Genomic DNA, 113442 nt, shown 5'->3' with positions numbered 1-113442 from the left:
TATCAATGCAGAGATCGTCAAAGCCATTGCACGGGTCTGTTACAACATCGGTGCCCTTGTCATCTCAGAAGGTGTCGAGCGTCAGAGTGAGGTTCTGAAATCGCTCAACCTTGACATTGATCTCTTTCAGGGGTACTGGTTCTCCCACCCTGCCGCAAAGACCATGGACAAAGAGACGCTTGTAAACAAAATTGAGACAATCGGTCTTCAGTACAAAGAGCAGCGAAAATCCTTGATATGCTTTAAGGAAAACCTTTTCAATGATGCCTCTGTCATCGCAAAAAAACTGATTGCCCTCATCAAAAGTATCAAGAGCATTGATGATGTTCAGATCTTCAATGCTGCCAAAAATGAAAAAAAGATCGAGGCCCTCTATCTTATAGATGCCGAAAGTTCAAGACAGCTCGGGGATACGCTGCTGGTAGGGAATAAAAAGAAATTCTATGCACCTTCTCTGGATGGTGAAGACCACTCCTTGAAAGAGTATTGCTACATCTGCAGCAGCTCACAGAATGGGTGCTATCTAAGCCCGCGCTATATCTCGAACGCCTCGGGTAATCTCTGCCGGACATTTTCAAAAAAATTCATCTGTAACGCCAGGGAGTTGATCCTCTGTCTTGACCTCCACCTGGAATGAAGCGTAAAAACTATGCCCCAACGGAGTGTTCAAGATCAAACGCCATCACCCTGCTCTGCATCGCCGAGAGGTCGAAGACGACGATCTGATGCGCATTGGTGTCGGCGATAAAAAGCTCGCACCCTTTTTTCGCGATACCGCCGGGCTCGTTCAGCCCCTTTAGAAGCGTCATCATCGAATTGTCGTCGGGAAAATAGACCTTGACCTTGTTGTTAAAGGTATCGGCGATAAAGAGGCGCCCGCCGCCGCAGCCGTCACCGACAATGCCGGCGCAGATCCCCTGCGGATGCTGCAGCAGTATCTCGCCGCTGTCACTGTCGCCATAGGTAAAAAGCCCTTCACCTATCAAAGTGGAAACATGCCCCTCTTCGATTTTTCTCAACGATGAACTCTCGGCATCAACAAAATAGAGTATCTCGTTCATCAACGCCAGCCCCGAGGGCTGTGCCAGCTGACATTCGTCTGAATTACCGTCTCGCAATGCTTCAAAACGGTTGCCGTACGATGCTAAAAGAGAGAGATCGTCCAGACGGTAAATGTTCAACAGATGTGATCCCGCCAGCGCGACATAAAGTCTGTTGTCCTCAACCACAAGGTCATAAGGGTTGCGGAGCCCTTCCAGTACGATCTGCTTCTCTCCGTTTTGCAGTGCATACGAAAGTATCCTGCCTTTCTCGTTTTCACAGATATAGAGCTTTTCATCGCTATAGGCCATACCCGTCGGCTTGTCTGCTTCGATAAACGTGTGCACATGCCCTCTATAATCACTCAGCCACACTTCGTTGCTGCCAGTGTTGGCAATCGCCAGGAACACTGGTGCCGCCAACACTTTTTGCGGATAGTACAGTTTCTTGCCCGACATTTTTTCGTCCCGTCGCCGGGATCGGGCTGTCAAACCGCAGGCACTAAGACGCCCGACCCATTCACTCAGTTTCTGCTCCCCGCTGGCGTGGTGGACAAGGTAACCCCGATTGTCGATCAGTATCGTCGTCGGCCACCCTTTTGCCGCATACGCCTCAGCTATCTGGTGTTTCGGGTCATTGACGACGGCATAGGTGATCCCGTAACGTGACAAAGCTTCCTGCAGCGCATTGAGCTCTTTCTCATGCGTGAATTTCCCCATATGGACACCGATGACCTCGAGTTCGCCGCCATAGCGGGCATGCAGTATCTTGACGGTCTGCAGGTTGTTGATGCAGTTGATACAGCCGAAGGTAAAAAAATCGAGTAGTATGTACCGGCCTCGTAACGCCGAGATAAGTAAGGGTTCGCTGTTCAGCCAGTCAAGTCCCTCAGCGAAAGCCGGTGCCCGTACCGCCATTACTTCTTCATCAACGTTTTAACGGCGAGCGAACACATGGTCAGACCGAAGGCTGCCGTCACCGCCATAAAACTGCCTTTGACCTTGGTATGGGGCGGTTCTGAGCTGAAGATGACCGGGTACTTTTTAGAGAAGCGGCGTTTTTTGAGCTCATAACGGAGCTTGGAGGCAAAACGGTCGCCGTGTGTCTTCCAGATGGTCGAGACCTCGATCTTTGTCGGATCAAGCCGTTTGGCCGAACCGGTCGCCGAGATCAGTTTCTTGTAGCACTTCTGCGCCAGAGCGAGCTTGGCATGGGTGTCGTCTATCGCATCGAGCACAAGGTCATAAGGCTCAAAATCGAAGGCTTCGATCCATGCAGGATCGATCTTCTTCTCGATGGCGATGATCTCGGGATAATGTTCTTTGAGGCTCAACACCTTCGACTCGCCGCAGTGGTGTTCCGACCACATCTGACGGTTCTGGTTGCTCTCGTCGTAGGTGTCGAAATCGATAATGGTGATGTCACGCACACCCGTACGGTAGAGGCAGTCCAGGCAGTACGAACCGACACCGCCCACACCTAAAATAAGGATCTTGGCATCCTCGATCTTGGCGAAGTCGTCGCCAAAGAGCATCCGGGAACGCTCAAATCTCACAGCCAGCTCTCCAGCTGTTCCATCGAGGCATACGCACTCATGTCAAGATGGATCGGCGTGACGGAGACAAAGCCCTGCTCTATCGCTTCAAAGTCGGAGAGCATACCCTTGCGCTCTCTTGGCTTGAACTCCAGAGGGTGCAGGCCCAGCCAGTAGTACTCCATGCCGCGGGGGTTGCGATGCAGATGGGCATCATTGCCGTAAAAACGGTATCCCGCATAGGTCACCTTCATACTCGTCTCATTGACATCTTTGGGGATATTGACATTCAGAAACTCGCGGTGGGGAAGCGGGAATTCACCGCTGAAGATCTTTTCGACCAATGTTCTGATCGTCCGGGTCGCCAGGTCAAAATTTGGAAGAGGCTGGGTAAAGTCCATCACCTGGGAGATCGCGATCGCAGGCACCCCCTGCAATACCGCCTCCATCGCACCGGCTGCCGTACCGGAGTAGGTGATATCCTCACCCATGTTGGAGCCTTTGTTAATGCCGCTGACCACGAGATCGGGCTTGCTCCCTTCGAACATCGAATGCAGCGCCAGGTAGATGCAGTCGCTCGGCGTACCGTCTTCAAGCTTGTAAAAATCATCGTCAAGACTGACAAAATTGAGCGGGTGTGAAAGGGTAAGCGAATGGCCGCAGGCTGACTTCTCATTGGCGGGAGCGACAACCGTTACTTTGGCGATCTTGCGCAACTCGGCAACAAGAGCATGCAGCGCAACCGACTCATGCCCGTCATCATTGGTGACTAATATATGTTTATCTGTTTTCATAAATGTATTATAGCATTACGCAATAGAGCATTTTCAGTATCTTTATTGATTTAAGTTATAATGATGTATTATTGAACACCAATCATAAATTAAAGCAATAGGTCAGAGAAAAATGAGCAGTCAAGAACCGATCCGGGCAAAGGGTAATTTAGAAGCGGCAAAAAACTTTCAAAAACGTACGACCACTAAACGTAAAAACAGCTCATTCGCACAAAAAGAGATCGACGTCAAAGCATTTATTCTTGCCCCGGAAGGGTATGAGGCTTTCATGTTTATTATCTACTTCCTGACTATCCCCTACCTAACTGGTCTGGCCTTTCTCTACCTTTTTGTCGCAAAAGCCAGTTTTGAGCACTTTCTCAATGTAAAACTCAGCTCATTTTTCGTTATTTGGGCTATCGGGTATGAAGTGGTCGCTGCTATTTTACTGACACTCATCGCCTACAGCTTTATCAAATCTTTCAAATCAGTCGAATAAGACGGCCAGCCAAGAGCCTTCGTTCCCTAAAGCAGACCTTTATTGACCGCATTTAAATACGCCAAAGGCTCTAAAGCTTTTTGACAATCGGCTCAAAGATAAAACGGTTTATCCCCTTCTCCATATACTCATACGCCAGGGCCATGTCATGTGCATGCAAGATCGCATCGACCAAATAAAGACCTAAACCGAAGCTGTCGCGTGAGTTCTCATCTTTTGCAAAAGGTTGAACATAATAGGCAAGAGGGTGTTTAAGACGCTCACCTTTGCTTTCAAACCAGATCTCTCCCTCCTGGGTTGAGATATTGATATGTTTATCCGGAGAATATTTCATCGCATTGTCGATCATGTTTTTTATCGCTGTCGAGAAAAGGTTGAAGTCGGCCATAACTTTTAACCCTGCATCCACATTCTGGCTGACCCGCTCGTTTTCCACCATTGCCATGTCGATCGCACCGTCGATAATATCGATCAGGCGGTAGGGTTCACGCTGTGCATGGCTGAAACCGGTGGAGATCTCTTCTACCAATGCAAATTCGTTAATAAGGCTTTCCATACGTAAAAAAATGCGATTGAAACGCTCTTTCTGTTTGCCGTTTTCCAGCATTTCGGCCGAAATACGCCCTTTGGCAATAGGCGTTTTCAACTCATGCATGATATTGCGCATAAAGAGGGTACGCGACTCGATCAGATTACGGATCTTCTGACGTGTATTCTCCAGTTCATTGGCAATAACAGCGATCTCATCCTCGCCGCGCATCTTAAAAGAGGTCTGCATCTTACCCGCACCAAAGTCACGGATCTTTTTGCGTAAAAGACGCAAGGGATGTAGACGGACAAAGATCAAGATATACGACACGGTAATACTTGAGATAATAACCAGGTAGGCATAAAGCAGGTTCCATGCACGATAAGGTTTGATCTTCTCATCCAGAAGCAGTACCCCGTTGTTAGGCCCTTGCAGAAAGAAATAGATGAAACCTTTATGCTGCAACATAGAGATCTGTATTTCTACAACACGTTGCGGATCAAAACGGGGACGTATCTGCAGATAGGCCGGATCGTTCAGCGCTTGAAAGTTTTCGCTTTTTAAGATCTTCGCACTTTCGACGATCTTTTTTGCGGCAACAGCATCTGGAATAGTGTAGAGGTTATAGAGTGCCAGATTGGCTTCGAGCATCGTCTGGGATGTCCGGTTCTGCATATGTTCACGGTAGATACGGGTAATAACCGTATATTTTAAAAAAGTGTTGTTGACATACTGTTCGCGGTTGAGTTTGTAAAACTTGATAAAGATATAACTGACACTAAAGAGCGTCACGGTAAAAGCAAATAAAACAGTCAGTAAAACAGCATGACGACCCATTTGCAATCTATTTCACAAGTTTATAACCGATACCGCGCGCCGATTCGATCAGAGATTTATCGCCCAGTTTGCTGCGAATACGCCCGACCATCACATCAATACTCTTGTTCGAAGAGTCCTCATTGATCGCCGACACATTATGAATAATATCTTCGCGCGAGACCACCATCCCCTCTTTCTTGATCATATAGGCCAAAATGCCGTACTCGGCATTGGTCAGATCGAGCGGACGACCCTTGTACGTAATCTGCATTGCGGCTTCATCGAGCTTGAAATCGCTGCTGCTCTGCTGCGCCACTTCTGCCGCTTTTGCTTCATAGCGGCGTAGTACCGAGTAGATACGCGCTTCGAGTTCACGAGGATCGTAGGGTTTAGGCAGGTAGTCATCGGCTCCGAGTTCCAGGGCTGTCACCTTGTCGGTCACGTCCGAACGTGCGGAAGAGATGATGATCGGAATGTTCTGGCGTTTGCGGATCTCTTCGCACACCTCCAGACCATCCATACCCGGCAGGGTAAGATCAAGGATGACCAGGTCAAACTCTTTGAGCTTCAAAATACTCAAAGCTTTGAACGGATCGTCTTCCGTCTCCACCTGTATCTCTTCTTGTTTTAACTGTTCCAAAAATTCGGTGAGGATCTCCGCTAATTCGAGATCATCTTCTATCATCAATATTCGTATCATGAAACGATTTTAACCCAATATGGATAATGTTTAGCTAATTAAATGAAAGTGTTTGCTCTTGTATGCGGAGAAAGAGAGCAGCCTAGCTTTTTAAAACCGGCTTACTGTCATTTTCAGCAGTCGACTTGACGGTCAAAATAGAACCGGCCTCTATGCAAGCAGCAGCGTAACGCGGTACGCGATAAAGGAGAGAACATACGCCGTTGCAGTCGTAAAGAGGAAGAGATAGAAAAAATACTTGATCCCGCCGGCTTCACGGGTAAAGACGACCGAAGCAGCCAGACAAGGCAGATAAATCATTACAAAGACAATGAAGGCAATGGCGGAGGCAAAGGGGATGTTCTTGCTGATGGCTGTGCCCAACGAAATGCTCTCCTGATCCACCTCGTCACCCATCGCATAGAGCACACCCAGCGTGGAGACCACGACCTCCTTGGCCGCGAGACCGGTCTGAAGCGCCACGGTCATCTTCCAGTCAAACCCCAGCGGCGCGAACGCCGGTTCCATAAACTTGCCGATGCTGCCGAGATAGCTGTGTTCGAGCTCATACACCATCATTTCGTTCGAGAGCGCACGTTTAACATGCTCGTCCTGCGCAGACTCGATCTTCGTCTCATACGAGGCGATCACCTCGTTATGGTGCGGGTAGGTGCTCAAGAACCAGACCAGCATCGTCGCGGCGGCGATAAAGGTACCCGCCTTCTTCAGGTACATCCAGGTCTTTGTCATCACGGTGTGCCAGATCAGTTTGAACGAGGGGAGACGATATTTCGGCATCTCCATGACGAAAGGTTCATCTGCGCCTTTAAAAGCGGTCAGTTTCAGTATCTTTGCCGCGATCAACCCGATGATGGCACCCGTGATATAGATCGCAAAAAGTACATTTCCGGCAACGCTCTCGGAGAAAAAAGCACCGGTAAAAAGGACATAGACCGGCAGTCTCGCACCGCAGCTCATAAAACCGATAATAAAGAGCGTCAGCAGACGGTCACGGTCATTTTTCAGAATACGTGCCGACATATAGGCCGGAATAGAACAGCCGAAACCCGTAACGAGAGGAATGAACGACTGTCCGTGCAGCCCGAATTTGTGAAAGAACCCATCAAGCAGAAATGCGACTCGCGACATATACCCCGTCGATTCCAGCAGTGCAATGCCGATAAAGAGGATCATAATATTGGGTACGAACATCACCACGGCACCGACCCCGGCGATCAGACCGTCTACGATAAGCGAACGCACGGCATCATTGGCGATGGTATTGCCGACTACGTTTCCGAACCAGCCAAAGAGCGCATCGATCCACTCCATCGGGATGGAGCCGATCTCAAAGGTGAGCTGAAAAAGGCCCCACATAAAAAAGAGGAAGATCGGGATCCCCAGCATCGGGTGGATCAGAAAGTTATCGATGCGTTCTGTCATCGTCAGCTGTTTAACACTCAGGTTTTTCTCTTTAACCACTTCGGCAATGATCCCGCGGTTAAAGGCGGCATACTCCTCGGCAAAGACCTCTTTGATATCCTCGCTGTCGTGGTGAAGCTCGATATGCTTATCGGCTTCGATAAGCATCGGCTGAAGCTCTGTCCAGAGCGGGTTGTCATGCAGGACCCGGTAGGTCTTTTTCTCTTTTTGCAGCAGGTTGATCGCAATGTTGCGGTTGGAGATGGTCGCCTGAAAACCGTGACGGTCCAGATAGCTCTGGATATGGCCTATCTCCTCTTCGACCGCTTCGGAAAAGATCAGCTTAGGTTCACAGAAAGGGGCCTCGTAGACCTGAATCACCGCATCGATCAGCTCACCGATCCCCTGTTTGGAAACAGCGGAGACAGAGACAGCCGGCAGGTCTAGCAGCTGGGAGAGGTACGGGGCATCGATCTCTATCCCCTCTTTTTTCGCTTCATCGCTCATGTTGAGCGCCAGGACCATCTTTTTGCTCATCGTCATCAGCTCGGCTGTCAGCTGAAGGTTCTTTTCAAGGTTGGTCGAATCAACGACATTGATGATCAGGTCATACTCTTCATTACACAAGAAGTCATGGGTGACACGCTCTTCGATCGTATAGTTTGTGAAAGCATACGTTCCCGGAAGATCGACCACCGTAAAATGGTAATCCCTGTAATCAAACAGCACCTCGGTCTTCTCGACTGTCACGCCGGTAAAGTTTCCGACATGCAGGTGGGCATTGGAGATGGAATTGATAAGCATACTCTTGCCCACATTCGGCTGGCCGACAAGCGCTATCTTGATGTGTTTGGCGATGACAGGGCAGGAAACGGCACTATTTTGCTTCATATTCGACCTCGATCATATCAGACTCTTCTTTTCGCAGGGCCAAACGCATTTTACCGACCTTTACCTCTACGGTACTTTTGCGCGGAGCATATTCCAGCAGCGTAACCCTTGCCCCTTTCATAAGACCAAAAGAGACCAGCCGCTGTTTCAACGAACCGCTTGCATGAATCTTTATTATCGTCGTCTCACACCCTCTCGGGCAATTTGTCAATGTATTCATTCTCATCATTTCTTTAAGTATCCGTAATGATAATAGAAATCAAGTTAATACGGCTTAAAAAGTATCATCTAATCGTGTATCCAAGCGCTGAGAATCACGAAATTCCCTCTACCCTGATATGGTTTGGTCAGTGTTCATCATGCTGACATTGATGTAGATATGCGTAAAAGAGCCTCTATCGCGACAGTAAAGGTCAGAACCGTTTTACAACGCCCTCATATTTTCTATCGAACCGCCCCCCCCTTCCTTTACTTTTTGCCCGTATTGAAGTACACATACGGAACATAGCGATAAAGCGTTTCATGGCACTATCTCTCTTTACTACAGATTATATATATTTTTTCCCACACTTATATAAAACAGTCCTGTCAATTATCAAGTTCTTTCTACGGATAAATCTCTTTTGGCTTCATCTGCTTTTTGCTATAATATCGCCCTAATCAACCAAGGATCTTAATGAACTTTCTCTATCGTGCCGACAGCCATTTCAATCTTGCCAATATGTTCACCTTTGGCAACCTTAGCAGCGGTCTTATCGCCATGTATCTTGCAACCCAGGGCAATTATGTCTGGGCCGTTGTCTTATTGTGGATCGGCGGCGGTTTTGACATCTTTGATGGAAAGATGGCACGCAAATACGGTCTGTCCAATGAGTTCGGTATTCAGCTCGACTCATACGCCGACTTTTTATCGTTCGTACTGACCCCGGTCTTCATCATCTTCATCTCTATTATCAACCAGCCCGAGACCTCAGACTTTAACTTTCTGTTGGGAGCAGGTATTTCACTCTATTACATCATCAGCGGGCTGCGCCGCCTGATCCAGTTCAATATTAATGCCGAAGAGGGTCAGGTCGAAAAGTATTTTACCGGTCTTCCGACACCGATGGGTGCCATCGTGTTATGGCTTATCTTTTTGGGCGGACTTTATATCTATCCGGTCTTCATCACCGTAATCCTGATGGCGGTCACAGGATGGCTGCTTAACTCACAGGTCAAGATCCGCCATCTTTGAAGTTTCTCTCTTCTCTATTTGCCGCCCTTTTTCTATGGGCGGACGCGCCTCTTGAACATCCCTATTATCAAACAAAATTAAAAGAAATTGCCATGGCAAAACAGAGTAACCTCATCTTTCTCGGTGACAGCCTTACCGATTTTCACGACTGGTCGGTTTTCGGAGAACACCATAATGCCGGAATCGCCGGCGATACGACTGACGGCCTGCTGCAGCGTTTGCACTATACTTTGGAAAAGAGCCCCGAATGTCTCGTGTTGATGATAGGGATCAACGACCTCCTGCAAGGTCAGACAGTGGAGACGATAAAAGAGAATTATCTGAAAATTTTTGAACAGCTAGAGCCTCTCGACACGGTTCTTGTCCTCTCTCTTTTACCCGTGCAGATGGGGCCGCAGACTTTCGAAATCAATGAAAAGGTGATCCTGCTGAACCATTTTCTCAAACGCGAGAGCAACAAAAGAGGTTTTGTCTATCTCGACCTCTACAAGACGATGATCGATAGTGACGGCGGTCTGAAAAATGCGCTGACCAGCGACGGCGTACACCTGACGCCGGAAGCCTACAGTTTGTGGGAAAGTGCCTTAAAAGCGCACTTGAGCACCTTTTAAAAACGGTACTTCAACATCGCCATTGCGACCGTCTCTTCATACGCATAACGCTCATCCGTCGAATCTTCCTGACGGTACATCAGGTCCAGGTCGGCGACCCAACTCTCTGAAAAACTGTATTTGGTATTGAGGTAGGCCTTGTACCCGGAAGCCTCCAATTTATCCAACGTCGTCAACTGGTTATAGGCATATGTATTTTTATAATCATAAAGATGATAACTCAACTTCAATGCGGCACGTAGCTGCTTGCTGAAGCGATATTTGTTGACCCAGGTGACACGCTGGTAGAGATAGTCGCTGTAGCCCTGATTGTCATCCTGTCGTAAAGAAGCAAGATAATCCAACTTCATTCGATAGTTTTTGGTCAAACGGTAGTTACCGAAGAGTTTAAGGTCATTATAGGTGTAAACCACCCCCGCCGGTCCCGAAAGGTTGATATTAAGCCCGTCCTGCTCGATCTGGTAAGATTTTCGGTCGGTGTAATCGCGCATCCTGAACTCGTAGTAAGCACCCAGATGCAGCGCTTTCGTCAACTGGTATCCTCCCTGAAGTTTCAGACGCGTATAGGTGTGGTCAAGGGGTGCCCAGGTATCAGGGTCCTCATAATCACGGTATTCGTACCGTCCGCGTACCTTAAAATCGACCTTTTTGAAATCGTATTTGTAAACGGCTTCGGCGCCCGCTTTTTTATACTGGTAACGGTTGGACTGGTCCCCGCTTGCGGTCACTTTGAGTTCGCCGTCGTCATGATCGACATAGATCTCGTAGACATTGCCCACAAAAGCCTTCAGATCAAGGCGGTTAACCTCGCGCTTGTATTTGTTGAATCTGAAACGGACCCCTCCCGAGAGCTCCGACTTGTACTGGTTCGCATTATTTAACGTGCTGTCAATAAAATATTTACCGCTGAACTTGACCTCCGAAAGCAACCGTACATCCTGTGAATAACGGTATTCGTAATCGCCTCGTAAAAAGAGGGGAACGAACATCCCCGACTTCACATCCGGGTTGATCGTCGGTGGGGTAATCGGGTCGGCACTATAATCAAGATAGGAGCTCGATGGTGTCAGGTAAGGGTTACTGTCATAACCGAGCCCGGTTGCTGCATAACCGTCAAAAAGATGTTTTTCTAGCTTTTTCTTCTTCTTTTTCTTCTTGACCGTCACCTTCTCCTGGAATGCTGAAAAGCCTTCATCCTCACTTTGCGCGGCAGCCGTCTGCGCCAGAACGGCGACCATCAACGGTCCCGTCAATCCTTTAAATACTCTGTTTCGATACACTTGTTTTCCTTTTTTTGATTTTAATTTTTTTGATCATCTTCTTCGCGACTGTATTGTCCGGGTCCAGTTTCAAAACCTTGTTGTACTCCCGCAAAGCGGTATTGCGCTTTCTGGCGCGGTAGTACGAACGGGCATACGCCAACCGTGTCTTAACATCGGAAGGGTTCTTGTCTAGCAGCTCGCGCAAGATGGTATTCGCTTTATTATGCATCCTCGATGCACTGTAGCTCTTTGCCAGGGCCCGGTACGCTTTCGCATTTTCGGGGTCAAGCGCTACTGCCTTTTCCAATGCTTCGAGTGACTGCCTGTACTGCTTCTGTTGATAGTGGACCAGACCGAGGTTCAGCCAGGCAGTGAAATAGCTGTCGTCCTTTGCCAGTACCTCTTCATAGATCTGCTGCGCTTTGGCATAAGCTTTTATTTTTGCGTAACGGACAGCGAGGTTCAGCCTGGCCGTCACATAATCCGGTTTGATCTGCAGTACTTTTTTATAGGCATCGATCGTCTTTTGCTCCCGGCCTAGCCTGGCGTAGACGATCCCAAGGTTGTAATAGGCCTGGTAGTACGCCGGACGCAGTTTGACGGCCTGATCAAAATAGCCGATCGCCTCCGTATATTTTTTCTGTTTCAGCGCAATAAGACCCAGGTTGTAATGGCTCTCAGGGTAATTGTTGCGCATGCGCAGTGCGTTTCGATACGATACTTCCGCCTCGTCGTAACGCTGCATCTTCGTATAAAGCAGGCCGAGGTTATACCAAAGCTCAGGCGAGCCCTCCGGTTTCAGTGTCTGAAGCTTGTTATACGCAAGGCGGGATGCCTCAAAATCACCATGCACGTAATGAAGACGCCCCAGTAAAAAGTAGGCTTTTGTACTTTCCGGCTCTATGGTCAAGATCTCCTGGACCTGTGCAATAGCCGCCTGCACTTGCGACAGGCGCATCAGCCCTTCGGCCACCTCAAACTGCAGATCCATATTGCTGGGCTCATGCAGCAGCGCTTTTTGCAGCGTTTTAAGCGCGAGAGCAGGTTTGCCGAGTGCAAGGTAGACCTCGGAGACATCCCGATAGATCGCAACGTTGTCCGGTTCAAGCTTCAGCATCACCTCAAGCGCTTCGAGTCTCTTATTGTGCCCCTCTTCATTTTTCGGGTAGGCCAACTCCACCAGTGCCAGACGCGAGGCGATATGGTCGGGCTTGAGACGGATCGCTTCGTTGAATGCTTTTACTGCCAGTTCCGTCTGTAAGGGGAGGAGCCGGGTATACGATCGGCCCAAAAGATATTGCGCTTTTACTTTTGTATCGCCGCTGCCGAGTGCTATCGTCCGCTTAAATTCATCAATGGCGTTACGGTACTCTTTTTGCCTGTAGTAGAGCAGTCCCAGGTTGAAATGGCTTTTGACGTGCTCGTCGAAATCCTGGATAACCGCCTGGTAGTCGCTGATCGCCTGTTGTTCTTCGTCCAGGGCGCTATAGGCCAAAGCCCGGTTGTAGCGGGCCTTGTAGTAGCGGCTATTAAGATGCAAAGCATTGGAGAACGAGACCACCGCCTTGTCGTAGAGCTCCTGTTTCATGTAGAGCGTTCCCAGCCAGTTGTGGATCTGCGGGGAGGGCTCTTTTGCCAGAACACTGAAGTAGACGGCCTCCGCTTTTTCAAACTGACCGTCTGCGATCAGCTCCTGTGCCTGTAAGATACGGGGGTCTTCACTGTAATCATCTTCGTAGAGGGTGCTGCTCTCGTTCTCCGGCACCGCTTCCGCCGGGTTCTGCAGCGAGACATAGATCATCGTGGTGTGTTCAGCCTCCTGACTTGCCCGGTATTCAACAAAAACCAGGAGAAAAAAAATACCGCAAAGCAGAAGTATGACGGGGATAATACTTTCGGTAAACTTCTGTATACTCGTCTTCACAACCGTTCCTTGAAGAGCAACTTCCGAAACCGGATAAATTCCGAAAGACGCATACCGACCCACTTACCCAGCCAGAGGTTCAGTACGATCAAAAAGAGCAGCAGTTCCGGGAAGGCGATGATCAGGCTTTGCATAAAGAGCGAACTCATCACAACATAGGCGGCGATAATCACGATCAGCGTGAAAAAAGAGATGCGGAGGGCTTTGACGAGCCCCTGCTCCTCGTGTACGATAGCAAAACGTTCCGCCGTGATCGCCAGGATCGCGATCGGGAAGAGAGAGATGTGTGCCAGGTCAAAAAGCGATGACTGCACCGCGAAAATGGTCATAAGCAACATCGCAATGACGACGATCGTCAGCATGATCGCCATTTTTGGCGAATGCAGCAGCTGCATATGGTCGAGCACCTTCCGTACCCCTGCCGCGAGTAAAATAATGAACATAAAGCCGAGAAGACCCCACCACAGCCCTGTTTCACGTGCCGCCGTGGCAATCAGTGCCGGCAGAAAGGTCCCGAAGGTCTCCAGCCCGATGACATTTCTGAAGATAACAACGACCAGTGCGCCGAGCGGGATCATCAGGATGATCTTAAGAAGGTTTTGCGAGATACCGATGCTCTCAAAGATCTTGTACAAATTAAAGGCATTCAGCGGTGAAGCGTACATCGCTGCTTTAAGCTCTTTTCGGGGCACCAGTTTTTTAGTGACATGAAACATGTATTGAAAATTGACATTGGGGCTGTGTTTAAAAAGTACCTTGTCGCCGTAATAGAGACGAAGGTAGTTTTTGGGAATCTCCGCAAAGTTGTTGTTGACAGTATCGAAAGGGATCCAATGGCCGAGCACATAGACCTCGACCCACTGGTGAGAGGTCTTTTTACTCCCCTGATGCAGGATCAGACCCCCGACCAGACGCGAAGGGAGACCAAGCCTGCGCGTCAGTGCGACAAAGAGACGGCTCTTGCCGTTACAGCTTGCTTCCTGCAGTTTCAAGGCAGTCAGCGCATCGGTATAACCTGAAAAGTTGCGGTTCTCAAACTCGTTTTGGAGATAGTCATGTATGGTGCGCAGTGCTTCATAGGTTTTGGGCTTCTTATCGCCGAAAAGTCGATGAATAGTCTCTTCAATCAAAGGGTCGTTGACTTGAATACCCTCTTCTGGTTCCAGATACCTCTGCAGATAGGCAGGAACCTTCTGTATCGGCATCCCCTTCTCAAGCAGATATATGGAATGCTCTGGTTCCACAAAGTAGCTGTAACGGATGATATGCGTCCCTGATACAGAAGGCGCCTTCCACGAGACAATTCGATTAAGCCCCTCCACAGCGATCTCTGTCGTAAAGAGGTCCGGGGCACTTCTCTCATCGGAAATGCTTTGATGCGTTGAGCTGACGGGCAGATAGGTAGAGAGTGAGATCGCATCACCATGACCGCTGACCTGCAGATTGACCTCGACATCGTAACCAACCGTCGGTATCAGGTCAGCAAATCTATAGTCGAGAAAAAAGAGCTTGTAGCTCATTACAAAAAAAGTGGTAGCTACGAGCAGCAGTAGGGCTGACGTATAAAGATAGCTAGATGACCTTACACCTTTACGCATGGTGTGCTTTATTGTTTTCCATGCGCTGATAATACTTTTATTTTATTACAGAAGGATTACAGAAAGAGCGCTGTCAGCCAAGAAAGGGGCCGGAACATCAGGGTGAGAGAGTCAATACGGAGGCCTAGAAATCCGTTTCATCTCTAATTTGCCCCATTTTTCCCCTCAATCTTTTCTATCATCCTTTTTGCGGTACTGTTTTCAGGGTCCAGGCTCAACACTTTTTTGTATTCGCTCAAGGCTATGTCCCTCATCTTTGCCCTGTAATATGACCTCGCGTAATCCAGACGTATTTCAATGTCGGAAGGATTCTGCTCGAGCAGCTTCTTTAAAATTTCAATCGCTTTACCGTGCTGAGACAATGCCCTGTAGGTTTTTGCCAAAGCACGGAATGCATTTGCATCTTCCGGTTCCAAAGCCACGGCCTTCTCAAGCGCTTCTCTCGAACGCTCATACTCTTTTTGGCGGTAGTAGACTAAACCGACATTGAACCACGCCGTAAAATAGCTGCTGTCTTTCTCTATGATCTCTTCATAGATCGCCTGTGCCTTGTCGTACGCCTTTAATTTTGTATAGCAGACCGCAAGATCAAGCTTGACCTGAGACGAATCAGGAATATATTCAAGCACTTTCAAATAGGTATCGACCGCTTTGGCATACTGCTTCTGCTCGGTAAAGAGCTGTGCAAGGTTGCGATATGCCTCAGGATAGTCGGGGCGCAGACGGATCGTCTCTTCAAAATAGTGTTGTGCCTTATTACGGTCTCCTTGTCCTAACGCCAAAAGACCGAGATTGTAATAGGCCTGCGGATCGCTGCTACTGAGTTTCAGAGCTCGCATATAGGCCTTTTTAGCCTCTTCAAAACGTTCCATCTTTGCATAGAGCAGCCCCAGGTTGTTCCAGAGTTCGACCGAGCCCTCTTTTTTTATCGCCAGCATCTTGTTGTACGCCTCCAGCGAAGCATCGTAGCTGCCCTGAAGATAGTAGAGTTGACCCAGTAAAAAGTAGGCTCTTGTATTGGAGGGGTCAACCGTCAGTATCTTCTCCAGGCTTGCGATTGCTTCGCTCTCTTTTTTCAATGCCATCAGAAGTTCTATCACCTCAAATTGAAGTGCTACATTATCCGGCTCGTGCAGCAGCCCTTCCTGCAGGCTTCTTAAAGCCCGTGATTCTTTATTTTGTGCCAGATAGACATTGGCCATGGCACGATAGACGTCAATATTGTCAGCTTCGAGAGCGGCCAGCCGCTCCAGCTGTTCCAGCCGGCTCTTGTACCCCTCTTCATCTTCCGGATACTGCAGATCGATCAGGGCCAGACGCGAAGCAACATGATTAGGTTTCAGCCGGATCGCCGCTGTAAAAGCGGCTTCCGCCTCCTCTCTTTTCGGCTCAGAGAGTTTGGTATAGCTTTTACCGAGCATGTAAAGCGCTTTGACCTTTATATCACCGCTGCTCAATTCGACTGTTCTCTCAAACTCATCTATAGCAGACATGTAATCGTTCTGTTTATAGTAAAGAAGGCCCAGGTTGAAATGACTCTTTGCATGGGCATCTACGGTGCGGATCACCTCTTTGTAATCCGAAGCGGCCTTGTCGAACTCTTCCAGCGCACTGTATGCGATGGCCCTGTTGTAACGGGCACGGTAATAGCGTCTGTTAAACTTGAGGGCATTGGTAAACGAGACGACTGCCTTGTTGTATTTCTCCTCTTTCAGGTAGAGCATGCCCAGCCAGTTGTGGATCTGTGCAGAAGGCTCTTTCGCCAAAATACGGAAATAGATACTTTCCGCTTCTGCCAGCATTCCCTTCTTTATCAATGCTTCGGCTTTCAGGATACGAGCGTCGTCACTGAAGTCCACTTCCATGACGTTGTTCATCCCGTTTCTCGAAGCCTCCTCCGTAGAGGTCTCCGCCGTGATATGGATATGGTGCGCCTGCTCGGCGTCCTGCCCTGCACGGTACTGGACAAAGAGCAGTATAAAGAATATCCCACTTAAGAGCAGAATGACGGGAATGACACTTTCAGTAATCTTCTGAACAGTCCTGTTTCTCATATACTTTTCCCGGCATCGATTGTACAGAGAAGCTCGCGCATCCCTTCCCCGCAGATATTCTGGATCTCTATCCCCGGCCGTGCATTCACTTCCAAAATAACCGGGCCGCTCTCGCTGAGTGCGATGTCTATACCCAGGTAACCAAGCGGAATGGCCTTGGCAGCCGCTTCACTCAATCGCAGAAGCGCATCCCAGGAGGGGATTGTCACACCCAAGAGCGCAATACCGGTGTCAGGATGGTGTGTAATATTTTCGCCATGCACCTGGGCAGAAAATGTCTTGCCGCTCTCAAGGTCAATCGCGACGCCGACGCCCCCCTGGTGCAGATTGGCCCGTCCATCAGAGGCAATCGTCGCAATGCGGAGCATCGCTTTGATATTGCTCCCTTTGTAGTTGATCACCCTGATGTCCGCCAGGCCCTGCGGACTCAATTCGGAGATCAGGCTGTTCTGAACGACCCGTTCTTCAATGATCGCGGTGTCGTTAAGCCCGAAAGAGTAGACGCCGAAGATGATATCGGCAATATGTTTTTTTAGATCGGCAAAGGTATAGGTCTTGCCGCTGACTGAGAGCCAGTCACCCTCCTGATAGTCGCTGATCACGACGATACCGCTGCCCCCGCTGCCCGAAGAGGGTTTGATGACAAAACTCTTCAGCCGGCGCAACTTCTCTTCCATCTCTGTCAGCTCATAAAAATAGCTGACGGAAAGAAATGTCTCAGGAACACTCAGTTCAGCAGCCTCCAGGGTCTTTTTCGTCAGCAGCTTGTTATTTGCGAATTCAAAATATTTTCGCGGATTGCTGGGATAGACATACCCCAGATTGCGCCTGTTCATCCCCAATACACTGTCTGCTTTTTTTATGTCCGTTTTAAGGGCAGTGTACAATCGTTTTAGGTTCATCATGATTTTGCCTTGAAGATTAGTTTACGGAAACGGATAAACTCCGAAAGGCGCATCCCGACCCATTTACCCAGCCAGAGATTCAGCACGATCAGAAAGAAGAGCAGTTCCGGAAAAGCGATAAAGAGACTCTGCATGAAAAGCGAACTCATTACCGCATAGGCAGCCGTGATCACAACAGCCGTAAAAAATGAGATACGCAGGGCTTTCAGAAACCCTTGCTCCTCCTGAATGATCGCAAAACGTTCCGCCGTGATTGCCAGAATGGCGATCGGAAATAACGAGACGTGGGCCAGATCCAGGTAAGAGGTTTGGACGGCTACCATCGTCGTCAGCAGCATCGAGATGACGACGACGGTGAGCATGATCGCCATCTTCGGCGAGTGAAGCAGCTGCAGGTAATCGAGAAATCTTCGAATCATGGCTGAGACCATAATGATCGCCAAAAATGCGATTAGACCCCACATCAGACCGGTTTCTCGCGCTGCTGTCGCAATCAACGCCGGCAGGAAAGTACCAAAGGTCTCAATGCCGATGACGTTTCTGAAAATGACAATGACCAGAGCACCGAGCGGAATCATCAAAATGATCTTGAGCAGGTTTTGCGAGATACCGATGCTTTCAAAGATCTTGTACATATTGTAGGCATTGAGCGGTGAAGCGTACATCGCCTCTTTCATCTCTTTTCTCGGCACCAGTTTTTTGGTGATGTGGAACATGTACTGAAAGTTGATATTGGTCGTATGCTTAAAAAGCACCTTATCGCCGTAGTAAAGTCTGAGGTAGTTCTTGGGGATCTCCGCAAAATAGTTGTTGATCGTATCGAACGGTATCCAGTGGCCGCGGACATAGACCTCAACCCACTGGTGCGAGGTCTTTTTACTCCCCTGATTCAGAATCAGCCCCCCGACAAGACGAGAGGGCAGCCCCAACTTGCGCGTCAATGCGACAAAGAGCCGGCTTTTGCCGTTACAGCTGGCCTCTTTAAGTTTCAGGGCGGTCAAAGCATCGGTAAAACCCGAAAAGTTTCGGGTCTGAAACTCGTTTTGAAGATAGTGGTGAATAGTCCGCAGTGCTTCATAGGTGTCAGGCTTCTGCTCGCCGAAAAGTTCATGAAGCGTCTGCTCGATCAGAGGATCATTCACCTGGATGCCCTCTTGCGGTGCGAGATAAGGCTGAAGATAATCGGGCAGTTTCTCCGAAATAGGGACATCTCTATCAATGTCGTAGATGACATGTTCTGCCTCTACAAAGTAGTTGTAACGGATGATATGCGTACCCGAAACGGCAGGTGCCTGCCAGGAAGCGATGCGGTTGAGTCCATCAACAGTGATCTGCGTCGTGAAGATATCCGGCGCACTTCTCTCATCGGAAATATTCTGATGCGCAGTACCGATTGGCAGATAGGTCGAGATGGACATTTTATCGCCGTGACCGCTGACCTGCATGTTCACCTCCACATCGTAACCCACCGTCGGTATCAGATCGGCAAGCTCATACTCAAGCACGAAGAGTTTGTACCCCATCAAAGAAAAGGTCGCAAAAAGGAGTATAAAGAGTGTAAATCGGTAGATATAACTTGGGGTTTTCACGCCTGAACGCATCTAAAACAACCTTATGTTTTGTAAAACAGCAATTATAACCTGTTTGGGTCATATTTTTGTAGGGGCAGATCTAAAAGATACTTTGCAAAAGGTCCGTAAAAATCGCCAAATAGATCACAATTATCTGAAGCAAAACAATCAGCCAGAACAGCACCTGAAAACTGCGTTTTGTCGTCTTGTGCCAAAAAAGCTGCTGCGCAGCAACAGCCGCGGGTGTCGCACCCAAAAGTGCCAAAAGCTGAAGCAGGCTTTCGGGCACCCGCAGCCATGATCCCTTTGCTGCCAGTTTATCGAGGGCATACATACTGAAGCCCACGATGTTGACACTGAAAAGGTACGCCCACAGTACGACAAAGTGCAGACGGTAACGAAAGAGGAAAAAAAGAAGGCCGAACGTCACAATGCCGATCAAGGCATATCGGATAAAAGCTCTGTTTATGACGCACTCTCCATTTTAAAGCGGCATTCACCGACCGTGATGACCTTGCCGTTTGCCCCCGCCTCTTTGATATAGGCGAGCGTGCCTTTGGCATCACCCATCTCCATTTCATCGTCGATAAGACGGATCGCCTCTTCATCCGAGATCTTTGTCCAGGACTTTTCATAGATGAATTGTGTCATCAGCTGTTTTTGGTTATTTTTTTTCATAGATGAATGATATAATAATTTCAATCAATATTACTAGGTCAATCATGCAAAAGAAGTTGCTCAAGGACCTCAGGATTCTCTATGTCGAAGACGAAGAAGATGTCCGACGGAATGCAGTCGAATATCTCAATCGCATCGCAAAAGAGGTACTGGAGGCCAAAGACGGCAAAGAGGCCATTGCCATCTGGCGTGACAAAAAGCCCGACATCATCATCACCGATATCAACATGCCGAAGCTAAACGGTCTTGATATGACACGGTATATACGCTCAAAAGATCAGGATGTCCAGATCATCATCGCAACGGCCTACACCGATACAGACTATCTGATGAATGCGGTCGAGCTTAATCTTGTCAAATACCTGGTCAAGCCGATTACCAAAGAGAAGCTGCTGGATGCACTGAGCCAATCAGTAGAGAAGATCCGGGATATAAGCAAGTTCTCCCTTGCACTCTCGGAATCCTGCAGCTATAACGCCTACTCTCAGTTTATAGAGTGCGATGATGAACAGATCAAGCTGACCAAAAACGAGATCCTCTTTATGGACCTGCTTGCCCACCACCATAACCGTACGCTCACCTACCAGGAGATCGAAGATGCCATCTGGCCCTATGAAGGGATGAGTCAGGACGCCATCCGTTCACTTGTAAGAGGTTTGCGCAAAAAAGTCCCGGAAGGGACCATTAAAAACATTTCCGGCGTAGGGTACAAACTCAATATCCATGAGGCCTAACAACCTTTTTCATGTATGCTTGCCCATTTAAACTGGCTACTGCGTTATACCCGATCCATAAGTGTAAATTCAATACACTCCCATACAAAAACCGGAAGGAACTGGAAATGAAACGAATCTTTCTTGTGTCGTTACTGCTGCTCACCCTCTTCACCGTCGGACTTCATGCCGATGCCATTTTGAACATCAATCAGCCTGTCAGAACACTGAAGGTAAACAGCGAGCAGATGAAGTCCGCCATTATCAACGCTGCACGGGAACTGCAGTGGCAAGTCACGCCCGAGGGCGAGGGACGGTTGACGGCTCGTTATGAAAAGTCCGACTATATGGCCAAGATCACGATCAACTATGCCCCGACCTTTTATACGATCAACTACGCCGACTCAAAACGAATGCGTTACGACGGCAAAACCATCCACCCGACCTACAACAGACTGATCAAAGCGCTGCAGACGAACATTGTCCGCAATCTTAAATCAGGTAACTTTGCCACACAGACACACCCTGCCGCAGAGCAAAAAGCTGAAAGTAAACCGGCCGGAGAGGAAGAGGAGCTCCGCACCAAACTCCTCAAGATCAAGAGACTCCACGAAGAGGGGCTGATCACCACAGAAGAGTATGATGCAAAGCGAAAATCTTTAATTATGTCCTATTAATAAAAAGAGTAAAATATAATTAATTTCAACTAAAGGAATTAAAAATGAATATATGTAAAAAACTGGCACTGTCGTTTTTACTGGCAGCACCGATGGTTGCAAGTGCGGCAGGCATGGGTGTCTATGTTCCGATCAGTGTCGCCAACAGCTCTTCTGTAACCAACGACTCTAACGGTGATGTCGATACAGACTATAGCCCATCTGCAGGTTTTGGTGTCGCTTTTGACAGCAATATAGGCAAGGACAGGCTCTTCAACTACCGCCTGGGTCTGGAATATATGAATGCGAAGATAGATACGACCGACAGCCGCTATGAAGAAGATTTTGCCCGATTTAACATCGTTAATACCTTTGGATTCGGTGTGCTGCGCACCAAAGTAGTCAGACTCTGGGTAGGTCCGAGAGTCAACATCGCATGGAACTGGCGTACCGATGATCCTTATGATTATACCGAAGCGGCTTTTGAACTGGGTATCGCGCCGGCGGTCGGTGTCAATGTCAACCTCGGCCCTGTCGTATCGCTCGGCGCCGATCTTGACTACCGTTTCGCCTATGTCGCGGGGGCTTGGGAAAATGACCTAGATGACGACACTTACGACGGTAGCGTGAACGGTTTGACTGCCCGTTTCTACGTCCTCTTCCGTTTCGGCGAGACCTTCGATCGACCTGCACCTCAATCCGCTGTCGACAGCAGCCTTTGACAAAAAGAGTGGCTCTCAGGCCGCTTTCCGGTTCTCACCGGCACTTCTCCTTAAAACGTCGTCTAACTCTTCTATGGTGATTTGACTGCAATACAAGTATGCTGAAAACAGCTATAATACGCCTACAAATATAACAGGAACTTCCATATGAATCTCTCCAGGGCATCTGCAATAGAACCGTTCAATAGAGTGCTGTTCTCATTTTTGCTGTTCACTCCGATACTTCTAAAAGCGGCGGGAATGGGTGTCAGCGTACCCGTCACCATTACAGAGACCGAACGCCTCAACTACAGCAATGTCAACCTCAGCGATGCCACCTATCATTATGAACCGAGTGCGGGGCTTGGGTTCGTCTTCGACTCCAACATCGGCCAAAACAGAGATTTCAGCTACCGTTTGAACTTCGAGTACACCCTGAGCAAACTTGAATCGAGCAACCGACTCTATTCGGAGCGTTTTTCCAAACATAAATACAACATTGTCAACACCTTCGCCTTCAGCGTCTACCATGCGAGATATGTCCGATTCTGGGTCGGGCCCCGCATCAATGTCCAGTTCGAACATATGTCAAGCTCCTCAAACATCAGAAGACAGAACAGCTACGGCATCGGTCTTGCCGCAGCGACGGGCGTCAATGTCATGCTTGGACGCACCGTCGCGTTGGCGGCCGATCTTGGTTACCACGGCTCCCTTCTTTTCGGAGGAGAGAGATACCGCGACTATGACGGCACTACGATAGAAGAGGAGACGCATTACAGTGTCTACGGCGGGACGAACAAAGGTCTTACGGCGCGGTTTTACCTGCTTTTTCGGTTCGGCGAACGCTACGAACAGAACGAAGAGGAATTTTCAGACCGCTCTGTGATCGACGACAGCCTGTAAAGAGTATTGACCACACCTTTTAACCGGAAAATGCACACAATGTAAATAGCTTCCCCAGCCCGGATTTATCCGGAATCCGCTGACAACATGACTAGAGTGTCAGATCCCTCATACAGCATAGTACATCGCTAAACATTTGTCGGCTTGTTGAGTCTAAGTTCAAAACAGACCCCTATATCAGTATTATAGACCCTGATCTTTCCGTTAAGATGTTCCTCAACAATCGTCTTTGACATATAGAGTCCCAGACCTGTTCCGCTTTTTGCCCCTTTCGTCGAGAAATAGGGCTCAAATATCTTATCCATTACGGTTTGATCGATGCCGCCGCCGTTATCACATATCTCGATGCAGACCGCTCGTTCATCTGCATCGACCAATATCTCTATCTTCGGTTCGCTCGGACAGCTCTCGGAAAGAGCATCTTTCGCATTGGTCAGTATATTCAGCAGTACCTGCATCAGTTCATTGCGGTAAACCAGTAAAGAGGTATCCTTTCTCACCTTAATCTCCAACGCGATCTTCTGCGATTCAAGACTTTTTTTGATCAATCCGATGGTATGGTCCACTATTTCGCTGATCTGCTCTTCGGTGCGCTCTTTGTCGGGTTTGAAAAAGTTTTTAAAATCATCGATCGTATGCGACATGTACTCGAGGATTTTTGTCCCCTCTTTGACCTTATCATCCATATACTGCGGTGTCAGCTCTTTGTATTCGTAGGCCGCTTCGATATTCATCAGAACATAGGAGATCTGGTTGAGCGGCTGGCGCCACTGATGGGCGATCATCGAGATCATATCGCCCATTGCCGCCATCTTCGACTGCTGGATCAACATCTTCTCTTTTTCCCTGTGGGCATGGACCTCCTCTCTGACCCGTTCCTGCAATGAGGCATTAAGTTCACGCAGCTGCAGTTCACGGCTTTCGAGTTCCGTCTTATAGTTGCGGATGATCGCGATAATGTGCCGTGAAACGATAAAAGTCAAGATCCCGACCAGCAGCGCAATAAAGACCGAAGCATAGGTAATAAACCGGATCTCCTCCTCGACCTCTTTATTCATTTTGACCTGCTGATCTTGTAGAACAGCGTTGAAAAAAGCCTTTCTGAACCCATAGACAATATGCCAGTCAAACGGTTTGAAATAGTGGACATAGATAAGGGCATTCTCCTGCGGCAGTTCAACCCAGCCGTTCTCCTCTTTCAGACGCTGCTGCATCTTCACCAGAAGGGCTGAAGAGAGCTCTTTTTCATCTTTTTCTGAGATGTAGACCGGCTGTTTATCCTCAAAAAGTGCGATATAACCCGCTCTCCCCTTCGGTGCCGTTTGGAGCAGGTGGAGAAGTTCCGTTTTTTTCTCTTCCATCGCATGATCAAGATGGATGCCGCTGCCGAAGAACCAGTTAAAATGTTTAAAATCAATCACTTTGATCATCTGCAGCGACGAACCTTCGGTGAAACGGGTTTTGAGGTACCCCTCCCCGTACTTCCGTGCGATCTGTATCTCTTCAAGGATAATCGCCCTGCCGTCGGCATCGGTATGGGCCAGCAGGTTTTGCATCTTCAACTCTTGGCTGCCGGAGAGGATATTGTTGCCTTCATAGTCGGTGATCCAGACATAGTTTTTCTTACCGTACCACTGCATACTGCTCAAAGCATCGATTATACGCTCTTTGATCGCTTCGTCGGAGAGTCTGCCCTGATATTTGTTATAGATAAAGAGTGCCGTCTTATGCGCCAGTGCCAATCGGTCGTCCAGCTCTTTTTTGACGCTCTCTTCCAAATGCTCGAAATTGTCGTTTGCAAGGATGCTGATATCTTTGACCAGGGCTTCACCCTGACGCTGTTCGCCGGCGACATACTCGTTCAGATAGCGCTCGGCGTTCTCTTTAAAATAGTAACTGAGTTTTTCGATGTAAAACGAGGTGATGACCACCGTCAAGATGGCCAAAGAGGCCAGCGGGGTAATAATAATCAGACGCAGCGTCCACCGCTCGCGAAAAGCCTTAAGATTCATCCCCGTCTCCTACCAGCTGCAGCTTCTTCTTCGGTTTGAGGCCAAGCTGTTTTATCGACTCCACACGGCGAAGAAGATTGCCTTTGCCGGTACTGAGCTTGTTGAGCGCTTTCTCGTAGCTCTCATTTGTCTTGGCGATCTGATCGCCTATTTTGGTCAGATCTTCAACAAAGGCGGCAAACTTGTCGTAAAGCGCTTCGGCCTGTCTTGCGATCTCCTGGGCGTTCTGCTCCTGACGCTCCGTACGCCATATATGTTCTATCGTCCTGAGCGTCACCAGCAGGGTCGAAGGGCTGACAATCATAATGTTCGCCTCATAGGCACGGCTGAAAAACGTACTGTCCTGTTCAAGGGCTAAAAGAAAGGCCCCCTCGATGGGCATAAAAAGCAGTATGAAGTCCAGTGTCCTGACCCCGTCGAGCTTTTCATACCGCTTTTCGCTCAGCCCTTTGATATGCGCATTGATGGAGTTCAGGTGCTGTTTGAGTGCATGTTCCCTCTCTTGAGGCGTTTCGGCACTCATAAACCGCTCATAGGCCACCAGAGACACCTTCGAATCGATGACAATATCTTTATTTTGCGGCAGGTGCACGATGACATCGGGACGCATCGTTTTGCCGCCGCCATCTTTGAAACTCCCCTGCGTCACATACTCGAAACCTTTGCGAAGACCGGACTCTTCGAGGATACGTTCCAGAACGATCTCGCCCCAGTTGCCCTGGGTCTTGTTCTCCCCCTTGAGCGCACTGGTGAGGTTCTGCGCATCCTGGGTGATCTGTTCATTCAGCTCGCGCAGACGCGAAAGCTCTTTGTGCAAAACGGCGCGTTCGGAGTTCTCTTTGACAAAACGTTCCTCTGTCTGTTTGGAGAAATGGCTGATCTGCTCTCTGAAAGGTTTCAAAAGCAGTTGCAGCCGCTCCTGCGAACTCTCTTCAAAGCGTTTTGTCTTGTTCTCAAAGATCTCGTTCGCCAAGTGGTTGAACTGCTGCTTGAGCGTCTCCTTGGCCTCATCCAAAAGCTTGATCTTCTCATTGTGGGCTGACGTTGCATCATCAAAGCGGGTATGCAGGATCGCATAGTCGCGTTCAAGCGTGTTTTTCTCATCGGCAAGCGCCTGCAGCTGGACCTGCAGTGCTTTTTGTTCTGCCGTTCGTCCATTGAGGTCGTTTTCCAGAGCCGATACACGCTCATCTCTCTCTTGTAAAAGAAGTTCCAGCGCCTTGGTTCTAAGATAGCTTCGGAGATAAAGAGTCAGAAAAACAGCGACGGAAACAGTAAGAATTGTGAGTGATACATATAAAAACAGAGCTGGCATAAAAGTCCTTAAGTATGTCCTATATTATAGCAATCACACAGAAGATTGTCATTAAATATAGCAAATCCTCTTATAATAACAATAATTTCGCTATAATTCCGCAACTTAAACTTTTAATCTTCTTTTCGACAAGAATTTAGAGCTATCCATATGGTCAGAGTTTAAAAATCAATTGGACGCCTCTTCAAGCTATTTTCCCCGACGATTTAATTTATCATATTTGGTAAAAAATAGTTTGTAAAGGTGTCCTATACAAAGAGATACAATGAGTAACGAAACAACAGAAAAAACAATCGCAGAGACCCTGCCCGTAGACGAGACGTTCGAGCAGTTCGGCCTTAAAAAAGAGATTCTGCGTGCGATCGGTTATGCCGGTTTCAAAACACCGAGTCCTATCCAAAAAATGGCGATCCCAATTGTTTTGAGTGGCCGTGATGTTGTAGCACAGGCACAGACAGGTACAGGTAAAACAGCTGCCTTTGGTCTTCCGGTCCTTAACAACATGAACGGTAACAACGGTGTCGAAGCACTGATCATCACACCGACACGCGAACTTGCCAACCAGGTAAGTGACGAGCTTTTCAAATACGGCAAGCAGCTGGGTATTCGTACCGTAACCGTCTACGGCGGCAGCTCTTACGGCCGTCAGATCGGTCTGATCGAGCGCGGCGCACAGGTCGTCATCGCGACACCGGGCCGTCTTAAAGATATCCTCGCCCGTGACATGTTGAAAGACTTCGCCCCATCGACTGTTATTCTGGACGAAGCGGACGAGATGCTTGACATGGGCTTCCTTGACGACATCAATGAGATCTTCTCATACCTTCCAAGTGACCGTCAGACACTTCTTTTCTCGGCGACTATGCCGCCTCCGATCAAGAAACTTGCAGAGCGTATTCTGGTCAACCCTGAGTTCATCACGATCACGCGTTCTGAGACAACAAACGTTGATATTGAGCAGAAGTACTATGTTATTGACGAAAATGAGCGTGATGATGCCATTATCCGTCTTCTTGATGCGGAAGAGACAACCAAATGTGTTGTCTTCTGTCGTACCAAAAAAGAGGTCGATCGTGTTGCTGAAGTCCTTATGGGTGTCGGGTACAGTGCCAAAGGTCTTCACGGCGACATGGAACAGCGTCAGCGTGAGGCTGTCATCAAAGGTCTGAAAACAGGTCAATATGACATCCTTGTAGCAACCGATGTTGCTGCCCGCGGTATCCATATTGATGATGTCAGCCACGTTTTCAACTACCATATCCCGTTTGACTCCGAGTCTTATGTCCACCGTATCGGCCGTACAGGCCGTGCCGGTCAGAAAGGTATGGCAATCACACTGCTTACCCCGCGTGAGTTCAAAGAGCTTCAGCGCATCAAAACAAAAGTCGGTACGACAATGGAACACGCGTATGTCCCATCAAAATCATCGATCAAAAAAGCCAACTTCTCTTCTATCGTCGAGTCGATCGAGAAACATAAAGTCTTTGACGAAGCGCACCAGATCCTTGATGCACTTCGCGAGGACATCGATGATGAGCAGATCATCTACAAGCTTATCTCTATGATCATGGACCGTCAGGAAGTCAAAGGGCCGAACGAGATCGGTATCAACCGTGAACGTCTTGAGAAGATCCTGGCCAACCTTGAGCGCAGTCACGGCAGTAACCGTGGCGGTAGCGGTGGCTACCGTGGAAATCGCGGCCGCAGCGGCGGCGGCTACCGCGGTAACCGTGATCGCAACAGCGGTGGCGGCGGCTACCGTGGTAACCGCGACAGAAACAGAGACTAAGTCTCAATCCCTCTGGAGAGAGGCAACTCTCTCACTCCCCTTTAAACAATCAATTTTTTTATACTTTTTTTGCATATCTTTTGATAGCGAACCTGTCACTTTTTACGATGTGACATTTTCAGAGAAGCATCCCTTCTGCAACGGTACCCTTGTTTTGTGTCACCCTGCATTGCACTTTAGTGCTTTATTCTTTTGCTTCCACAAAGAAAAAACTGACGGAAAAAAGAAAGGTCAAAGTGAAACTGCCTGGACTTTTATTTTTTTTTGCTCTGTTCATTTTTGGCCTTCATCGAGTAAATCTGATTCTTTTTCCAAAATATCAATGAAGAAAATCTTTCCGAATTGCAAAAAGCCTAAGCTTTACATCTCAATCACTCTTTTAGCGCTTGGCACTTTCCCAACTCGTCAGTTGTAAAGAAGCAGCTATGCAACCGTAGCATACGCCTTTTGCAGGGTACCGTAGAGTACTTTTGGCGTCAAGGCGTCATTCTCTTCCCAGAGTTCCTGCATAACAACATTGTCCTCTTTGCCGTTCCAGACCTTGATGTAGGTCCCCTCTTTATAGCCGTGATCCTGACGGAACTGGTTGAGGACGTTCTTGCCGACATAGAGGCGGTAAAGGTCTTGAAGGTTGAGTTTGCACATCAAAGTGAGCTCGAAAAAGTCTTCGAAGAGCTTGGCACTGTCAAAACCTTTGCGGTCAACCGCATTGCAGATGATATCTTCGACTTTTTCCATAATGACATGCGGTTCGGCAAACAGCAGTTCGCCGTTTTCTTCCAAAGCTTTATAACCCGGCATCTGGGATACAGTCATTGCCAGGTCCTCGATGGTCCCGCGGAAGTTCTGTGAATAGTCTTCGAGTCCCAGGCTCATGATGAAGTGCCATACATCAACCACTTCTATCTGCAGGTTTGCCCAGTCCGGCTCCTGGTTGATCGCTTTCCAGTGTTTCCAGGCAAAAGAGTCCACTATCTCGCAACACTCCATATAGATACAGCGTTTCCAATTGATGATCTTGCCGTTCTTTGTCTTGCCAGCCTCCCATCCTTCGCCGTTGGTCGCATCATTCAGCTCTTGTTGCAACAGCAACATCTCTAAGACTTTTTCCACATTACTTCCTTCATAATTTGTCTCTTTCTACACATCTGACAGCTGGTCAAATCTGTAAAAAAAGCGGCCCATATTTTACTCTAACTCTCTAGAATCGGCCCTTTGCCAATAGAGCTTTTTACCAAAACCCAGGCGGTTGTCCGTCAATTTTATCTCCGCCAGTTCAATCTGCCATAACTGCGGCTTCATCACCCGGGCATAAGGGAACTTTTTAAAATAGAGGCTCCCCTCTTCCTGGCTGATGGCACGCATGATACCCTTGAACTGGATCCCCTCTATTTTACCTACAATATCCGTTTCCAAGGCCACCGTACCGGAAACCTTATCATTGACCAGAACATTTCGGATATGCTCCGTTTTCCTGTCGGATGCAACAACAAACCCTACATTTTCAACGTCGTACGCATAAAAAAGACTCGCTGACTGCGGACAGTTTCCTGCAACAGTAGCAAGGGAGAGAAGATGATGTTTGGCAAGAAAGGCTTCAATCTTCTCAAGCGTCTTTGGCATCAATCATCTCTATATATTTGGCAATCGTATCGGCCTCGCTCATCGCATTGTAGTTGAAGGGAATCACCTCCATGCCGCCGTAAGCGCCAAGCACCGCGCCGACGATCATACCGCGGGCCGCCGAATCGCCGCCGGCGAGGACATTGGCCTCCATCGCCTCCTGAAAATCGCTGAAACGCATCAGCAGGTAGATGACGGCCGCAAAACCGCCCTCGACACTGCACGACTGTCCGAGTGTTTTGATGGCTTCGGTACTCTCCTTCTCCGCCATTTCGACCCCCAGATCGACCCAGTGCTGCACCTGATCGGAGTAGGCCAGTGCGATCTCTTCGATCGCACGGCCGATCTCGGCACCCAGGCTGACCGCCATGATGAGTTCGTTGAAATACGCGGCACTCTCCACGACTTCCCTTGTCATATGCGTGAAAATGGTGTGCAGCTTGACACACTCCATCATCTTTTCCATATCGTTATGATAGGCATAGATCAGCGGCATCATCCGTCCGACCACGCTCAGATCACGCGAGTTGGAACCGCAGGCAAGCGAACTTTTCCCGGTCTCAAGCGCTGCCATCGTCTCTTTTGAGGCTTTGTCGACATAGCCTCCGTACACTTTCATCTTCGCCTTCCATGTGCTGGCAAAGTCGTGCATGTTAAACGTTTCGTCCGTCGCCAGGGCCTCAAGCAGCCAAAACATCTGATCGCCGTAATGGGTGAAATCGCCGGCCGCCTTGCCGACATGGTAATCCGTCAGCGGGTCGTTGAACTGCTTGGTGTCAAACTCCGATTGACTGATCTGGTGGGTGTCGTAGAGCCAGTGCCCCCCCAGAGCGTAGGCATCACCGTAAAAGGCACCCCAGAGTGCCGCCCGAAGTCTATTCTTCATCTAAATACTCCTCAATCATCGCGGTCATTTCCGCCGCCGCTGCCGTCGCCCTCTCCTGGAGAAAGTGCTCGAAATACGCATCTATCATCTTATCAAAATTTCCATAAGCCGTGATGTGTTCTTCGCGTTTTGGATTGACCAGAATGGAGTGGTAAAATTCCCCGGCCAAGGAGGCAATGTCGATCACCCGCCCGCTGGTCCCGATGGCAACAAAAAGACCGCAATCGTCCACCGCTTCATAGATGTGACGGTACTCCGGAGCACTCTCGCCAAACATCACGACGTTGTGGCGCACATCCGCAGAACCGCAGTAGGGACAGCGTTCCTCCTCTTTCTGGGCACGGTAGCCGATATCGAAGAGCCGGTGGCACGACTCGCAGCGAAGGTCGCGCAGGGTGCCGTGCAGATGGATCACCTCTTTGCATCCCGCCCTCTCCAGCATGTCATCGACGTTCTGCGTCAGGTTCCAGACCCGGCCCGGATATTTTCTCTCCAGCTCCGCCAGGGCGAAGTGGGCAGCGTTGGGCTCTTTCTTCGCAAGCTCCCTGCGGCGGGCGTTGTAGAAGTCGGTCACCAGTTTTCTGTTTTGCTGCCACCCCTGCGTAGAGCAGACCTCCATCACGTCATACCTCTCCCACAGCCCGTCACTGTCGCGAAAGGTGCTGATGTCGCTCTCTGCGCTCAGACCCGCCCCACTGAGGATCATCACTTTCCGCATAGCCTTACAACCCGTACTCACCGAAATTGCTCAATGCCAGATCCAGTTGCGCGATGGCATCATCCATCACAGAAGACGGCACAGCAAAGTTCAGCCGCATATAACCGCTCCCCTCTTTGCCGAATGAGGTTCCGGGACTCAGTCCCAACGCCGCCTCTTCAATAAAAAAGCGCCGAAGTTCCCTGTTGCCGAGATCCATACCCGAACAGTCCAGCCACGCCAGATAGGTCCCTTGCGGCGGAACAAAACGGATCTTTTCACTGTGTCGACGGCACAGCGCCTCGAGTTTGGCACTGTTTTTTTGCAGATGGACCAGCAGCGCTTCCAACCAGGCCTCGCCCTGGCTGTAGGCCGCCTCGAATCCCGCATGGGCAAAAACATTGCCCTGTGCAAAATGGATACGCTCGTACGCAGTGGAAAAGCGTTCGCGCATCGCTTCGTTTTGCACCACGACTGTCGAGATGGCAAGACCCGCCACATTAAAGGTCTTGCCCGGACCGATCGCCGTCACCGTGATATTGGCGGCCGCCTCGCTTAACGATGAAAAAGGGGTATGTCGATGCGGTGCATAGACCAGATCGGAATGGATCTCGTCGGCCACAACCTTGATATCATGCTCAAGGCAGATATCCGCCAACGCCTGCAGCTCTTCGCGCGACCAGACCCGTCCTACCGGATTATGCGGTGAGCACAAGAGCAGGAGTTTGGTGTCGGCATCGATCTTTGAACGCAGGTCGTCAAAGTCAAAAGTATAGTCGCCCTTCTCACTGCGTTTCAAGGGGTTGCGCAAAATATGACGCCCGTTTTGCGTGACCGTATGCATAAACGGCGGGTAGATCGGCGTCTGAACAACCACCTTCTCACCCGGTTTCGTAAAGGCATGGATCGCGGTATTGATCGTCGTGACGACGGAGTGCGAATAGAACATCCATTCGCGTTGAATCGAGAGGCCGTGACGTTTTTTCATCCAGGCTATTTGCGCATCAAAGGCGCTTTGCGGCACCTCCTCATAACCGTAGATCGGGTGGGCCGCACGTTTCTGGACCGCCTCGACGATGCAGGGCGGTGTTTCGATGTCCATATCGGCTACCCACATCGGAAGAAGATCTTCCGTGCCGAAAAGTTTTTGCCGCAACGCGTATTTTTCCGCATTGCCTACGGTTCTGTCGACGACCCGGTCAAAGTCAAAGCTCATCGTTTTTTCCACACACTCATCTGCGAAATGGTATGCTGAAACTTGCGAGCTGTCTCCGGGATCACAAAAGGAACATCGTGTGTTGCGACCAGTTCGAAATTCGGCAACAGGACCTTTTTCAGACCATCGAGAGTGGTCACGATCTTGCCCTCATCGTCATAGTATCCGCCCAGCCAGTACTCTTTTTTGGTGTACTCTTCCAGCCAGGTATACGGTGAGGTCAAAATAAGATAGCCCCCGTCATCGAGACGCTTATGAACCTCCTCCAAAAAGAGCAGCGGCTCGTAAAGGCGGTCGATAAGATTCGTTGCCATGATCAGGTCATATCCGCTGAAATGGGCTCTTAGGTTACAGGCATCACCCTGCCAGAACTCGACGTTCTCGGCGATCTCACGGTAGCCAAGTTCATCGATCGTACGGCTCTCCTGCGTGATGACATCGCCTTCGACCACCCTTTGGTAGTGGATCTCGCCGTTGTTTTTGAGGTCAAGCCCCACCTGCACGAAACGGGCCGAGAAGTCGATCCCCGTCACGCTGTCGAAACCGCGCGCCAGCTCAAAACTGGCACGTCCCGTCGCACAGCCGAGGTCGAGCGCATTTTTCATCGGCGTCTCCTTGGCATATTCCAAGGCAAACTCGGCGCACTTGACGGCGAAATTCGGCACACCGAAATGTTCGTCGCCGTACTGAAAATTGCAGTACTGTGACACCAGAGCATCACTCTCGTAGATATTCTCTTCTATACTCATCTCTTCTCCTTCTATCACTCTGAATCCGGCGTGCTGGTAGAAATGGCGCCTGAACGCATACCGCGAGTGTTTCATCATCTCGTTGCCGCTGCTGATCCAGGAGCCGCCCTTTATGAGGTTGTGTTTGCCGTCAAAAGTCGGCATTGAAAAGTCGTCATAGGCGTAATGCGGTTCAAAGCCTTTGAAACCATAGATCGGGCTCGCCGTCCACTGCCAGACATTGCCCACAAGATCGTACATATCACCGAATGCGAAACGGTCGACCGGGCAGGAAGAGGCGTAGTGGGCCAGGTTTATATTGGCCCCGGCATCATCGAAGTCCGGCACGTCAGAGATACCGGCCCTCTCATGCAGAAGGTACCACTCCGCTTCGCTCAAAAGACGATAGTTCCTCTTCTCTTTTTCACTCTTCCACCGGCAGTAGGCTTTTGCCTCCAGGGCGTTGACATCGACCGGCCAGTTGAGCGGCATATCGATGATCTCTGTCATCGCTCTGTAACCGAAACTGCCGTCCTCTCTTTTCACCCAGAACGGCGGATGTTCGGCGGATGTGGTCGCTAAAAACATTTGCCCCTCTTCATCCCAGTACGTTTCATCACGATAACCCCCCTCCTCAACGAAGGCCATGTACTCCCCGTTTGAACAGAGGTATTTTGCCGCTTTGAAAGGTTTGACATGCTCTTCTTTCACCCCGTACTCGTTATCCCAGCCGTAAAGCGGGTGCTCTTTCTCTTTGCCCAGGCGCAGCGTGGCCCCTTCGATCGCGATCATCTCGTTCTTCGGTGCCGGACCGCTCTCGGGACAGATCGGGAAGTTGACTACGGATTTGACCTTCTCGATCGGTAGCTGGCGGTGCAAAACACTTGAGGTCTCAATATGGATACGTTCATGTTCAATCCCCATCAGTATGATCCACCACGGGCTCTCCTGTGTAATAGGAAGCTGCAGAGGAAGGGTCGTGATCAGGCTGTCGACGAGATGGCGTACCTCATTTCGGTAGGTTCTGGCATCGGAGACATCGGGCCAGCGATAGTGCGCGCGTTCCATGTCGTCCCAGACCATCTCGTCCACACCGATGGCGAACATCGACTCGAACTCCGGATTGATGCGCTTATCGATTATCTTGGCGACCATGAATTTGTTGACAAAAAAGACGGCGGTATGGCCGAAATAGAAGATCAGCGGGTGGCGTGTCGGCTCAGGCTGTTCGTAAAAGACGCCCTCATCTTTGAAGACACTGAACAGATCCTCAAATAGGTCACAGGTCTTGTGAAAATACTCTCTGATCTTTTCGCGTTTTACTTCGGGATCACTGCCTGTCAAGGTCACCGGCATCGTGTGAAGTGGGTGCAACATCGCTCCTTGAATCGTGATAGTGCCATATTTTAGCAGAGTTTCTTGGGAGGGGACTTAGTATGTAAACTCTAGTTTAAAAAGTTAGGTTAAACGTTACATTTGTCGCGTGTCCCGCCTCAAAAGAGATGAGATCAGTATACCCCGCAGTCGCGTCTCTGTTTTTAACGTACAACGGGCATTTAGACAAGCGCATCTATCCTGTCCCTACACAAAAAGCTTCTTTAGAACCGTCCTTTACGTTGCTACTGTTTGTCGCAAGGTCCTATATAGCTGCCTTTCATAATATTCGTCATTTTCATCCCTCCGTTTTGACCCCGCATCTCCAGATCTACTCTGCCGTTAAAACTTGTATTTTTATAGGTTATGGTTCCGCTGCCTTTCGACTCGGGGCACTCTACTGCCCACGTGACCGTATTACCCTTGACATGCTGTTCAACGATCTTGCACTCTGAACCGTCCTGACTCTTCTGCGCAGGGACCATCGCCTCTTTCTTAAGGCACTGCTCAAAGGTCATGACCGGCATCTGCATCGGCATTCCGACGATCTCTGTCTTCATCTCGATGCGCCAATTCCCCTCTTTAAAATCGATAGCATTGGCGTAAACGCTCAAATATGTCATAAACACGACCGATACTATTGCAAATCTCATGACCATCCTTTAGTGGGACATCCATCCCTTTTAAATATTCTACTATGATATAACGCTCAAATTTATAAAACGTTGCGGTTCACTGTCAAAGCAATGAGAGTAATTAAACACAGCCTGCTGTATAATCAAAGCATGCAAAAACCAAGCAGCCGACTTTTACAACACTTCCCGCAGATCATCCACACCTTTACCACCCGTCATGGCGGCGTCTCAAAGCCTCCCTACAGCAGCAACAACCTCGCTTTCCATGTGGGCGACAAGCCAGAAGATGTCATCAACAACCAGCGGAGCCTGGCCCGATCACTGGGCTACGAACTAAAAAAGCTGGTCCATATGCGCCAGATCCACTCCGACAAGGTCCTTATTGTCGACACCACGCTGCACGGGTTTGAACATCCGCCAGAATGTGACGCGCTTATCACCAATGAGCCCGATATCCCGCTTATGGTGATGACTGCCGACTGCACGCCGGTGCTGCTTTTCGATCCTGTAGAAAACGTCATCGCCGTTGCCCATGCCGGACGGGCAGGTGCAATCAAAGCCATCGTGCCCAAAACGATCAGAAAGATGCAGCAACATTTCGGTTGTAAACGCGAAGATATTCGTGTTGTTCTTGGGCCATCCATTCAAAATTGCTGTTATGAGGTAGGTGAAAAGATAGCCAAAGAGGTGACAGAAGAGGGATTCGGCTTTGCCGTCGTTGAGCGGCAAGGTCGCTACTATCTCGAAGTCAATGCCATTATCCACAGACAACTGCAAGATCTCGGCATTAGGCATGAAAACATCGAAGATCTGAGTATATGCAACGCCTGCGAAAACGATACTTTTTTCTCGTACAGGGCCGACAATCAGAAGACCGGGCGTATTGCCGGCGTGCTTATGCTAAAGCAGCCCTGACTCTCTCTGCCAGTTTTTGAGGGCTCAGTCCAAGCGACTCTTCCACAAGCTTGGTGTTGCCGTGGGTGATGAAGGCATCCTCATATTCAAAACTTGTTATGTCGATGCCGCCGATCTTCGCTTCAGAGAGAAACTCCAGGATGGCGGAACCGACGCCGCCCATCTTGGCGCTGTCGCTGAAGACGAACCACTTTTTGTGTTTTTTCGCCAGAGTTTTCAACATCGTTCCGTCAAGCGGTTTGACAAAACGGAGATCAAGCAGTGCTGCATCGCTTCCCATCAAGGCCCTTGTCTGTGCGGCCCGGCCGACCCCGTTGCCGTAGCCGATGAAAAGAACATCGCCTTCACTCTCAATCAGCAGTTGCGACTTGCCCTCTTCAAACGGAAGCGACTCCGGCAGATCGGCTTCTAAAAACGCCCCTCTCGGATAACGGAGAGAGAGCGGGTGGGCGTACGTGCTCGCGAAATCGATGGCGTGATGGAATGAAAGTTCATCCCTCGGGGCACAGAGACGCATGTTCGGGATAGCCCGCATGAAGCTGACATCGAAGGCGCCCTGATGGGTCTCTCCGTCTTCGCCGACCGTCCCGGCTCTGTCCATTGCAAAGACAACCGGCAGGTCCATCAGACAGACATCGTGGATCACCTGGTCGTAACCGCGCTGCATAAAGGTCGAGTAGATGGTGCAGAAGGGCTTGAACCCTTCGTGCGCCAGGGCACCCATTGACGTGACGGCATGCTGTTCGGCGATCGCCGCGTCCCAGAAACGATCGGGGTATTTCTCGATCAGGGCCGTAAGACCCGTACCCCCCGGCATTGCCGCCGTAACACCGACCACCTTCCGGTTTTTTTCACAGAGGGCGAGCATCGCTTCGGTATAGATCTGCGTTGCCGCCTTTGGACCGTTTTTTGGGGCGCTGGAACCGCTCTCACGGTCGAAAGGGCCGACACCGTGCCATTTCTCGTGCTGCCCTTCGGCGATTTTGTACCCTTTGCCTTTGACTGTCTGCGCGTGGATGATAACCGGTTTGCCCATCGCTTTAGCCATCTCGAAAGTATCGATCAGCGTCTTAAGGTCATGCCCGTCCACCGGACCGATATATTCTATCCCCAGCTCTTCAAACAGGATACCCGGGGTGATCAGCTTGAAGGACTCTTCAAACCGCTTGGCCAGATAGTGCGCCCCGTCGCCGAAATTGTCGACAAAAGATTCCGTTCGTTTTTTGAACTTCTGGTAGAAAGGGCTCGCCATCGTCGAGGTGAGCATACGTGAAAGTGCCCCGATCGGCTTGGCGATACTCATCTCGTTGTCGTTGAGGATGATCACCATCGGGTATTTGCGGTCGCCCAGCTCATTGAGCGCCTCAAACGCCATCCCGGCCGTGATCGAACCGTCACCGATCATCGCGACAGGAATACGGCTCTTCTGCTCGCCTTTGAGGGTGATTGCCTTGGCGGCCCCGACGCCGAGTGAAATAGAGGTTGAACTGTGGCCCGCAACGAAAAAATCATCTTCGGATTCCGAGGGTTTGGTATAGCCGCTCAGTCCGCCGAACTGGCGCAGCGTAGCGAACGCTTCCCAGCGGTCTGTAATCAGTTTATGCGCATATGCCTGATGGGAGACGTCGAAGATAAAGGGGTCTTTTTTGGAATCAAAGACCTTGTGCATCGCAACAATAAGTTCGGTAGCGCCCAACGTCGAACTCAGGTGGCCGCCATTGACACTTACCACCTCTAAGATACGTTCACGAATATCACCGCAAAGTTTCTGTAATTCATCGAGTGAATATGAAGAAATATCCATATATATCCTATTTTTGCTCACGTTTTAATCACGTGAATTCTATCATCATCTCCTGGTTGTTCCGCTAAGAGATAATATTTTTTAATAGCATTTCTGCGTTTTGTCTGTTTCGGGAAATGGGCTGACGCCATTTTCTCTCTGAACCCGCCGTATGCTTTTGACGACATACTATCAAAGAATTTCTCTTGTAACTCTTGCGCTGCCCCTTGTTCAGCAAATATAAGTTCTTTTTTATCTCTGTGCCTGAAAAAGAACCAAGCAGAAAGGGTCAGCGCCACCTGAGCTGGCCGCAAAGCATTTTTTGCGGCCGGGATAGGGGGTGTTACGAGAGAAGGGGCTCCGTCAGCTCGAAGAAACGGTCGTTTTGGGCAGGGGTACCGATGGTGACACGGATGGCATTCAGACCGTACCCCTTCAGGTTGCGGACAATCATCCCCTGACGCAGCAGTACATCAGCAAGCTCCGTAGAATCTTGATCATCGTTCAGGCAGAGTGTGACAAAGTTTGTATAACTGTCGATTGTCTGTATGCCCATCTTTTTGGCAAAGGCATCATAACGACCCATCTCCTCAAAGTTTTTGGCAATCGAAAATTCGACGAAAGCCTCGTCTTCAAGTGCTACACTGGCTGCTTCCAAAGAGAGGGTGGTAACGTTAAACGGCGGCCTGAGTTTATACAGGGCCATAATGATATCGCGCGAAGCGATGCCGTAGCCGACACGCATACCTCCCAATCCGTACGCTTTGGAAAATGTACCAAGATAAAGGACGTTCTCGAATGACGCGACCAGTTCATCGGGCATCAGCGCCTTACTCGGATCTTTATAGTGCGTATACTCCATATATGCCCCATCCACGATCACCAGCGTCTCTTTGTCTATTTTGGCGATAAACTCCTTCACCGCCTTGGCGTCCACACTCTCTCCTGTCGGATTGTTCGGTACACACAAAAAGATGATCGACGGTTTGTGCTCGAGATAGAGTTCATAGAACTCATCCATATCGTGTTCGCGGGACTTGGTTCGGATCACTTCCGCACCGATATGGTGGGCATAGATCTCATACATCGCGAACGTGATACTGTTGATCAGGATCTTGCTCTGCGCATTCGCTTTTGCATGGATGGCGAACTCGATCACCTGGTCACTGCCCGCACCGATAATGATCTCTTTCTCATCCACATTAAAACGCTTGGAAAGCCCTGCTTTGAGCTTGTACATCGAATCGTCCGGATAGAGGGCCATCTTGGAAACGATATCACCGACGGCCTGCTGTACTTTCGGCGAGCAGCCGTACGGGTTCTCATTGCTTGCCAATTTGACGACATCTTTAGGATCGATCCCGAAATCTCGTACAACGAGTTCGATCGGCTTGCCTGCCTCATAACTTACAAGATTGTCTAAAACCGGATTAAATTTCATAACTCCCCTTTAACATAGCTTCCAAGCCATGTGATCTCTTCATTGTGTTCTTGCAGTACTTCTTGGATCGCCGGATCATCGATATGGCCGTAGATATCCATAAAAAACCAGTAGGCGAACCCGCTCTCATCGTGGGCAGGACGCGATTCGATCTTGCTCATATTGATCTTGGCCGTATCGAAATCACTCAGGAAGTGGACCAAAGCACCCGCTTTCTCCGCATCCTTGAGGCGTACAAAGAGCGAAGTCTTGTCGTCACCGCTCGGTGCATTTTTAAAATCGCTTAAAATAAAGAAGCGCGTGGTGTTGTCGTGCACATCCTCGATGTTCTCGAACATCGTCGGCACCCCGTATAGTTTGGCGGCGATATGGCTGCAGATCGCGGCAGCTTCCGGATCTTCAAAAGCAAGGATAGCCGCTTTTGCCGTTGATTCGACCGGGATCTGTTCGATATGAAGCAGCTCATGTTCCTGTAAAAACTCCCGGCACTGACCGAACCCTTTGTCTTTAGAGTAGATGCGCTTTATATCCTTGAAGTGCTCCGCCTTTGTCGCAAAGGCCATATGGATCGGCATATAGAGCTCGGCAACGATCTTGACGGAACTTTTTGCCAGCAGGTCAAGTGTTTCGCCGACCACACCGTCTCGCGAGTTCTCGATAGGGACGACACCGAACTTTGCGCGCCCGGCTTCAAGCGTCTTAAAGACCGAATGGATGGAGCCCAGAGAGAGGTACTCGCTCATCGCACCGAAACGCGATTCTGCCGCCTGGTGGGTAAAACTGCCTTCCGGCCCGAGATAGGCGATGCGCTCCGGCAGTTCAAGGTTTCTTGATACGGCGAATATTTCAAGGTAGAGCGCTTCGATGGCAGCCTGGTTTAGAATACCGCCTCTCTCTTTCGAGATCTTGCTGAGACGTTCGATGATCGCTTTCTCGCGTTCCGGCCGGTAGATCGCCCCGCCTGTCTCGTGTTTGATCTCGCCGACACGCTCGACCACGCGCATTCGTTCGTTCAAAAGGTCGAGCAGCGCTTCGTCTATTCGGTCGATCTCTTTTCGACAATCATCCAATGTTTTCATACTTTCTCTCCCACTTCCATCATATCGCTGCAGATCAACGCCGGCTGCTGTGATCTCTCCAGCATCGGAATGATCTCTTCTGCCTTTTTGTACTTTCCGCTGAGTACAAAAACCGTTCTCATCCCCAGAACCTTGGCCCCGACAAGATCGCCTTTGACATCATCGCTTATAATCGTGATTTTATCAAAACTTGCCTCTTTTTCTTGCATCTGCAGCTTCTCTAACGCCCGCAAATAAAAAAGTTCACTCGGCTTTCCCACGACCTCATAGTCTGCCGACGTTGCAAAACTGAGCATTTTCAGGATCGCCCCGACGCCGGGATAGCGCTTGTTCTCTTTGGCGTACAACGTCGACTGGTGCATCCCCACAAGTTTTGAACCCTCTAAAAGAAACCCTATGATCTGCGCATACTCTTCACTGTCAAAGTGCTGCTTGATGCCGATGACGACCGACTCCGGTGCGGTGTAATCAAGGCGATAGCCCAATTTGACCAGCTCGTTTAAAAAAGGTTCCGAACCGTAGGCCGCGACACGCGAACCTTCTGCGATCTTCGAAGAGAGCAGCATCAGCGGGTCGAGGTAGTGTGCTTCGTCAATGGCAAAACCGAGCGAATTGAGATAGCTTCTGAATGCCTCGGAGCCCTGTTTCGTGTTGTTTGTGATGATCATATAGGGGATCTTTTCGCGGTTGAGACGTGCGATAAAATCGAGTGCCCCATTGATGGGGAGACGCTTTTCGTCGTCGATCAATGTCCCCTGAACATCAATGAAAAACATCTCAGTCCAAAAACTCTTTTTCCAGAGCGATCAGATCTTCAAAGGTCTCTCTACGGCGGATCAGACGGTCCTGCCCTTCTTCGACGGCCACCTCGGCCGAACGGCCGCGGGTGTTGTAGTTGCTTCCCATGCCGAAACCGTAGGCACCGGCACTGTGGATGACGAGCAGGTCATCGTGCTCAAGCGCCGGCAGCTCGTAATCCTTGGCCAGGAAATCCCCGCTTTCGCAGACCGGGCCGACGATGTCCGCCCTGCTCGTCTCGCCCTCTTTATCAACGGCTTCGACATAGTGGTAGGCATTGTAGAGGCTCGGGCGTATAAGATCGTTCATCGCCCCGTCAACGATCACAAAACGTTTATCATCGTTTTTCTTCTCATACATCACTTTGGTCAGGAAGTAACCGGCATTGGCCGTAAGATAGCGCCCCGGCTCGCCGACGACCGTGATGTCAAGGCCCGTTAGGGTGCCTAAAATGGCTTGGGCATAGTCATACGGATCGATCGTCGTCTCATCCTTGTATTTGATACCAAGACCGCCGCCGACATCAAAAAACTTGAGATCTATATCGATAGCCTGCAGCGAACGCACCAGGTCGGCGACGATCTCGCTTGCTTCGCGGATAGGATCGAGTTCGGTCAGCTGTGAGCCGATATGCGAGTGGATACCGACCGGGTCCAGGTGCTGCGAGTTCTTGGCACGGATGTACATCCGCTTTGCCGTGTTGATGTCGACGCCGAATTTATTGGCATGCAGCCCGGTCGAGATATAGGGGTGTGTTTTTGGATCGATGTTCGGATTGACACGAATACTGATGCGGGCTTGCGCTCCCAGCTCTTTTGCGATCATCTCTACACGTTCTAGCTCACCGTCGCTCTCAAGGTTGATGTAGAGGATATCGCGCTCGATCGCTTCACGGATCTCATCATCGCCCTTGCCCACACCCGAAAAGATGATCTTGTACTTTGGGATACCTGCCAGAAAAGCGCGTCGGACTTCACCGATAGAGACACAGTCAGCCCCTGCACCGAGCTTGGCGAAATGACGGACCACGCTTAGATTGGAATTCGCTTTCACTGCATAAGCCAGCAGAGCCTTACGTCCCCTGAAGGCACCTTTCAAGGCTTCATACTGCTTTGTCATATAATCAAGATCATACACATACAGCGGTGTCTGATATTTGTTTGCCAACTCTTTAAAATTCATCGTTTATCTTCCTTGATCCCGGCATTTAATTGATGAAATATTAGCGAAACGGTGCTTATGAAAAGCTCTTTTGCCTCCTAAACAAATCTGTTTAAGGGCACCCCTTAAGAAACTCTCTTTTTCTTTGCGGGCGTCGAGTGACGGTGCCACTGCCAAATCGCGCCGATGAAGAGAAGAAGAATAGGCATGACGATCCCGACTTCGCTCGAGATTGCCTTGTTAAACGCAAGTTCGCTCAAAATAAAAAGCAGAGACCAGGTCATCAAAGAGGCAAGGATCGCACCGAAACTGAAAAGGGTCACATTCAGAAAACGTTGCGATACCGGTACAAAAAAGAAGATGATAATGATCAGACTGGGTACGAAAAAGGGGTTCAGAAAGGTCTTGTAAAGCGCACTCTTGATCCGGTCGACATTGACATTTTGATCCGTCAGCAGGAAGAGGGCATCAATCGCATCCATAATCGTGTAATTGACCTTACCTTCATAGACCTGATCCAGTATCTTTGGTTTGAACCCTTTCAAAAGGGCCAGTTCTTCTCTCTCTTCAATGGTTATACCGGCCCCCTCAAATGAGATATGATCCGGTTTACGCATCAAATGCCCTTTTGGCACGTGCCAATATTCATCTTTATAATAGGCACTTGTGGCAACGACAAGCTCTTTGAGATTCCCTTCGTCCATCTGAAACACACGCACATCTGTTGCACGCTGCTGAAGCGGGTAGAGCTTTCCGAAAAAAACATATTTGTTTTCGAAAGTAAAAAATAGGTTGGATGTGGGCTGGATGTACCCGGCACTGTTTTCAATATTGCTTGCATACTCATTCGCCCTGGCAAAGGCCGATGTAGAGTGAAAGGCGATGTAGATGGAGATGAAAAAAACAGAGACAACGACAAAAGGTTTCAGGACGTCGTTTTTAGAGTAACCTATGGAGAAAAATGCCACCAATGCATTAGAGCGTATCAGCAGCACCTTTGTCGCGATCATGCCGAATACCAGCGAGAGCGGCAGCAGCATATCGATAGCGTAAAAAAGCTTGTAGACAAGGTAGATCACCACAAGGTTGGCTGAGTCAGGCAGTTTGGAGATATTTTCCATATAGTCGAAACCGACCATAAAAGCGCACAGCGCCGCTAAAATAATAATAACGTATTTGATGTAATGGAAAGCGATATAACGAAAGGCTAACAAAGGGAGGCTTCCTTTACCAAAGTGATATCAAATTTTACCCTATCTAGATAAAAAGGATGCCATACCGCTGTGGTGACCTTAAGCGATAGGCGCATTCGCTTTGTTCGGCACCTTTTTAACGGAGTACTTCGAAGCGACATCTTCCCATGAACCGCCCTGCCAGAGTGCCTCGATCGCATCTGCAGTCTGTGCGATCTGCGCCTTGAGCAGCTCTTGCTGCGCCTCATCGTATTTGCCGAGTACAAAACCGGTCACTTCGCCTTTATGCGCCGGCCGCCCTATTCCGACACGCACGCGGAGGTACTCTTTGCCGATAGCAGCATCGGTCGATTTCAGACCGTTGTGGCCGCCGTGGCCGCCTCCGACCTTAAAGCGAAGTGCACCGAAAGGAAGATCTAGATCATCATGGATCACTACAACATCATCAATTTTATAAAACTTCTTTACGCTCGCGACAGAACGGCCCGAAAGGTTCATAAAAGTGGTGGGCTTAAGTAAAAAATGGTCTTTGATCTTGAAAAGTTCGCCTTCGAATGCGGCTTTTTTGATAGAGTCATGGGAGTGACGGGAGAGGAGTTCATCGATGACCATGAACCCGACATTATGGCGGGTCTGGGCATAGGCCGAACCGGGATTACCAAGTCCGACGATAAGCAAATTATTTCGCTTTGATGATACTTAGTACAGAAACACGATCGCTGTCGGTAAATTTAACATTTTCGATAGCATCAAGGTCACGGATCAGTACAGAGTCGCCAAGGTCAAGTGGTGCAACATTGATCTCTAGTGCGTTTGGTACGTTTTCGATCGCTGCTTTAACAGGAACACGTTTTTTTGCAACGTATAGCATACCCTTGTTTTTAAGACCTACCGGTGAACCTACTGGTACAACTGGTACATAGTATTTTGTTACAACGCCCGGTTGTGCAACCATAAGGTCAACATGAAGAAGGTTTCCTGTTACTGCATGAGACTCATACGCCTGTGCAACAACATTCATCTCTTTACCACCCACTTTAATAGGGAATGCTAATGTATCTTTATTACGAACCGTACGGATAAAGTCATTCGCTTTGAATGCAGCATTGATATTCTCAAGCCCTTTTCCGTAAATGTTCGCAATTAGATAACCATCACGGCGTAGTGCTTTTGTACCACGTTTACCGATACTCTCTCTAATAATACCTTCTAACATAGTTAGTCCTTTTAATAAATTGGGCCGAATTATACTGAAAAAGATGTAAAAGATAGATTAAAATGGGTGTTAAGCGTGATGACGGGGTTCATCTTGTTCCAACCTAAACACAAAAAGTGTCCTGTTCCGAGGAAACATCGCTTCGTGATCGGTATCCTTGTTTTCACAAAAATGTCAGTAAACTGAACGTTTCACTTATTTTGGTGCAGAATGTGCCGGATGTGAACCTAAATGACATCTCCATATTTACACCAAGCGGAGAGCCTGGTTTTAGGGAGTAAAGGAAAGTCAATATAAGTCGTCAGGCTCTCTTTTTCGTCGAGAGGCGGACTCCGGCGCAGCTGCTGCCTAAGCTGCAATTTTACTGTTTGATCTGAAAGATATCGTCCTCTTCAAAAGCAGATTTACCTGCTTCGCTGTTTGCAGACGCCGGTTTCGCTTTTTCGTCCATACCCTGCATTTTAAGCTTGAGGTCTGAAGGCGAGGTTGCATAATCAAAGGCCTGCTCTGTCGAGATAACCTTGCGTTTCCAAAGATCTAAAAGATGCTGATCAAAACTTTGGGAGCCGTATATCTCACGTCCCTCTTCAATAGCATCACGGATCTCAACATCACGGTTTTCCAGGATGAGCTGTGCGATACGCGGTGTCTTTACCATAACCTCAAGCGCGGCGACCCGTTTCTCATCAATTGTCGGAACAAGACGTTGCGAGATGACCCCTTGAAGCACCGAAGCCAGAGAAAGACGAATACGCGGCTGTTCTTCCGTCGGAAAACTCGAGACGATACGGTTGATCGTCTCTTTGGCATCCAGTGTGTGCAGTGTCGAGAAGACCAGGTGCCCCGAGTCGGCTGCATGCAGCGCCGTCTCGATCGTCTCCCGGTCACGCATCTCACCCACAAGGATAATATCAGGGTCTTCACGAAGTGCTGCACGCAGCGCATTCGCAAAGCTGTAGGTATCCTGGCCGACACTGCGCTGGTTGACAATACACTTTCTGTCTCTATGCACAAACTCGATCGGGTCTTCTACCGTTACGATATGCTTGCGCTTTTTCCAGTTGATCTCATTGATCATCGCGGCCAGGGTTGTCGATTTCCCTGAACCCGTCACCCCGGTGACCAGAAGCAGGCCGCGCTCAAGCAGGGTAAACTTTTTCACGATCTCAGGCAGAGCCAACTCTTCAAGCGAAAGTATCTTCACCGGGATCACACGAAAGACAGCAGAAACTCCCTCCATCTGAAAAAAGATATTGACACGGAAACGGGTGTTGTCATCATAAGGATAGACAAGGTCAAGCTCTTTTTTCTCTGCGAATTCGGCAAAACGCGTACGCAGCAGCTCCTTGGCAAAGGTCAGCGCATCATCTTTGGAGAGGATCTCGCCTGAAAGAGGAAGAATCTCACCGTTGACACGCGCACGGACAACCGCATTGGCCTTGATGTGAAGATCTGACCCCTTTGCATCGATCATACGCTTCATATAGCCGCGTATCTTATCCAGGGTCTCAAAGGTTAACGAACTGATATCTATTTCATTTATATTGCTTGCCATCTCTACTCCAATTCACTCAATATTTCACTGAACGCCTCTTTAAAGGCGTCGAGGCCGTCACTTATCTGCTTGGCGACTACGCCGTCAAAATCGATCCCCGCCGCTTCGATCTTTGCAAAATGCGCATCAATCGTCTCAGCATCGACGGGGAGCTTTATTGTCCTGTCGCCTTTTTTGACAAAAGCCTCGATCGTCTCGACAGGGGCCGTATTGACCGTGTTCGCTGCCAAAAGCTCGTCGATATAGTACGATGGGCGCAGATCACCGCCTTTTACCCCCGTCGATGCGAAGAGTGTACGGCAACGCGATACACCCTTCGCTTCAATAGCACTGTAGATCGCCGCCGCATTGTAGATACCGGCCAATGCCGGTGTTATCCCTTTTTCAACCAGCACGGCATCCAAAGCACGGTCGATACGGCTGACAAAGACACTGATCACGGTATCGACACTTGCACCCTTTTGCTGCCCATCCGCAAAGGCGTCAGCAGCTGCGAGGGCCTGCTCTTTGGAGAAGACCAGGGTTGCATTGACAGCGATGCCGTCGCTTACCAGGGTCCTCATCGCGCCGTAACCTGCTTCTGTCGCCGGCACTTTGATCATCACGTTCGGACGATCGATCAGCTTATAGAGACGGCGCCCCTCGTCAACCGTAGCCTCGGTATCGTCGCAAAGCATCGGATCGACCTCGATACTGACGTAACCGTCATCACCCTTATCATACAAAGGACGCAAAATATCCGCTGCCTTCTGGATATCATAAATGGCCAAAGCCTCATATTTGGCTTTGGCATCCAAGCCTGAAAGCTCCTCGATCTGGCGTTTATAAGCCGGTGATGTCAGGATCGCACTTTTAAAGATCGAAGGGTTGGAGGTCGCCCCGTTAATAATCCCCTCTTCGATCAATGTTCTAAACCCGTTATCCAAATAGTCTCGTTCAATAAAATCGGCCCAAAGGGAAAATTTCTCTTCTGGAATATACATTCAAGTCCCTAAAAAAATATTTGGAATGATTATAACTCTAAAGTCGTTGCGAAATGATTAATCGATCGCACCATCTACCGGCTATTGTCAAAAGTGTCACCGGGCCGCTTTGAACTTTTCAAAGACAATCGCGGCATTGGTCCCGCCAAAACCGAAATTACAGCTGAGAACACGGTCCACCCCGGTCTCAATGGCCCTGTTTTTGACAAGATTGATCGACGGCATCTCCGTTTCGCTCTCTTTGTAGTTGATGAGCGGCGGCAGTATATTTTCCTGCATCGCCATAAGACTGACCACCGCCTCGATCGTTCCGGCAGCACCGAGGGTATGCCCCACCTGACCCTTGATCGAACTTACATAGGGGCGCATCCCGCCGAAAACGGTCTCGATAGCCTTAGCCTCGCGGATATCATTGTAAAAAGTGCCTGTACCGTGCGCATTGATATAGTCGATCTTCGGTGATCCCGCCATCTCGAAAGCGTCTTCTATGGCACTGATCGCCCCGCGGGACTCCGGGTGCGGCGTCGAAATGTGGTAGGCATCGGCACTCTCGCCGAAACCGATGATCTCGGCATAGATCCGTGCGCCGCGTTTTTGCGCATGTTCGAGCGTCTCGAGCACGAGCGCACCCGCCCCCTCGCCCATCACAAAGCCGCTGCGCTCTTTGTCAAAGGGGCGCACCGCCTCTTTAGGGCTCTCATTATGGTCTTTGCACAGGGCGTTCATCGCGCTGAATCCGCCAAGGGCAAGCGACGTTACCCCCGCCTCCGCCCCTACAACGAGCATCCCCTCGCCCTTGGAGAACTGCAGCGTCTTCCAGGCTTCGATGATCGCATGGGTTCCCGCGGCGCAGGCAGTATTTTCACTGAGGTTCGGCCCTCTCAGGTCAAACCGCATGGAGACCTGACCCGCCAGCATATTGGGCATGTACGAGGGGATCAGAAAAGGGGAAATATGCGAAAGTTTGGAGCTGCTCTTGATCTCTGCCGCCTCTTCGATAGAACCGATGCCGACAAGGCAGTTGCCGCTGACCACGCCGAAAGCGGTCGTATCGACACCTTCCAAAGCGGCATCGTCAAAAGCCTCCTGTGCCGCATGCAAGCCCAGCTGTATGAAACGGTCCGCCTTCTTCTGCTCGCGTTTTTTCATCACGGTAGATGGGTCAAAAGCCTTCACCTCGGCCGCGATCTTGCACTCGAGTTCGTCTGTCGGACAAAGTGTGATCTTGTCTATGCCGCATTCGCCGTCAACAATAGCTTTAAACGAACTTTTATCATGTCCCAAAGCATTGATCATGCCGATGCCCGTCACGACAATACGTTTCATAAAAGCCCCTCTTTTACATCCTTGATCAGCCGGTCCGCCCAGCCGTCGATATCGGTCTCCGTCTGCGAGGTGAGGATCACGAAAGAGATGTCATATTTCGGGTAGATCCGCATGATGGTTCTGAACCCCGGACCAAGACCCTGATGCTGATAGAAAAACTCGCCTTTGTCTTCTATATGGTACCACCCTATCCCGAAGGCGACCTTTTCCTGTGATGAGAGCCATGAATTCACCGGCACGGCGGGGGTCTCCAGAAAGAGCCTCTTTGTCTCGGACGTCATAAGGTTGCCGTTATTATAGGCCGAGAGGAAAAGCGCCATATCATGGATCGGCGCGACCAGCCCGCCTGCAGCCAGCCAGCCGACGTCAAACTGTTTAAGCCAAAGCGTTGTTCCGTCCCAGTGGTCTTTGTCCTTTTCATTCATGAAGATGCGCATCGCCGTCCCGATAACGGAGAATAATTTCAGTGTCCCGTAGACCTGATCTTCCGCCATCTCTTCGGTGTAGGTAAAACCGCTCCGCTCCATCTGGGCGGGTCTCAGAATGCGATCTTCGACCAATTTTCCGAACTTTTCGCCCGTTGCTTTTTCGATGATACGGCTGAGGAGGATATACTCTGTACTGGAGTAGTTCGCCTCGGAACCCGGCATGTAGGGAAGTTCGACATACTCGTCCATTTCGATGCCGTTGGCCTTTGCATAGTGGTAATAAGCATCGTCTGTCATCGGGCGCACGCCGTCCGATCGGTCGCCGATACCCGAGCTGTGGTTCAGCAGGTTCAAGAGTGTCACCGTGACCTCTCTGCCGTCATACTTCGCCTTGAAACGCGGAAAGTAGCGATCGATCGTATCGTCAAACGAGAGGCTGCCCTCATCAACAAGCTGCATGACAAGCGTCGCGGCGAGGATCTTCGTCAAAGAGAAGACATGGTAGGTACTTTCCAGCGAGGTCGGCTGGCTTCTTTCGGCATCATTAAAGCCGAAACTGCTCTCATAAAGTATCGTATCGCCTTTTAAAACGGCAAACGAGGCGGAGGGCGGCGTATTGCCCTCGACCTCTTCACGGACAAACTTCTCAAAACTCTCCACGCCGCCAAAAAGATCGAGGCTGAGAAGAAGGATTAGAAGAAGTCGTTTCACCGGCGCACCTTTTTACCCATACTGTTCTTCTCTATGTTCTTGACATTGGTGAGTTCGAAACTAAAGTTGATCTCGGGATAATGGGCTTTGAAAAGCGCTCTGACATCCGCTTCAGTCGGCATTTTCCGTCCGGAAATCTTAATATCGAGACTTTCATCTTTAAGTTTTTCAATGTCGCTTTTGATGCCGATAAGAACATCCCCTGTACCAAGTCCGTTCTCAATCAGGTTTTCCAGCTCGACGATGGAGATGCGTTTGCCCGAGACCTTGACGATCTCATTGGCGCGCCCCAGAAGTCTGAACCTCTTATCCTCGAGTTCGATGATATCGCTTGTCGTGTAGGGGCGTTTCATCAGGGTTATCGTCTCTTCGAAAAGGTGGGTCGAGAGGTACGGTGAGTCCACCACCATGCGCGATTCGAAGTTTTTACTGATCAGGACACCCTGCAGCGGCTGCCAGTAGGTGTCGACCCCCCGCTTGATCGCCACACCCCCGGTCTCTGTCGAACCGAAAATCTGCAGCAGCGTCGTGTTGTACTGCTGCTCGAAACGCGCAACCTCATCTTCGACCAGAAGCCCCGTAGACGAAAGGAACGTGACATTGTTCAGGTCATGCTCACGCTTCAGGCGCAGCATCGCCTTGATGTAAACAGGGCTTGTCACGACCAGTGTCTTTTTACCTTCATGCAGACTGATGAGCTCCTGCGGATAGTACTCCTCTTTGAGCAACACCTCGCACCCGAGACGTTTAGGCAGCATAAGCCCCGAAAGGAAACCGTAGATATGGATGAACGGTACCGTAACGATAACGCGTTCAAAGTGCTCAGGTTCAAAAATCGCCTGCAGTGCGTCAAGCTCGCCCTGGATGTTCTCCCTGTTCTTGATCGCCCCGGTCGGTACGCCCGTTGTCCCCGAAGTAAAAAAGAGCGCATAAGCCGTTAGCGGAAGCACCGACTCATCGCTCTTCTCACTGTAGGGCTTGATACCGAGCTCGCTGACACGCTCGGTGATGCTTTCGATCTTCTTGTCAAAAAGGACCGGGGTCACCCCCTGGTCGATCGCCTTGTGCAGCAGTGCAAAAAGCTCCGGTTTGGTATGGGCGTCAAACGTCGCTTCGCCGGTCGCAGCGATGGTCTGTTCAACTTGCATATGCTCCAATTCCCGATCCGTTCGTTCGCCGTCGTTATTGATATAGATGATATTCATACTAGTTCGCTTTAAATTTGTTAAGTAAGCATTTATATTACAAGATTGCTTACAGAAAAGTATAGAAAGGGATCTAACCTTTTATAAAAAACCCATTTATCTCACCAACCGGCACGATTGACCTTCTGTCCCCCATGCACGGTCGGCCAATATAGTGATCAATACAACACCTGAATTTACATAAACAATCTAAAATAACCCATTTTGTTAAATATTAATATTAATATCATATTCCATAGATATAATTTCGCAAATATCAACAAATAATCATCATATACAAGCTGTCGTGATGATTGGCAATGATGTTAAAAACAGATCAAGGAAGTGAAAATGAAAAAAGAGATACTAATCAGTGCGTTGGCTGCCGGTATGCTGACAATGACAGGGTGTGGAGGCAGCAGTGATTCGTCTGGAGACGACGCGCCAACGACATTATCTGCCCAGTTCATCGATGCGGCAGTTGAAGGTCTAAACTATGAATGCCAGGCATCAGGCAAGTCTGGCGTTACAGACAGTGACGGCTATTTCAACTATGTAGCCGGTGACATCTGTACCTTTAAAATCGGTACAGTAGAGCTGGGAAGTGCAGAACCAACCGGTCCTATCTTCACACCACGCGACTTGAGTTCAGACCCTCTTGTCGTTACCAACACACTTCGTCTGTTACAGACACTTGACACTGACGAAGACCCAAGCAATGGTATTACTTTACCGTCTGACGTTATAGGAACGATCGATTTGGGCGCTGATTTTGACGCAGAGATCAACAACTTTCTTGCTGAGAATAACGTCGACGCTGCTGTTGTAACAGAAGAAGATGCAGCCGCACACTTTGAAGAGTCGTTGGCAGAAGAAGCAGAAGCTCAGGTGCAGGAGGAGCTTCAAGACCATATCGACACAACTGTTACATTCCAGTCAGTACTGGCGAGTGGTTTATACTATGTCGATGGCTATAGCTATACCGATAGCACAGGAACTGTTTTTTCGGAAACCTATATGTCAAAATTTACGCTTGCGAATGGTGTTGAAACAAATTATGAATACAACGCCACAACCGACTCGTTTGAGATTTATGTCGATGAGTACGACTCATACCAAGAGATCAGACTTGTCAACGGTGCTTGGGTCTCAAAAACATGGGACGAGTGGAATGCGAACCAGACGTATACTTTCAGCGGAGACAATGAGCTTGCAATTACCGGTGGCATTGAACCGGGTACTGTAACATTGACTGCCTACAATGCAGCCGGCCTATCGATCGCACCTCTTTTTGAATATTCGACAGATTTAGGGCTCTCTTCTGATGCTGTCTTTTCTTCAAATGCAAAAGTTTATGAGCTAGGCTTTACGGAAACAGACTTTACACCAAATTACAGTATTGATTATTGGGAAAACTGGGTTTGTGATACAAACGGAGTTTGTACGGAAGAGACGAATGTTAATGGGAATTATGAAGAAGATTGGACAGTAGATCCTGCTGTACCTTACACATCATTAGCAAAATTTATCAATGACAAGACCTTGTCTCCTACAAATGGTCCTGCTTCAGGTTATGGCATTAATGGTATCTGGCTTTGGACAGAGCATGCATCATATCTAGGTTTCTTTAGCAGCAATAACACGATTGTACTCTATAATAACACCTATCCAGACTACTCGAAACTTGATGTTGAAGGAAGTTATGAGCTTAAAACAGTAGACGGAACGGAGATATTAGTACTCAACCTTCCGGAGATTGTACGAGAGGAATGGAAAGTAGAAGAAAACATGCAGCTCATCTACTCGGTACAAGACGGAGCAGTCAGAAGTGGTGGGTATCAATACGCCTCTGCTGCTTATAATACCGGGACACAGCAAGAATATAATGAAGTGGCAGCTAGAGATATTTACACATTGATCACAGCTTCCAGCAGTGCACAGGCTCCGGCTCGTACTTCAGCAACGCTACAAGAAAATCCAGCTGAAGCAGCAAGTCTTCAACAAGCGATCAACCGCAAAAAAGCATACATGAGAAATCAAGGTCGTTAATCGTTACCTATCCATTATGGTCATTACCAAGTCTGCCTTGGAAATGACCAATGTAACGTTCATAAGGATATCTTACTGTCACGCATACCTCTCTATGTGTGGCTGTTTTTTGACAAACTCTCAACAGACACCAACCCCAAAAACCCAACAGAGATCGTTACCCTCAACAAGACTTTTAACCTGATCTACGCTGTCTGCGATATGAGATTACTGGCCACTGTCTACTGCATAGCCGGCCCACTGCATCTAACAACATCATTCTGGTCGCATCTTGCGTTTAGTAGTACCTAACTGAAGAACTTGTTATCTTTGCCAAAGAGGCTAGAGCGTACGTTTCTGCAGCGTTTGCAAAATAAAAGTCGAAGCGATCCCCAGCGCGATCACCAGCCCGATATGGTGCAACGCACCGATATGGCTGAAGACAAAGATGCCGAACCCGGCGAAGGTGGTGAGCATGGCGTAGTAGATCGCCTCGTCGGTCTCATCCTGGACATCGCTCATGTAGATGCCGTAGTCGATGGCGGCGACCATCACAATGATCAGGGCGAAGAGGTGCATCACGGAGAATGAACCGATCAGGGCAAGCGCCGCAGCAATGATACCCAGAGGGAAGAGAACATAGTTCATGGCGACAAGAACCCGTTTTTTCAACAGCACCACCAGTAAAAGCGTTATCAATCCAAAGGTCATTACAGCGATCAGGAGCAACTGTTCCAGGACCTCTTCCACCCCTTTCTGCAGCAGTGTCGAAGCTTCCAATAGAACGAGATCATTGTCGTACCTGAGTCTTCCACTTTGCGATGCATTGACGAAAGCCAGACTCATCCATCTGCCGTCTTCAAGATGCAGCGTCTCAAATCCCAAAGCCTTCGCGACGTTCAGATCCGGTTTGGCGTAATGCAGCTCTTCTGCAAAAGAGTAGGCACGGCCAAATATTCCCGGGCGAAAACCGATCTTTGTTGCTGCACGTTCAATCTCATCTCGCAGGGCCTGAAAATCGATCTCTTCTAATTTTTTCAGATATGCTGTGAACCCCTTTTGCGATCTGTTTACCTGCGCCAATGAGCGGAAAGAGGGCTCCTCTTTTTGAACAGCTTCCATTTTGGAAAGCAGTGCGTCCAGAGAGTTCGCGTAGACTAAAACGGCACGTTCCTCAGAAGCTCCTGACTTTATCTTTTCCTGCAGGGCCAGAAGTTTGTCATTTTGATAGTCCAGCTGACGGAGGTCACCGCTGAAGTGCAAGTTCCCCAGGGAAAATCCAAGCAAAACCAATGAGATAGCCAACACAATTTTAGCGTTGACAAATCCCTTCGTGAGGGCCCGGAGCCGAATACGTTTCTCTTTGGGTTCAAACTGCCACGAGGCAAACAGAAAGCTGAACTGAAAATAGGAAAATGCCAAGGAGGCCATCCCGAACAGCGCCAGCTGCCGGATCAGAGGAAAATCTGCAAAATAGAGAATCCCGAAACCGCTCACCGTTGTCAAAAAAGCGTAAAAGACCTTCTTTCGGCTCTTTTCTTTGCGTGTGTAGTAGCCGTGAAAATAGTAGTGGAAAAAGTAGTCCACCGCCATCATCGCGATCCCCGAGCCGAAAGCCAGGGTGAAGATCGAGACCTCCTTAAAGAAAAAGGTGACGGCGGCAAGTCCGACGAACAGCGATGATCCCAGTGCCAGCGAGGTCAGCAGCAGGACCTTGAAATCGCGCAGCGAAAAGGCGTAGAAGAGCAGCAGAAGGACCATCGTCGCGGTAATAATGAGGTTGACCTCGCTCTTGATCCTCGCCGAATTCTCCGCCGTAAAGAAGTGGGGTGCAAAGGCGGTCACGTCACTGCCGTAACTGTCCACAACAGCATGCACATCATCATAGAGCTTTTGCGCCCCCTCGACGTCGGCAACGCTGATGCGCAACATCGCTGAGAGCATATAGTTCTCACCTTCGAAAAGCGCAATGCCGTTTTTGGTCTGTATACCTCCCCGCTGCATCGGGTCGCTGAAGAGCGCCAGCGGATCGGTCGTGTTGAGCCCGCTGAAAAGAAAAGAGCGCTGCATCTCTTCGTAAAGGGAGAGGAGTCTCTTTTGAATATAATGCGCATCGACTCTTGAACTGTTTATATCCAGACGTTCTGCGTAATGTTCACGCAGATATTTTGCCGCAGGGGAATGGATGCTGTCTACTTTGACAGAGAGTTCATCAACCGCATCCAGATTTTGCAACTTGTCCGCTATCTTTTCGATGCGTTCTTTCGATGCCCCGTCGCTTCCTTTTGAGATAATGATCAGCCGGTTGAGCGACTGGAGTTTCGAGGCATCTTCAAGCTTCGCAGTGTAGCTGTTTTGCGGAAAGATGGAGAGCATGTCCGTGCTGAAGTGCGACGGAGAAAAGAGCAGCCCGGCTGACAGCATGACCGCCAGGTAGATGAAAAGATGGAGTCTATTGGGCAATATGGAGCGTAATCTCATCGCCGTTACTCATCTTGGTCATGATTTTTTGCAGTTGCATCGCTCTGTCGCGGTGCACCTCGACCGATTTGACGACCTTGTCAACCGGAGGAATCGGTGCGAGCTTCACCACTGTCGCACTGCTCGTGATCGTGAAGTTTTCGCGCAGGGCTTTGTAATCGCTGCGGTAGAGCTTATGGATAAAGTCCATATAGACCTTCATCATCGGCTGTTCGTTTAGGTCGAGATGCTCAATACGCACACCTTTGCTGTCCGTCACATCCAGATAGAGACCGTCATAGACGATATGGCGTACTTCGGGCTCGCTGTAGTCGATCTGCATCCCCTTGTCATCAAAATCAATATGGCCTTTCATCGTCATGGTCTTGTCGATGCTGTAAACGTAGCGCTCTTCTACAAAGTCGTATCCCCCTGCGATAAGCATCAGTGCTGATAAAACAAGAAAAACAGCTATCTTCATGAAAAGTTCTCTGTTACTTCGGTCTGCATCGCCTCTTTGACACGGCGCATTAGAGAGCGTACGCTCTCCTCTTTTTCGGGATAGAGCGGATCGAGAAAGGTCACATCTATATCGGTCCGTGTCAATGTCTTTGCCACATTAGAGCCTTTCGTGACGATCTTTCCCGTACCGTCGATGATAACGGGAATGAGCGGAAGCTGATTGTCCACGGCGAGACGAAAGGCCCCTTTTTGAAAAGGGAGCAGCTCGCCGCTGTAGTTGCGTGTCCCTTCGGGAAAAATAAAGACATTGATATTGCGTTGCAAAGCATTGGAGAGCTTGTTAAAGACCGTGATCGCCGCGTTCGGATTGTGCTTCTCCATATAGTAGACGCCCACTAGGCGCGGTATCTTAAGAAAGATCGGCAGGTCGCTGATGGGGTGGTTGGAGATGGTCACAAAGTTCTCAATTATGCTGCCGAGAAGCACAAAATCGATGGAGGATTGGTGCGAAGCGACATAGACCGCCGGCTGGATGGTATTGAGGTTGTGGCTGTTGTGGATCGTAACCTTCCCGATAACCGGGGATGTCTTCAGAAAGAGGCGCCAGAAAAAACGGACCACGACCTGAAAGGCCCAGCGCGGATCACCGCCAAAAAGCCAGACCGGCAGCGTGAAGCTTACGGCGAAGAGAAGCGCTACAAGCATCCAGAAGATAAAAAGCCCGTAGATATAGGCGCTCAGAAGTTTACTTGACACCGCGAACCTTTCCGTAAAGTATCTGAAGAGCCAAAGCCCCGCCGAAAAGAAGATACCAGCCGACCGTTGTGTAGAGCGCCCAGATCTTCATCGACGCAAACAGGACAGCGATCTGCAGCAGCAGGTTGATCCCCGTAACCGCAAGCCAGTAACTGTGCGAGCGCTCTATAAATGCCAGTTTCTCTTCACTCCAGACCATTTTGGGTGTCTTCTGCACCATTGTAGCCAAAAAGGGTCTTTTAAAGATCACCGCCTCTGCGAACTTGGCAAAGAAAAGCGAGGTGATCAGAACCGGCACTATTTTGAAAACAAGTACGGAGTCCAGAAACCAGACCAGAAAACCGGCGGCTGTTGCCGCCAGGGGCACCAGAACATGTTTAAAGCGGTTTTTTATCAGCTCGTAGAGCGTCCAAGGTGCGGCAAGAGCGAAGAGTGCCATCCCCACGACATGGGGTTCGAAAAAACGCAGACCCACTACTATGAAAAGGACATAGAGCAGCGTCAGCAGCATCGGTGCATCAGCCCCGCGTCATGATCAGTGCGACGAATTCGTCGATCGTACGGATCTTTTGCGCATCTTCCGCTTTAAGATCGATATTGAGTTTTTTATCCATCATCACGATGAGATCGATCGCATCGAGACTGTCCATATCCAGATCTTCAAAAAAGTTTGCGCCTGCGACGATCTCATCTTCTTCGACCTCAAATTCTTCAATCAAAACCTTCTTTAGCGTCTCTCTAACAAACTCTTCTGTCATCTAATTATTCCTCTATTTTTTTAAAGATTAGTGAGGTATTGATCCCACCGAATGCAAAATTGTTATTCATAACGATATTATGATCACCGTAACGGTGATCGAAAATGTAATCCAGCGGTGCACAGGTCTCGTCCACCTTCACCAGATTCTTGTTTGCCGGAAGCAGCCCTGTTTTAAGGCTGATGAGCCCTATAATCGACTCGACGACCCCGCAGCCGCCGAGGATGTGCCCCATGTACCCTTTGGTGCTGCTGATCGGCGTCTTGTCGCCGAAGACCGCATAGGTCGCATGCGACTCGGCAATGTCGCCTTTCGGCGTCGATGTCGCATGGGCATTGATATAGCCCACCTGGTCCGGGGTGATGCCCGCATCATCAAGCGCCAGCCGCATCACCTGCTCCATACCTGCGCTCGACGGGGTGGTGATATGCTCGCCGTCGCATGAAGTCGCATACCCGATGATCTCACCGTAGATCTTCGCACCGCGGGCTTTGGCCGCCTCATACTCCTCAAGGACGAGTGTCCCGGCCCCCTCGGCTGTTACCAGACCGTCACGGCCGCTGTCGAAGGGGCGCGGGGTCTGGTCCGGGGTGTCGTTGTACTTTGTCGAAGTCGCCGCCATGATCTCAAAGATCCCCGCATTGTAGGGGTGGGCTTCCTCAGAACCGCCGACGAACATGATGTCGCTCATGCCGTACTTGATGCTCTCGTACCCGATACCGATCGCCATCGACGAGGAGGTACAGGCCGAACAGGCGGGAATGTTACGCCCGCGTATCTTGAACATCGCGGCGATGTTGGCTGCGACCGTATGGCTCATGAACTGCAGAAAACTCATCGAATTCTGGCCGACAAAGGTCATGTTTTTGCTGATTTCACCGATAGACTCAAAAAGCGCCTCGTCCGAACCCATTGTCGAACCAAAAGAGATACCGGTTCGAGGATGGGAAATCTGCTCTTCGCTCAAACCGGAATCGGCAACGGCATCGAGCATCGTCTTGGCCGCCATGATCGCCACGCGTCCCATCGAACGGCGGCTTTTACGCGGGATCTCTTTGTAGTTGTTCCAGTCGACAAGGCCGCAGACGCGGGTCTTGAAATCTCTATATTCCGACCACGATTCGACGTGCACGACACCGCTTCTCGACGACTCCAGCCCTTCCTGGAGGGCCTCCATATCATTGCCCAGCGGTGAAAGCACTCCGACACCGGTAATCACTACGCGACGCATCTTCATCTTCTATCTCACCATTCCACCGCTGATATTGATTGTTTCAGCGGTGATATAAGATGCCTTGTCCGCCAGAAAAAGTACCACTTCCGAAACATCTTCAGGCTTTCCGATACGTCGTAGAGGGATCCCTTTTTTGAGCTCTTTGAGCGGCAGCTCCTCGGTCATCTCCGACTCTATCAGACCCGGTGCAACGCAGTTGACGCGGATCTTGTAGCGGCCAAGCTCCAGGGCTAAGGCCTTGGTAAAAGCGATGATGCCCCCTTTCGTCGCCGAGTAGTTGGTCTGACCCGGATTGCCGGCGATTCCCGAGACAGAAGAGACGTTGACGATCGCGCAGTTTTTCTTGGCGATCATCTTCTCAACCACCGCTTTGGTCACACGGTACATGCCGTTAAGATTAGTGTCGATCACATCTTCCCACTCTTCATCTTTCATCCAGAAGAAGAGGTTGTCTTTGGTAATGCCGGAGTTGTTGACCAGGACATCAAGGTCCAGTCCGCCAAAAGCGTTTTTGACGCTCTCGCCGTCACGCACGTCACAGTAGACGATCTCGCCGTTTTTGATATCGTCCAGAATAGCCTGTGCTTTTGACTCTTGTGAACGGTAATGTATATAGACAAAGTAGCCGGCATCCGCAAAGGCGCGGACACACGCTTCGCCGATAGCACCGGTTGCTCCCGTTACAAGGACTTTGCGCATTACGAAAGTTCTCCGTTAGTGATCATCTCAACCACTTTTTCGATCTCAATATCCATGCGGCGGTCTTCCACCAACGGCGGAATGACCGAACGGATCTTTTTATAGATACTCTCCAGTTGCGGCGAGATACCTTCATGACCGCGGATATCAACCGCCTGAGCAAGCCCCATAAAGGCGATGGCAAGCATGTTGTCAAGATCTGGAAGCGTGCGCTTGAAATTGAGCGCCGCAGTGGTCCCCATGCTCACCTTATCCTGGTTGAGCGACTCCGTCGGGCGGGAGAAGACGGATGCCGGCATGATGTTCATCATCACATCGGCGCTGAGAGAGCTGAGCGTGATCTGCATCGCTTTGAAACCGTGGTGGTGCGGTTTGTCGGAGATCTTGAGATTCTCGCCGATACCGCGGTTGAATTTGTGGTCGACAAGCAGCGAGAACTGCTTGTCAAGCAGATCGGCCGCATTGGCGGAACAGATCTTCAGCGTGTCCATCGCATGGGCAACGTAACCGCCGTAGAAGTTACCGGAGGTGTAGATCTTTTTACCTTCACCGTCGATGATCGGGTTGTCGTTGACCGCGTTGCACTCCGTCTCGACCCATTTTTTAGAAAGCTCGAGGTTGTCCCAGACAATACCCAGGACCTGCGGTGTACAGCGGATAGAGTACTTATCCTGGATACAGAGGGTATCCTCTTTAAAAAACTTCTCATAACGCTCATCCTGCGCCTGGACGATCTCGGAGCCTTCAAGTTTTTTCGCCAGTTGTGCTGCACAGCGGATCTGCCCCTCAAACGGTTTCACTTCATGCACAAGCGGCTGAAGCGGTGTCCCGTCGGCATGCATCATTTCAAACAGACCGGCGATAAAGCTCTCATATGCGTGCATCCAGTTCTCGAACTTCTGCATCGCAATGATGGCGATACCGCTCATTGCCGCCGTACCGTTCATGATGGCCAGCGCCTCTTTCGGCTCCAGCTCATACGGCTCGATGTCAAGCTCTTTATAGACATCGGCACTGCTGCGGATCTCACCCTTGTAGTAGACCTCGCGCTCGCCGACGATCGCCGCCGCGATGTAAGAGAGAGGCGTCAGGTCGCCGCTCGCCCCGACGGATCCCTGTGCAGGGATGACCGGGATGATATCATTGTTGAAAAAATAGGCCATACGCTCAAGCAGATTTGCCGTAATACCGGAATACCCTTTTGAAAGGCTGGTCAGACGGATCAACAAAATACGCTTGCACTCATCATGCGAGAGCATCTCGCCGACGCCGCATCCGTGAAAACGGAAGAGGTTCTTCTGCAGCTCTTTCGCCTGCTCAAACGCCGAATAGTTGGTCCCGGCCTCACCATAGCCTGTTGTCACACCATAGATCGGTTTACCCGTAGAGATCTCGTCGAGCAAAAACTGGTGCGAATCAGCTATCTTCTTACGAAAAGCCTCATCGTTACTGACTTCCACACGTTCTGCATGACAGAGGTCTTCATAATTGACATGTTGCGCATTGATTTTAGTTGACATCTATTTTCCCAAATGAACTGTTATGAAAGGAACAGCCGTAAATATTTTTTTGTATTTTAGCACTTCAACCTCATATATCGACTGAAGAGGGGCTCTAAATGAGCTCTATTTTATGCCTATTAATCGCAGTAGATGTTTGAAGAAGAGTCTCGAATGCAGCATGCTTAGACGGGCATTATCTTTAAGGACATTAAAATGGCTGACACGCTCTTCTGCTTTAGGGTAATGGACCTCTATCTCCACCTCTTCGATACAGCCGCCGCTCCACGCGTGCCTTACCAGCACTTCTATCTCAAAATCATAACGCCGTTTCTCGATCGGCAGTGCCAAAATGGATACCGGGTACGAGCGAAACCCCGACTGGGTGTCGTCTAGACTGAGTCCGGTTTCAGTCCAGATCCAAAAGTTGCTAAAACGGCGTCCGAACTTTGAGGAACCCGGTACATTTTCTGAAAATCGGCGGCATCCGACCACAATACATTTTTCCAGGTCTTTACCGACAAAGTTACTGATCTCATGCGGGTAGTGCTGCCCGTCGCCGTCCACCACAAAAAAAGAGCCGAAACCGAGCTCTTTGGCCATTTTCCCGCCCGTCAATATCGCTTCGCCCTTGCCTTTGTTCCCGGTGTGGCGGATCAGGATAAGCGCTTCATCTTCATCAATATTCAACAAGACAGAGGGGTCTGAACCATCATCAACGACGATGACGGTACTTTTGGTTTTAAGCGCTTCATAGACGACACCTTCGATCGTTGCCGGGTTGTTATAGACAGGAATCACAATGCAGGTTCTATTCAAGATAAATGCCCTTTGTAAAAATTGGCCGATTATAGCGTACAAGGGCTTTATAGAGGTATTTATGCGCTGTTTTTACACCATCGGAATCAAGTTATAATATATATTCAGTTAGTTATAATTAATTTATAATTTTTATAAAAAGGTTTCCAATGACAGAGTGTGACGTATTTATTATCGGAGGCGGTCCCGCCGGCTCTATCGCAGCAGCAAAACTGGTTCAGGCCGGGTATAGTGTTGAACTTGTTGAAAAGATAAAATTTCCACGCTTTGTTATCGGAGAATCTCTACTGCCGCGCTGTAATGAACTGCTCGAAGAGGCAGGGATGCTCGAAGCAGTTGAAAATGCCGGTTTTCAATTCAAGGGCGGTGTCGCTTTTCAAAACGAGCAGGATGATATCAAGGTCGTCAACTTTGAACAGAACATGGGCCAAAAACACAACAGCTCTTTTCAGGTACGCCGTGAGACCTTCGACAAACTTCTGCTTGATGAAGCCGAAAAGTTCGGAGCCCATGTCACAATGGAGTCTGAAGTCACCGCTTATAACGAAACAGCCAATGTCGTTACGGTTGTCCATAAAGACGGCAGCGAAGAGAAATACCATGCCAAAAAGGTGATCGATGCTTCCGGTTACGGCCGTGTTCTTCCGCGTTTGCTGGACCTCGATGCCGGTTCGGCCCTGGCTTTGCGTGATGCGGTCTTCTGCCGCGTCGAAGGTGACATCCGTCCGACCGACGGAACCGACGGCTATATCTATGTCTATGTCGTCGGCGACAACGACGCCTGGATCTGGAATATCCCATTAAGCCCCACCGTAACCTCTGTGGGCATTGTCTGCAGCGATGCGTATTACCGCTCGTTCAACATGGATCAGAAGGCATTCTGGGAACATATCATTGCAAACGATCCCCACGCCAAAAAACGCTATGCCAAGGCCAAACGCATCAACGAGGTCGGTTTTATCGGCGGCTACTCTTCAAACGTAAAAAAGATGTTCGGCGACAACTTTGTCATGGTGGGCAATGCTACCGAGTTTTTGGACCCCGTCTTTTCATCAGGGGTCACTCTTGCGCTGGAGTCGGGAGCAAAAGCGGCTGATCTGACGATCAAAGAGTTCAAGGGTGAAGCAGTTGACTGGCAACGTGACTACGAGGACTATATGATGATCGGCGTGAATGTCTTCAGAGAGTATGTCGAGGCCTGGTACGACGGCCGGCTGCAAAGCATTCTCTTCTCAAAGACTCCGGGTGCAGACAAGATCGAACGTAAGGTTGTCTCGGTACTGAGCGGCTATGTCTGGGACAAGAAGAACATGTTTGTCAACGCTCCGACAGAAGCTGTCAATGCGACCTATAAAGCACTGACGGGTGTAGACCCCTACTAGCCGTGTTTTCCAACCAAAAAAGAGGCAGGATCTTCTTGCCGCATTATTACAAATAGAGGAATTTTATGTCTCAATACCGCGGCAGTCCTTTAGGTATCAGATTTGTCACCGCCCTTTACCATTTCTTCGGCTATAAAGCTGCAAAGCCCGTCGTCTTTGTCATTTCCCTTTTTTACACTATGGTTTCGCAAAAGAAACGCAAAGAGCTCTCAAGCTATTACACAGCCGTCGGTGTGCCCGATAGTCTCGTCTCCTATTTTCGCCATATCTATGCCTTTTCGCTTAACATCTTCGATCGTTTTATCGCCAAAGAGGGAACAGAACAGAGCACGGTAAGAGTGGAAAAAGAAAATTTGTCAGCCTTTGAAACACTCCATGAGACCGGAGGGATCCTGGTCTTTTCGCACCACGGTAACTGGGCGCAGAGTTTTAAGATGTTTGATGTTTACGATATCACTCTCAACATCGTTTCCGATGAGGCCATCGATCAGAACCTGCATAAGCTTGAAACCGCTTCCGATGAAAACAGACGGATCAATATCATCAGCCTTAAAAACGGCATACAGGCGATGCTCGACATCGCAAGAGCCTTACAGAATAATGAGATCATTATTATCATGGTAGATCGCGTCAAAGAGGCGAACAAGACCATCGAAGTCGAATTTTTTAACCGTCCTACACTCTTTCACAGCGGCGGTTTTGAGATAGCCCACATGCGCAATACCCCCATGCTTGGCTGCGATATCGTCCGCACAGGCGATCAGAAGATCAAGATCTATTTTTCCGAGATCATCACTTCCGACAAAGAGAAGAAGGAAGAGATCATTCAAGATCTTGCCCAGAAGTATGCCCGCTTTTTGGAAAAGGTGGTTCAAGAGTATCCGTGGCAGTGGTTTAACTTTTTTGATTTTTGGAAGAGACCGGAATCCTAAAGATAACCTATCTACTTCTGATGCCACGTCAATTTAAAATCCCCGCAGAGTACATTCGACCCATTCTTCAATTTGACGCGGACACCGTTTTTCGTTGGAGTGACCGCGTAAAGAAGTCGCTCTTTCGGTAAAACCTTGTGTACAAACTTCGCGTTGCTGATCTCATCGATCTCTTTCTCCAGGATCTCGGCGATAATATCGATCTGCAAAAAACCGGGGAGCAGCGGCATCCCTTCAAAATGGGCTTTAAAGACTGGGTGAGAAGCATCACTAAGTTCGATCTCGACAGCTTCGTCACGCTTTTCAATAATATGATAAAGCCCTGTGGAAAGATAACTTTGGCTCATAGCGTGTCCCCCTCTTTTTGCAGCACAACAGAGAGCTGCCCCTCTGCAATCAGACTTTCGCCGTCAAAAACACGAAAGCTCACCATGAAAAAATTCTCAAGATTACTGATATAGCGGCTTTCGATCTCAAAAACAGTCTTCTCACTTTTTTGATGCCATTTTGACTTCACGCTCAAAAGCATACCCATTGCACGGGGCGGGATATTGGCCGCAGCTTTTTCTTCAGTGAGCAGCAAAAATATTGAGGCCTGTGCGCCCGCTTCAGAGAGCATCGAAAGTGTCGGTGCAGTCTCAAAAGAGACAGACACACGGCAATTGTGTTCTTCGCTTACCAACACCTTTTTGACAAAAGCAACCGGCTCTTTGTGCGGCAGATACGTCATCAGTTCGTCTAGATCAGGCATCAGTTTTTCCGTGCGCATTGATATAGTCCTGAAGGGTCTTGATCGAACTGAAAACCTTTTCAGATTCAGCGATGTTGGAGAAGACGATCCCGTACTCATTGTCCAGGAAAATCGTCAGCTCGATAGCATCGACGGAGTCCAGCCCAAGCCCATCTTGAAACAGGGCATCATCATCAGCGATCTCATGGGCATTTACGCCCTCCAGATTGAACAGTTCTATCAGTTCGGATTTTAATTGCTCAGTCGTTATCAACTTTTCTCCTAAAGCTCTAGCGTTACGATACATCCGTTTTTGCCATCACATGCATCAAAAACATCGAGCATCGCCCAAAGCGAAGGTGCGTAATCCGCATGCGCTTTTTTTACCACCTCGATATTGGCCTCTTGCTCGGTCGGCAGTAGTGTCAGCGCTACGCCTGATTCAAGATAATCGGTGCAGGTATTGACCTCATCGATATTCGGAATATTGATCGCTTCGCTGCAGACCAGCAGAACCTCTTTGCCTTTGATCACTGCCTGCAGTGCTCCCGTCTGCAGGACATTGGCAGAAGTGTCATCGCCGCTGGAAACAGTCAGGATCTCCTCTTTATTGCCGTGCAGCAGGGAAAAATAAGATGGTGCCGTGTTGTAGACCGAGTTTTGAAACGCGGTCGGGCTGATCGGCTCGTTCGCATCGATGGCACCGACGATATCGGCCGTCGCCTGCATCTCCCCGTAGGCGGAACCGTAAACAACAGAACCTTCGCTGAAACCGCATGCATCGGCAAGGTAAACCATGATACGCGCCGAACGGGTCAGGCGGCGGCGCAGCATCATCTTGGGAACGATCCGTTTTTCATCCAGGTTGTCACAACTTTCATTGGCAGCGACCTTCGCCATAGCTCTGATCATAAAGTTCATCTTCATTTGAGTGCTCCAAAAACCAGGGCGGTGTTATTGCCGCCGAAGGCAAACGAGTTTGAGATCACATAGCGGACCTTTTTTTCGACTGCTTCGATCGGGAGGTTCACCCTGGTGTTCTCTGCCTCGGTAAGCGATGTCTGAGGCGCGATACGCTGCGCTTTGATCACCTCGCAGGCGATGATCGCCTCAAGCGCACCGGCCGCACCCAGGGTATGGCCGGTGATCGCTTTGGTCGAGCTCATATAGGGGCTGTGCGCAAAGAGCGTCTCCACGGCCAGTGCTTCGACTGCATCATTGGCCTGGGTACCGGTACCGTGGGCATTGACATAGTCAATGTCTGTCGGCATGATACCCGCATCTTCGATCGCCTTTTGCATGCAGCTGATCGCGCCGCCCGCTTCGGGATCCGGGTTGGTCATGTGAAAGGCGTCCGAGCTTCCCGCGCTTCCGAGCAGTTCAACGCTCTCATCCGTCCGGGTACCCTGCAGCAACACAGCGGCAATCCCCTCGGCGACGTTCATCCCTTTACGTTCTTTCTGAAAGGGGGTGCACTGTTCATCCGAAAGCACACCGAGAGCATAAAAACCGCAGACGGTAGTGTAACAGAGAGCATCGGCACCGACGACCAGTACATTCTCATACGCGCCGATATTGATCAGGCGCTGTGCCAGCATTATCGCATTGGCGCTGGAGGTACAGGCGGTGGAGATGGAGCGGCTGTCTTTAAAGCCGAAAGCCCTGTTCAGGGTATCCGAGATAACGGAGATCGCATGCTCTTTCGGATTGATGTTCTTGTAGCTGTGTTCACGAAAAAAGATCTGTTCGCTTTTTCCGATGCCGCCGACGGAAGAACCGACGATCAGAAGGGTGGTGCTGAAGTCGTCAAGGTTGCTTTTGTTGAGCACCTCTTGCGTCACGGTGACAAGAGAGCTAAAAAACGCATTCGGCGCAAAACTTCCCAAGCCCGCCCGGTTGTGGGGCATGTAACTCGTATCGATCGTAATGCCGCTCTCTTTTGCATAGATGGCATTCATCAGTTCCTGCGTATTACCGGCACAACTGAGTGACTCGTAGGCATTGACAAAGACACGGTTTTTCAGCATAAAACGACCTCTTTAAATTTTTCGTAATGTAGCACAGAGCCGCTAAATCCGGGGTAAAATCAGCTCTGTAGAACGTCCACTTCAAACAGTCGGAAATCTTCTTCAAAATTTTCGATAAAAAGCATCCTGCCCTCACCTTCTTCAATAAAACGATTCATCGCATAGAACGCCGCTGTTTCGTAAAAGCCGCAGCCGCTTTCATAACAAAAACGCTCCAAAGCATTCCCCTCGAGCAACGCATTGACAGCTGCTTCGTTACAACGGAGACCGAAAGCGACTTTTGTTGTTTTTGTCACTGCCTCAAGATGCTGTTTGACTTCCGTCAGAGACATAACACCGCTAACGACCTCAAGCGAAGCCAAGGCCCCTTCTTTTCGGGTATTGAGCAGCATCCAGTTGCTCCCTTCTCCCAACTCGCGCCCATCGCAGATGCCCAAAAACTTTCTGGTAAACGAAGCCGGCTGCAGCAGCTCATCGACCCCGCCGATAAGCACCTGGTCCTCTTTGCCTAAGCGCAGATCATTCTGCGCCAGCAGCAGCGCCATCTCGGCTACAAAACCATGCTGTGCCAGGTTGAGATTTTTACCATGAAGGCCCAGAAACTGCGCCACATAAAATCCGGCGGTATTACTTAGCGAATTGATGAAATCGATAGGTTTCGGCGGCTGGTGGTCGATGTAGCGTTGATCCCGAAGACGGTTGAAAACCGCCAGGTTGCCCTGACCGGAAGCCATATACAGCGCGGTATGAGGGTCGATCGGGTTCCCGTCAACAGCACGGTAAGCCCCGAGAAGCGCCAATTGGATAAAGCGGTCCGTACGTCTTACCATTTTAGGTGCGACCTCTTTTAATGCCGCTTTGACATCAAGTGCTTCACCCTCTTTACGATTCAGCGATCCCCATTGGTGAATATAGATCATGAAACCACCTTTTCGACAACGATGGAGGTGTTGTTGCCGCCGAACCCAAAGTAGTTGAGCATAAAAAGCCCGCTATCGCACGCCATTTTCTGCTGTAAAGGCGTCCAGGACAACGCTTCATCGCAATGCCTAAAATTGGGCGAACTCGGCACAAAACCGGCATCCACGCACTCAAGCATCAGCAGTAGTTCACTTGAGCCGCAGCTGCCTAAAGTATGGCCGATATAGGGTTTGAACGAGAAAAAGGCAGGCGATTTGGCAAAGGCCTGTTTCATACCGTTCATCTCCGCCTCATCGTTCAATGCACTGGCCGTCCCGTGTGCTTTTACCGCTGCGATCTCATCGTCTCGGACTCCGGTACTTTTCAGTGCCGCCTTTATCACCTGACTGATACCCGTACCGTTAGGGTTGGCTCCGGTCACACTGTGGGTTTCACAGTTGCTGACACCGCCGCGGAAATGCCAGGGCGAAGCGGCGACATCGTCTCGGCTGAGAAAGAGTGCGCTGACGGCTTCGCCCAGAACGATACCCTGTCTATCCCGGTCAAACGGTGCTATCTTGGTCGGCGACAGCAGCTGCATCGAGGCAAACCCTTCAAAGGTAACCGGAGCAAACATCTCCAACCCGATCACAAGGGCATAATCGATCATTCCCCCCTCAAGCATAGAGGCCGCATCGATAACGGCATTGGCGCTTGAGGTGCAGGCGGTATTATAGGTCAAAGTAAAATCGTTAAGTCCGAAATGTTTGACGAGATGATCGGCATAATAGCCGTTGCCGATACGCGCACATGCAATAGTCTCCTCTTGCGAGCCGTCAAAATTCCTACCCAAAGGCAGGCTCAGTGAAAGATCATTCGAAGAGCTGCCTAAAAAGAGACCGCAGCGCTGCAGATCATCCGGCGTCAGGGCAAGTTTGTCTATCGCTTTCTGAACGACATCCTCAAGGTAGCGCAGCGGAATAGAGAGCGCACTGTTGCGTTCGCCCTCATCTATGGCGTAATAGGCAAAGGAGAGCTCTTCGCCGTTAAGCATCATCTTTTTTTCAACGCTCGCATATGTGCCTTGTTCGAGGTGCTTTAAACGTTCACCCGTCTCTCCCAAAGCGCTGAGTATCTCGCCGCCGAGTATTGTGATCATCGGCACCTACTCCGGCTGCAGATAGTCGGCAAGATCGTTGATGGTCGTCACGACACGGCGGAACTCTTTCGAATCGCCCAGTCGCGTATTGAACTGATTTTGCAATCCCATCGAGATCTGGAGGGCATCCAGAGAGTCCAGCTCAAGTCCGCTCGCCTCCGAAAAAAGCTCGACATCGTCGGCCACGTCTTCGGGTTCGATATCCTCTTTTTCACACTCTTCGATGATCATCTTTTTAAGACGCAGTTTCAGTGCCTCGTCCTCTGAACCTCTCATGCCACTCTCCTTATTTTATAATTAAATATCAGTGCCGCCAGCAGAAGTGAAACCAGGCCGAACAGACTTAGCGCAAGCACCTCACTCAGCACGTCGCTGATACCGCCGCGACGCAGAAAGATATCCAAAAACCCTTCGAGCCCCCACGACATGGGCGAGACATTGGCGAACTCCTGCATAAATTCCGGCATCACGAATTTCGGCACCATCACCCCGCCTATCGCCCCTAAAAGAATATTGATAATACCCCCTATCGTCGTCGCCTGTTCCACACTGTCCACAAGGGTGGCTATCAGGATCGAAAGGCCGATCGCCGAGAGGCTCAGTGCCATCGAGATCGCTATCAGACCGCTGAGCGACCCACCGATATTCAGCGGCGCCGCACCGAAAAGTGGTACGATGAAGATACCCACCGCGATCATCACCCAGACCTGCAGCTGGTTGATCACCATATAGGGGATGATCTTTCCGCCGAAGAGTACGGGCAGAGAAACATTCATCGTACTCAGACGCATCAACGTGTTCTGCTTACGCTCGCTGATGAAGATCGTCGACATCGGGATAATAACAAAAAAGAGGCTGAACACGATCCATGACGGAACGCTCTGCTGTGTCGACGTCGGTTTTTCATCCTCGGCGAGCGCTGCATAATGGATCTTCATCATCTTCGCTTCGTCAAACGCCATCTTCTTTATTTCAGCGCCCTGACCGCGCACGCCCTGCTGCATCTCCTGGGCAAGATTGAGTGCATCGAGCTGCACCTGCATAAAGGCACTGATGACCTGTGTTTTAAAGAGCATCAGATGGGTCTGGGCAATGTCGGAAGCCACTTCGATCTGCAGCGATGCGGCCGTGTCTGCATCGTTTGAGAACTGCGACTTGAACCCCTTCGGGATCACGACAATAAACTGGACGCCCTCTTCTTTTGGTGTTTTGAAATCGGCACTGATCTTATGTTCTTTCAGCACTTTGTTTGCACGCAGTTTGGAGACAACAGAGAGGCTCTCCAGCGAGTTGTCCCTGTCGACAACCGCATACTCGATCAGGGCCTTCTCCTCATTAAAGACATCTTTGAGCGCCAATGACATAATGAGGATAAAGACAGCCGGCATTACAAAGAGCGCCGCAAGCGCATGTTTGTCACGCGAGACCAGAAGGAACTCTTTGATCAGCATCGCCTTAAACATCGGCTCTCCCTTTCGAGGTAAGATTGATAAAGAGCGACTCCAACGTCGTCGTACCGTAACGCAGGGCTCTGATACCGATATTGTCGGCTTCCAGCAGCGCCAGTGCTTTTGCCACGGAAGCACTCTCTTTCGAGTTCAGCATCAAGGTGCTCTCATCGATAACCTTCAGGCCCTCCATCGCATCGCTGCAGGCTTGAAGAAGTTCCAAAGGCGTCTCATAGATTTCGATGACCAGCGCGTTGCCATGTTCATTTACAAGCATACTCTCGATGCTCCCCTGTCGAATAATCCGGCCCGCATTGATAATAGCGACCTCGTCACAGATCTTCTCGATCTCCGGCATGTAGTGGGACGTGTAGACCACTGTTTTCCCACTTGCTTTGAACGACTTGATCGTCTCCAGGATCTCATTGCGCGATTCAGGGTCGATGCCCACCGTCGGTTCGTCGAAAAAGAGGATGTCGGGGTCGTTCAGCAGACCAATCGCAATGTTCAAACGCCGCTTTTGACCACCCGAAAGGGTGGCCGCTTTCTGGTTGAGCATCGAACCGAGACGGTTCGTCTCGACCGCATAATCGATATTCTTTTTAAGAAGGTCTGCCGGGATATTCTGGATACCGCCGAAAAACCTGAGGTTTTCAATGACGGTGAGGTTCTCATAAAAAGCAAGGCTCTGCGGCACAAGCGCACACCGTTTTCGGATCGCTGTCAGGTTTTTCGAAAGCGGAAGTCCAAAAACGCTCACCTCGCCCTCGTCATATGTCGTCAAACCGTTGAGTATCGATATCAGTGTCGTCTTTCCCGCACCGTTTGGCCCCAAAAGTCCAAAAATACTCCCCGCTTTTATCTCCAACGAAAGATGGTCAAGCGCCACCTTCGTATCATAACGTTTACAGAGGTTCCTGATCTTGATCATTAAAACGCCGTTAACAGTTTCTTATAGACCATCGTCTCTTCGTCTGCTATCGATTCAAGTTTTTTGGCAATGGCATTAAAATCGATGGTCTCGTTTTTCTTTGAACGAATCGACTTCGCGACCAACAGCGCAAACTCCCGCCAGCTATCGCCGACGTCCGTCATCATCCTTGACGCTTCAAAGAGGGTCCCGTTATCCAGGATCTCCGATGCCTCCTGCAGAAACGAGGCGTAGATATAGCGAAAGCCTGCCCCGCCGGTACCGATCTCCTCCTGCATGCGGACAATATGCCCCAGAAAAAGTTTGGCATAGCGGCGGTCTTTGCTCTCAAGCTTTCGGATATTTTTAGCCAGAGACCGTATCCCTTTGAGGCCGGCGATCGGTACCGGCGTTTTCAACATGCTCTTGGCCACTTTTGTTATCGCTTTGGGAAGCACCTTCTCATAATCGATCGATGTGGGAACATAGGTCGGATAATAGAGCAGCCCTTTTGGCGCCATCACCCCTTTGACGAAACGTGCTTTTTCAAGTGCCTTTTCATCCGCCTCGACCGTGTGTTCAAAGACCGGGTCACTGATCTGATAGTTCGTCTCCTCTTTGCCGTAGATAAGAAGGTTGTGCGCATTGAAATGGAACCGCATCTCTTCGGGAAAATAGGGGAGCCAAAAGACCGAGCTCTGTGCGCCGACGATCTTGCCTTCGTCCAGAAGTGCATCGAGACGAAGAGAGCCGGCCTGCGCCTTGGAGAACTTCTCCAGGTTCATCTTGATGCCGATGCTCTTCTGCAGACCTCTGATGATCGCTTTTGGCATCGTTCTGTAGGCGATAAGGGGCATGCCGCCGAGTTTGACGAAAGGGAGGTAGGCGAAGGTGAGCGCGCTCGCCAGCCCGAAGACCATCGGCTCCGAGAGCCGGAGACCGTAATGTGATAGCATCGATGACATCACACCGCTTTCGCAGTGCGCCGCATGTTGGTGGGTAAACTCTTTTGTATTCGTATTCACACAGACTCTTTTTCAGGTAACTGTTTCAACGCGTCCACACTCAGGCCAAGGGCTTCGCTGTAGCGCCCTAGAAGCGTGTCGGACAGTCTGTTGAAGACCGATGGTTTGAAATGACGTTTGATCCGCCACTGGAACATCCCGACCGACTGGCTCAAGACGATCAGGTCCATGCGCTGCGCGTACATATGGTAGTAGAGCGGCGACATTTGTCCCTCTCTCACCGCTTCGTATGCTTCGTCGGCCAGACGTTCCAGCTCGTGGAGCGCCTGTTTTGTCGCCTCTTCCTCTACTTCCCAACCGGATGAGGCGACCACGCCGTATTTGCCTTCATCGTCGGTGGCGTACATCGCTTTTCTGCCTCCGGCGAAGGTCGAGATGCCGTCCTGAGGCACATTCTTGATCTCCATCAGACCACGCTCAACTGCATAAAGGCGGTAGAGAAACGGCCGCTTTCAGGAATGTAGCAGAGCAGCTTCTCACCCGGGTTCAGTCTGCCCGAATGAAAGAGCTCTTCGAGAATAATATAGATCGACGCCGAACCGGTATTGCCTTTGTAGGAGAGATTGGTAAACCACTTATCCTGGGCGATGTCACAGCCGGCCTCCTTCATCCCTTGGTAGACTTTGTCCCGGAAATAGCCGGAGGAGTAGTGCGGAAGGTAGTAGCTGATCTCGTCCGGATTGAGCGTACCTTTCGCTATCAGCTCTTGAAGCGGTTTTGTCACCGTGTACTCGATGATCTTCTCGTTCAGCAGTTTGACATCCTGTTTGACCGAGAAGATGGACTGTTCAAGCCACTCCTTGGGGGTGTATTCGCGCCACCCTTTGATGTTCCCCTCTTCCATCTTCTCACAACCGGCATACATACAGGCGTCAAGCTCATTGGCATAAGACTTCTGGACAATCCAGTCGATCTTGAGCGAGATCCCTGTTTTGTTGGGTTCGGCGCTCATCAGGGCCGCACCCGCACCATCGCTCAGCATCCAGCGCAAAAAATCTTTCTCAAATGCGATCTCGGGCTGACGTTCCAGCTTCTCGACACGGGCTTCGACCTCTTCTTCAAAGTTCTGCGCACGCATTACTGAAGAAGCATTCTCGGAACCGGTTGCAACAGCATTACTGCTTTGCCCGCTCAACACTGACATATAACCGTACTTGAGAGACATCGTACCCGAAAGACAGATCCCCGCCGTAGCGATCACCTCGCAGCTCGGGATACCGAGTTCGCCATGGACCATCAGGGCGTGGTTCGGAAGAAGCTGGTCCGGCAGGGTCGTACCGCAGGCAAGCAGTTCCGTCTTGGTGAGATCAAAGGCATCGGAGTTGAGCTTGCGTACCGCTTCTGCAGCCAGCTGTGCGTTGGTATGGGTCGTCCTGCCGCTCTCTTTGTCGATAGCGTAGTGACGGGTCTTGATCTGGTTGGAACGCAGAATCAGCTTTTTCGCACGAGAAGGGCGCGGTCCGACCTGTCCCAGGACCTTCTCGATCTCGGTATTGTCGACGGCTTCATTAGGCAGAAATGCCTGAATATCATTAATATAAACGTCTCTACTCACTGTTCTCTTCACCTTCCTGATGGTTGTTCATAATATTTCACACTCTTTTCAATCGCCTCTTTACGCCATGGATAGATCAATCGTCTCACCAATATGTTTAAGGGCACGATCGTCAATACCAGTGTTGCCAAAAACAGGGCATAGACAGTAATAACGATCTTTCGCGCAAACGAACCGGGTTCACCCGCTTTCTGGATCAGTTTACCCCAGATCATGAAAGAACGTGTCGCGATTTTCTCGGTTCCGACCAGTTTGCCGTTGACTGTGACCGCACCCATGTTTTTCAGCAGCGGCTCTTTTTTCTTCTCTTCATCGCTTTTCAGCGCCACGAGTATGCGTTCGCCGAAACGTGAGCTGTTTTGTATCTCTTCATCTGCAACACCCGCCGGAGGAAAGAACCAGAAAGCATCTTTTTTTCCTGTCAGCAGCCATCTTGGCGTTGTTGCGAAGGCGTAGATTGAGCCCCCCTGATCGGTCAAAACGACATTGTCGATCAATGTCGCACCGAGATCGCTGATCAATTTTTTCATCTTCTCCTGTGCCATGACCCACATATCTCTGCAGGCGATCAACGTCACTACGGGCTTGTCTTTAAAGATCTTCTTTGCCTGTTCACTCTGCATAAAACCCGTTACGGGGATCGATGGGGACAAGAACCAGACCGTATATCCCAGAATAATAAGATCATAATCATCTGCGAGATCATCAAACTCTTCCACTTCGCAGCCGTTCATATAGATCGCTTCGGGGAAGGCATCGAAAAATGGATAAAACGGCCATGGATATGGGTATGCTTTCACAGGTTTGATCTGACGGTAATCAACTGTGACCGCACTGCTCTCTTTAAGAGGTTTGGTAACGGAATCGACCATATTTGTCAGCTGTCCGCTTTGTGAATAATAAAGAACAAGAACTCTTTTCATAACTGCCCAAAAATGTATTTAATGTAATAAATATTTTACCGTATATGTCCATAAACTATAATAAGCAGCGTATACTTTCAACGCTATTTTCAGGACTTTCAGAGGTCAACTCAACTATAATTATTCTATACATAGACGCAAGGAATAATATGTTTGATACGGATAAGCTCAGTTCATTGGACGCCTTAATGGAAGCCCAAAAAATCGCCCATGCTCCTATCATTTTTCAGGTCGCCAATCTTCTTCGTGAATGGGGAATATTAAAGTTGCTGCATGAAAACAAAAAGACAGGTATGCGGGTCGAGGAGTTGATGGCAGCTACCGGTATCAGTGAGTACGGCATCAAAGTCCTCTGTGAATCAGGGTTCAGCATGGGTGCATTGAAGCTTGAGGATGAACGCTATCATATTACACGTATCGGTTTTTTTCTTGCTTTCGATGAGATGACGAATGCCAATTTCAACTACTCGCTGGATGTCAACCTGTTCGGCATTAATGAACTTGGCGATTCGATCAAAGAGTCCCGTCCGGCCGGTCTGCAGAAATATTTCAATAAAAAGTGGGAGACCATCTACCCTCACCTGACCGAACTGCCGGAGAAGGCACAAAAGAGCTGGTTCGGTTACGACCATTTCTACTCGGACTCGGCCTTTAAGCCCCTCGTTGACCTGATGGCGGAACGCAAACCCGATAAAATCCTTGATATCGGCGGAAACACTGGGAAATGGGCGATTGCGATCACGACCGCCTCAGAAGCGACAAAGGTCACGATTCTGGATCACCCCCTGCAGATCCAGACTGCCTTCAAAAACGCCGAGGCTGCCGGGGTAAAAGAGAGAGTAGACGGGGTGGCGATGGACCTGCTTGACCACTCCAAAGCCTTTCCGGAAGGGTTTGATGTCGTCTGGATGAGCCAGTTTCTGGACTGTTTTCCACCCGAAGATATCATCGCGATCCTGCAGCGGGCAAAAGAGGCTCTGAACGAAGACGGGCGTGTTCACATCATCGAACCCTACTGGGACCGACAGCAACATGAGATCGGTGCCTACATTCTGATCAACTGCTCCCCCTATTTTACAGCACTGGCCAATGGAACGAGCAAGATGTACAGCGCCAAAGAGATGCATGACTATATCGAAGCTGCCGGACTGGAAGTTGATGAAGAGATCGATAGACTGGGATTTGGCCATACAATGACCGTCTGTAAGAAAAAAGTCTAAACTTTTTTGGTTTCGCTGCAATTGAGTCAAGGGGGTCAATGACCCGCTTCGCTTGTTTCAGTCACTCTCTTTCATACACTGCAATATTGCAAGGTACCACTAGCATACCGACCAATTAACTCCAAAACTACGCGTTTTTCTGCTCGTTAATAAAATTACATAGAGATTCTGCTGTTGCGAAAATAGTCTCAGCATCAGCAATATTTGTCACTTTTACACCAAACTCTTTTTCAATAACCAATGTCAACTCAATCGCATCTACGGAGTCGAGTCCCAACCCGTCATCACCGAAAAGTGGATCGGTGTCACTTATCTCGCTTGGATCGATATCTTCAAGGTTCAGACCCGCAATAATTTTCTCTTTTAAAACATCTGTCGTTACCATGTTTCACCCTATTAATTGTTTATTGGAAAGTTTACCACACCCCGCTTTAAGGCTAGGGGCAAAACAATGCTGCATTACTAATACCCCTTCCAGGCATCCGGAGAGACCTCTTTGTCCCGGTTTTCATAGAGCAGTTTTAGAAAGTAGTCTCGGTAGACTTCAATAGCACCCAATGATTTCAGATGCGCTGTCGGTACCTGGGCATCGACAAAGGCGTATCCCCATTCTTTCAACTTCCCGATCAATACGGCAAAAGCGACTTTCGAGGCATCACTCTTTTTAGCGAACATCGATTCGCCGCAAAAGACGGCACCCACACTCACACCGTAGAGACCGCCGACCAGTTCACCCTTATAGTAGGCCTCAACCGAATGCGCTTTACCCAGACTGTGCAGCACGCTCATCGCCTCGATCAGTTCCGGCTGCAGCCAGGTCCCCTGCTGTCCGGGACGATGGACGCTTGCACACGCCTGCAACACCTCCGTGAAAGCGGTGTCAAAACGTACTTCGAAATGTTTCATTCTTTTTTTCAAAGAGGGGCGCAGTTTAAAATCATCCAGATGCAGGATCAACCGAGGGTCCGGTGACCACCAGAGGATGGGATCACCGACAGAGTACCAGGGAAAAATTCCCTCTCTATACGCCAGATAGAGACGCGAAGGGCTCAGGTCACCGCCATAAGCAACGATACCGTCTTCATTGGCCTCATCGGGATGGGGAAAGACAAGCTGATAGTCAAGCTTTGTAATCATTCACTGTAGTTGAAGGTGAGACCCTCATCATAATCGACAAGAACCTTGCCGCCATGTTTCAATTTGCCGAAAAGCATCTCATCCGTCAATGGGTCTTTGATCTTCTCCTGGATCACACGGCCAAGCGGACGGGCTCCCATAGCAACATCGTAACCCATTTCGGCTAAATAGCCCCGTGCTTTTTCAGTAACGGAGACCGATACCTTTCTCTTTGAGAGTTGAACGTTGAGTTCGGCAATGAACTTGTCAACGATCCCTTCCACCACGTCGATATCCAGCGGTGCGAAATCGATGATCGCATCGAGCCTGTTTCTAAACTCCGGCGTAAAAAAGGCTTTAAGCTCTTCGCCGCGCGACAGAGACTGGTCAGCCTTGAATCCCATGACACTTGCCGCAGTCGCGCCGATGTTTGAGGTCATGATCAAGACCACGTTTTTGAAATTGGCCTTGTAGCCGTTGTTGTCTGTCAAAACCGCACTGTCCATCACCTGCAGCAGGATGTTGACAAGGTCCGGATGCGCTTTTTCTATCTCATCGAGCAGCAGTACCGTATAGGGGTGCTTGCGGATCACTTCCGTCAACAGTCCCCCCTGTTCATACCCGACATAGCCGGGAGGTGCACCTACCAGACGTGAAAGGGCATGTTTCTCCATATACTCACTCATGTCAAAGCGCTCAAAATGGATACCCATCTCATCGGCCAGGGATTTCGCCAGCTCCGTTTTTCCCACACCGGTTGGTCCGGAAAAGAGAAAAGAGGCGATCGGTTTTTCCCCCGCATTCAATCCTGCGCGCGAACGTTTGATCGCCTGGGCGACCTTCGCTACCGCAACATCCTGACCAATCACACGTTTTTTAAGATCGGTTTCCAATGTCTCAAGTCTGGAGGTGTCATCTTCACTCATACGTGACGTCGGCACGCCGGTGATCTTGGAGATCACCTTCTCGATATCGTGCGGTGTCACTGTCTGACGTTTCTTCTTTTGAAGATGGAATGAGGCCCCCGCCTCATCCACCAGATCGATCGCAACATCCGGCAGGAAACGGTCACTGATGTATTTTTTGGAAAGTTCGACGGCAGCACCAAGTGCTTTATCGGTATATTTGACACCGTGATGCGCTTCATATTTTGAACGCAGCCCTTTTAAGATCAAAAGACTGTCTTTGAGCGACGGCTCGTCAACATCAATACGGGCAAAACGGCGGCTCAAAGCCCTGTCCTTCTCAAAGGCATTTCTGTACTCGGCAAAGGTCGTTGCGCCCATGCATTTGAGCTCACCCGAGGCGAGCGCAGGTTTAAGCTGGTTGGAGGCATCCATACTTCCGCCGCTCACGGCCCCTGCACCGACAAGGGTGTGGATCTCATCAATAAAAAGGATAGCATTTTTGGTGTTTTTCAGCTCGTCAATCACACCTTTCAAACGTTTTTCAAAATCGCCACGGTATTTGGTACCCGAGAGCATGGCCGAGAGGTCAAGTGCGAAAACCGGAGCGTTCTGCAGTATCTCGGGCACATCATCTTCGCTGATACGCAGCGCCAGACCTTCAGCAATCGCCGTCTTTCCGACGCCCGGTTCACCGATAAGGAGCGGGTTGTTTTTTTTGCGTCGGCAGAGCGTCTGTACAACACGTTCAATCTCATTTTTACGCCCGATCACAGGATCAATCTTGCCCTCTTTCGCTTTTGCCACCAGGTTGACAGTGTACTTTTCAAGATAACTCTCAGTGTCGTCGCTAGTGACGGAACCGCCTTCAACATCTTGATGCGAGATCACCTCCAGTACATCGACACGCGAGATCTCCTGCTCGTTCAGCAGTGCTATCGCGAAGGTGTGCTCTTCTTCAAAGACGGCAGCCATCAGGTCGCCGACATCAGCCTGCTCTTTTTGCGCACTTTGAATATGCTTGATCATCTTGTCAATCATACGTGAAAGCGCGACCGTCTCAAAAGGCTCCTGATTCACATCTTCGGGAAGCGGCTGCATGGTCTCACTCAGATACGCTGCTACCGCTTCGCGCATCGCTTCGACATTACCGCCGCACTCTTTGATAATTGCGATGCCCTCTTTTGAACCCAGCAATGCAAAGAACACATGTTCGATCGTCAGGTACTCATGACGCTGATCTTTGGCGTAGGTAAGCGCTTTTTGAAAAATACTGTTTAGTTCTGCACTGATCATTTTATGCCTCTTCCATCGTTGCTTTAAGCGGGAAACCCTGTTCCCGTGCCAGTTTGCTTACCTGCATCACCTTCGTCTCTGCCACTTCATAGGTGTACACACCGCAGACCCCGCGGTCTTTTTTATGTACATCAAGCATGATCCGCTCCGCTTCCTGATAGTTTTTATGAAAGATATTCATCAAAACATCGATCACAAAATCCATCGAAGTGTAATCGTCATTCAGCAGGAGGACAAGGTACTGCTTTGGCTCCATTAAAGAGAGTTCACTCTCTAATTCATGTTTTGTACTCAAAAATTATCCTAAAATCATATTATTTTATTAAATGTATCAATGTTTGGGTGTACTTTCGCTTAAAAGATGAAGTTAAGAACGCCTCTAAAGAGTGTTATCTCGGCAGAGGCAAGCGAAATCGCAGTAGAAATGTATCAGGCTGCAGCTAGAGCGCGGCAGCCTGTATGAAATCCTCGATAATATCATCCGGATTCTCGAGTCCGACCGAGATACGGATCAATCCCGGTGTGATCCCTAAGAACGTACGGGTCGCGTCGTCAAAATCGCTGTAGATCGTTGAGGCCATATGCAGCGCCAAGGTACGGCTGTCACCGATATTTGCCGTGATCGTCGCCAGTTTTGAACGGCGCAGGAATTCGTACGCCGCCTCTTGTGTTCCCATATCGATTGTCAGCAGGGTACCGCACCCTTTTGCGAACTGCGCGTTGTAACGCACATTCTGCACGTGACCGTTTAGAGAGGGATGGTTCACATTGAGCCCTTTCGCATGGAGCGCCGCTGCGATCTTCTCGACACTGCTGACCACGCGGTCCATTCTGAGCGGCAGAGTCTCAAGACCCAAAAGTGTCAGATACGACGAAAATGCCGAAGCGCTCATCCCGAAATCACGCATAGCCCGTTTTTTGGCATTGGCGATCAAGGCCATCTTGCCCATCTTCTTGATAAATTTATGGACCTCTTCGTAACGCTCGGTTTTGAACTTGTCTTCTCCCTCGCTGATAGCACGGAAAACCGCTGCTCCGCCGAGAACAGAAGCGTTTCCGCTGATGATCTTGGTCGTTGAATAGACGACAATATCGGCACCCAGTTCAAGCGGTGCGACACTCATAGGGGTAATCGTATTGTCGACGATCAGCACGATACCGTGACGGCTTGCGATATCGGCAATCGCACGGATATCCGGCAGACGCATGTTCGGGTTGCCGACCGACTCCAAAAAGATGATCTTGGTCTGCTCATCAATCGCATTTTCTATCTTCTCAAACTCATCTACATCAAAAAACTGTGTCGAGATGCCGAAGCGTGAAAGTGTTTCGGAGAAGTAGGAGTAGGTTCCGCCAAAGAGACCGCCGATGCTGATGATGCTGTCACCGCTTTTAAGTAGAGAGATCGTAGCAAGCGCGGTTGCCGCCATCCCCGAACTGGTTGCGACAGCGCCGACGCCGCCGTCCATCTCTGCCAGAATACCTTCAAGCTTGGCGGTAGTCGGGTTGCCCATTCGGGAGTAGAGCGGCTTTTTTACACTACCGTCAAAGATCCCTTCTGCTGTTTCCGGATTTCCGTAACCAAATGCGGCCGACTGCATGATCGCAGGGCTGACAGCACCCTCTTTACTTCCCACATTCTGGACAAAATAGGTACTGAATTCTTCAAAATTGTTCATTAACAAAACCTCTATTCAGGGCTTTAAGAGCTACCCTGCCGTAAAATAATGCAAAATTATAGCTAAAAGAATTTTGTGTGCCAAAACGTATCTTTATTACCGCAACCAACACCGATATTGGCAAGACCTTTGTCACCGTCCGCCTGCTCAAGCAGTATGCCTCTATGGGGTACAGGGTCGGCGTTATAAAACCGATAGAGACCGGTGTTGCTGAAGTCCCTTTGGACGGAACGAAACTTCATACTCTGTTGCAATCGCTCAATCCCGCCGCCACCGACCTCTCTGTCAATGATATCGTCCCCCTCCAGTTTGCACTGCCTGCCGCACCTTATTGTGCCAATGATGCACAAGCTGTCGATCTCTCGATTATTGATGCCGCCATCGAAAAGATCGAAGCCGTATGTGATATTCTGATCATAGAGGGTGCAGGTGGGCTCTATGTCCCGATCGACAAAGATACGATGATGATCGACCTGATTGAACGCTACGATTCGAAAGCCCTGCTGGTATCGCACTGCAAGCTTGGCTGCATTAATGACACGATCCTCTCTATCAAAGCGATGCAGGATAGAACACTTGACTTTGCCTGGACACTCAATTGTCATCAGGATGATCAAGATTTCTATCAAACCTCCGAACCCTATTTCAGGGATAATTTTCCGGAATTCACTATTTTTGAGCGCGATATTGTAAAAATAGCCGATACACTTTTGCTATAATCACACTACTATAATTCAAGGAAAAACGATGCGCCACCTCATACGAACCGACGACTTCAGCACAGCGGAGATCGAAGCGCTCCTGGACGATGCCGCTGAGTTTGCAAAAGGTGGTTTCAACCGTATCCTGCAGGACAAGATAATCATCACCCTCTTCTTCGAGAGTTCTACCCGCACCAGAAGCTCTTTTGAGATCGCAGCAAAACGTCTTGGCGCGGAAATTGTTCATCTTGATGTGTCAAAGAGTTCGACCAATAAAGGCGAGACCCTTGTCGATACCGCAACCAACCTTGATGCGATGGGCCCCAATGCCATCATCGTCCGTCATGCCGACGCCGGGGTTCCGAATATTCTCTCCAAGCACACGAAAGCCTCGATTATCAATGCCGGTGACGGCGCCCATGCCCACCCGACACAGGCGCTGCTTGATCTTTTTACCCTCAAACAGCACTTCGGCAATGTCAAAGGCAAACGCATCGCCATCGTAGGCGATATCAAAAACTCACGCGTGGCCAACTCGAACATCGAACTGCTCAACCGTTTCGGTCTCGATGTCACCCTGGTCGCACCCCCGCAGTTTATGCCTGCTACGAACCTCAAAAACACCTATCATATCGAAGATGTCATCGATAACGTGGATATTATCATGAGTCTTCGGACCCAGACCGAACGCCACTCTCAGCAGTCCTATGCCTCGCTCAAAGATTATGCGAGTGATTTCTGCATCACGAAAGAGCTTGTCGGCGATCGTGATCTGATCCTCCTGCATCCGGGGCCGGTTCACCGCAATATCGACATTGACGACACCCTACTGGCCGATCCCCGCTGCAAGGTTCTAGAGCAGGTCGCCAACGGGGTCTCGATGCGTATGGCAGTGCTTAAAAAACTGATCTATTAATGCAAGACAGAATCTCTCAACTCGCCGGTGAGGGCACCCCTTTTTTAGTAATCAGCAATTTTGAGGCCGATACCATTCTTATCTATACCCAGGAAGAGTTACAGAAAGAGGATATAGAGTTCAGTTTCCTGCCTACCCCGCCATTAGAAGCAACGCCGCTCACCAGAAAACCCATAAGCTTCAAACAGTATAAGATCGGATTTGATCAGATCATCGAACATATCAAAGCCGGTGATACCTACCTTTTGAACTATACCTGTTCCACACCGATAGAAACGCCGCTGACGCTTAAGCAGATCTACCAAAAAGCACACGCCAAGTTCAAATTGCGCTTTAAAGATCAGTTTGTCTGTTTTTCACCCGAACGCTTCATCAAAATCGAGGGTCAGACGATCTCTACCTATCCAATGAAAGGGACGATAGATGCCGCGTTGGAAAATGCGCAAGAGCAGATATTGGCAAATGACAAAGAGATGGCCGAGCACATCATGGTGGTCGATCTGCTTCGCAACGATCTGGGGATTGTCGCGCACAATATCAAAGTCGAAAAGTTCCGCTATATCGATCATCTCTTTACCGGAGATAAAACACTTCTACAGGTCAGTTCCAAGATTACGGGGAAACTTTCCGCCGACTGGCGAGACGATTTTGGTCCTATTCTCCGAGCACTGTTACCGGCAGGCAGTATCAGCGGCACCCCGAAAAAGAGTACCGTCTCCATTATTAAAGCGGTGGAGCAGCATCGACGCGGCTTTTTTACCGGTATCTTCGGTTATTTTGACGGTAAAAACTTCGACAGTGCTGTCATGATACGTTTCATAGAGAAGCAGAAAGACAGGCTTATCTATAAAAGCGGCGGCGGGATTACTCTCGACAGTTGTGCAGAAGACGAGTATCAAGAGATGATCGATAAAATCTATATTCCCTGACTAACAACTAGATTTAACAGCAATTAGACTAAAATACCAGTTCAAAAGGTGATTTTCATGACGGCATTCAAAAAAAGATTTTTACTTTTTATCAACAGTGGTTCGTTTTTTAATGAAAATGAGCAGGACCTGAAAATTCGCCATAATATTATCAACATAACAATTATGTTGGCACTCAGCGGACTGGTATTCGGTACGACGCTCAATCTGATGAAAGCAGACTATCTCGGTGCTGTTGTCGATATCGCAGCGATTTTTATTTTGTCAGTGACCGCATTTTTTTTGCACCTGAAAAAAGAGTATTTTGAATTCATCGCAAGCATATTCGCTACCGAATTTCTTCTTCTCTTCACCCTTCTCATCGTGATCTCTGAGCCGTCCGATCTTAAACATATATGGTTACTCACCTATCCGGCACTCATCTTCTTCTATAAAGGGGACCGATCATGGCTCTTATGGATAGGCTTGTTGATCACATCCCTCTTTGTCGCCAAGATACAACCGTTTTATCCTATTCAGTACTCCTTGAGAGACATTATCTATCTCTCTGTCGTTTTAACGATTATGACGGTTGTTGTCTATGTGTACAAAAGCCGAATAGACCTGGCCAACAAAACGATTACTGAACAGAAAGACCGGCTTGAAGGTTTTACAAAAGAGCTGGAATGCACCGTAAAAGAAAAGACCAAAGAACTTCAGCAGCTTAACGCCCAGCTCGAACTAAAGGTCGAAGAGAAAGTCAAAGAGCTGATCAGAAAAGATGAGATGATCCTGGCCCAGTCCAGACAAGCTGCAATGGGTGAGATGATCAGTATGATCGCACATCAATGGCGACAACCGCTCTCTACCATCACCCTCCAGATCTCCAATATCAAGATCAACGCCATGCTCGGCAAAGCCTCTGTCGAAGAGACCAATGATGCGCTTGAGCGCATCTCGGAAACGATCATCTACCTGTCCGAAACAATTGATGATTTTCAGCGTTTCTTTCATCCCAATAAAGGAAAAGAGGTCACTACGGTATGCGAACTGATAGAGCATGCGGTCAGTTTTGCCGAACCGCGTTTGAAGGTTGCCCACATCAAATTAGATTACAGCTGCCGTCAGAGCACTGAAATTTTGATACACAGCAACGAGTTTACCCAGGTCATCATCAATATCATCAACAACGCGGTAGATGCACTATTGGAACACAAGGTAGAAAACCCTCAGATCAAAATCGAGAGTCTTGTCAACAAAGAGAATATTGAAGTACACATTTACGACAACGGCGGCGGGATCGAGAATGATATTTTTAACAATATCTTTGAACCCTACTTTAGCACAAAAGGGAAAAACGGTACCGGTCTGGGGCTGTATATGAGTAAGATGATCATAGAAAAGGAGATGGACGGCAGTCTTGAGGCCAGAAACAGTGGCAATGGTGCCGAGTTTATCATCAAGATGCCCCTAGTTGACCTTATCCCGTCCGAAGAAGCAAAGCCTGAACAGGTGGAATCGACGGGGGATATTCTTACGTATTGACGATTGCAGTCGGTTTGAGAACTGCATTCAACGTTTTTTCAAGCTTCATATCTACCTTTTCACAAAATGTATCAAAAGAGGGAAGAAGCAGATGCCCCTCTCTCTGCTTCTTCCCCCACATTGGCTCAGGAAAAAAACTATCCTCTTTGAAACGTGCCATGATATGCCAATGCACTAAAGGTACATAGTTCCCAAAAGAAGCAATATTGATCTTAAACGGTTGATAGTAAGCGAGCATCTCTTTTTCAATGACATCCAGGGCTTCCAGGATCGCACTCTTTTCAGCAGCGGTACATTCACTGAATTCTCTGCGTTCAACCTGCGTAAAGATCTTTAGCCAGGGCACCTCGCTCTCTTCGATCTCGATACGTATAAGATCGTTTTCAAACACTCTTGCCCACCTTGTCTTCTTTGCGACGGCGTTTATGACGGCGCGTTTTTTCACCGATCCTTCTCTCTGAACGGTGATGGCGTCTTTCCGGCAATTTGCTTTCATGCATAAGCTGGTTGCTTTTTCTTCGTCCGCTATTCACACGGCGGTCTTTCAGACCAGAACGCCGCTGGCTTTTCCGGCGATCGTTTTTTCCACTGTAGGGGTTTCGAAAATGCAGCCAAAGAAATGCGATTACAAGAAAACCAAAAATATATCCAAATGTCTGCTTATCCATCTCCATAAAAAAACCTTGTTGCCTGTATTTTTATAAATATAAGTGTATCTTAACAAAAAATGTCAAAAAACAGCAAGAGAGCCTTGTGAAACGGGAGGGTACGCTGACCCGTGTAGCGGTAGTTTTTATTTAGTCAGAGGAGAAAACGGAACCAGCGCTGAACCCCAGGTAAGTCCGCCGCCAAAAGCATCCAGCAGCATCAAATCGCCTGCCTTCAATTTACCTTGTTCATATACCTCATTGATCGCCATAGGAATCGAAGCACCCGAAGTATTACCATACTTCGCAACCGTCAGGACAACCTGTTCATCTCTGAATTTAAGTGCATCGCCAACCGCTTTAATGATACGGTAATTGGCTTGGTGCGGAACAAAATGCGTGACTTCATTCGGTGTGATGTTGTTCGTTTTAAGAATATCAACCACGTCATTCGTCAAAGTGCGAACGGCGATTTTAAAAGTCTCGTTGCCTTTCATCTGAATAAAAGAGGCCTCTGCTTTTAGCTCGTTCTTGTGCGGATTTCCCGTACCGCCGTCCGGGGTCATCAAAAAATCACCCAGACTTCCGTCAGCAGCTGTATGGATATCGACAATCGCTTCTTCTTTGTTTTCAGTTGCAGAGATAACAGCCGCACCGGCACCGTCACCGAACAGGATGCAGGTACCGCGGTCCGTGTAATCCGTTATCGCGGACATCTTTTCTGCGCCTACGATCAGTACATTTTTCTTCATACCGGATTCAATAAACGCTTTCGCGACACTGAGCACATAGATAAACCCTGTACAAGCTGCAGATATATCAAAAGCAGTCACCTTATCAAGTCCCATCTTGTGGGCAACCACCGTAGCGGTAGAGGGCATGTTGAAATAGTCCGGCGAGATCGTCGCAACAACAATCATATCGATATCACTCTTATTAAGCCCCGAACGTTCAATCGCTTTTTCAGCCGCTTTTACCGCCATATCGGACGTGGTCTCATTTTCTGCCGCAATACGGCGTTCTTTGATACCGGTACGTTTGGTAATCCACTCATCAGTGGTATCGACCATTTTGGTCAACTCATCATTAGATAGAATCTTTTCCGGTGCATAGGCCCCGATAGAACGAAAAGCAGCGTACATTATTTACCTTCAACTAGTTGCGTTAATGAGCGTTCAATATGTTCATTGACGCCGGTATCGACATAACGGATTGCTTGAAAAATAGCATTTTTGATCGCTTTTGGGTTACTTTTTCCGTGACTGACGATCGCACACCCCTTAATGCCGATAAGCGGTGCACCGCCCACTTCTGCATAGTCAATCTGCCTTTTAAGCAGCTTGAATACCTTACGCATCAGCAGTGCACCCGTAATCGCAATAGGTGACTTACGGATATAGTCTTTGATGAAGAACGAAATGGTGCTTGCAACACCTTCTGCCGTTTTCAATACAAGGTTACCGATAAAACCGTCACAAACAATGACATTGCACGAACCGTTAAAGATATCGCTTCCTTCAACATTGCCTTTAAAGCCTTCATAACCCTGCAGTTTTTTAAACGCAGCCTTTGTCACCTCGTTGCCTTTTGATGCCTCTTCCCCATTGGCGAGAAGGCCGATACTCGGTTTTTCGATACCAAGCATGTCGTGAGCATAATATTGTCCCATCACGGCGAACTCTACAAGGTTATCAGCACTGCAGTCGACATTCGCGCCAACATCCAGAAGAACGGTGCGCTGTTTCCCCTTACTCGGCATCAATGTCACCAGTGCCGGACGGGAAACATGTTTCAACCGGCCCAGACGGAGTGTGGCCAATGTCATGGTCGCACCGCTGTGACCTGCAGAGACGACACCCTGTGCTTCGCCGTTTTTGACCAGCTCGACAGCCTTGTAGATAGAGCTCTCTTTTCGCTTTAATGCATCGGTTGCTGCATCCGACATATCTATAACGTCATCAGCGTCCACAATCAAAATCTTATTTTTATAACCCTTGGGTAACAAAGACAAAATCTCATCTCGTTTACCAACCAGAATTGGCTCGAACTTACGCTCTTTTAGTGCTAATAAACAACCCTTGACAATTGGCTCGGGACCAAAGTCCCCGCCCATTGCGTCAATCGCAATTTTCACCATTGATTATTTGTACTCGCCAGTAGTCGGGTTAATGTGGTGTGGCAACTTGTATGTGCCATCTTTATCTTTAACCGGGCGTGCTAGTGTGATCTTATAGTGCGTTCTGCGTTTTGCCGAACGTGAGTGTGATACTCTTCTCTTAGGTACTGCCATGTTTAATTCCTTTCTTGGTTTTTACAGTTTTCACAACTGTGATAGTCACTACGGATCAATTCGATCTCGGTATGTAACAACTCATCAAAATCGATATTATCTTGCATTTCGACAACATCCAGCTTCTCATCAAAGCCTTGGTAAATGCCGTCGGAAACAAGTAGCTCTATTTTTTCGTTCAGTATTGTAGCGAAATCTTCCGCACAAATGTCACAAGTAAGCTCGATTTGTCCTTGCAACTGTGCTTGAAGTAGAACTATGTTACGCTCTTTAAAGACAACCGTCCCTTTAAGCGTGACACCGTCTGACTCGACTTCGAATTCAGTCGGTGTTTTTGTAATACGTCTGAACGGGATGTTCATCGGTAATTACGCGATCTCTCTCTCAGCAAAAAAGAAAGCGATCTCAACCGCAGCATTTTCCAAAGAGTCACTTCCGTGAACTGCGTTCGCATCGATGTTCTCAGCGAAATCAGCACGGATTGTTCCTGCTTCAGCTTCTTTAGGGTTTGTTGCGCCCATAAGGTCACGGTTTTTTTTCATTGCATCTTCGCCTTCAAGGACAGAAACGACAACAGGACCAGAGATCATGAAGTCAACAAGGTCTTTAAAGAAAGGACGCTCGCTGTGAACCGCATAAAACGCCTCAGCATCCTGACGAGACAGTTGAAGTTTTTTTGTTGCTGCAATACGAAGACCATTGCTTTCAAAGCGATCTAGGATCTTGCCGATAACACCTTTAGCCACTGCGTCAGGTTTGATGATTGATAGTGTGCGTTCCATTCAGAACTCCCGAAAATTGAAAATTTAGAGTGGGATTATACTGAAACTATGTTGTGTTTTAGTTTAAATGAAATCTTATGAAGTTAATTAAAATGAAAGAGAGTAAAAGCGTATCGGCAAAAGCCGATACTGTGTCGTATTAATCTACGATGTTTTCGCGAGCAGTACGTGCTTCCATAGAGATATCTTCACGGAATGGCATTTCAGCATCTGCATCTTCCATCACGTAGTTTTTACCGTCTACATAGTTGCCTGCAGCAAAGAAGTCTTTGTTTTCAGCAGTAAAAGGCATATCCCATGTGATACAGCCCTCAGTTGGACATGCAGTTGCACATGCCGGCTCATCGTGGTGACCAACACACTCTACACATTTATCTGGGTAAACGTAGTACAGCTCTTCTCCTGTCGGGTTATCATCCTCGTCAACAATTGCTTCTACCGGACATTCGTCAATACAAGCGCCACAGTTGATACATGTGTCATTAATAAATACTGCCATAATCAGTCTCCTATTGTAATTTCGAGATAACTATAACACAAGAACATTAATTGTTTCTAAAAATAAATAGCTATATTTTGCACAATAAAAAAACTGTTACTAATTGACCTAAAGCCCATAAATAGGTGTTTTGAGAGTCATTATCAGCACAATCAGACTTGAGGTTTTTGGGTGGAAAAACATGGGCTAAAAGCGTCATATCAGACTTGTAAAAAAAAAGAGAGACGTATGCCTCTGTCTTGGACATAAAGATAGTCTGGAAGAAGGTGTGTCTTTGCTTGAAGAGGCGGAAATTTTCCGTCTCTTCATCGTACCCATACTGCCGCATTCTTTCATCCGAAACAGCGCGGTCAGTCTGACGTTTCCTTCAGAGAGAGAGTAACATTTTAGAGCCCTAAATAGTTCCTGATCTCTTCAGCTCTGTCGGTCTTTTCCCACGTAAATTCAGGCAGTTCACGACCAAAATGGCCGTATGCCGCTGTTTTACGATAGATAGGGCGCAATAGATCGAGTGCATCGATAATACCTTTAGGCGTCAAGTCAAAAAGTTCTTTAACACACTCTTCGATCTTCTCTTCATCAACAACACCTGTACCATGCGTATTGACCATGATCGAGACCGGTTTGACAACACCGATCGCATAAGCGACCTGGATCGTTGCACGTTCACACGCACCGGAGGCCACCAGGTTTTTTGCAACGTGACGCGCAGCGTAAGCAGCTGAACGGTCTACCTTGGTTGGATCTTTTCCTGAGAAAGCGCCCCCGCCGTGCGGACATGAACCGCCGTAGGTGTCAACAATAATCTTACGGCCTGTAAGACCCGCATCACCTTGCGGTCCGCCGATTACGAATTTACCGGTCGGATTGATGTGGTACTTTACATTTTCACTCAACAGTTCCGCCGGAATCACCTTTTTAATGACCTCTTCGATAACATCTTTATGCAGCTGTTCTTGGGAGACTTCTTCATGGTGTTGTGTTGAGACAACAACCGTTTCAACAGAGACAGGTTTTCCGCCTGCATATTTTACAGAGATCTGCGCTTTTCCGTCCGGACGAAGATACGGGATAATTCCCTCTTTGCGGACTTCTGCCAGACGTTCCGTGATGCGATGTGCCAAGTGAATCGGCAGCGGCATCAGCTCAGGTGTCTCTTTGCATGCAAAACCGAACATCAGTCCCTGGTCACCTGCGCCGATCTCCCCACCGGCCTGGGCAACACCCTGGTCGATGTCCGGCGACTGCTCGCCAATAGCATTCAAGACAGCCGCAGAGCGGTGGTCAAATCCATAGGTGGCATCGGTATAGCCGATCTCTTTTACTACCTGACGTACAATATCCTGCATCGGGGTATACGCATGTGTTTTTAATTCGCCTGCAATTACACAAAAACCATTCGAAACCAAAGTCTCACACGCGACGTGCGCTTTAGGATCTTTAGCAATAATGTCATCCAGAATAGCATCACTAATCTGATCGGCCATCTTGTCAGGATGCCCTTCTGTTACAGACTCAGAAGTAAAAATATACTCTCTAGTCATCGATTTCCTTTATTGTATTATCCTTCACCTTGTGTGCTGATACTTCATAAATATACCGGAATCCATGTCCAACATTTTTACAAAGCACATCATCATATAAAATGAAAGTCCGCGATTATAGCTGAAAGCAATTTAAACTTTTAAGCTGGTTTTTTATCACATAATTTTATTTATTTTCTTGTGCTACAATCCTTGCCATAAAAAATTAATATTTGGAGACAACCTATGCTAGTAACAAACAAAGCACCTGACTTTACAGCAACCACTGTAATGGGAAACAATGAAATCAAAGAAGACTTCAACCTATACGAGAACTTCGGTGAAAACGGTACGGTTCTTTTCTTCTATCCACTTGACTTCACCTTTGTATGTCCATCTGAGATCATCGCATTCGACCACCGTCTGGATGAGTTCAAGTCACGTGGTATTGAAGTAATCGGTGTCTCTATTGACTCTCAGTTCTCTCACTTTGCCTGGAAGAACACACCGGTAAACGAAGGCGGTATCGGCCAGGTCCGTTACCCGCTGGTTGCCGACCTTACCAAAGAGATCGCAAAATCATATGATGTTCTTCTTGACGGCGGTGTTGCACTGCGCGGTTCATTCCTGATCGACAAAGACGGTACTGTTCGCCACGCTGTTATCAATGACCTTCCTCTTGGACGTAACATCGATGAGATGATCCGTATGGTTGACGCAATGCTTTTCACTAACGAGCACGGTGAAGTATGTGCTGCGGGTTGGAACAAAGGTGACGAAGGTATGAAAGCCGACACTGCCGGTGTTGCCGAGTACCTTGCTAAACACGAAAAAGATCTGTAAGCACTGACGGTGCGCCTTGCGGCGTCACCCTCTCTTCTCTCTTAATTCAAAATCGTGCTGCTTTAAAAACTGTTCACAGCTTGATTTTATTGACCTTCCTTCCATTTTAGCTCTTGCCGATTGCCCCATCTCTCTGCGTAATGAACCATTACAGATAAGTTCATCCATTTTTTCCAGCCACAGCAGCTCATTATTTGTATCGACACAGTAACCGTTTACCCCGTGTTCAACGCTTTGTGTCACGCCGCCCTGATTGGATACGACAGCGCTCAATCCGCTTGCAGCGGCTTCCATAACCGCCTGCCCCAGGGTTTCAGTGACGGAAGGAAAAACAAAAAGGTCGCTGCTGGCATAGATACGTGAAAGTTCTTCCCCTTTTTTTCTGCCCAGCAGATAGATCCCCTCCTCTTTTAGCCGCTCTTTTTCTTTCAGGCGGCTACCCTCTCCTACTGCGACCAGGACCACTTTCTTATCACTGTTTGTGCGGTATCGTTGGAACAGATCAAGCAGAAAGTCGAAGTTCTTCTCCACACTCAAACGTCCTACATAGAGCAGTTTGACAGCATTTTTGTCAATATCATACGTTGCCCAGATCGTCTCAGATGCGAAGCTCGGTGAAAAAGCCTCAATATCCGTACCCGCTCTGATCTCGACCAGGTTTTCGGCATTGACATGTATCTCCGTTTCCAGTATCTTCAGATTCTGCTGTGACCGGGCGAACACTTTGTCGAGCTTTTGATAAAAGAAACGCATATAGCCCCGTGTTGCCGCCAGCATAAACTCTTTTTTCGTATTTTGGTAGATATAGCTTGGAAAATCTGTGTGATAGGTACCCACCACTTTAATATTCAGCATCTTTGCGATCAACAGCGCGCAGATCCCCAAACTCCCCGGTGTCGAAATATGGATCACATCGGGGTTGAATGCCCTGACCTCGTTAAACAGCCTCCAAAACGGGGGGATGACACTGATAAACTGCTCTTTGTAAAAAGGCATCCTGATACTCAACAATGATTTTACATTCAGAATGTTGTCACTGAAGCCATACGTCTCCAAAGGCGATGATGTGATCACGTTAAACCGGCTACCGTAGGAAGGGGCGAATTTAGCCATATCGTGAATGAAACGCGAAACGCCGTTGGAATCAAAAACGGTATCACTCACCAATATGATGTTCGGTAGCTCTGTATTCATATTGTTATTATTTAATAGTAAAGTCTCATGAGTACTACCATGAAATCACATGAAGGTTACAACGTGCAACACGATCATCATTACCGAAGCGTTTTTATATCAGACCTCCATTTGGGCACCAGACATGCACAGGCGGAACTGCTGCTTGACTTTTTGCGCACGGTCGAGTGCGATCATCTCTTCCTTGTCGGCGACATCATCGACGGCTGGGCGCTAAAACGGCGCTGGACCTGGCCGCAGGCCCACTCCGACGTCATCCAGAAGCTGTTACGCAAAGCGAGAAAAGGGACCCGTCTGACCTATGTGCTGGGCAATCATGACGAATTTGTGCGGAAGTTCCTGCCGCTGACCCTGGGTGACACCATCGACATTGTCAACGAATACACCTATGTGACGCAGGAAAATGATCACTATCTCGTCACCCACGGCGATTTTTTCGACTCCATCACCATGACGAAAAAGTGGCTGGCCAAGTTCGGTGACGTCAGTTACGACCTGCTGCTTCGCCTAAACCACCCGATCAACCGTTTTCGGCGCCTGATCGGTTATAAACGTTTCTGGTCACTCTCCAACTTTGCCAAACAGAGCGTGAAAAAAGCCGTCATGTATATTGACGACTACGAGTCCGTTCTGATAACCGAAGCGAAGCGCCGTGACTTCAACGGTGTCATCTGCGGCCACATCCATAAAGCGGAGTACAAAAACATGGAGGGGACCGCCTACCTCAACTGCGGTGACTGGGTCGAGTCCTGCACCTTTGTCGCAGAGACGCATGAGGGCGAATGGAAGGTCATACATTACAAGACAGATCAGTTCTAGGTATCTGCCTGCTGTTTTATCGCCTCGTGGGCCAATGTTCTGATCCAGTCATTAAACTTCAGATCATGTTCGATGCAGTAGGCACCAAAGGTTTTTAACTCATCGAGTGTAAGCATCAACTCCACTTCCTTGAGTTCGACACCCTCTTTGGTCAGCTCTTCTATGCTTTTCATCGTTTCTCTCACTTTACAACGGCACTCAAGATCGCCAGCGTCAGGGCGGAGAGGATCAGAAGGCCCCACATCGAGAAGAGCTCATCTTTCAGGTTTTTAACCACATCTTTCAGCTCCTCTTTGAAACTGTGCGAGGTCTGATCGTACTCTTCCTGCAACTCATCGAGAGTACGAAAGCGGCGTTTGTGTTTATCATCATTCATGGCGTTCCCTTTGATCATGGACGAAGTCTAACGCTTTATGGTGAACAAAGGCCAAATTGCACCAGTTAGTCAGCGGCTGTTTCAGGATCAAACGGTGCGGGGAAGTCGCTCTTGAGAGTGCCACATAGAACTGCGACGGGGCAAAGATCTCCGTGGTGTCAATGATCAGATCTTCGATGCTCATCCCCTGCGATTTGTGGATCGTAATGGCGAAGGCCAGGGTAATCGGAAATTGATGGACACTGAACTTTGGCTCTTCCATCATCTCCTTTTTCCCCTCGACACTCTTCTCTTTCCACTGAGTCTTGGTCATGGCGGAGCGTTCAAGCTTTACAACGACACCGTCACTCTTCTCGACATAAACGATCTCATCGTTCAGACGAACGATTTCTCCCCGTTCGCCGTTAAAGTAGTTCCAGGCATTACGGGTAAAAAGCACGGGGGCGCCCACTTTGAGCTTTAATTTCGGCTCGATGCGCGCATCGTTCAAAAACCGCTCGACCTCTTTGTCATTTGTGTTTTTATCATGCCTGACAAGCTGTACTTCATACGTCACCTCATCGCTGTCTATAAATGCAAGCTGCGCTTCATTGTGACGCGATGCAGAATTATTTTTACCGTAAAGATAGGTGTATTGGCTCAGGTCTTCACCGACCGGCTTGATGAGATGATGCAGATAGTGATGCTCCGCATCCCCGATCTCGGCAAACCGCACTTTATCCAACACCTTTACAAAATCCCTGTCATCGCTTCGGTGATTGATCTCCAGAGTGACGGTCTTAAAATCGAACCGCCGCCAGCTCTCCGACTCAAAAGCAAAATAGATCTCACCGTAGCCTCTGACAACGGGCGGCAATTGAAGAAAATCCCCCACCGCCAAAAGAGCCCCCTTGAAGTCGCTCTGCAGCAGACGAAGACGGATCATCTCAAATAGCGGTGCACTCACCATCGAGATCTCATCGATGATGATCAGATCCATCGAAGAAACCAGCTTTTTGATCTTTTTCTTGATCTCTAAACGGCCTTGACGCTCCAGCTCCTCGATGGAATCGGCAATGCCGAGGTCCAAAAAGCTGTGCAGGGTCTGCCCGCCGATCAAGGTCGCTGCCATCCCTGTCGACGCGAGCTTCGCTATCTTTTTGCCTTCACCGGCATAATGCTCGATGAGCTTGCGCGTCAGTGTCGTCTTCCCGGTCCCGGCGCCGCCGGTCAAAAAGACGTTCTGTTTCGTATCCAGTAGAGAAGTTATACGTTCGTATTCGGACATCAGAATCTTTATCTATTTAAATTAATCATATTTTATCAAAGAAAATCGATATCTTCGGGACTACAATAGAGTAATGGAACCATGAAAGGACAACAATGCAGTTTGACGAGAAAAAACGCAGCATCTACATGACAACCCTTATCATCGCGGTCGGTCTTGCTTTTATGATTATTACCGGCTACTACATCACCAGCGGTGTCAGCGGCGGCAGCAGTGTCGAGATGGCGATCGACAGAGAGATCGATCAATGTTACGAGGAGAAAGGGCTGGAGTGAAAGCCGTAACAATCACTCTTTCTCTTCATCTCTGTCTATGACCAGCACCCTGCCGAACGGGACATCGCTCTCTTCTACACTGATCCACATCACTTCATAGAACGGTTCGTTCTGAGGAAAGCTCCCTTTGGTATCTGAGAAGTAGAGCAGCAGCGACGGCGCATCGAGGCGCTCTTCGATGCGATCGAAGACCGGACGGAAGTCGGTGCCCCCGCCCCCTTTGATCTCTATATCGAGGGCTTCGCCTGTCAAAAACTGCCGATAGTTCTGGATCTTGGCGTCGCAGACGATCATGTCGATCACATAGTTTGGAAAATGGATCAGGATCGCCTCGACCTCGCTCATAAAAAGCGAGAGCAGCTGCTCATCGACAGAGCCTGAGCTGTCGATCGCGATCGTCAGACGAAGGGTGTCGCTGTAGAGCGAAGGGAGGTAGATACCGCTATAGAGCAGCTTCTTCGAGGGCGGCATCATACGGTAGTTATCGTGGTAGTGGCGGTCAATTGCGTTATAGAGCTCTCTGCGCCAGTCGACCCTGCTGCTGTCGGTAAGCGTAAAGAAACGCTCGATCTCCAGCGGCAGCTCCCCCTGATCGGCGATCTTCTCCAGCGCTTCGTTGGCAAACTGTTCGAACATCTCCTCCTCGGCGATCTTCTGTTCAACGTTCTCAACCTCCATCTTTTCACGCTTTTTGTCGGGGTCATGATTTCCCTCGGCGTCTTTCATCTGCTGCTGCTTTCGCTTGTTCTCTTCGTTAAAGCCGGTCTCGTTTGATTCGTCGTCATCAAACTCTTCGTTTTTGATCTCATCTTTGAGAATCGCATAGATCTCTTCGGCATACATCCCCTCAAAACGGGGGTCAAGGTCGATCATTATCGGCGGTTCCAGCCCGTTGGCTGAGAGCATCGCATTGATGGCATGATCGGTCGCCAGCTGCCAGAGCCACGACATGCGCCCTTTTTGACGGTTCTCATACGCCAGCGCGGCATGCATCGCCCCGTTGGAGAGGGCAAAGGCCAGTTCGTCCTGCGTCAGATCGAGAAGATACTCATCGTTATATTCAAATCGGACACCGTCGCTCAGATAGGCCTGGATATTGTCGTTTTGCTGGAGTTCGAGTTTGGAAGCGAGTGTCCCGAAGTAGGGGTAATCGACCAGCAGTCTGGCCTTGGCTTCGGAGATCTTCTGTTTGAGCCGGGGCGTCATGATCTAGGCGAGCAGGTAGGCGAACTTGGCTACCCATTTGTCAAAGACTTTCTGGTCTTCCATCGTGTAACCCGCCCGCTGAAGGTCCTGAACGATCATTACCGCAAACTCACTCTGCAGACCGAGCGTATAGTGCAGCAGATTGTCCATGCGCTCTTTTGAGAAATTTTCTCTGATCGCCATGACAAGCCCTGTGGCAAGGGCATGTAGCACCTCCACCTCTTCGGGATACGCCCCTTCTCCGCCGGAGAGGATGGCCGCAATGTCAGGGAGTTTGTGCATCACCTTGGCAAAGCTCAGAAAACGGACCGCCCGGTCTTTTCCGATTGCCCCGCCGATCGTCTCCAAAAGCAGCTTCTCGTCCATCTCGCTTCGGAGAACGGAACTGACAAACTCCCAGCTCCGAGGTGTGGCAAAGCTCTTCTCGTTCTTCGTCGGATCAAAAGAGAAGAGGTCGTCGCTTTTATAGCCGATGTAGGCGATAACACGTTCGTCCATACCCGCACCATAGGCCCAGTCACGCCAGTCTTCCACATTCACATCCATCTCGAGATGCACAAAACGGTTCGCCAGCGGCGACGGCATGCGGTAGACCACGCCGCGGTCACCTTCGCGGTTACCGGCGGCGATGATCGCCCATCCCTCGGGCAGAGTGTATTCGCCCACTTTGCGGTCGAGTATCAGCTGGTATGCCGAAGCCTGCACCGCCGGCGGCGCGGAGTTGAGCTCATCCAGAAAAAGGATCCCTCTGCCCTCGCGCGGCAGAAATGAGGGGGGTGCCCAGAGTGCCTGATGGGCCTCTTTATCATAAAAAGGGATCCCTTTGAGGTCGGTCGGGTCCATCAAAGAGAGACGCAGGTCAATAAATTCGTACGCATTGGCCTGTGCGATCTGTTTGACGATCGATGATTTGCCTATGCCCGGCGGGCCCCAGAGAAAGGTCGGGATCTGGGCTTTGATCATCGCCGTTAACGAGCTGGTCACCTCTTTTGAATACACATCTTCTCCTTTTAGACATCCCAGCCGATATTATCGCGCTGGATATGTTTTCCGAAACTCGGATTCTCTTTGACGGCGCGTTCCAGCCGCCTGTCGAGCTGGAACTGATAGAGCAGTCCGACAGGCGTTGAAGGGTTTTTAGCCAACGCGAGCAGGACTTCTACATCTTCTGATTGGGCAAGCTGGTTTAAGATGGCAACATCGGTTTTGGCATTGGCGGCGATATCGGCACCGAGACGTTCTGCATCTTCTTCGAAAAGCGCTTTCAGTGTCTCCTGCGGCATCTGTGGATTCGCTATCAGCCTGCGCAGTACATCGACCTTCTTACTCTCCAGAAGGGCGTTAAAAACAGAGTCGTCGATCTTTGCATTGCCGGCAAGAGCAACCTGAACATCTTCATCTTCGCCCAGCAGCTCTTTTTGCATCGCCGGGGTCAGGGTCGGGTTTTGCGCCAACTCCAGTGCGTACTCTTCAGCAAGATGGCGATACAGCGCATCGTCCAGAGCAATATGCTTGGCAATGTTCTCCGGAAACATCGCCAGCAGGATCTCCGCGATCTCATGTTCGATCGAGGTGTTCAACGAGAGTGCCTCATTGATGACCGCTTTGTTAAGGTTGAGAAGATACTGCTGCAGCTGCAGGTCAAGATCATGGCGCATGGCAATGAGTATCTGTATCGCGTCACTCCCCTTTTTGAGCCACTGTTTCAACACCTTTGTGGACGTGGCCGGATGCAGTGCGATCGTATTGAGTATCTTCCGTGTCGAGTTATCGCACCCCTCTTTGAGTGCATTCTGCAGCGGTGCCAGCAGAGCGATCGTCTCGGTCAACCCGGGATCACTGCTTTGGTGGAGCAGGTGCATGATCCCCATATTGGCGTACTGGACATTGTGATTGCGTTCGATGTTCTCATAAAAGCGGCTGATCAGCGCGGCAGTGATATCGCGGTTGTCATCGCTTTCAAAAAAGCCGAGACCTTCCCAGTTGTAGAGTTTTAGAAGACGCAAAAAAAACGCGTTGGAGATATAAGGGTTTTGCAGGTACCCCATCAGGCGGTTGCGGTCACCACTGAGCTTGAGGCTCATCAGAAGCTTATCGGCATCGATGCTGGCACACAACCATTTTTCCAGGTCGGCGATCTCGATCATCGGTGCGACTCTCTCTTCATAGAGTTTATCGAGCTGATCCTGTTCTATCGGATTAACCAGGCGCCCTTCAACAATCAGGGCGACATCCGCCGTGCTATCATTGACAATGCGGATATTGTGGTTTCGAAGCTGCATCGTAAACTCATCCGCACTCAATGCCCTGGTTTTGCCGAAAAGCATAATGTTCTTATTCTCTAACGCATCAAAATTCATGATGTTATTATAATCATATTGGGCTAATGCCTTTGAGTTAGCTATAATTTCACAAGATTTTCTAAAGGATATGAGATGGAAAAGAGTGTCGCAAACGGCATCGCCCTCTATAACGACGATAAATTTGAAGAAGCATATGAGATGCTCTATCCCTTTGGCGCCTTTCAGCGCAACGCCGAGGCGCAATACTATCTCGGTCTGATGTGTCACGACGGCGAAGGGGTTGAGAAAGACATCGAGCAGGCCGCAAAATGGTGGACGATGGCACGCCGCGAAGGGCACCGCGACGCCGCCTATGCCTTGAGCGAGATCCAGATCTCTACAAAAAACCTGTTTTAAACACCGCTAGTCTTTCTAAATCTGTCTGCCTTTAAAAAAGCAGACAGAATCCAACATTTTTTTCACATTTCATATGGCTACAATTGCTTTCAGAAAAGGAAGTACTTTGCACCGTTCGGTAACAAATCTCGGCATTTTGTTATCGACAATACTCATATTTATGCTGAGTGGCAGTATTATCCTGTTTTTTGCCAATGAGACGGACAACCTCATCGTTTTTGGGCTCGGAACCGTTTTCTTATTGCTCCTGTTGACCCTGGCAGTTTTTCTTCTCTTCGATCTTTACATCGCCTGCAAAAAAAGATCACACTAAAAAAAATTAAACCAATTCACAAACCCGTACGATTTGAATAATCAATACCCTTCCAGTACTTTTCGTATCGTATAGCGTACATCTTCATCAAGATTTTGCATATTCTCCATCATCCAGCGTAGATACCCTGCATCTTCCTGTGCAAGTTCCTGGATTGTCTTGCCTTTGTGTTTTCCAAAACGCATCGGTTTGGTAATAAAGACCGGCTCTTTGGTCAGCGCGACCATCTTTTCAACGGCGTTCATACCGGGAAACTGTTTTTCAACGGCCTCGCGAAGCTTGGAAAGCAGGAGTTTCAAAAAGAGGACATCGCCCAGGGCATCATGCGCTTTGAGTTCGATACCCAGTTTTGCCGCTTCAGACTCCTCCTCTTTGTAGAGCTCCAATGCATAGCGAAAATATTGCAGACGGTGATACTCCGAGTCCGGGAAGACATGTTTGGCCACACGAAGCGTATCGATCAACTTCATCTCCAGCGCAAATCCCTCTTTTTCAAGCATGCCGATATCAAACGGGGCGTTATGGATGATCATGTAGTTTTCCGGACTGTTCAGCTCGATCAGACGCTGATAGGCTCTTATCTCGATGCAGAGGGGTTTGCCTTCGATCATCTCAGGTGTGATGTTATGCACCTCCATGGCACCGATCTCTATCGGCACCTCGCTGGAACAGAGCTCATTATGAATCTCTGTCGGCTTTCCCGGGTCCAACACCATATAGCCCAATTGAATCACACGGTCTTTTTCACCCGCCCCCGTCGTCTCAGTATCTAAAATAATATATTTTGCCATCCACCGGCCTTCAAAAAAAGTATCTGCGATTATAGATTATTGGAAATTAATGTAAGGTTCGACTTCCACAGCTTTCATCACCTCGATGAACATCGGATCGATCTCAATATCGACATACTCATCGCCATTCTCAAGAGTAAACGCATAGCTGATAAAACTGATCACCTGCCACTTGATCTTTTTTCGGTTATATGTGAAGTCTTTGACGGCTACCGGTTCAGTCAACTCTTCAAGAAGCGCGGTCAGATAGACTTTGCACTCTTCTGCATCCGGCTTGTTAAAAAGCTTGCACAAGGCATTCATCGAGATATAGACATACGGTTCTCTCTGTTGTAGCGATGTATAATAGATCCTGTTTGCCAACTTGACAGCATCCTCGCTCGGATGTTTCTTGAGTAATCGTTTTTTTATCTCGGACATTTCAACAGACTCCTTCATCCCCCTATTGTGGATCTCTACAATCCATGATGGCACTTTAAACGTTTAGCAAATTATATTCCATTTTTGTTAACCGTTTTGATAGCTGCTACGCTATATAATGGGCGCATGATTAAATCACTACTGCTCATTCTTACATTTTTCACAACAGGCTATGCGCTTGAGATCATCCAGAAACCGATCCGTTTCAGCGAGCATCGCAAGCAGCTCACCTTAGAGTATATCCAAACACATTACGGATTCTCTCCCGCCGATATCACTATTGTCCCGCGTATGATCGTCATTCATTATACGGCGATCCCGACACTGAAGGGCTCCTTCGACGCTTTTGACAATGAAGAGCTGCCTGCAAGCCGAAGCGATATCTCGGGTAAACACACGACAGTAAATGTCGCAGTCCCCTACCTGGTCGACCGTGACGGCACCATCTATCAGCTCATGCCTGAGAACTGGATGGGACGCCATGTCATCGGGCTGAACTACAGCAGCATCGGCATCGAAAATGTGGGTAACCTCGGTGATTTGACCCCGAAACAGCTGCAGGCAAACATCGCCCTCATCGATCACCTCACAAAAACATACAGCAGCATCGAATACCTCATCGGCCACTCCGAATACCGCTGTTTTGAAAAGAGTCCTCTCTGGCTTGAAAAAGACCGAAGCTACCGTACAGAGAAAGAGGATCCGGGCGAGAAGTTCATGCTAGACCTTCGAATCACCCTGCCTGCGCTCAAACAAGCACCCTGCCCATGATCGCCACGCCGCTCTTTTATCTGTTAAGTCTTGCCCTGCTTGCCGGCATGCTCGGCGCTCTGGAAAAAGTCAGCAGATACAGGGTTTTTACCTTTCTGCCGGCTGTCGTTCTCATCTATGCCGCTGCGATGCTTTTGGCGCAGTTGGGCCTGTGGCAGGAAAATGAAACGATACACGCAAGCTATAAAAGCGTCAAAACAGTGCTGCTGCCGGCCATGCTTTTTGTGATGCTCCTGCAGATCGATCTCAAAGCCTTTGCCGGACTCGGAAGATCCCTCATCATCGCCTATGTGGCTTCCGTACTCTCGCTCTCTTTTGCTTTTGTCGCGCTGTTCTGGCTCTTTTCTCTGGACAACGACGCTGCCGGCGTCTTTGCCACGCTGGCCGGAAGCTGGACGGGCGGTACCGCCAACATGCTGGCCGTTGCCGGCGCACTCGGTGTCCGTGAAGAGCTGATGGGGTATGCGCTGATCGTCGACTCCATCGACTACACCGTCTGGGTGATGACCCTGCTCTTTCTGGTCGCCTTTGCCCCTGCTTTCAACCGCTGGACAAACGCGCCCCTCCGATTCAAGAGTGTCGATACAGAGCAGGAGAGCAAAAAGATCAAACCATGGCCTCTTGTGCTGCTTTTTGCCTTCTCGCTCCTCATCGCCTACCTCGGAAACATGCTCGCTTCGTTTCCGATCGGCCTCTCTCAAACCACCTGGAGTGTTCTCTTTGCCACACTTTTTGGCGTGATAGCTTCACGTACACCGCTCAGGGATATAGCAGGTTCGCCTCTGCTCGCCGGTGCTATGCTGATGTTCCTGATCGCACTTATCGGTTCACAGGCCCACCTCCGCGGGTTCGAGGCGGTGCCGCTCTACCTGGGCATAGGGCTGCTGATATTGCTGCTGCACGCAGCAATCATGGTCATCGCCGCGAAACTGTTCAAACTTGACCTTTTCAGCATAGGGGTCGCCTCCCTGGCCAATATCGGCGGGGTCGCCTCGGCGCCCATACTGGCCGCTGCCTATCACCGCTCCCTCATCGGTATCGCAGTACTGATGGCGATCATGGGCTACCTCATCGGTACCTTTGCCGGACTGGCGATCGGCTACATCCTGCAAGGTATCGCCGGATGATCATTACGCATATTACGCTTGAGATCGAAAAGATCCCGCTGCGCACTCCGTTTATCACCGCCCTTCGCAGAGTGGACGATGTTGAGAACATCCGTATTGCTATTCACACCGACACCCCGAACATCGGCTACGGTGCAGCGCCTGCCACCAAGGCGATAACGGGCGAAGGCCTCAAAACGATTGCGCATACCATCAAAAAGAGCATCGCGCCAAAGCTTGTCGGAGAGACTTTTGAGCTGACCGGACTGCTCAAGCTTCTGCACACCTGCTGTAAAGGCAACAGCAGTGCCAAAGCGGCCGTTGACATGGCGCTGTACGACCTCGCCGCTGTTTCAGACAACAGCTCCCTTGTTGCGTTTCTGGGGGCATCACCGAAACCGCTTCAGAGCGCCGTGACGATCAGCCTGAAATCGCCGCAGGAGATGGCCGACGATGCCAGAGAGGCCTATGGACGCGGCTTTGACATCCTCAAAGTAAAAGTCGGCGGAAGAGACGGCCTCGATATAGCACGCATCGAAACTGTTAGAGAAGCCGTACCCGAAGCGCGTCTGCTGATCGATGCCAACCAGGCGTGGGACGTTGACGAATCGCTGCATATCATCAAGGCGATCGCGCCGCTGAACATCGAGCTGATCGAGCAGCCGGTGGTCGGCAGTGATATTGAAGGTTTGCGACAGATCACCGAGAAAAGTCCCATTGCGATATTGGCCGATGAGGCGGTCTTTACACTGGAAGATGCCAAAAAGGTCGTCGAGAACAGAGCGGCTGATCTCATCAACATCAAACTGATGAAGTGCGGGGGAATATCCAGGGCGATCGAGATCATCGAGTACTGCCGTAAAAACGGAGTCAAATGCATGATGGGATCGATGCTGGAGGGGCCGACCTCCATCGCCCTGACCGCCCAGCTGGTGATGGCTTACAGCGACGCCTTCAGCCATATCGACCTCGACAGTCCGCTGCTTTACAAAAAGATCCCGACAGGGACAGGCCTGCAATTTTTCAACAACACCATCACGCTTGAAGAGGATGATATTTACAGCCTGTATATCCTGCAGTGTTCCGACAACAGCTTCTACACCGGCATTGCCAAAGAGCTGGACAAGCGCCTGGACGAGCACAACAACTCGCCGAAAGGTGCCAAGTACACCAAGGCAAGACGTCCCGTTAAAGTCGTTTATGAGGAGAAACACCGCTCAAAAAGCAGTGCTTTGAAAAGAGAGTTGGAAATTAAGAAGATGTCGCGTTCGCAGAAAGAGAGGCTGATCTCGCTGCAGCAGAGGTAAAGACTACGCTTCGCCTTCAGAACGCATTTCGTCGATCTCGGCGATGATCTCGCCCGCTTCCTCTTCATCGATCTCGCCCGCTTCCGCCTCTTCGAGCATCACTTTGAAATCGGTCTTGAGTTCCTGAAGCTCTGCCAGCTCCTTTTTCACATCATCGGTTGCCGTTTTGGTATCGTTGATCAGCTCAAACAGCCCGTCTATGACGTCTTCGATCTCGGGGATAATATCGTTTTTAAGCAGGTCGATCAGATCTTCTACATTTGTCATGTTGTTTCCTATTGTTTGATGGACGTATTTTAGCCTATTTTTTCGAGTGTTCGACCTCTTGAAGTTTTTTCAGAAAGCTTTTGGCATCAGCGCCGCCGACCATCATGCGCCCGATCTGCTTGCCGTCAGAATCCAAAAAGTAGTACGTTGGCGTGGCAAAAACCTTGAAACCCTTTCTTGAATCATATTCGGTATCGATCTCAACAGGGACAAAAAAGGAGTTGACATAATTGGAGACTTCGGGGTCGGTATAGACCTCTTTTTTCATCTTGTTACAGGCATTACACTCTTCACGTGAAAACATGATCAGGACTTTTTTGTTCTCCTCTTTTGCCTGCTTGAGTGCTTCCGTGTAATCCTCTGCCCAATCAAGATCGGCAAACAGCGATGTGCTGACAAGCAATATAGACATCAATAGTTTTATCATACATTCTCCTTCTCAATAGGGAAGATTATACCCGAAGATGTGCGCTAATCCTAGAGAGGCAGAGATTTACCCGAAATTCAGTGCGCTACCAGCCTTGCTACTACATTGATATTATCTTTGATGATCGCGCTCATAAAGCTGTTATCGATATCGAACGCTGTACGGTCGACTACGCCGGTGAGTTTGATTGTGACCCCATCATCACCTACTTCGATCTTTTTAATCTTGAAATTGAGTGTTTTCGTAATATCTTTGATCGTTACATCGGCAATAACGTTCTTCTGCGTTACCGCTTTTGAACGAAAGGTGATGGTATGAAACTTCACCTCATAAAAAAAGTCACTGCTCAGAAGATGGTCGTCACGCCTGGCATTGCCGGTATTGATAGAAATAACGGCGACCTCACCGTTAATGGCCGTGACCTTCCCCTCTTCTACGGTGATCGTACCGCCAAAACTGCTAAAGTTACCATCCACACTGGCAAAAAAGAACTCTGTCGCCGTAAAATCGATAGACGAACGCTTTGTATCCACTGTCAGCTCATTACCTAAGGCTATTATTGCCGTGAACAGCAATACTGCTATCATTCTCATCATCTCCCCTTTTTCACACTTATCTATACCTTAGCTTGCCATATTGTATCTGTAACATTAACATAAGGTTCAGCACTACTGAAATTTTATAAGTTTTTGATAGATAAAGCGAGAGGGTCCGTGCAGCGTCCGAAAGAAGGCCCCGCTGCCACGGCATATATTATTTGCTTGGGGTATTGACCATCCATTTGGAGTGGGTATCCAGATAGTCCCAGAAAGACTGGATATACTCGGGGGTGATCCCCTCTTTTTCAAGCTCGGGCAGCAGTTTGGCGTAGAGGCTCAGCCAGGTGCGGCGGCCATGTTCGTCAATACGGAACGGTGCATGGCGCCCCACCATGCGCGCTTCGCCCCTTGTCTGTTCGAAATAGTTCGGCCCGCCGCAGATCTGGATCAGGAAATCGGCCGCATGTTTTTGCGCTTCGGCGAAATCCTCATCATCCACCGGAAAAAGAAAGGCGATATCACTCTCGCGTATCAGGTCATAGTGTGCATTGACCAACTCTCTGAAACGCTCTTCGCCCACCTCGTAAAAAAAGCCCGGATGCGGTTTCGTCACAGGCGGAAATTCCCCGAGTTTGCCCTCGGAAATCGTTAGATCCAACATCAAAATCCTTCTCATAGTAATCTATACATTGTAGTTTAACCAAACTAAACAGTGTATTAAAAGGTGCTCCTTATAATTTTGATAAGAAGAGATGTGTCAATGTGCTTCAGCCACCGCTGCATTTGCCGGCACCGCATCTCATCGGCTTCCCGTCATTCATGACACCGCACTTTGTGCTCAATCTCCCCGTCTCCGGGTCACGCACGCAGTCATAAAGCGCCTTGGTGTTTTGCGCTTTTGTGACGCAGTCGCGCCGGCTGTCCTCTTCTCGCATCTGCGAGAGGATATTCATCCTCTTTTTCGCCAGTGCGCTGTTTCCCTCAGGCATATTGGCCCCGCACTTGCCGGCACCGCACTTCATAATGCTGCCGGCCGCAGCACTGTTTTTGGACCTGTCGTCCCGCTCGCTGCAGCCCAGGCCTGCAGCGAGCAATGAGAGCAATAACAGGCTTTTCATCACCCTTTTAATCATCTTCGACCTCCTCTTTTTTTTCTTCTCCTTCGCGCTGCATACGCTTAAGCTGCCACCTACCGTAGATCTCGTAAAGCAGCGGGATAATGACGAGGCTCAGCAGTGCGGAGGAGACGACGCCGCCGATCATCGGTGCGGCGATGCGCTGTGTCACTTCGGAACCGACCCCGGTGTTGTACATGATCGGCAACAGTGCGGCAAGGGTGGCGAAGACCGTCATCAGTTTTGGGCGTACCCGCTGAACAGCACCCTCATAAATGGCGGCTTCGAGATGCTCTACATTGTACGTTTCGCCCCATTTTTCCTGAGCATTTTCGACACTCTCTTTCAGATAGACGATCATGACGATCGCCGTCTCGGCGGCGATACCCAGCAGGGCGAGAAAGCCGACGATAACGGCGATACTCATGTTGAAGTCCAAATAGTCGATATAGAGCAGCCCGCCCATCAGAGCAAACGGCAGGGCAAAGAAGACGATCAGTGTCGGTATGATCTCTTTGAGTGCCAGGTAGATCAACAGCAAAATAAGCAGAAACGTGACCGGCACGATCCAGACGATCTTCGCCATCGCCGACTCAAGATACTCCGACTGCCCCGCCCACTCCAGGTAATACCCCTCAGGCAGTTCGATCGCCTCGACCACACTCTTCGCCTCGTCCTTGTAGGCGGTTGCCGAGATCCCCTCTTTTGGCGTGATGTAGACAAAGGTGACCGGGGTGGCCATCTCGCTTTTCATGACGGAAGCGCTTTCACGGTAATCGACCTTTGCAAAGGTCTCCAGAGGGACAAACCCCAGCTTCGTCTTGATCTGCAGATTGCGGATCGCCCCGACACTTCGGCGTTCCTCCTCCTCAAGGCGCAGTGCTACGCTATAGCGTTCGAGCCCCTTGTACATCGTCGAGATCTGCATACCGCCGATGGCTGCCGACGTGTAAGCCAAAAGAACCGCTTCGCTCAGGCCGTATCGCGCCAGCGCGGCTTTGTCGATATCGATATCGATGTAATACCCGGCACTTGCCCGGTCGGCGACGACCGAAAGGGTCTTGTTGAAATTGCGCAGCCGCTCTTCGATCTCCTTGGAGAGACGCTGCAGCACCTCGGCATCGGCGCCGTAAAGCTTGATCCCCAGCGGGGTGCGGATACCACTGAGCAGCATGTCGATACGCCCTCGGATCGGGTAGGTCCAGGAGTTGACCAGACCCGGCACCCGAAGAGCTGCCTCCATCTCCGCCATCAGCTTTTCATAAGTCATCCCCTCGCGCCATTCGCTCTTCTCTTTAAAGGTAATGATCGTCTCGAGCATTCCCAGCGGCGCCGGGTCGGTCGCCGAGTCAGCCCTGCCGCCCTTGCCGAAAACAGTCTCGACCTCGGGAAAGGAGTTCAGGATCTTGTCCGTTTTCTGGGTCAACGCCCTGCTCTGATCGACACTGATACCAAACGGGGTAACCGGCATGTACATAAAGGTCTCTTCGTTGAGCATCGGCATAAATTCCCAATTGAGATTTTTGTAGAGCGGGTACATGTATCCCAGCGAGACTATCAGCAACACAATCAGAAGGTATTTGATCTTCAGTCCGTAGACAACAATAGGACGGTAGAGCCAGATAAAAAAACGGCTCAACGGGTTTCTGCGCTCTTCAAGGATCCTGCCGCGGACGAAAAAGAGCATCAGCACCGGCACCAGTGTGACCGAGAGCAGCGCCCCGGCACTCATGGCAAAGGTCTTGGTATAGGCCAGCGGCCCGAAGAGCCGCCCTTCCTGTCCTCCCAAAGCGAAGATCGGCAGAAAAGAGACTACGACCAGCGCCAGCGCAAAAAAGATAGGTCTGCCGACGAGCTGAGAGGAGTGCAAAATGACATTGACCCGCTCTTTATCGCTTAATCTGACATCTTCGGGAGTCCTTAAGTGCGGTTCATCTGCACGTGGGCCTTCCGCCGAGGAAAACTCAGCGTTAGCGTAGGCCTGGCGGCTTTGCTGCTTGACCGTTTCAGCTTTATGAATGGACTTGTGGGCATTCTCGATCATCACGATCGTTGCATCCACCATCGCCCCGATCGCGATCGCGATGCCACCGAGACTCATGATGTTCGAACCGATCCCGAATCCTTTCATCAGTAAAAAGGTAAACCCGATGGTCAGCGGCAGAATAATCAACAGGATCAGTGATGAACGCAGGTGCAGCAGGAAGAGGGCGATGATAACCACCACGATGGTGCTCTCTTCGATCAGGGTGCCCCGCAGCGTGCCCACCGCCTTTTCGATCAATCCCGAGCGGTCATAGACCGTGACTACATCGACGCCGTCGACCTTGAGCTCCGCCATCTTCGACTTTATCTTTTTGATGACCGAATAGACATCCTCGCCGTAGCGCACCATCACGATGCCACCGACCACTTCCCCTTCGCCGTTCAGGTCAGCCATACCCCGGCGGTTGGCCGGTACCAGCTCCACCCGGGCGATATCGCCGATGGTAAGCGGCACCCCCTCCGGGGTGGCAACTACGAGGGAGCGGATCTCATCGAGGTCCTTGAGGTAACCCTTGGCCTGCACCATCCACTCGTAACCGTTCTGGATGACGATGCGCCCGCCGGTGTCATCGTTGTTTGCTTTGAGGACCTTGGCGACATCACCGATAGAGAGGTTGTGCATGACCAAAGCGTCACTCTTGACCGTGACCTGATAGGTCGGGACGAAACCGCCGATGCTGGCCACTTCGGAGACTCCGTCCATGCCCAACAGTGCGTATTTGTAATAGTAGTCCTGCAGGGTTCGCAATTCCGCAAGATTTTTGGTCTTGGAGGTCAGTGCATATTCATAGACCCAACCGACGCCCGAAGCGTCGGGTCCGAGGCTCACTTCCAGGCCTGAAGGCAACTGAGACTGCACCGAAGCGAGCTGTTCAAGTACCCGTGAGCGTGCCCAGTAGAGGTCGGTGCCCTCTTTGAAGATGATGTAGATCAGCGCATTGCCGTAGGTCGAGTAACCGCGTACCGTCTCGATATCGGCGATGGAGAGAAACTGTGACACCAGCGGGTAGGTCCCCTGATCCTCTATGATCTCAGGACTCTGTCCCGCCCAGTTGACCTTGACGATGACCTGCGGCGGCGAAAGGTCCGGCAGGGCGTCCAGCGGGGTGTTCTTCATCGCCCAGTATGAGCCGATGACCAAAAAGAGCGTCACCATCAAAACGAGAAAACGGTTTCTGATACTTAACGCTATGAGTTTTTCAATCATCATTTTCTCCTCTTACTTAGTACAAGCCATTGATCTGGGCATCAGAGTCCATCATAAAGAGGGCGTTGTCCACCACCTCATCGCCGGCATCGAGACCGCTTTTTACGATATAGGTATTGTTGTCAAGCGGCTCGACATCGACCGTTTTGGGTTCATACTCACCCTCAAATTCACCCACGCCAAAGACATAGAACTGCCCGTTCTTTCGGATGACCGCTGTGGTCGGCAAAGTGAGATGGGTTTCAGGCGCGCTGCTTGCGGTGATCGTCGCATACATGCCGGGCAACAGATCTGCCTTGGCGTTCATGACCTCCAAACGCAGCGTCGCCGTTGCCTCTTTCGGATCGATGCTGGGGTAGAATTGCATCTTCCTGGCAGAAAAAACACCGTCCGAGCCCACTGCCGTGACACTGAAGTCAGTCAAGTTCCGGTACCCGGCAAGCTCTTTTTGGTAGACCTTTACCTCAACCCAGACCTTCTTAAGATCGACAATGGTAAAGAGCTTTTGTTTGGTGACGAATGCGCCCAGATTGTTGACATTTTTTTCAAAAAGATACCCGCTTGACGGTGCGGTGATGTAGCTGTATTGACCTGCCTTGCCGCTTCTTCTGACCGCAGCGATCTCACTGCCTGCAACGCCCAGCAGCTGCAGTTTCTCTTTGGCGCTCTCTACCATCGCCGCATTGGGACGCTGCTTGTCATAGTTGACCGCATTGATGTAATCCTCTTTGGCCTGCAGAATCTCCGGCGAATAGACCTTTGCCAGCTTTTCGCCTTTGCGCACTTTTTGGTAGCGCTTGTCGGCATACAGCGTGACAATGTAACCGCCGTAACGCGGTACGACATCGTACACACGCGATTCGTCCACCTTTACATAACCGTAATTTTTTCGGCTTTGCGCACTCTTTTGCGCTTTGACTTTCACCGTCTGAACATTGAAGAGCTGTTCAACCGTCGCCTCTTTTGCCATCAGAGGCATCAATAACATCAAAATTATGACTGCTTTTTTCATCGTGTCTCTCCTGTCATCGCATCTAACGAAGCTTCCGTCATGTTAAACCGTACCGTCGCTTTGATGAGTTGCTCATCAAGCGCCAGTTTCTGCTTTAAAAGGTCGATATAGACAAAAAGATCCTGCCCGCTTTTGACCGAGGCGCTGGTCAACTCAAACATATGCTCGATCTGCGGCATGCTCTCGTCATGAATGATCCGATAGATAGCGTACGCATCTTCGAGCTGGGCGTAAAGCCCTCCGAGTTCACCCCGGAGGCGTTGCAGATAGTCCTGGCTCTCCGAAGCTTTCGAGAGCGCCATCTTACGGGCCGCTTCCGTGTTGTCGCTCTCGGTACCGTAGATGGGCAGGGCCATGCCGAAACCGACATTGACATAGTCGTTATACGATTGTCGGTGAAAGTAGCCGACCTGCACAAAAGGGTCGACATTGCCCGAAAGGTCCTGTACTTTTATATCGCTCTGTGCCAGTTGGACTTCGGCACTTTTTGCGCCGTAGCCTCTGTTGTTCGCCAACTTCTGCGTATAGAGTTCCAGCTCTTTCGGGGCCTGGACCTGCAGATCGACCTCGACACTCAAAATCTCCTGTGCTGCGAGGTAGCTGAGTTTCGCGTACAGCATTTTTCGCATACTCTCGTACCGGCTCTTTTTGATCTTTAGCTGCGATAGTGTCAGCTCGGCCGACATGATCCCCATATGGCTGCTGGTACGGGTGGCACTGTAAGCGGTATTGAGTTCGATGTTTTGGCGCGTTACCTCGATGTATTCTCCGATGACCTTCAACTCTTCATCGACTTCCCAAATGCCATAGGACGTCATCTTGATGCGCTCCACCAGTTTCACCTTCGACTCTTCCAGGCTCAAAGCGGTGACCTGCTTCCTCGCGCGTGAGCGTGCCGTCGCGGCGTCACGTTTTCCGAAAGAGGGAAACTTCTGTTTCAGGATGACACTGGTCGTCTGCATCGGTTCAAGCGAACGGTCGGTTATGTCCTCAAACTGAATGTCGTTGATAGCGAAAGCGATCTCGGGGTTGGCAAAGTTACGGGTAGAGGAGATCTGATAATCTTCAGCATAGAGACGCGCTTGTATCGCCTCTAAAGAGGGATGGAAAGCCAACGCATTATCGATGATCACCTCCAACGGTGTGGCACTCAACAACAGGGGCAGAAACATCAAGAGTATCTGTTTCATGATCTATCCTAGATATTGACGGATGTTTTTACCCGTATCCGCTTGCCGGTTTTCGGTGTAATAAGAATATGTATCTGCCATGTTCCGCCCATCGAAAAGTTCACATCGGCTTTGTACTTACCACCGCCAAGGGAGGTCGCGTCAACAACACTCTCCATCGCCGGCATACCCGGCATGGCAGGCATAAAGACTTTCAGGCTGACTGCCGCACCTTCGGAAACCTTGGCATCGAGCGTCAGCATAAGTTCAAGCGTGTTGCTGCCGACGGCCAGAGGCTTTTCTACGCTCATGACAACCTTGGTTGTTCTAAACGTTGCCGTTTTTTCAAAACCTGCTGCATGGAGCAGCCCACCTGTCAACACGGCCATCATAAGAAGTTTGATCAAGGTTTTCACTGTTTCTCCTTCTATAGGGCACTTCTCAAGACCATAACAGACTTCAGAGGTGCCCTTAAATTTATACGAGTATATCGGTACTGTGTGAAGCGTTTGTGAAAGCGCCTAACGAGGTAGAAATCACCCTTTCTTGTTTAGAGTTTTGTCTTTTTCAGACACAAGGCGTTAATGATGACCGACACCGAACTGAAACTCATCGCCGTTGCCGCAATCATCGGCTCAAATCCCATACCGCATTTCGGACAGTTTCCCGGTCTGTCACTCACCACTTCCGGGTGCATCGGACAGATGTATTGCATCTGCACACTTTCAAAATTCTCAACCGCTTTTTCCAGTGCGATACCGCACTTTGGACATGAGCCGGGGCTCTTTTGTCGAACTTCAGGATGCATGGGACAGGTGTAAAATGTTCCTATAACGCCGCATGTACCGTCATCTCAATAGGGGCTTTCTTTGTTAGTCACATTACACCTCCACACTATTTTTCCAAGGCATCCCTCTTTCTTTTATACTCTTCTTCATCGATCTCACCCTTTGCAAACCGTATGTCCAAGATCTCTTTGGCAGAGAGGGTTTCTTTTTTGTTATTGTTTATGAAATACACCAATGCCACAATCAAGAGCAGTGGCAGTGTCCAAACTATCACCATTTCATAACCATGCATCTGCGACTCCTTTTTGGACTTAGTATATCGAGTCATTGTGAGGAGTGTGTGAACAAAACATATTCAGATCACATTCATTTTTTGTAGGGTCCCAAGGTATAATGGACGTTTATAAAATGTCGGCTCACAAACTGTTCACACAGACCCGGCATACTACGCGCCTAAAGGAGTGGGTAATGGAACAGACATTTCAAGTCGAAAACGTCAAGTGCGGCGGGTGTGCCTCGACGCTCAAAAGCAAGCTGAAAGAGCCTTTCGGAGAGGTCGAAGTCAACCTTGAGAAGATGCCGAGAGAGATCACCCTCGACGTCGATGCTGCACAAATCGATGAACTGCGCGCGGCCCTGAGAAAACTGGGTTACCCGATGAGCGATGAGAAACTTAACCTCTTTGACACGACCGCCACCAAAGCCAA

At 49.4% G+C, this 113442-nt stretch carries 121 protein-coding genes and 1 pseudogene (2 of these 122 running past the window's edge); 27 read left to right on the top strand and 95 right to left on the bottom strand.

Going from position 1 to position 113442, the window contains the following annotated elements; genetic code table 11:
* On the top strand, nucleotides 1-637 hold the 3' portion of the coding sequence (locus tag WCY20_RS03195) for an EAL domain-containing protein (protein ID WP_345976928.1). Its footprint begins 548 nt before the window's first position; only the last 637 of its 1185 coding nucleotides appear in the window; the start codon falls outside the window, past its left edge; its stop codon occupies nucleotides 635-637.
* A 10-nt stretch (nucleotides 638-647) separates the two neighbouring features.
* Here WCY20_RS03195 and WCY20_RS03190 read toward each other — a convergent pair whose 3' ends face one another.
* From WCY20_RS03190 to surE, 3 genes are read right to left on the bottom strand one after another with little or no spacing between them, the layout of a single operon-like run.
* Nucleotides 648-1958, bottom strand: coding sequence for a redoxin domain-containing protein (locus WCY20_RS03190; RefSeq protein WP_345976926.1), 1311 nt, complete (start codon nucleotides 1956-1958; stop codon nucleotides 648-650).
* Nucleotides 1958-2596 (bottom strand): tRNA threonylcarbamoyladenosine dehydratase, encoded by a 639-nt coding sequence (locus tag WCY20_RS03185; RefSeq protein WP_345976924.1) that lies wholly within the window; start codon nucleotides 2594-2596, stop codon nucleotides 1958-1960. Before WCY20_RS03185 ends, WCY20_RS03190 begins: the two co-directional genes overlap by 1 nt.
* The gene (surE, locus tag WCY20_RS03180) at nucleotides 2593-3369 is read right to left on the bottom strand and encodes a 5'/3'-nucleotidase SurE (protein WP_345976923.1); all 777 of its coding nucleotides are present in this window, start codon (nucleotides 3367-3369) and stop codon (nucleotides 2593-2595) included. The genes WCY20_RS03185 and surE overlap by 4 nt, the downstream gene beginning before the upstream one ends.
* A gap of 112 nt (nucleotides 3370-3481) precedes the next feature.
* On the opposite strand from surE, the gene WCY20_RS03175 reads away from it, so the two are divergent.
* On the top strand, nucleotides 3482-3847 hold the full coding sequence (locus tag WCY20_RS03175; protein ID WP_345976921.1) for a hypothetical protein: 366 nt from the start codon (nucleotides 3482-3484) through the stop codon (nucleotides 3845-3847).
* A gap of 70 nt (nucleotides 3848-3917) precedes the next feature.
* Here the strand turns inward: WCY20_RS03175 and WCY20_RS03170 are convergent, their stop codons facing one another.
* The 4 genes from WCY20_RS03170 to WCY20_RS03155 all read right to left on the bottom strand — a co-directional run bounded on the left by WCY20_RS03170 (nucleotide 3918) and on the right by WCY20_RS03155 (nucleotide 8407).
* The gene (locus tag WCY20_RS03170; protein ID WP_345976919.1) at nucleotides 3918-5213 is read right to left on the bottom strand and encodes an ArsS family sensor histidine kinase; all 1296 of its coding nucleotides are present in this window, start codon (nucleotides 5211-5213) and stop codon (nucleotides 3918-3920) included.
* A 7-nt stretch (nucleotides 5214-5220) separates the two neighbouring features.
* Nucleotides 5221-5895 (bottom strand): response regulator transcription factor, encoded by a 675-nt coding sequence (locus WCY20_RS03165; protein WP_345976918.1) that lies wholly within the window; start codon nucleotides 5893-5895, stop codon nucleotides 5221-5223.
* Nucleotides 5896-6045: 150 nt separating this feature from the next.
* Nucleotides 6046-8187 carry a ferrous iron transport protein B gene (gene feoB / locus WCY20_RS03160; protein WP_345976916.1) on the bottom strand — a complete coding sequence of 714 codons (2142 nt, stop codon included), beginning with the start codon at nucleotides 8185-8187 and terminating at the stop codon, nucleotides 6046-6048.
* Nucleotides 8174-8407, bottom strand: coding sequence for a FeoA family protein (locus WCY20_RS03155; protein ID WP_345976914.1), 234 nt, complete (start codon nucleotides 8405-8407; stop codon nucleotides 8174-8176). Before WCY20_RS03155 ends, feoB begins: the two co-directional genes overlap by 14 nt.
* Nucleotides 8408-8863: 456 nt before the next feature.
* On the opposite strand from WCY20_RS03155, the gene WCY20_RS03150 reads away from it, so the two are divergent.
* Nucleotides 8864-9421, top strand: coding sequence for a CDP-alcohol phosphatidyltransferase family protein (locus WCY20_RS03150; RefSeq protein WP_345976912.1), 558 nt, complete (start codon nucleotides 8864-8866; stop codon nucleotides 9419-9421).
* Nucleotides 9422-9513: 92 nt separating this feature from the next.
* Entirely contained in the window at nucleotides 9514-10032 is a 519-nt protein-coding gene (locus WCY20_RS03145) for a GDSL-type esterase/lipase family protein (RefSeq protein ID WP_345976910.1), read from the top strand.
* On the opposite strand, the gene WCY20_RS03140 is transcribed toward WCY20_RS03145, so the two are convergent.
* The 8 genes from WCY20_RS03140 to WCY20_RS03105 form a co-directional block, all read right to left on the bottom strand.
* The gene (locus WCY20_RS03140; protein WP_345976909.1) at nucleotides 10029-11312 is read right to left on the bottom strand and encodes a hypothetical protein; all 1284 of its coding nucleotides are present in this window, start codon (nucleotides 11310-11312) and stop codon (nucleotides 10029-10031) included. The genes WCY20_RS03145 and WCY20_RS03140 overlap by 4 nt on opposite strands.
* A complete protein-coding gene (locus tag WCY20_RS03135) occupies nucleotides 11290-13218 on the bottom strand; it encodes a tetratricopeptide repeat protein (protein WP_345976907.1) in 1929 nt (642 codons plus the stop codon). The genes WCY20_RS03140 and WCY20_RS03135 overlap by 23 nt, the downstream gene beginning before the upstream one ends.
* Nucleotides 13215-14816, bottom strand: coding sequence for a 7TM domain-containing protein (locus tag WCY20_RS03130; RefSeq protein WP_345976905.1), 1602 nt, complete (start codon nucleotides 14814-14816; stop codon nucleotides 13215-13217). Before WCY20_RS03130 ends, WCY20_RS03135 begins: the two co-directional genes overlap by 4 nt.
* Nucleotides 14817-14959: 143 nt before the next feature.
* A complete protein-coding gene (locus WCY20_RS03125; RefSeq protein ID WP_345976904.1) occupies nucleotides 14960-16870 on the bottom strand; it encodes a tetratricopeptide repeat protein in 1911 nt (636 codons plus the stop codon).
* Nucleotides 16867-17775, bottom strand: coding sequence for a sugar-transfer associated ATP-grasp domain-containing protein (locus WCY20_RS03120; protein WP_345976902.1), 909 nt, complete (start codon nucleotides 17773-17775; stop codon nucleotides 16867-16869). The genes WCY20_RS03125 and WCY20_RS03120 overlap by 4 nt, the downstream gene beginning before the upstream one ends.
* Entirely contained in the window at nucleotides 17772-19376 is a 1605-nt protein-coding gene (locus WCY20_RS03115; protein ID WP_345976900.1) for a 7TM domain-containing protein, read from the bottom strand. Before WCY20_RS03115 ends, WCY20_RS03120 begins: the two co-directional genes overlap by 4 nt.
* Before the next feature lie 70 nt (nucleotides 19377-19446).
* Entirely contained in the window at nucleotides 19447-19788 is a 342-nt protein-coding gene (locus WCY20_RS03110) for a DUF1294 domain-containing protein (protein ID WP_345976898.1), read from the bottom strand.
* Between the two features lie 23 nt (nucleotides 19789-19811).
* Complete coding sequence (locus WCY20_RS03105; protein WP_345976897.1) at nucleotides 19812-20024, bottom strand: hypothetical protein; 213 nt, start codon at nucleotides 20022-20024, stop codon at nucleotides 19812-19814.
* Between the two features lie 44 nt (nucleotides 20025-20068).
* Here WCY20_RS03105 and WCY20_RS03100 point away from each other — a divergent pair, with 44 nt between their 5' ends.
* The 4 genes from WCY20_RS03100 (at nucleotide 20069) to WCY20_RS03085 (ending at nucleotide 22997) form a co-directional block, all read left to right on the top strand.
* A complete protein-coding gene (locus WCY20_RS03100) occupies nucleotides 20069-20758 on the top strand; it encodes a response regulator (RefSeq protein ID WP_345976895.1) in 690 nt (229 codons plus the stop codon).
* A gap of 107 nt (nucleotides 20759-20865) precedes the next feature.
* Nucleotides 20866-21414 (top strand): hypothetical protein, encoded by a 549-nt coding sequence (locus WCY20_RS03095; RefSeq protein WP_345976893.1) that lies wholly within the window; start codon nucleotides 20866-20868, stop codon nucleotides 21412-21414.
* Between the two features lie 44 nt (nucleotides 21415-21458).
* On the top strand, nucleotides 21459-22115 hold the full coding sequence (locus WCY20_RS03090) for a hypothetical protein (RefSeq protein WP_345976892.1): 657 nt from the start codon (nucleotides 21459-21461) through the stop codon (nucleotides 22113-22115).
* Nucleotides 22116-22262: 147 nt separating this feature from the next.
* The gene (locus WCY20_RS03085; protein WP_345976890.1) at nucleotides 22263-22997 is read left to right on the top strand and encodes a hypothetical protein; all 735 of its coding nucleotides are present in this window, start codon (nucleotides 22263-22265) and stop codon (nucleotides 22995-22997) included.
* Between the two features lie 128 nt (nucleotides 22998-23125).
* On the opposite strand, the gene WCY20_RS03080 is transcribed toward WCY20_RS03085, so the two are convergent.
* Entirely contained in the window at nucleotides 23126-25009 is a 1884-nt protein-coding gene (locus tag WCY20_RS03080) for a cache domain-containing protein (RefSeq protein ID WP_345976888.1), read from the bottom strand.
* Nucleotides 24999-26324, bottom strand: a complete 1326-nt coding sequence (rmuC, locus tag WCY20_RS03075; RefSeq protein ID WP_345976887.1) for a DNA recombination protein RmuC — start codon at nucleotides 26322-26324, stop codon at nucleotides 24999-25001. Before rmuC ends, WCY20_RS03080 begins: the two co-directional genes overlap by 11 nt.
* A 265-nt stretch (nucleotides 26325-26589) precedes the next feature.
* Between rmuC and WCY20_RS03070 the strand changes: the two genes are divergently transcribed.
* Both WCY20_RS03070 and WCY20_RS03065 read left to right on the top strand, forming a co-directional pair.
* Nucleotides 26590-28113, top strand: coding sequence for a DEAD/DEAH box helicase (locus WCY20_RS03070; RefSeq protein ID WP_345976886.1), 1524 nt, complete (start codon nucleotides 26590-26592; stop codon nucleotides 28111-28113).
* Complete coding sequence (locus WCY20_RS03065) at nucleotides 28055-28528, top strand: hypothetical protein (protein WP_345976885.1); 474 nt, start codon at nucleotides 28055-28057, stop codon at nucleotides 28526-28528. Before WCY20_RS03070 ends, WCY20_RS03065 begins: the two co-directional genes overlap by 59 nt.
* Nucleotides 28529-28536: 8 nt before the next feature.
* Here the strand turns inward: WCY20_RS03065 and WCY20_RS03060 are convergent, their stop codons facing one another.
* The 7 genes from WCY20_RS03060 to WCY20_RS03030 form a co-directional block, all read right to left on the bottom strand.
* Entirely contained in the window at nucleotides 28537-29226 is a 690-nt protein-coding gene (locus tag WCY20_RS03060) for a dUTP diphosphatase (protein WP_345976883.1), read from the bottom strand.
* A gap of 75 nt (nucleotides 29227-29301) precedes the next feature.
* Entirely contained in the window at nucleotides 29302-29736 is a 435-nt protein-coding gene (locus WCY20_RS03055) for a pyridoxamine 5'-phosphate oxidase family protein (RefSeq protein WP_345976881.1), read from the bottom strand.
* Entirely contained in the window at nucleotides 29720-30622 is a 903-nt protein-coding gene (locus tag WCY20_RS03050) for an ADP-ribosylglycohydrolase family protein (protein WP_345976879.1), read from the bottom strand. The genes WCY20_RS03055 and WCY20_RS03050 overlap by 17 nt, the downstream gene beginning before the upstream one ends.
* Nucleotides 30612-31328, bottom strand: a complete 717-nt coding sequence (locus tag WCY20_RS03045; RefSeq protein WP_345978210.1) for a Sir2 family NAD-dependent protein deacetylase — start codon at nucleotides 31326-31328, stop codon at nucleotides 30612-30614. Before WCY20_RS03045 ends, WCY20_RS03050 begins: the two co-directional genes overlap by 11 nt.
* Nucleotides 31329-31344: 16 nt before the next feature.
* Complete coding sequence (locus tag WCY20_RS03040; protein ID WP_345976878.1) at nucleotides 31345-32535, bottom strand: pyridoxal phosphate-dependent aminotransferase; 1191 nt, start codon at nucleotides 32533-32535, stop codon at nucleotides 31345-31347.
* Nucleotides 32532-34640, bottom strand: a complete 2109-nt coding sequence (ovoA, locus tag WCY20_RS03035; protein WP_345976877.1) for a 5-histidylcysteine sulfoxide synthase — start codon at nucleotides 34638-34640, stop codon at nucleotides 32532-32534. Before ovoA ends, WCY20_RS03040 begins: the two co-directional genes overlap by 4 nt.
* 242 nt (nucleotides 34641-34882) lie before the next feature.
* A complete protein-coding gene (locus tag WCY20_RS03030) occupies nucleotides 34883-35290 on the bottom strand; it encodes a DUF3617 family protein (RefSeq protein WP_345976875.1) in 408 nt (135 codons plus the stop codon).
* Between the two features lie 132 nt (nucleotides 35291-35422).
* Here WCY20_RS03030 and pgeF point away from each other — a divergent pair, with 132 nt between their 5' ends.
* Nucleotides 35423-36187, top strand: a complete 765-nt coding sequence (gene pgeF, locus WCY20_RS03025) for a peptidoglycan editing factor PgeF (RefSeq protein ID WP_345976873.1) — start codon at nucleotides 35423-35425, stop codon at nucleotides 36185-36187.
* On the opposite strand, the gene dxs is transcribed toward pgeF, so the two are convergent.
* The 14 genes from dxs to WCY20_RS02955 all read right to left on the bottom strand — a co-directional run bounded on the left by dxs (nucleotide 36168) and on the right by WCY20_RS02955 (nucleotide 51066).
* Nucleotides 36168-37991: a 1-deoxy-D-xylulose-5-phosphate synthase gene (gene dxs, locus WCY20_RS03020; RefSeq protein ID WP_345976871.1), complete on the bottom strand. Its 1824-nt coding sequence runs from the start codon at nucleotides 37989-37991 to the stop codon at nucleotides 36168-36170. The genes pgeF and dxs overlap by 20 nt on opposite strands.
* A 17-nt stretch (nucleotides 37992-38008) precedes the next feature.
* Nucleotides 38009-38269, bottom strand: a complete 261-nt coding sequence (locus WCY20_RS03015; RefSeq protein WP_345976869.1) for a FliG C-terminal domain-containing protein — start codon at nucleotides 38267-38269, stop codon at nucleotides 38009-38011.
* A 44-nt stretch (nucleotides 38270-38313) separates the two neighbouring features.
* Nucleotides 38314-39411, bottom strand: coding sequence for a histidinol-phosphate transaminase (gene hisC / locus WCY20_RS03010; protein WP_345976868.1), 1098 nt, complete (start codon nucleotides 39409-39411; stop codon nucleotides 38314-38316).
* Nucleotides 39408-40490 carry a prephenate dehydratase gene (gene pheA / locus WCY20_RS03005; protein ID WP_345976867.1) on the bottom strand — a complete coding sequence of 361 codons (1083 nt, stop codon included), beginning with the start codon at nucleotides 40488-40490 and terminating at the stop codon, nucleotides 39408-39410. The genes hisC and pheA overlap by 4 nt, the downstream gene beginning before the upstream one ends.
* Nucleotides 40487-41266, bottom strand: coding sequence for an HAD-IIA family hydrolase (locus tag WCY20_RS03000; RefSeq protein ID WP_345976865.1), 780 nt, complete (start codon nucleotides 41264-41266; stop codon nucleotides 40487-40489). The genes pheA and WCY20_RS03000 overlap by 4 nt, the downstream gene beginning before the upstream one ends.
* Nucleotide 41267: 1 nt before the next feature.
* Nucleotides 41268-42470 (bottom strand): diaminopimelate decarboxylase, encoded by a 1203-nt coding sequence (gene lysA, locus WCY20_RS02995; RefSeq protein ID WP_345976863.1) that lies wholly within the window; start codon nucleotides 42468-42470, stop codon nucleotides 41268-41270.
* 104 nt (nucleotides 42471-42574) lie between these two features.
* Nucleotides 42575-43663: an LptF/LptG family permease gene (locus WCY20_RS02990; RefSeq protein ID WP_345976861.1), complete on the bottom strand. Its 1089-nt coding sequence runs from the start codon at nucleotides 43661-43663 to the stop codon at nucleotides 42575-42577.
* Nucleotides 43664-43741: 78 nt separating this feature from the next.
* Complete coding sequence (gene pth, locus WCY20_RS02985; protein WP_345976859.1) at nucleotides 43742-44320, bottom strand: aminoacyl-tRNA hydrolase; 579 nt, start codon at nucleotides 44318-44320, stop codon at nucleotides 43742-43744.
* 1 nt (nucleotide 44321) lies between these two features.
* Entirely contained in the window at nucleotides 44322-44858 is a 537-nt protein-coding gene (locus WCY20_RS02980) for a 50S ribosomal protein L25/general stress protein Ctc (RefSeq protein WP_345976858.1), read from the bottom strand.
* A gap of 361 nt (nucleotides 44859-45219) precedes the next feature.
* Nucleotides 45220-46413, bottom strand: a complete 1194-nt coding sequence (locus WCY20_RS02975; protein WP_345976857.1) for a PilT/PilU family type 4a pilus ATPase — start codon at nucleotides 46411-46413, stop codon at nucleotides 45220-45222.
* A gap of 2 nt (nucleotides 46414-46415) precedes the next feature.
* On the bottom strand, nucleotides 46416-47396 hold the full coding sequence (locus tag WCY20_RS02970) for a transaldolase (RefSeq protein ID WP_345976855.1): 981 nt from the start codon (nucleotides 47394-47396) through the stop codon (nucleotides 46416-46418).
* Nucleotides 47397-47492: 96 nt separating this feature from the next.
* Nucleotides 47493-48722, bottom strand: coding sequence for a beta-ketoacyl-ACP synthase II (locus WCY20_RS02965; protein WP_345976853.1), 1230 nt, complete (start codon nucleotides 48720-48722; stop codon nucleotides 47493-47495).
* Complete coding sequence (locus tag WCY20_RS02960) at nucleotides 48719-49861, bottom strand: serine hydrolase domain-containing protein (protein WP_345976851.1); 1143 nt, start codon at nucleotides 49859-49861, stop codon at nucleotides 48719-48721. The genes WCY20_RS02965 and WCY20_RS02960 overlap by 4 nt, the downstream gene beginning before the upstream one ends.
* On the bottom strand, nucleotides 49858-51066 hold the full coding sequence (locus WCY20_RS02955) for an AMP-binding protein (protein ID WP_345976850.1): 1209 nt from the start codon (nucleotides 51064-51066) through the stop codon (nucleotides 49858-49860). Before WCY20_RS02955 ends, WCY20_RS02960 begins: the two co-directional genes overlap by 4 nt.
* Nucleotides 51067-51396: 330 nt before the next feature.
* On the opposite strand from WCY20_RS02955, the gene WCY20_RS02950 reads away from it, so the two are divergent.
* Nucleotides 51397-53094, top strand: coding sequence for a hypothetical protein (locus WCY20_RS02950; RefSeq protein ID WP_345976849.1), 1698 nt, complete (start codon nucleotides 51397-51399; stop codon nucleotides 53092-53094).
* 321 nt (nucleotides 53095-53415) lie between these two features.
* On the opposite strand, the gene WCY20_RS02945 is transcribed toward WCY20_RS02950, so the two are convergent.
* The 9 genes from WCY20_RS02945 to WCY20_RS02905 all read right to left on the bottom strand — a co-directional run bounded on the left by WCY20_RS02945 (nucleotide 53416) and on the right by WCY20_RS02905 (nucleotide 61742).
* A complete protein-coding gene (locus WCY20_RS02945) occupies nucleotides 53416-55554 on the bottom strand; it encodes a hypothetical protein (protein WP_345976848.1) in 2139 nt (712 codons plus the stop codon).
* Entirely contained in the window at nucleotides 55526-56014 is a 489-nt protein-coding gene (locus WCY20_RS02940) for a hypothetical protein (RefSeq protein ID WP_345976846.1), read from the bottom strand. The genes WCY20_RS02945 and WCY20_RS02940 overlap by 29 nt, the downstream gene beginning before the upstream one ends.
* Nucleotides 56011-56751, bottom strand: coding sequence for a lysophospholipid acyltransferase family protein (locus tag WCY20_RS02935; protein ID WP_345976844.1), 741 nt, complete (start codon nucleotides 56749-56751; stop codon nucleotides 56011-56013). Before WCY20_RS02935 ends, WCY20_RS02940 begins: the two co-directional genes overlap by 4 nt.
* Nucleotides 56741-57262 carry a hypothetical protein gene (locus tag WCY20_RS02930; RefSeq protein ID WP_345976842.1) on the bottom strand — a complete coding sequence of 174 codons (522 nt, stop codon included), beginning with the start codon at nucleotides 57260-57262 and terminating at the stop codon, nucleotides 56741-56743. Before WCY20_RS02930 ends, WCY20_RS02935 begins: the two co-directional genes overlap by 11 nt.
* Nucleotides 57263-57269: 7 nt before the next feature.
* Nucleotides 57270-57509 (bottom strand): phosphopantetheine-binding protein, encoded by a 240-nt coding sequence (locus WCY20_RS02925; protein WP_345976841.1) that lies wholly within the window; start codon nucleotides 57507-57509, stop codon nucleotides 57270-57272.
* Nucleotides 57510-57513: 4 nt separating this feature from the next.
* Nucleotides 57514-58740, bottom strand: a complete 1227-nt coding sequence (locus tag WCY20_RS02920) for a beta-ketoacyl synthase N-terminal-like domain-containing protein (RefSeq protein ID WP_345976839.1) — start codon at nucleotides 58738-58740, stop codon at nucleotides 57514-57516.
* A gap of 9 nt (nucleotides 58741-58749) precedes the next feature.
* The gene (locus WCY20_RS02915) at nucleotides 58750-59442 is read right to left on the bottom strand and encodes an SDR family NAD(P)-dependent oxidoreductase (RefSeq protein ID WP_345976837.1); all 693 of its coding nucleotides are present in this window, start codon (nucleotides 59440-59442) and stop codon (nucleotides 58750-58752) included.
* Nucleotides 59442-60962 carry an aromatic amino acid ammonia-lyase gene (locus WCY20_RS02910; RefSeq protein ID WP_345976835.1) on the bottom strand — a complete coding sequence of 507 codons (1521 nt, stop codon included), beginning with the start codon at nucleotides 60960-60962 and terminating at the stop codon, nucleotides 59442-59444. Before WCY20_RS02910 ends, WCY20_RS02915 begins: the two co-directional genes overlap by 1 nt.
* Nucleotides 60963-61067: 105 nt before the next feature.
* Entirely contained in the window at nucleotides 61068-61742 is a 675-nt protein-coding gene (locus WCY20_RS02905; RefSeq protein WP_345976833.1) for a glycosyltransferase family 2 protein, read from the bottom strand.
* Between the two features lie 167 nt (nucleotides 61743-61909).
* Between WCY20_RS02905 and WCY20_RS02900 the strand changes: the two genes are divergently transcribed.
* Together WCY20_RS02900 and WCY20_RS02895 are read left to right on the top strand one after the other, a co-directional pair.
* Complete coding sequence (locus tag WCY20_RS02900; RefSeq protein ID WP_345976831.1) at nucleotides 61910-63142, top strand: NAD(P)/FAD-dependent oxidoreductase; 1233 nt, start codon at nucleotides 61910-61912, stop codon at nucleotides 63140-63142.
* Between the two features lie 65 nt (nucleotides 63143-63207).
* Nucleotides 63208-64074 carry a lysophospholipid acyltransferase family protein gene (locus WCY20_RS02895; RefSeq protein ID WP_345976830.1) on the top strand — a complete coding sequence of 289 codons (867 nt, stop codon included), beginning with the start codon at nucleotides 63208-63210 and terminating at the stop codon, nucleotides 64072-64074.
* 11 nt (nucleotides 64075-64085) lie between these two features.
* Here WCY20_RS02895 and WCY20_RS02890 read toward each other — a convergent pair whose 3' ends face one another.
* Genes WCY20_RS02890 through WCY20_RS02825 form a run of 14 tightly spaced genes read right to left on the bottom strand, consistent with a single transcriptional unit; the run spans nucleotide 64086 to nucleotide 74751 of the window.
* Nucleotides 64086-64421 (bottom strand): hypothetical protein, encoded by a 336-nt coding sequence (locus WCY20_RS02890; protein ID WP_345976828.1) that lies wholly within the window; start codon nucleotides 64419-64421, stop codon nucleotides 64086-64088.
* Nucleotides 64418-64825: a hypothetical protein gene (locus tag WCY20_RS02885; RefSeq protein WP_345976827.1), complete on the bottom strand. Its 408-nt coding sequence runs from the start codon at nucleotides 64823-64825 to the stop codon at nucleotides 64418-64420. The genes WCY20_RS02890 and WCY20_RS02885 overlap by 4 nt, the downstream gene beginning before the upstream one ends.
* Nucleotides 64818-65078, bottom strand: coding sequence for a phosphopantetheine-binding protein (locus WCY20_RS02880; protein WP_345976826.1), 261 nt, complete (start codon nucleotides 65076-65078; stop codon nucleotides 64818-64820). The genes WCY20_RS02885 and WCY20_RS02880 overlap by 8 nt, the downstream gene beginning before the upstream one ends.
* Nucleotides 65079-65086: 8 nt before the next feature.
* Nucleotides 65087-65716 carry a beta-ketoacyl synthase chain length factor gene (locus WCY20_RS02875; protein WP_345976825.1) on the bottom strand — a complete coding sequence of 210 codons (630 nt, stop codon included), beginning with the start codon at nucleotides 65714-65716 and terminating at the stop codon, nucleotides 65087-65089.
* Nucleotides 65717-65727: 11 nt separating this feature from the next.
* Nucleotides 65728-66831: a beta-ketoacyl-[acyl-carrier-protein] synthase family protein gene (locus WCY20_RS02870; RefSeq protein WP_345976824.1), complete on the bottom strand. Its 1104-nt coding sequence runs from the start codon at nucleotides 66829-66831 to the stop codon at nucleotides 65728-65730.
* A 59-nt stretch (nucleotides 66832-66890) separates the two neighbouring features.
* The gene (locus WCY20_RS02865) at nucleotides 66891-67751 is read right to left on the bottom strand and encodes a beta-ketoacyl synthase N-terminal-like domain-containing protein (protein ID WP_345976823.1); all 861 of its coding nucleotides are present in this window, start codon (nucleotides 67749-67751) and stop codon (nucleotides 66891-66893) included.
* The gene (locus WCY20_RS02860; RefSeq protein WP_345976821.1) at nucleotides 67748-68890 is read right to left on the bottom strand and encodes a beta-ketoacyl synthase N-terminal-like domain-containing protein; all 1143 of its coding nucleotides are present in this window, start codon (nucleotides 68888-68890) and stop codon (nucleotides 67748-67750) included. The genes WCY20_RS02865 and WCY20_RS02860 overlap by 4 nt, the downstream gene beginning before the upstream one ends.
* Before the next feature lie 6 nt (nucleotides 68891-68896).
* The gene (locus WCY20_RS02855; RefSeq protein WP_345976820.1) at nucleotides 68897-69166 is read right to left on the bottom strand and encodes a phosphopantetheine-binding protein; all 270 of its coding nucleotides are present in this window, start codon (nucleotides 69164-69166) and stop codon (nucleotides 68897-68899) included.
* Complete coding sequence (locus WCY20_RS02850; RefSeq protein WP_345976819.1) at nucleotides 69163-70353, bottom strand: ABC transporter permease; 1191 nt, start codon at nucleotides 70351-70353, stop codon at nucleotides 69163-69165. Before WCY20_RS02850 ends, WCY20_RS02855 begins: the two co-directional genes overlap by 4 nt.
* A complete protein-coding gene (locus WCY20_RS02845) occupies nucleotides 70346-71269 on the bottom strand; it encodes an ABC transporter ATP-binding protein (protein WP_345976818.1) in 924 nt (307 codons plus the stop codon). Before WCY20_RS02845 ends, WCY20_RS02850 begins: the two co-directional genes overlap by 8 nt.
* A complete protein-coding gene (locus tag WCY20_RS02840) occupies nucleotides 71269-72273 on the bottom strand; it encodes a BtrH N-terminal domain-containing protein (RefSeq protein ID WP_345976817.1) in 1005 nt (334 codons plus the stop codon). Before WCY20_RS02840 ends, WCY20_RS02845 begins: the two co-directional genes overlap by 1 nt.
* Entirely contained in the window at nucleotides 72270-72680 is a 411-nt protein-coding gene (locus tag WCY20_RS02835; RefSeq protein WP_345976815.1) for a hypothetical protein, read from the bottom strand. Before WCY20_RS02835 ends, WCY20_RS02840 begins: the two co-directional genes overlap by 4 nt.
* Nucleotides 72680-73828, bottom strand: coding sequence for a beta-ketoacyl-ACP synthase III (locus WCY20_RS02830; protein WP_345976813.1), 1149 nt, complete (start codon nucleotides 73826-73828; stop codon nucleotides 72680-72682). The genes WCY20_RS02835 and WCY20_RS02830 overlap by 1 nt, the downstream gene beginning before the upstream one ends.
* Nucleotides 73829-73836: 8 nt before the next feature.
* The gene (locus WCY20_RS02825; protein WP_345976811.1) at nucleotides 73837-74751 is read right to left on the bottom strand and encodes a dialkylrecorsinol condensing enzyme; all 915 of its coding nucleotides are present in this window, start codon (nucleotides 74749-74751) and stop codon (nucleotides 73837-73839) included.
* A gap of 149 nt (nucleotides 74752-74900) precedes the next feature.
* On the opposite strand from WCY20_RS02825, the gene WCY20_RS02820 reads away from it, so the two are divergent.
* Nucleotides 74901-75971: a class I SAM-dependent methyltransferase gene (locus WCY20_RS02820; RefSeq protein WP_345976810.1), complete on the top strand. Its 1071-nt coding sequence runs from the start codon at nucleotides 74901-74903 to the stop codon at nucleotides 75969-75971.
* 127 nt (nucleotides 75972-76098) lie between these two features.
* Here the strand turns inward: WCY20_RS02820 and WCY20_RS02815 are convergent, their stop codons facing one another.
* The 5 genes from WCY20_RS02815 to WCY20_RS02795 form a co-directional block, all read right to left on the bottom strand.
* Nucleotides 76099-76356 carry a phosphopantetheine-binding protein gene (locus WCY20_RS02815; protein ID WP_345976809.1) on the bottom strand — a complete coding sequence of 86 codons (258 nt, stop codon included), beginning with the start codon at nucleotides 76354-76356 and terminating at the stop codon, nucleotides 76099-76101.
* 77 nt (nucleotides 76357-76433) lie between these two features.
* Nucleotides 76434-77108, bottom strand: coding sequence for a leucyl/phenylalanyl-tRNA--protein transferase (gene aat, locus WCY20_RS02810; protein ID WP_345976808.1), 675 nt, complete (start codon nucleotides 77106-77108; stop codon nucleotides 76434-76436).
* A complete protein-coding gene (clpA, locus tag WCY20_RS02805) occupies nucleotides 77105-79288 on the bottom strand; it encodes an ATP-dependent Clp protease ATP-binding subunit ClpA (protein ID WP_345976807.1) in 2184 nt (727 codons plus the stop codon). Before clpA ends, aat begins: the two co-directional genes overlap by 4 nt.
* 1 nt (nucleotide 79289) lies before the next feature.
* Nucleotides 79290-79583, bottom strand: coding sequence for an ATP-dependent Clp protease adapter ClpS (clpS, locus tag WCY20_RS02800; RefSeq protein WP_345976806.1), 294 nt, complete (start codon nucleotides 79581-79583; stop codon nucleotides 79290-79292).
* Nucleotides 79584-79728: 145 nt separating this feature from the next.
* Nucleotides 79729-80967: an aminotransferase class I/II-fold pyridoxal phosphate-dependent enzyme gene (locus WCY20_RS02795; protein WP_345976804.1), complete on the bottom strand. Its 1239-nt coding sequence runs from the start codon at nucleotides 80965-80967 to the stop codon at nucleotides 79729-79731.
* Nucleotides 80968-81044: 77 nt separating this feature from the next.
* Here WCY20_RS02795 and bioD point away from each other — a divergent pair, with 77 nt between their 5' ends.
* Genes bioD through WCY20_RS02775 form a run of 4 tightly spaced genes read left to right on the top strand, consistent with a single transcriptional unit; the run spans nucleotide 81045 to nucleotide 85037 of the window.
* Nucleotides 81045-81686 (top strand): dethiobiotin synthase, encoded by a 642-nt coding sequence (gene bioD / locus WCY20_RS02790; RefSeq protein ID WP_345976803.1) that lies wholly within the window; start codon nucleotides 81045-81047, stop codon nucleotides 81684-81686.
* 28 nt (nucleotides 81687-81714) lie between these two features.
* Complete coding sequence (locus WCY20_RS02785; RefSeq protein WP_345976802.1) at nucleotides 81715-82584, top strand: aspartate carbamoyltransferase catalytic subunit; 870 nt, start codon at nucleotides 81715-81717, stop codon at nucleotides 82582-82584.
* Nucleotides 82584-83513 (top strand): aminodeoxychorismate synthase component I, encoded by a 930-nt coding sequence (locus WCY20_RS02780; RefSeq protein ID WP_345976801.1) that lies wholly within the window; start codon nucleotides 82584-82586, stop codon nucleotides 83511-83513. Before WCY20_RS02785 ends, WCY20_RS02780 begins: the two co-directional genes overlap by 1 nt.
* 57 nt (nucleotides 83514-83570) lie before the next feature.
* Nucleotides 83571-85037, top strand: coding sequence for an ATP-binding protein (locus WCY20_RS02775; RefSeq protein WP_345976800.1), 1467 nt, complete (start codon nucleotides 83571-83573; stop codon nucleotides 85035-85037).
* On the opposite strand, the gene WCY20_RS02770 is transcribed toward WCY20_RS02775, so the two are convergent.
* The 9 genes and pseudogenes from WCY20_RS02770 to metK form a co-directional block, all read right to left on the bottom strand.
* Nucleotides 85027-85428: an HIT domain-containing protein gene (locus WCY20_RS02770; protein ID WP_345976798.1), complete on the bottom strand. Its 402-nt coding sequence runs from the start codon at nucleotides 85426-85428 to the stop codon at nucleotides 85027-85029. The two genes, WCY20_RS02775 and WCY20_RS02770, sit on opposite strands and share 11 nt — an antisense overlap.
* Nucleotides 85421-85711, bottom strand: coding sequence for a hypothetical protein (locus WCY20_RS02765; RefSeq protein WP_345976797.1), 291 nt, complete (start codon nucleotides 85709-85711; stop codon nucleotides 85421-85423). The genes WCY20_RS02770 and WCY20_RS02765 overlap by 8 nt, the downstream gene beginning before the upstream one ends.
* A 119-nt stretch (nucleotides 85712-85830) precedes the next feature.
* Entirely contained in the window at nucleotides 85831-86826 is a 996-nt protein-coding gene (locus WCY20_RS02760; protein WP_345976796.1) for a beta-ketoacyl-ACP synthase III, read from the bottom strand.
* Nucleotides 86826-87821: a phosphate acyltransferase PlsX gene (plsX, locus tag WCY20_RS02755; protein ID WP_345976795.1), complete on the bottom strand. Its 996-nt coding sequence runs from the start codon at nucleotides 87819-87821 to the stop codon at nucleotides 86826-86828. The genes WCY20_RS02760 and plsX overlap by 1 nt, the downstream gene beginning before the upstream one ends.
* A 3-nt stretch (nucleotides 87822-87824) precedes the next feature.
* Complete coding sequence (rpmF, locus tag WCY20_RS02750; RefSeq protein ID WP_345976794.1) at nucleotides 87825-87974, bottom strand: 50S ribosomal protein L32; 150 nt, start codon at nucleotides 87972-87974, stop codon at nucleotides 87825-87827.
* Nucleotides 87975-87976: 2 nt separating this feature from the next.
* Complete coding sequence (locus WCY20_RS02745) at nucleotides 87977-88336, bottom strand: hypothetical protein (RefSeq protein ID WP_345976793.1); 360 nt, start codon at nucleotides 88334-88336, stop codon at nucleotides 87977-87979.
* Between the two features lie 6 nt (nucleotides 88337-88342).
* A complete protein-coding gene (ndk, locus tag WCY20_RS02740) occupies nucleotides 88343-88756 on the bottom strand; it encodes a nucleoside-diphosphate kinase (protein ID WP_345976791.1) in 414 nt (137 codons plus the stop codon).
* A 292-nt stretch (nucleotides 88757-89048) separates the two neighbouring features.
* Nucleotides 89049-89255, bottom strand: a pseudogene (locus tag WCY20_RS02735) (4Fe-4S binding protein); the annotation flags it as partial.
* 386 nt (nucleotides 89256-89641) lie between these two features.
* A complete protein-coding gene (gene metK / locus WCY20_RS02730) occupies nucleotides 89642-90799 on the bottom strand; it encodes a methionine adenosyltransferase (protein ID WP_345976790.1) in 1158 nt (385 codons plus the stop codon).
* Nucleotides 90800-91024: 225 nt separating this feature from the next.
* Between metK and WCY20_RS02725 the strand changes: the two genes are divergently transcribed.
* The gene (locus WCY20_RS02725) at nucleotides 91025-91621 is read left to right on the top strand and encodes a peroxiredoxin (protein WP_345976789.1); all 597 of its coding nucleotides are present in this window, start codon (nucleotides 91025-91027) and stop codon (nucleotides 91619-91621) included.
* A gap of 24 nt (nucleotides 91622-91645) precedes the next feature.
* Here the strand turns inward: WCY20_RS02725 and WCY20_RS02720 are convergent, their stop codons facing one another.
* Nucleotides 91646-92815, bottom strand: a complete 1170-nt coding sequence (locus WCY20_RS02720) for a glycosyltransferase family 1 protein (RefSeq protein WP_345976788.1) — start codon at nucleotides 92813-92815, stop codon at nucleotides 91646-91648.
* 39 nt (nucleotides 92816-92854) lie between these two features.
* Here WCY20_RS02720 and WCY20_RS02715 point away from each other — a divergent pair, with 39 nt between their 5' ends.
* Nucleotides 92855-93634, top strand: coding sequence for a UDP-2,3-diacylglucosamine diphosphatase (locus WCY20_RS02715; RefSeq protein ID WP_345976787.1), 780 nt, complete (start codon nucleotides 92855-92857; stop codon nucleotides 93632-93634).
* Here WCY20_RS02715 and WCY20_RS02710 read toward each other — a convergent pair.
* From WCY20_RS02710 to WCY20_RS02700, 3 genes are read right to left on the bottom strand one after another with little or no spacing between them, the layout of a single operon-like run.
* Nucleotides 93631-93807, bottom strand: a complete 177-nt coding sequence (locus tag WCY20_RS02710) for a hypothetical protein (protein ID WP_345976786.1) — start codon at nucleotides 93805-93807, stop codon at nucleotides 93631-93633. The genes WCY20_RS02715 and WCY20_RS02710 overlap by 4 nt on opposite strands.
* 8 nt (nucleotides 93808-93815) lie before the next feature.
* Nucleotides 93816-94010, bottom strand: coding sequence for a hypothetical protein (locus WCY20_RS02705; RefSeq protein WP_345976785.1), 195 nt, complete (start codon nucleotides 94008-94010; stop codon nucleotides 93816-93818).
* Nucleotides 94003-95277, bottom strand: a complete 1275-nt coding sequence (locus tag WCY20_RS02700) for an AAA family ATPase (RefSeq protein WP_345976784.1) — start codon at nucleotides 95275-95277, stop codon at nucleotides 94003-94005. Before WCY20_RS02700 ends, WCY20_RS02705 begins: the two co-directional genes overlap by 8 nt.
* Nucleotides 95278-95372: 95 nt before the next feature.
* Between WCY20_RS02700 and WCY20_RS02695 the strand changes: the two genes are divergently transcribed.
* The gene (locus WCY20_RS02695; RefSeq protein WP_345976783.1) at nucleotides 95373-95552 is read left to right on the top strand and encodes a hypothetical protein; all 180 of its coding nucleotides are present in this window, start codon (nucleotides 95373-95375) and stop codon (nucleotides 95550-95552) included.
* Nucleotides 95553-95564: 12 nt separating this feature from the next.
* Here the strand turns inward: WCY20_RS02695 and WCY20_RS02690 are convergent, their stop codons facing one another.
* The 3 genes from WCY20_RS02690 to WCY20_RS02680 are packed head-to-tail and all read right to left on the bottom strand — an operon-like array spanning nucleotide 95565 to nucleotide 99118.
* Nucleotides 95565-96758, bottom strand: coding sequence for a VWA-like domain-containing protein (locus WCY20_RS02690; protein WP_345976782.1), 1194 nt, complete (start codon nucleotides 96756-96758; stop codon nucleotides 95565-95567).
* A gap of 3 nt (nucleotides 96759-96761) precedes the next feature.
* Entirely contained in the window at nucleotides 96762-97757 is a 996-nt protein-coding gene (locus WCY20_RS02685) for a MoxR family ATPase (protein WP_345976781.1), read from the bottom strand.
* Nucleotides 97758-97768: 11 nt separating this feature from the next.
* Nucleotides 97769-99118 carry a hypothetical protein gene (locus WCY20_RS02680; RefSeq protein WP_345976780.1) on the bottom strand — a complete coding sequence of 450 codons (1350 nt, stop codon included), beginning with the start codon at nucleotides 99116-99118 and terminating at the stop codon, nucleotides 97769-97771.
* Between the two features lie 75 nt (nucleotides 99119-99193).
* On the opposite strand from WCY20_RS02680, the gene WCY20_RS02675 reads away from it, so the two are divergent.
* On the top strand, nucleotides 99194-99457 hold the full coding sequence (locus WCY20_RS02675) for an SEL1-like repeat protein (RefSeq protein WP_345976779.1): 264 nt from the start codon (nucleotides 99194-99196) through the stop codon (nucleotides 99455-99457).
* 354 nt (nucleotides 99458-99811) lie between these two features.
* Here WCY20_RS02675 and WCY20_RS02670 read toward each other — a convergent pair whose 3' ends face one another.
* Both WCY20_RS02670 and WCY20_RS02665 read right to left on the bottom strand, forming a co-directional pair.
* Entirely contained in the window at nucleotides 99812-100561 is a 750-nt protein-coding gene (locus tag WCY20_RS02670) for an exonuclease domain-containing protein (protein WP_345976778.1), read from the bottom strand.
* Between the two features lie 36 nt (nucleotides 100562-100597).
* Nucleotides 100598-100981, bottom strand: a complete 384-nt coding sequence (locus tag WCY20_RS02665) for a hypothetical protein (protein ID WP_345976777.1) — start codon at nucleotides 100979-100981, stop codon at nucleotides 100598-100600.
* 126 nt (nucleotides 100982-101107) lie between these two features.
* Between WCY20_RS02665 and WCY20_RS02660 the strand changes: the two genes are divergently transcribed.
* Genes WCY20_RS02660 through WCY20_RS02650 form a run of 3 tightly spaced genes read left to right on the top strand, consistent with a single transcriptional unit; the run spans nucleotide 101108 to nucleotide 104165 of the window.
* Nucleotides 101108-101752 (top strand): peptidoglycan recognition family protein, encoded by a 645-nt coding sequence (locus WCY20_RS02660; protein WP_345976776.1) that lies wholly within the window; start codon nucleotides 101108-101110, stop codon nucleotides 101750-101752.
* The gene (locus WCY20_RS02655) at nucleotides 101749-102879 is read left to right on the top strand and encodes a DUF819 family protein (protein ID WP_345976775.1); all 1131 of its coding nucleotides are present in this window, start codon (nucleotides 101749-101751) and stop codon (nucleotides 102877-102879) included. Before WCY20_RS02660 ends, WCY20_RS02655 begins: the two co-directional genes overlap by 4 nt.
* Nucleotides 102876-104165, top strand: a complete 1290-nt coding sequence (locus WCY20_RS02650; RefSeq protein WP_345976774.1) for an enolase C-terminal domain-like protein — start codon at nucleotides 102876-102878, stop codon at nucleotides 104163-104165. The genes WCY20_RS02655 and WCY20_RS02650 overlap by 4 nt, the downstream gene beginning before the upstream one ends.
* Nucleotides 104166-104168: 3 nt before the next feature.
* On the opposite strand, the gene WCY20_RS02645 is transcribed toward WCY20_RS02650, so the two are convergent.
* The 11 genes from WCY20_RS02645 to WCY20_RS02595 form a co-directional block, all read right to left on the bottom strand.
* Nucleotides 104169-104432 carry a hypothetical protein gene (locus WCY20_RS02645; protein ID WP_345976773.1) on the bottom strand — a complete coding sequence of 88 codons (264 nt, stop codon included), beginning with the start codon at nucleotides 104430-104432 and terminating at the stop codon, nucleotides 104169-104171.
* Between the two features lie 34 nt (nucleotides 104433-104466).
* Nucleotides 104467-104859 (bottom strand): thioredoxin family protein, encoded by a 393-nt coding sequence (locus WCY20_RS02640; protein ID WP_345976772.1) that lies wholly within the window; start codon nucleotides 104857-104859, stop codon nucleotides 104467-104469.
* Nucleotides 104860-104936: 77 nt separating this feature from the next.
* Nucleotides 104937-105455, bottom strand: a complete 519-nt coding sequence (locus tag WCY20_RS02635) for a YceI family protein (protein ID WP_345976770.1) — start codon at nucleotides 105453-105455, stop codon at nucleotides 104937-104939.
* 157 nt (nucleotides 105456-105612) lie between these two features.
* Entirely contained in the window at nucleotides 105613-106059 is a 447-nt protein-coding gene (locus WCY20_RS02630) for a globin (RefSeq protein WP_345976769.1), read from the bottom strand.
* 106 nt (nucleotides 106060-106165) lie between these two features.
* Complete coding sequence (locus tag WCY20_RS02625) at nucleotides 106166-106531, bottom strand: hypothetical protein (RefSeq protein ID WP_345976767.1); 366 nt, start codon at nucleotides 106529-106531, stop codon at nucleotides 106166-106168.
* Nucleotides 106524-109766 carry an efflux RND transporter permease subunit gene (locus tag WCY20_RS02620; RefSeq protein WP_345978209.1) on the bottom strand — a complete coding sequence of 1081 codons (3243 nt, stop codon included), beginning with the start codon at nucleotides 109764-109766 and terminating at the stop codon, nucleotides 106524-106526. Before WCY20_RS02620 ends, WCY20_RS02625 begins: the two co-directional genes overlap by 8 nt.
* 16 nt (nucleotides 109767-109782) lie before the next feature.
* Nucleotides 109783-110778, bottom strand: coding sequence for an efflux RND transporter periplasmic adaptor subunit (locus WCY20_RS02615; protein WP_345976765.1), 996 nt, complete (start codon nucleotides 110776-110778; stop codon nucleotides 109783-109785).
* A complete protein-coding gene (locus WCY20_RS02610; RefSeq protein ID WP_345976764.1) occupies nucleotides 110775-111968 on the bottom strand; it encodes a TolC family protein in 1194 nt (397 codons plus the stop codon). Before WCY20_RS02610 ends, WCY20_RS02615 begins: the two co-directional genes overlap by 4 nt.
* A gap of 8 nt (nucleotides 111969-111976) precedes the next feature.
* Nucleotides 111977-112363, bottom strand: a complete 387-nt coding sequence (locus WCY20_RS02605; protein WP_345976762.1) for a FixH family protein — start codon at nucleotides 112361-112363, stop codon at nucleotides 111977-111979.
* Nucleotides 112364-112497: 134 nt separating this feature from the next.
* Nucleotides 112498-112779: a heavy metal-binding domain-containing protein gene (locus WCY20_RS02600; RefSeq protein ID WP_345978207.1), complete on the bottom strand. Its 282-nt coding sequence runs from the start codon at nucleotides 112777-112779 to the stop codon at nucleotides 112498-112500.
* A gap of 62 nt (nucleotides 112780-112841) precedes the next feature.
* Entirely contained in the window at nucleotides 112842-113027 is a 186-nt protein-coding gene (locus WCY20_RS02595) for an SHOCT domain-containing protein (RefSeq protein ID WP_345976760.1), read from the bottom strand.
* A 176-nt stretch (nucleotides 113028-113203) separates the two neighbouring features.
* Here WCY20_RS02595 and WCY20_RS02590 point away from each other — a divergent pair, with 176 nt between their 5' ends.
* A protein-coding gene (locus tag WCY20_RS02590) for a heavy-metal-associated domain-containing protein (RefSeq protein ID WP_345976758.1) crosses the window boundary here: on the top strand, nucleotides 113204-113442 show its 5' portion. 49 nt of this gene lie beyond the right edge of the window; only the first 239 of its 288 coding nucleotides appear in the window; the start codon lies at nucleotides 113204-113206; the stop codon falls past the right edge of the window.

It is taken from the genome of Sulfurimonas sp. HSL3-7 (assembly GCF_039645985.1).
Taxonomy (GTDB): Bacteria; Campylobacterota; Campylobacteria; order Campylobacterales; family Sulfurimonadaceae; genus Sulfonitrofixus; species Sulfonitrofixus jiaomeiensis.
Note: the sequence above shows the minus strand (reverse complement) of the source record. Positions and strands in the feature narration are given on the sequence as shown.

What these genes read in the sequence shown, in the direction of transcription:
- WCY20_RS02715 (WP_345976787.1), top strand. Translation starts at nt 92,855, where the DNA reads ATGAAATCACATGAAGGTTACAACGTGCAACACGATCATCATTACCGA.
- WCY20_RS03150 (WP_345976912.1), top strand. Translation starts at nt 8,864, where the DNA reads ATGAACTTTCTCTATCGTGCCGACAGCCATTTCAATCTTGCCAATATG.
- aat (WP_345976808.1), bottom strand. Translation starts at nt 77,108, where the DNA reads ATGATTACAAAGCTTGACTATCAGCTTGTCTTTCCCCATCCCGATGAG.
- WCY20_RS02945 (WP_345976848.1), bottom strand. Translation starts at nt 55,554, where the DNA reads ATGAGATTACGCTCCATATTGCCCAATAGACTCCATCTTTTCATCTAC.
- WCY20_RS03165 (WP_345976918.1), bottom strand. Translation starts at nt 5,895, where the DNA reads ATGATACGAATATTGATGATAGAAGATGATCTCGAATTAGCGGAGATC.
- metK (WP_345976790.1), bottom strand. Translation starts at nt 90,799, where the DNA reads ATGACTAGAGAGTATATTTTTACTTCTGAGTCTGTAACAGAAGGGCAT.
- surE (WP_345976923.1), bottom strand. Translation starts at nt 3,369, where the DNA reads ATGAAAACAGATAAACATATATTAGTCACCAATGATGACGGGCATGAG.
- WCY20_RS02865 (WP_345976823.1), bottom strand. Translation starts at nt 67,751, where the DNA reads ATGATCTATATTCACCAATGGGGATCGCTGAATCGTAAAGAGGGTGAA.
- WCY20_RS03080 (WP_345976888.1), bottom strand. Translation starts at nt 25,009, where the DNA reads ATGAATCTTAAGGCTTTTCGCGAGCGGTGGACGCTGCGTCTGATTATT.
- WCY20_RS02795 (WP_345976804.1), bottom strand. Translation starts at nt 80,967, where the DNA reads ATGAACAATTTTGAAGAATTCAGTACCTATTTTGTCCAGAATGTGGGA.
- WCY20_RS02640 (WP_345976772.1), bottom strand. Translation starts at nt 104,859, where the DNA reads ATGATAAAACTATTGATGTCTATATTGCTTGTCAGCACATCGCTGTTT.
- WCY20_RS02950 (WP_345976849.1), top strand. Translation starts at nt 51,397, where the DNA reads ATGAAAAAAGAGATACTAATCAGTGCGTTGGCTGCCGGTATGCTGACA.
- WCY20_RS02925 (WP_345976841.1), bottom strand. Translation starts at nt 57,509, where the DNA reads ATGACAGAAGAGTTTGTTAGAGAGACGCTAAAGAAGGTTTTGATTGAA.
- WCY20_RS03095 (WP_345976893.1), top strand. Translation starts at nt 20,866, where the DNA reads ATGAAACGAATCTTTCTTGTGTCGTTACTGCTGCTCACCCTCTTCACC.
- WCY20_RS02615 (WP_345976765.1), bottom strand. Translation starts at nt 110,778, where the DNA reads ATGAAAAAAGCAGTCATAATTTTGATGTTATTGATGCCTCTGATGGCA.
- WCY20_RS02875 (WP_345976825.1), bottom strand. Translation starts at nt 65,716, where the DNA reads ATGATCAGAGCTATGGCGAAGGTCGCTGCCAATGAAAGTTGTGACAAC.
- WCY20_RS02885 (WP_345976827.1), bottom strand. Translation starts at nt 64,825, where the DNA reads ATGCCTGATCTAGACGAACTGATGACGTATCTGCCGCACAAAGAGCCG.
- WCY20_RS02725 (WP_345976789.1), top strand. Translation starts at nt 91,025, where the DNA reads ATGCTAGTAACAAACAAAGCACCTGACTTTACAGCAACCACTGTAATG.
- WCY20_RS02860 (WP_345976821.1), bottom strand. Translation starts at nt 68,890, where the DNA reads ATGATCACAATACTCGGCGGCGAGATACTCAGCGCTTTGGGAGAGACG.
- WCY20_RS02675 (WP_345976779.1), top strand. Translation starts at nt 99,194, where the DNA reads ATGGAAAAGAGTGTCGCAAACGGCATCGCCCTCTATAACGACGATAAA.
- WCY20_RS03070 (WP_345976886.1), top strand. Translation starts at nt 26,590, where the DNA reads ATGAGTAACGAAACAACAGAAAAAACAATCGCAGAGACCCTGCCCGTA.
- WCY20_RS02870 (WP_345976824.1), bottom strand. Translation starts at nt 66,831, where the DNA reads ATGCTGAAAAACCGTGTCTTTGTCAATGCCTACGAGTCACTCAGTTGT.
- WCY20_RS03145 (WP_345976910.1), top strand. Translation starts at nt 9,514, where the DNA reads ATGGCAAAACAGAGTAACCTCATCTTTCTCGGTGACAGCCTTACCGAT.
- WCY20_RS02710 (WP_345976786.1), bottom strand. Translation starts at nt 93,807, where the DNA reads ATGAAAAGCATAGAAGAGCTGACCAAAGAGGGTGTCGAACTCAAGGAA.
- WCY20_RS03130 (WP_345976905.1), bottom strand. Translation starts at nt 14,816, where the DNA reads ATGCGTAAAGGTGTAAGGTCATCTAGCTATCTTTATACGTCAGCCCTA.
- WCY20_RS03000 (WP_345976865.1), bottom strand. Translation starts at nt 41,266, where the DNA reads ATGTTTTTCATTGATGTTCAGGGGACATTGATCGACGACGAAAAGCGT.
- WCY20_RS02980 (WP_345976858.1), bottom strand. Translation starts at nt 44,858, where the DNA reads ATGTTAGAAGGTATTATTAGAGAGAGTATCGGTAAACGTGGTACAAAA.
- WCY20_RS02760 (WP_345976796.1), bottom strand. Translation starts at nt 86,826, where the DNA reads ATGTACGCTGCTTTTCGTTCTATCGGGGCCTATGCACCGGAAAAGATT.
- WCY20_RS02625 (WP_345976767.1), bottom strand. Translation starts at nt 106,531, where the DNA reads ATGATTAAAAGGGTGATGAAAAGCCTGTTATTGCTCTCATTGCTCGCT.
- WCY20_RS02955 (WP_345976850.1), bottom strand. Translation starts at nt 51,066, where the DNA reads ATGAATATCATCTATATCAATAACGACGGCGAACGAACGGATCGGGAA.
- WCY20_RS02775 (WP_345976800.1), top strand. Translation starts at nt 83,571, where the DNA reads ATGACGGCATTCAAAAAAAGATTTTTACTTTTTATCAACAGTGGTTCG.
- WCY20_RS02680 (WP_345976780.1), bottom strand. Translation starts at nt 99,118, where the DNA reads ATGAATTTTGATGCGTTAGAGAATAAGAACATTATGCTTTTCGGCAAA.
- WCY20_RS02745 (WP_345976793.1), bottom strand. Translation starts at nt 88,336, where the DNA reads ATGAACATCCCGTTCAGACGTATTACAAAAACACCGACTGAATTCGAA.
- WCY20_RS02595 (WP_345976760.1), bottom strand. Translation starts at nt 113,027, where the DNA reads ATGCATGGTTATGAAATGGTGATAGTTTGGACACTGCCACTGCTCTTG.
- dxs (WP_345976871.1), bottom strand. Translation starts at nt 37,991, where the DNA reads ATGGATATTTCTTCATATTCACTCGATGAATTACAGAAACTTTGCGGT.
- plsX (WP_345976795.1), bottom strand. Translation starts at nt 87,821, where the DNA reads ATGGTGAAAATTGCGATTGACGCAATGGGCGGGGACTTTGGTCCCGAG.
- WCY20_RS03115 (WP_345976900.1), bottom strand. Translation starts at nt 19,376, where the DNA reads ATGCGTTCAGGCGTGAAAACCCCAAGTTATATCTACCGATTTACACTC.
- hisC (WP_345976868.1), bottom strand. Translation starts at nt 39,411, where the DNA reads ATGAAATTTAATCCGGTTTTAGACAATCTTGTAAGTTATGAGGCAGGC.
- WCY20_RS03120 (WP_345976902.1), bottom strand. Translation starts at nt 17,775, where the DNA reads ATGATGAACCTAAAACGATTGTACACTGCCCTTAAAACGGACATAAAA.
- WCY20_RS02825 (WP_345976811.1), bottom strand. Translation starts at nt 74,751, where the DNA reads ATGAAAAGAGTTCTTGTTCTTTATTATTCACAAAGCGGACAGCTGACA.
- WCY20_RS02965 (WP_345976853.1), bottom strand. Translation starts at nt 48,722, where the DNA reads ATGAAACGTATTGTCGTGACGGGCATCGGCATGATCAATGCTTTGGGA.
- WCY20_RS03125 (WP_345976904.1), bottom strand. Translation starts at nt 16,870, where the DNA reads ATGAGAAACAGGACTGTTCAGAAGATTACTGAAAGTGTCATTCCCGTC.
- ndk (WP_345976791.1), bottom strand. Translation starts at nt 88,756, where the DNA reads ATGGAACGCACACTATCAATCATCAAACCTGACGCAGTGGCTAAAGGT.
- WCY20_RS03170 (WP_345976919.1), bottom strand. Translation starts at nt 5,213, where the DNA reads ATGGGTCGTCATGCTGTTTTACTGACTGTTTTATTTGCTTTTACCGTG.
- WCY20_RS02855 (WP_345976820.1), bottom strand. Translation starts at nt 69,166, where the DNA reads ATGAGAGGTTCAGAGGACGAGGCACTGAAACTGCGTCTTAAAAAGATG.
- WCY20_RS03105 (WP_345976897.1), bottom strand. Translation starts at nt 20,024, where the DNA reads ATGAAAAAAAATAACCAAAAACAGCTGATGACACAATTCATCTATGAA.
- WCY20_RS03050 (WP_345976879.1), bottom strand. Translation starts at nt 30,622, where the DNA reads ATGAAGAATAGACTTCGGGCGGCACTCTGGGGTGCCTTTTACGGTGAT.
- WCY20_RS02820 (WP_345976810.1), top strand. Translation starts at nt 74,901, where the DNA reads ATGTTTGATACGGATAAGCTCAGTTCATTGGACGCCTTAATGGAAGCC.
- WCY20_RS02700 (WP_345976784.1), bottom strand. Translation starts at nt 95,277, where the DNA reads ATGTCCGAATACGAACGTATAACTTCTCTACTGGATACGAAACAGAAC.
- WCY20_RS02695 (WP_345976783.1), top strand. Translation starts at nt 95,373, where the DNA reads ATGCAGTTTGACGAGAAAAAACGCAGCATCTACATGACAACCCTTATC.
- WCY20_RS02975 (WP_345976857.1), bottom strand. Translation starts at nt 46,413, where the DNA reads ATGGCAAGCAATATAAATGAAATAGATATCAGTTCGTTAACCTTTGAG.
- WCY20_RS02610 (WP_345976764.1), bottom strand. Translation starts at nt 111,968, where the DNA reads ATGAAACAGATACTCTTGATGTTTCTGCCCCTGTTGTTGAGTGCCACA.
- ovoA (WP_345976877.1), bottom strand. Translation starts at nt 34,640, where the DNA reads ATGTTGCACCCACTTCACACGATGCCGGTGACCTTGACAGGCAGTGAT.
- WCY20_RS02620 (WP_345978209.1), bottom strand. Translation starts at nt 109,766, where the DNA reads ATGATTGAAAAACTCATAGCGTTAAGTATCAGAAACCGTTTTCTCGTT.
- WCY20_RS02910 (WP_345976835.1), bottom strand. Translation starts at nt 60,962, where the DNA reads ATGTCAACTAAAATCAATGCGCAACATGTCAATTATGAAGACCTCTGT.
- WCY20_RS02815 (WP_345976809.1), bottom strand. Translation starts at nt 76,356, where the DNA reads ATGGTAACGACAGATGTTTTAAAAGAGAAAATTATTGCGGGTCTGAAC.
- pheA (WP_345976867.1), bottom strand. Translation starts at nt 40,490, where the DNA reads ATGAAAACATTGGATGATTGTCGAAAAGAGATCGACCGAATAGACGAA.
- WCY20_RS02890 (WP_345976828.1), bottom strand. Translation starts at nt 64,421, where the DNA reads ATGAGCCAAAGTTATCTTTCCACAGGGCTTTATCATATTATTGAAAAG.
- WCY20_RS03085 (WP_345976890.1), top strand. Translation starts at nt 22,263, where the DNA reads ATGAATCTCTCCAGGGCATCTGCAATAGAACCGTTCAATAGAGTGCTG.
- WCY20_RS02915 (WP_345976837.1), bottom strand. Translation starts at nt 59,442, where the DNA reads ATGCGCAAAGTCCTTGTAACGGGAGCAACCGGTGCTATCGGCGAAGCG.
- rmuC (WP_345976887.1), bottom strand. Translation starts at nt 26,324, where the DNA reads ATGCCAGCTCTGTTTTTATATGTATCACTCACAATTCTTACTGTTTCC.
- WCY20_RS02630 (WP_345976769.1), bottom strand. Translation starts at nt 106,059, where the DNA reads ATGTTGGATCTAACGATTTCCGAGGGCAAACTCGGGGAATTTCCGCCT.
- WCY20_RS02940 (WP_345976846.1), bottom strand. Translation starts at nt 56,014, where the DNA reads ATGAAGATAGCTGTTTTTCTTGTTTTATCAGCACTGATGCTTATCGCA.
- WCY20_RS02900 (WP_345976831.1), top strand. Translation starts at nt 61,910, where the DNA reads ATGACAGAGTGTGACGTATTTATTATCGGAGGCGGTCCCGCCGGCTCT.
- WCY20_RS02765 (WP_345976797.1), bottom strand. Translation starts at nt 85,711, where the DNA reads ATGGAGATGGATAAGCAGACATTTGGATATATTTTTGGTTTTCTTGTA.
- WCY20_RS03045 (WP_345978210.1), bottom strand. Translation starts at nt 31,328, where the DNA reads ATGATCCTCAGTGGGGCGGGTCTGAGCGCAGAGAGCGACATCAGCACC.
- WCY20_RS02690 (WP_345976782.1), bottom strand. Translation starts at nt 96,758, where the DNA reads ATGACGCCCCGGCTCAAACAGAAGATCTCCGAAGCCAAGGCCAGACTG.
- WCY20_RS03100 (WP_345976895.1), top strand. Translation starts at nt 20,069, where the DNA reads ATGCAAAAGAAGTTGCTCAAGGACCTCAGGATTCTCTATGTCGAAGAC.
- WCY20_RS02650 (WP_345976774.1), top strand. Translation starts at nt 102,876, where the DNA reads ATGATCATTACGCATATTACGCTTGAGATCGAAAAGATCCCGCTGCGC.
- WCY20_RS03175 (WP_345976921.1), top strand. Translation starts at nt 3,482, where the DNA reads ATGAGCAGTCAAGAACCGATCCGGGCAAAGGGTAATTTAGAAGCGGCA.
- feoB (WP_345976916.1), bottom strand. Translation starts at nt 8,187, where the DNA reads ATGAAGCAAAATAGTGCCGTTTCCTGCCCTGTCATCGCCAAACACATC.
- WCY20_RS03155 (WP_345976914.1), bottom strand. Translation starts at nt 8,407, where the DNA reads ATGAATACATTGACAAATTGCCCGAGAGGGTGTGAGACGACGATAATA.
- WCY20_RS02850 (WP_345976819.1), bottom strand. Translation starts at nt 70,353, where the DNA reads ATGTTTAAGGCGATGCTGATCAAAGAGTTCCTTCTGGTCTCGCGTGAC.
- WCY20_RS02835 (WP_345976815.1), bottom strand. Translation starts at nt 72,680, where the DNA reads ATGGAGATCAAGAATGTGCCTCAGGACGGCATCTCGACCTTCGCCGGA.
- WCY20_RS02705 (WP_345976785.1), bottom strand. Translation starts at nt 94,010, where the DNA reads ATGAATGATGATAAACACAAACGCCGCTTTCGTACTCTCGATGAGTTG.
- WCY20_RS02970 (WP_345976855.1), bottom strand. Translation starts at nt 47,396, where the DNA reads ATGTATATTCCAGAAGAGAAATTTTCCCTTTGGGCCGATTTTATTGAA.
- WCY20_RS02780 (WP_345976801.1), top strand. Translation starts at nt 82,584, where the DNA reads ATGCAAGACAGAATCTCTCAACTCGCCGGTGAGGGCACCCCTTTTTTA.
- rpmF (WP_345976794.1), bottom strand. Translation starts at nt 87,974, where the DNA reads ATGGCAGTACCTAAGAGAAGAGTATCACACTCACGTTCGGCAAAACGC.
- WCY20_RS02655 (WP_345976775.1), top strand. Translation starts at nt 101,749, where the DNA reads ATGATCGCCACGCCGCTCTTTTATCTGTTAAGTCTTGCCCTGCTTGCC.
- WCY20_RS03055 (WP_345976881.1), bottom strand. Translation starts at nt 29,736, where the DNA reads ATGCCAAAGACGCTTGAGAAGATTGAAGCCTTTCTTGCCAAACATCAT.
- WCY20_RS03030 (WP_345976875.1), bottom strand. Translation starts at nt 35,290, where the DNA reads ATGAGATTTGCAATAGTATCGGTCGTGTTTATGACATATTTGAGCGTT.
- WCY20_RS02665 (WP_345976777.1), bottom strand. Translation starts at nt 100,981, where the DNA reads ATGTCCGAGATAAAAAAACGATTACTCAAGAAACATCCGAGCGAGGAT.
- WCY20_RS02895 (WP_345976830.1), top strand. Translation starts at nt 63,208, where the DNA reads ATGTCTCAATACCGCGGCAGTCCTTTAGGTATCAGATTTGTCACCGCC.
- WCY20_RS02785 (WP_345976802.1), top strand. Translation starts at nt 81,715, where the DNA reads ATGCGCCACCTCATACGAACCGACGACTTCAGCACAGCGGAGATCGAA.
- WCY20_RS02920 (WP_345976839.1), bottom strand. Translation starts at nt 58,740, where the DNA reads ATGCGTCGCGTAGTGATTACCGGTGTCGGAGTGCTTTCACCGCTGGGC.
- WCY20_RS03190 (WP_345976926.1), bottom strand. Translation starts at nt 1,958, where the DNA reads ATGGCGGTACGGGCACCGGCTTTCGCTGAGGGACTTGACTGGCTGAAC.
- pgeF (WP_345976873.1), top strand. Translation starts at nt 35,423, where the DNA reads ATGCAAAAACCAAGCAGCCGACTTTTACAACACTTCCCGCAGATCATC.
- WCY20_RS02660 (WP_345976776.1), top strand. Translation starts at nt 101,108, where the DNA reads ATGATTAAATCACTACTGCTCATTCTTACATTTTTCACAACAGGCTAT.
- clpA (WP_345976807.1), bottom strand. Translation starts at nt 79,288, where the DNA reads ATGATCAGTGCAGAACTAAACAGTATTTTTCAAAAAGCGCTTACCTAC.
- WCY20_RS03040 (WP_345976878.1), bottom strand. Translation starts at nt 32,535, where the DNA reads ATGAGCTTTGACTTTGACCGGGTCGTCGACAGAACCGTAGGCAATGCG.
- WCY20_RS02930 (WP_345976842.1), bottom strand. Translation starts at nt 57,262, where the DNA reads ATGCTGCTGACGCTGCTCTATGTCCTTTTCATAGTAGTGGGTCTGCGT.
- WCY20_RS02645 (WP_345976773.1), bottom strand. Translation starts at nt 104,432, where the DNA reads ATGACAAATGTAGAAGATCTGATCGACCTGCTTAAAAACGATATTATC.
- lysA (WP_345976863.1), bottom strand. Translation starts at nt 42,470, where the DNA reads ATGAATTTTAAAGAGTTGGCAAACAAATATCAGACACCGCTGTATGTG.
- WCY20_RS02720 (WP_345976788.1), bottom strand. Translation starts at nt 92,815, where the DNA reads ATGAATACAGAGCTACCGAACATCATATTGGTGAGTGATACCGTTTTT.
- WCY20_RS02635 (WP_345976770.1), bottom strand. Translation starts at nt 105,455, where the DNA reads ATGATGAGAATGATAGCAGTATTGCTGTTCACGGCAATAATAGCCTTA.
- WCY20_RS02670 (WP_345976778.1), bottom strand. Translation starts at nt 100,561, where the DNA reads ATGGCAAAATATATTATTTTAGATACTGAGACGACGGGGGCGGGTGAA.
- WCY20_RS02845 (WP_345976818.1), bottom strand. Translation starts at nt 71,269, where the DNA reads ATGATCAAGATCAGGAACCTCTGTAAACGTTATGATACGAAGGTGGCG.
- WCY20_RS03090 (WP_345976892.1), top strand. Translation starts at nt 21,459, where the DNA reads ATGAATATATGTAAAAAACTGGCACTGTCGTTTTTACTGGCAGCACCG.